We start from the raw sequence: 112,824 nt of genomic DNA on the forward strand, positions 1-112,824 counted from the left end.
GACCGTGACGCCCAAATTCTGGCCAAGGCCCTGCTGGGCAAGGTCATCCGCCATCGCCAAGGCGACCTGTGGCTGGCGGCACGCATCATCGAGACCGAGGCGTACTACCTTACCGACAAAGGCAGCCATGCTTCGCTCGGCTACACCGAAAAACGCAAGGCGCTGTTCCTCGACGGCGGGCACATCTATATGTACTACGCCCGCGGTGGCGACTCACTGAACTTCAGCGCCCAAGGCCCGGGCAACGCCGTGCTGATCAAATCCGCCTACCCTTGGCAGGATGCGACCTCAGGCGCCAACAGCCTGGCACAGATGCAGTTGAACAACCCCGATGCCAGCGGCAACCTGCGCCCGGCCGAGCGCCTTTGCGCCGGCCAGACCCTGCTGTGCCGCGCACTGGGCTTGAAAGTGCCGCACTGGGACGCCCAACGGTTCGACCCCGAGCGGTTCTACGTCGACGATTGCGGCATCGCCGTACCGCGAGTGATCCAGGCCGCCCGCCTGGGCATCCCACACGGGCGCGACGAACACCTGCCGTACCGCTTCGTCGACGCCGAATACGCCCGCGTCTGTACGCGGAACCCGTTGCGTCGTGGCCAAGTCGAAGGCCAAGACTTCTTCATACTCGAACAAGGAAGCTGACACATGGGCCAATGGCTCGACAGCCTGACCGGCTGGCTAAGCGCCAACCCACAGTGGCTTGGCCTGGCGATTTTCCTGGTGGCCTGCATCGAATGCCTGGCCATTGCCGGCATCATCGTGCCTGGCACGGTGCTGCTGTTCGCGGTCGCCGTGCTGGCCGGCAGCGGTACCTTCAGCCTGGGCGAAACCCTGCTGCTGGGTTTTCTCGGCGGTTTGCTGGGCGATGCGCTGTCATACACCGTGGGCAAGTATTTCCATCAGAACATCCGGCGTCTGCCGCTGCTGCGCCATCACCCGGAATGGATCGGCAGCGCCGAGGCCTACTTCCAGCGCTATGGCATCGCCAGCCTGCTGGTGGGGCGCTTCATCGGGCCGCTGCGGCCCATGCTGCCGATGGTCGCCGGCATGTTCGACATGCCGCTGCCGCGCTTCATCGCCGTCAGCCTGGTGGCCGGCGCCGGTTGGTCGGTCGCCTACCTGCTGCCAGGCTGGGCCACCGGCGCGGCCATGCGTCTACCGCTACCGGAAGGCTTCTGGCTGGATGCCGGCATCATCGCCGGCACCCTGGCAGTCATCATCGGCCTCAGCCTGACCACCAGCATTCGTGACCAGCGCCATGGAACACGACTGATCGCCGGCATGAGCTTCGCAGCCCTGGCCGGGGTATTCCTCGGCTGGCCGTACCTGCACGAATTCGACCAGGGCGTGATGACACTGGTGCAGGAGCACCGCAGCCAGGCCGTCGACGGCGTTGTGGTGCTGGTGACCCGGCTAGGCGATTTTCGCACCCAGTTCTTTCTCGGCGGGCTGCTGACCGGCCTGCTGCTGCTCGCCCGGCAATGGCGCCACGCCCTGTTTGCCGGCGGCGCCTTGATGGGGACGGCGCTAGCCAACGGCACGCTGAAATGGCTGTTCGCCCGCGCGCGCCCCGAGGTGCTGACCGACCCGCTGACGAGCTACAGCATGCCCAGCGGCCACAGCTCGGCGTCGTTCGCGTTCTTTCTGGTGATGGCGGTGCTCGCCGGGCGCGGCCAACCGCCGCGGATGCGCCTGACCTGGGTGATGCTGGGGTGCATCCCCGCCCTGGCGATTGCCTTGTCGCGGGTATACCTGGGGGCGCACTGGCCGACCGACATTCTGGCCGGCGCCCTGCTGGCGTGCTGCGTCTGTGCGTTGAGCCTGACCTTGTCGCAGTACCGCCAACCGCTTACCGCCCTGCCGCTGCGGGTGTGGTGGCTGGTGCTGCCGGCGTGCATTGCGTTGCTGGCGTTCTTTGCCATGCATGCATTGCCGCAGGCGCTGCTGCGCTATCAGTACTGAGGCCGACTAAAGCACCGCAGCATCAGGCAAACAACTCGCCCTGGATGCGCTCCAGCAGCCGCTGGATCTCTTCCAGGCGCAACTGCGGCGAATCGATCGCCAGCAGATCGAGCTTGTCCTCTTCCATGAACGGCAGCAGGTACGCCAACTGATTGGCCAACGCCTGCCGCCCGTCCACCGGTCGCGGCATGTCCAGCGCCTCGACCATCGGGTGTTCGCCCAAGGCAACCAGCAACGCCAGCAGGTCTTCGTCCGGCTCGCCCACCGGGCTGTCCGCCAACTCCGGCAGCCATTGCACCTGGCCCACCAGCAACTGGTCCTTCTGCACCTCGGTCTGCTCCAGGCTGAAACGCCGCCCCCCTTCGACGCGGATCCCCAGCAGGCCGTTATCCTGCTGCACGAAGTCGCGGATCATCGCTTCGCAGCCGATCGAAGCCACCACCGGCGGCGCCTTGCCGACCTGCTCGCCTTCAAGGATGCACACCACACCAAAGCCCGCCCCCTGCTTCATGCAGCGACTGATCATGTCCAGGTAACGCGCCTCGAAAATCTGCAAATCGAGAAAACAGCCGGGAAACAGCACGGTATTGAGGGGAAACAGCGGTAGCGTCATCACAACTCCTCAAGCCACCAGGCTGACCGCCAGCGGCAGGAACACCGCCGTGGCCACCCCCATCAGGCTCATCGCCAGCGCGGCAAAAGCGCCGCATTCGTCACTTTCCTGCAAGGCTACCGAAGTGCCCACCGCGTGCGCGGTAACGCCCAGCGACATGCCACGCGCTTCGGGGCTGTGCACACCCAGCCGGGTCAGCAGCGCTGGGCCGAAGATTGCGCCAATCACACCGGTGATCAACACGAACACCGCAGCCAGTGCGGCCACGCCGCCGATCTGCTCAGCCACCAGCATGGCGATCGGCGAAGTCACCGATTTTGGCGCCATGGTCATCAGGATCATGTGCTCGGCACCGAACCACCAGCCCAGCAGCAGGCAGCAGACGGTGGCGAACAGGCCCCCGACTACCAGCGTAGTAAATGTCGGCCAGAACAGTTGGCGGATCCGCCGCAGGTTGAGATAGAGCGGCACAGCCAGAGCCACGGTGGCAGGCCCCAGTAGCGTGTTCATGATCTCGGTGCTTTTGCGGTACTCGCTGTAGTCGATGCCACACACGAGCAGCACCCCGATCACCAGCAGCATCGAAACCAGCACCGGCTGCAGGAAGATCCAGCGGGTCTTCTCGTACGCCGCGAGCACCACCTGGTAAGCCCCGAGGGTAATGCCGATACCAAACAAGGGGTGGTGGATGACTGCGTCGAGCGCGCCTTGCCAGTCGAACATCATGGCTGCTCCTCGCGCTTGCCCTGGCGATGGATGAGCTTTTGCATCAGCACGCCGACGAATACCAAGGTCAGCAGGCACGAAATGAACAGCGCACCGGCAATCGCCCAAAAGTCGGCAGCAATATCCTTGGCATACACCATCACCCCCACCGCCGGAGGCACCAGCAACAGAGGCAGGTAACGCAGCAGGCTGCCGGCAGCCTCGTTGAGCGGCTTACCCACCTCACCCCGGGCCATCAGAAAGGCCAGCAGCAACAGCAAGCCGATGATCGGCCCCGGTAAAAACGGCACAAACAGGTGATTGATCGCCGTACCCAACAGCTGGAACAACACCAGCCAGGTCAAACCACGCAACAGCATAAGCATCTCCCTCGGGCTTGGCGGCCATTATAAGCACGCCGCAGCTATAAGCCGATATTCGCCGAAAAACGCATAACTTGACTGAAACGGTTCGCCGTGCTGATCTTGCACTTTCGTACCAAATGACAACCTGGAGAGTCGCGATGCCTTATGTACCGGTTACAGAGCTTTCGCAGTACGTTGGCAAGGAACTCGGACGTTCCGAATGGCTGACGATCGACCAGCAGCGCATCAACCTGTTTGCCGAGGCCACAGGCGATTTCCAGTTCATTCATGTCGACCCGGAAAAGGCGGCGAAAACACCCTTTGGCGGCACCATTGCCCATGGTTTTCTGACGCTGTCGCTGATCCCGACATTGATGGAGGACATCCTGGTCCTGCCGCAAGGGCTGAAGATGGTGGTGAACTATGGGTTGGACAGCGTACGGTTCATCCAGCCGGTCAAGGTCAACAGCAAGGTGCGGCTGAAGGTGGACCTGGCTGAAGTGGTGGAGAAGAAGCCGGGGCAATGGTTGCTCAAGGCGATTGCAACGTTGGAAATCGAGAATGAAGACAAGCCTGCCTATATAGCTGAGTCGCTTTCGCTCTGTTTCGTCTAGGTACCACGATAAACTGTGGGAGCAACTGCCTGGTGCTTGCTCGGCCATCGCCGGGGCCGCTCTGCGGCCCTTTCGCGACACAAGGCCGCTCCTACAGGGTCCGCGCCTGGTCTTCTCTACAAACCCTGCGCACTCGCGTAAACTGCCAGCCTTCGCGCAGCCTCGGGCTGCCCCTGTCGATTTACCAAAGGTGCCCGCCATGCCCTGGCTGCAAGTACGCCTGGCCATCAGCCCGGAACAAGCCGAAACCTACGAAGACGCGCTGCTTGAAGTCGGCGCCGTCTCGGTCACGTTCGTGGACGCAGAAGACCAACCGATCTTCGAACCCGACCTCAACACCACGCCCCTGTGGTCGCACACCCATTTGCTGGCCCTGTTCGAGGCCGATGCCGAACCCGAGCAGGTGTTCGCCCACGTCCGCCTGCTGACCGGCGCCGAGCTGCCCGAGCATCAGGCAGAAGTGATCGAAGACCAGGACTGGGAGCGCAGCTGGATGGACAACTTCCAGCCGATGCGCTTCGGCCGCCGCCTGTGGATCGTGCCAAGCTGGCACGAAGCCCCGGAGAAGGACGCAGTCAACCTGCTGCTCGACCCGGGCCTGGCGTTTGGCACCGGCACGCACCCGACCACCGCCCTGTGCCTGGAATGGCTCGACGGCCAGCAACTCGAAGGCACCCACGTGCTGGACTTCGGCTGCGGGTCGGGGATTCTGGCCATCGCGGCGCTGCTGCTGGGCGCCCGCGAAGCGGTCGGCACCGACATCGACGTGCAGGCGCTGGAAGCCTCGCGCGACAACGCCGGGCGCAACGGCATCGCTGACGCACAGTTCCCCCTGTACCTGCCCGAGCACATGCCGGCCATGCAAGCCGACGTACTGGTCGCCAACATCCTGGCCGGCCCGCTGGTCTCGCTGGCGCCACAGTTGTCTGGCCTGGTTCGCCCTGGCGGCCTGCTGGCACTGTCGGGCATCCTTGCCGAACAAGGCGAGGAAGTGGCCGCTGCCTACGCCGCCGACTTCGAGCTGGACCCGATCGCCGTACGCGATGGTTGGGTGCGCATCAGTGGTCGCCGCCGTTAAGCGGGCCTAGAATAACCTCTGTACAACCCCGGATCGCCGCATGACCGACAGTTTCGTCACCCAGTGCCCGCATTGCCAGACCAGCTTTCGCGTCACCCATCACCAGTTGAGTGTGGCGCGCGGGGTGGTGCGTTGCGGCCATTGCCTGCAGGTGTTCAACGCCGCAAAGCAACTGCTGGAGCAGAACCGTACCGATGCCGCCAGCACCCCCGTGGTGCCGCCAGCACCGACTGCGCCTGCCGAACCGGTTGCCGCGCCTGCGGTTACGCCCGATCCGCCCATCAGCGAGCGCCCAGCGGCCATCGAGGAAGACTGGGCGGTCACCGCCCAGGCCCTGGATGAACTGGACCTGGACCAGGAGCTTGCCCGCCTTGAACGTCGCGGCGACCCTGCCGCCGCTCGCCCGGTCAAGCCGGACAACGGCTTGCAGGCCCGCCGTGACGAGCATCAGCCGGACACGCATGCCGACGCCCTGTTCGGCAACGCCACCGACGACCGCTTCGAACCGCAGCAGGCGCCCGCGCCTGCACCGGTGCTGCTGGAACAGGAACCTCTGGACCTGGAGCCGGCCCCGGGCGATCGCACCGAGCCTACCCTGGGCGGCCATCTGGACCTGGACATCGACGATGAGCCGCCTGTACGCCGGGACATCGAGGCCGACGAGCACCATGCGTTCGTCAGCGAGCACTTCGCCGCCAGCGATGATGCCGCCCCGAAAAAGGGCCTGAGCGCCCGCGACGACGACGAACTGGACCTGCACCTGTCGGCCCATCACGACGACCCTGACGCGCCGCTGCCCGGCGAACGCCTGGAGCCAGGCCTGTCCAGCAGACCCGAGCGTGCGCCGCGCAAGGAGCCGCTGGTCGACGTGGTCGACGACCCGCTGCAACTGGGCTGGGAAAAACCCCAGCCGAACTGGGGCAAGCGCCTGCTGTGGGGCTGCCTGACGCTGCTGGCCGCCGGCCTGCTGGCGTTCCAGTACGTCTGGTTCCACTTCGACGAAATGGCCCGCCAAGACCAGTACCGGCCGATCTTCCAGCAGTTGTGCCCGGTATTGGGCTGCAAGGTGCCGACCCGCGTCGACATCGCCCGCATCAAGAGCAGCAACCTGGTGGTGCGCAGCCATCCGGACTTCAAGGGTGCGCTGATCGTCGATGCGATCATCTACAACCGCGCGCCCTTCGCCCAGCCGTTCCCGCTGCTGGAGCTGCGTTTCGCCGACCTCAATGGCCAATTGATCGCCAGCCGGCGCTTCAAACCGAGCGAGTACCTCTCCGGCGAACTGGCCGGGCGTGGCGAAATGCCCAGCCAGACCCCGATCCACATCGCCCTGGACATCCTCGACCCGGGCCCCAAGGCCGTGAACTACAGCCTCAGCTTCCGCTCGCCGGAATAAGCGACAAGCGGCTAGCCGCAAGCTACAAGACAAGAGGCCCAGACCGCGCCCGCTTTTGTCTTGCCGCTTGAAGCTTGCTGCTTGCGGCTTGCGGCTTGAAGCTCAAAGTCATAAGCCGACAACTGTTCAGATTTTATCCAAATCCATCTTTATCCGGTCACCGAGAGCGGGTATCATGCCCACCCTTTTTCGAACTCCAAGATTCGGCCCCACAACAGGGATCACCTATGTCGGCGGTACGCATCGGCCCATACACACTGCGCAACAACCTGATCCTCGCCCCCATGGCCGGGGTCACGGACCAGCCTTTCCGAACACTTTGCAAGCGCCTTGGCGCAGGCATGGTGGTATCGGAGATGGTGTCCAGCGACATGAACCTGTGGAACAGCCGCAAGTCGAGCCTGCGCCGCATCCACGAAGGTGATCCCGAGCCACGCTCGGTACAGATCGCCGGTGGTGACGCACAGATGATGGCGGCGGCGGCAAAGGCCAACGTACAAGCGGGTGCCCAGATCATCGATATCAACATGGGCTGCCCGGCAAAAAAAGTCTGCAACAAAGCTGCAGGCTCTGCTTTATTGAGAGATGAAGCCTTGGTCAGCGAGATTCTCCACGCCGTGGTAGGCGCCGTGGACGTCCCGGTGACGCTGAAGATCCGCACTGGCTGGGATCGGGCGAACAAAAACGGCCTGAATGTGGCGAAGATCGCCGAGCAGGCCGGTATCCAGGCGCTGGCGGTGCATGGCCGCACACGCGCCGACCTGTACACAGGCGAAGCAGAATACGACACCATCGCTGCCATCAAGCAGGCGGTGTCTATCCCGGTATTTGCCAACGGCGATATCACTTCGCCAGAAAAGGCCCGGGCGGTACTGGACGCCACTGGCGTCGATGGCCTGTTGATCGGCCGCGCCGCCCAGGGGCGGCCATGGATCTTTCGCGAGATCGAGCATTACCTGCGTACTGGCGAACACTTGCCAGCCCCGCAGCTGGACGAAGTGGAACGCATCCTGCTGGAGCACCTGGCCGCGCTGCATGCCTTCTATGGCGATGTGATGGGCGTACGTATTGCCCGCAAGCACGTTGGCTGGTACCTGGCGACACGACCCGGCGGCAAGGAGTTTCGCTCCCGGTTCAATGCTTTGGAAGACACACAAGCGCAGTGCGCCAACGTTCGCGCGTTTTTCAGTGAACGTCGACAGAGCCTTGAGACAGAGGACGGACAAGGGGTGGCCGCATGACGATGATGACCGAGACATTTGTGAGTGGAACAACGCCCGTGAGCGACAACGCCAACCTGAAACAGCACCTCAACACGCCGAGCGAAGAGGGCCAGACCCTTCGCGACAGCGTCGAGAAGGCGCTGCACAACTACTTCGCCCACCTGGAAGGCGCGACCGTCACGGACGTGTACAACCTGGTGCTCTCCGAAGTCGAGGCGCCCCTGCTTGAAAGCGTGATGAACTACGTGAAGGGCAACCAGACCAAGGCCAGCGAGATGCTCGGGCTCAACCGAGGCACCCTGCGCAAGAAGCTCAAGCAGTACGACTTGTTGTAAGCCAGAATCCCAATCAGAAAAGGCGGCTCCTGCAAAGGGACGCCTTTTTTGCTGACTCCACCGCGTTATGGAATCCGAAATGACCGACCAGACTACCCGCCTGCCGATCCGCCGCGCCCTGATCAGCGTCTCCGACAAGACCGGTATCCTCGAATTCGCCCGTGAGCTGCAGCAGCTCGGTGTCGAGATCCTGTCCACCGGCGGCACCTACAAGCTGCTCAAGGATAACGGCGTGAACGCGGTGGAAGTGGCCGACTACACCGGCTTCGCCGAAATGATGGATGGCCGGGTCAAGACCCTGCACCCGAAAATCCATGGCGGCATTCTGGGCCGTCGCGGCGTCGACGACGCCATCATGAACGAGCACGGCATCAAGCCGATCGACCTGGTCGCCGTCAACCTGTACCCCTTCGAAGCGACCATCTCCAAGCCAGGCTGCGACCTGCCGACCGCCATCGAGAACATCGACATCGGTGGCCCGACCATGGTCCGCTCGGCCGCCAAGAACCACAAGGATGTCGCCATCGTGGTCAACGCCAGCGACTACGCCAGCGTCCTCGACGGCCTGAAAGCCGGTGGCCTGACCTACGCCCAGCGCTTCGACCTGATGCTCAAGGCCTTCGAGCACACTGCTGCCTACGACGGCATGATCGCCAACTACATGGGCACCATCGACCAGGCCAAAGAAACCCTGTCGACGTCCGACCGCAGCGAATTCCCGCGCACCTTCAACAGCCAGTTCGTCAAGGCTCAGGAAATGCGCTACGGCGAGAACCCGCACCAGAGCGCGGCGTTCTATGTCGAAGCGCGCAAGGGTGAGGCGAGCATCTCCTCCGCCATCCAGCTGCAAGGCAAAGAGCTGTCGTTCAACAACGTGGCCGACACCGACGCCGCACTGGAGTGCGTGAAGAGCTTCGTCAAGCCGGCCTGCGTCATCGTCAAGCACGCCAACCCGTGCGGCGTGGCCGTGGTACCGGAAGCAGAAGGCGGCATCCGCAAGGCCTATGACCTGGCCTACGCCACCGACACCGAGTCGGCGTTTGGCGGCATCATCGCCTTCAACCGCGAGCTGGACGGCGAAACCGCCAAGGCCATCGTCGAGCGCCAGTTCGTCGAAGTGATCATCGCCCCGAAAATTTCCCAGGCCGCCCGCGACGTGGTGGCTGCCAAGCAGAACGTACGCCTGCTGGAGTGCGGCGAGTGGCCTGCCGAGCGTGCTGCCGGCTGGGACTTCAAGCGGGTCAACGGTGGTTTGTTGGTACAGAGCCGCGACATCGGCATGATCACCGCCGATGACCTGAAAATCGTCACCAAACGCGCACCGACCGAGCAAGAAGTCCATGACTTGGTGTTCGCCTGGAAAGTGGCCAAGTTCGTCAAGTCCAACGCCATCGTCTACGCCAAGCAGCGCCAGACCATCGGCGTCGGCGCCGGCCAGATGAGCCGCGTCAACTCCGCCCGCATTGCTGCAATCAAGGCCGAGCATGCTGGCCTGCAGGTACAAGGCGCGGTCATGGCATCGGATGCGTTCTTCCCGTTCCGTGACGGCATCGACAATGCAGCAAAAGTGGGTATCAGCGCCGTGATCCAGCCAGGTGGCTCGATGCGCGATGCCGAGGTGATTGCTGCCGCTGATGAAGCCGGTATCGCCATGGTCTTCACCGGTATGCGCCACTTCCGCCACTGATTTACGGCAATCGGCCGCACTGAAGCAGGCATCTGCTTCATTGCGACCTCGTACAGCGTGAGGCTTTGCCTTACGCCCGAAAGAATTCGAGGTTTTGACATGAAAGTTTTGATCATCGGCAGCGGCGGCCGTGAGCACGCCCTGGCCTGGAAAGTTGCCCAGGACCCACGCGTCGAGAAAGTCTTCGTTGCCCCAGGCAACGCTGGCACCGCCATTGAAGCCAAGTGCGAGAACGTTGCCATCGACGTGTGCGCCCTGGAGCAACTGGCCGACTTCGCCGAGAAGAACGTCGACCTGACCATCGTCGGCCCGGAAGCGCCACTGGTCATCGGTGTGGTCGACCTGTTCCGCAGCCGTGGCCTGGACTGCTTCGGCCCCACCAAGGGCGCGGCCCAGCTGGAAGGCTCCAAGGCCTTCACCAAGGATTTCCTGGCGCGTCACAAGATCCCGACCGCCGACTACCAGAACTTCACCGAAATCGAGCCAGCCCTGGCCTACCTGCAGGAAAAGGGTGCGCCGATCGTGATCAAGGCCGACGGCCTGGCTGCGGGCAAAGGCGTGATCGTCGCCATGACCCTGCAGGAAGCCGAAGACGCCGTGCGTGACATGCTGGCTGGCAACGCCTTTGGCGACGCTGGCTCGCGTGTGGTGATCGAAGAGTTCCTGGACGGCGAGGAAGCCAGCTTCATCGTCATGGTCGACGGCCACAACGTGCTGCCAATGGCCACCAGCCAGGACCACAAGCGCGTCGGCGACGCCGACACCGGCCCGAACACCGGCGGCATGGGCGCTTACTCCCCTGCCCCGGTCGTCACCGCCGACGTGCACCAGCGCGTGATGGACCAGGTCATCTGGCCGACCGTGCGCGGTATGGCCGAGGAAGGCAACGTCTACACCGGCTTCCTCTACGCGGGCCTGATGATCGACAAGGCGGGCAACCCCAAGGTCATCGAGTTCAACTGCCGCTTCGGCGACCCGGAAACCCAGCCCGTCATGCTGCGCCTGGAATCGAGCCTGGTGCTGCTGATCGAGGCCGCTTTCGCCAAGGCGCTGGACAAGGTCGAAGCGCAGTGGAACCCACGGCCGAGCCTGGGCGTAGTACTGGCCGCCGGCGGCTACCCGGGCGACTACGCCAAGGGTGACGCAATCAGCGGCCTGGACGCGGCTGCCAAGCTCGAAGGCAAGGTGTTCCACGCTGGCACCACCCTCAAAGATGGCCAGGTGGTGACCGCCGGCGGCCGTGTGCTCTGCGCGACCGCCCTGGGCGAGACTGTCGAAGCCGCTCAGCAGCAGGCCTACCGCCTGGCAGAGCAGGTCAAATGGGACGGCAGCTTCTACCGCACCGACATTGGCTACCGGGCCATCGCCCGCGAGCGCGGTGAACACCAGCAGTAACCTTTACCGAAGCGCCGTGACGCCTTGCGCCCACGGCCTTCGGCTCGTCGACAGGGCCCTGTGTGGGCCTTGCCTTCGACTTGGCGCGCCGCGCATAGTTAGTATCCGGCACATCGGCTAAGAAGGGATTTCGTAGTGCGTCGGCTTCGGATTGCCACAGCTCTGATCGTCAGCTTGCTGACCTTGCTCTGCCTGCTCCCGGCTTCGGCCGAAGAAGGCGGAGGCTGGTCCGTGCTGCTCGACGAACAGGCCAACCTGCAATTGAGCGACGTGCGCTCCGACCGCTACCGCAACCAGTTCAGCCCCCTGCTGCTCGCTGACCTGGACGCTGCCCCCGCAGAACAAGCCCTGTGGCTGCACTATCGCTTGGAACCCGGCGATCAGGAGCAACTGCTGCGGGTCTTCGCGCCAGACCTGTCTGGCCTGGACCTCTACGCCCTCGAGGGCGACAAATTACTCCGTCAGCTGCACCACGGGCGCCAGGCCGGCAATGCCAGCCCGACCCTGCGCGGCAGCGACCATGTACTGCCCCTGCCCAACAGCAAGCAGCCGCTGGACATCTACCTGCGCCTGGTTTCAGAGCATCAACTGCGCCCGGCGATCAGCCTGGAGCCCGCCGCCGTGGCTGCCTCGGACCAAAGCCGGCCACTGTTGTTCGGCATGCTCTTTGGCGGCCTGGTGATGCTGATCCTGCACAACCTGATCCGCTTCCTCTATAGCCGCTCCAGCACTACCCTGATTCTGGCCCTGTACCACGGGCTGATGTTGCTCAGCGGGTTGATCCTGCTCAACCTCAGCGGCCCCTGGTGGCATGTGTGGCACAGTGCGCAAACGCCCGCTGCCTACCTCACCCTGGTGCTCGCGGGCCTGGCCGGGCTGTATTTCACCCTGCATTTCTTCTCGCCGCGCAATTCGCCGCGGCTGAACCGCCTGCTGCAAGGCGAGATGCTGGTGGCAGCAGTCAGTGGCCTGGTGCTGCTGTTCGTCGACACCTTGCCGCTCAACCTGATGACCTATGCGCTGCTGGCCCTGGGCAGCGTCAGCATGCTGCTGGTCAGCACCTTCCACTGGTACAAGGGCTATGCGCCAGCCCGTCTGTTCAGCCTCGCCATGGTGGTCTACAACCTTGGCGGGCTGGTACTGCTGCCGGCGCTGCTGGGCCTGACCCGCACCTCCACGCCCTGGCTGCTGTGCGTGCTCATGGGCCTGACCGTCATCAGCGGCCTGCTGCTGAACCTGGCGGTCAGCGAACGCCTGCGGCGCATGAGCGAAGAGCGCTTCAGCGCCAGCCGTGCACTGGCCGCCAGCGATGCCGAGATCAACGCCAAGGCCGAGTTCCTGGCCAAGATCAGCCACGAAATCCGTACGCCCATGAACGGCGTGCTGGGCATGACCGAGCTGCTGCTCGGCACGCCGTTGTCGGTCAAGCAGCGCGACTATGTGCAAACCATCCATAGTGCCGGCAACGAGTTGCTGACGCTGATCAACGAGATTCTCGACATCTCCAAGCTGGAGTCACGGCAGATCGAGCTGGACGATGTGCAGTTCGACCTCAACGCCCTGATCGAGGACTGCCTGAACATCTTCCGGGCCAAGGCCGAGCAGCAGAACATCGAGCTGATCAGCTTTACCCAGCCGCAAGTGCCACGGGTGATCAGTGGCGACCCGACACGCTTGCGCCAGGCGCTGTCGAGCCTGCTGGAAAATGCTCTTAAAAACACCGACCAGGGCGAGATCCTGCTGGTGGTGGCGCTCGACCAGCGCGGCGCGACCCCGCGTTTGCGCATTGCCGTGCAAGACAGCGGCGAACCGTTGCCCGCCGCCGAGCGCGAAGCGCTGCTGCAAGCCGAGCTGCACAGCCACCACTTCCTCTCCAGCAACAAGCTGGGCGGCCACCTCGGGCTGGTCATCGCCAAGCAGTTGATCGGCCTGATGCAGGGCGAATTCGGCATCAAGAGCAGCAGCGGCATGGGCAACACCCTGTGGCTGACCCTGCCGCTGGACCCTTCGCGCCTTGAACAGCCACCCGCCGACCTCGACGGCCCGCTGCGCGACGCTCGGGTACTGGTGGTGGACGACAACGACACCTGCCGCAAGGTGCTGGTACAGCAGTGCAGCGCCTGGGGCATGAATGTCAGCGCGGTGCCGTCAGGCAAGGAGGCGCTGGCGTTGCTGCGCACCAAGGCCCACTTGCGTGATTACTTCGATGCCGTGCTGCTGGACCAGAACATGCCCGGCATGACCGGTATGCAGCTGGCGGCCAAGATCAAGGAAGACCCCAGCCTCAACCACGACATCCTGGTGGTGATGCTCACCGGCATCAGCAATGCGCCGAGCAAGGTCATCGCGCGCAATGCCGGGGTCAAGCGGATTCTCGCCAAACCGGTGGCGGGCTATACACTCAAGACCACGCTGGCTGAAGAGCTGGCCCAACGCGGCCGTGAGCAAGCGGTGCCCGCCAGCCTGCCCGGTACCCCGCAAGCACTGGACCTGCCCAGCGACTTCCGCGTGCTGGTCGCCGAGGACAACAGTATTTCCACCAAGGTCATCCGTGGCATGCTCGGCAAGCTCAACCTTGAGCCGGACACGGCCTGCAACGGTGAAGAGGCGTTGCAAGCGATGAAAGCGCAACGCTATGACCTGGTGCTGATGGACTGCGAGATGCCTGTGCTGGACGGTTTCTCGGCGACCCAGCAACTGCGCGCGTGGGAAGCCGCGCAGCAGCGCCAGCGCACGCCGGTGGTGGCGCTGACTGCGCATATCCTTGCCGAGCACAAGGAGCGCGCCAAGCTGGCGGGCATGGATGGGCACATGGCCAAGCCGGTGGAGCTGTCGCAGTTGCGCGAGCTGATCCAGTATTGGGCGAATCACCGGGAAGCCAAGACGGACCCTGCGCCTATCCCGTAACCCATGCCGATGAAGTGCCAACAGGCCTGCACCGCAGCCGAGGATCAACGCCCATGCTCCATGAGTTGTTTAGCGTCTACCTGAAGATGCTCGTGCTCTACAGCCCGTTCTTCGTGCTGTCCTGCTTCATCAGCCTGACCCGCGGCCACTCCAGCAAGGAACGCAAGCAACTGGCCTGGAAGGTGGCCTTCGCCGCACTGGTCGCCAGCATACTGCTGTACCTGTTCGGGCGGGCGATCTTCGGTATTTTCGGCATCACCGCCGACGCCTTCCGCATCGGCGCCGGCAGTGTGCTGTTCATCTCTGCGCTGGGCATGGCCCAGGGCAAACCCGCCGTGCAAGCCGACAACGTGCAGCAGGATGTGACCATCGTGCCGCTGACCATCCCGCTGACCGTCGGCCCCGGCACCATCGGTGCGCTGCTGGTGATGGGCGTGGGCCAGCCGCACTGGGACGACAAGCTGCTGGCCATCGTCAGTATCGCGCTGGCCAGCTTTACCGTGGGCCTGGTGCTGTACCTGTCGCACGGCATCGAGCGGCTGCTCGGCGACCAGGGCCTGCAGATCGTCAGCCGCCTGATGGGGCTGTTCGTCTGTGCCCTGGCGGCGCAGATCATCTTTACCGGGATCAAGGGTTACCTCGTGCTCTAGACCTCCATTTCATGGATTTCCTTCAGCGCGATGCTCACCAACGCACGCTCAACCGCACTGCGGCGTTCCTGGTCGAACAGACGTGTATTGAACCGCACCAGCTCTGCGTTCACGCGCATGTCGCGGCGCTCACGAAACACAAATCCTGCCGTGAACGCTGCGGTTTTGCCGGCCTCGTGATACACCACGATGTCCACGTAGCTACCACTCACCGGCGCGCAGGACAGAAGCTGAAACTGCGCCCTATCCATACTGCGCGCTTCAAAATGCAGCAACGGCTTGCTGTTCTTCTTCAGTGCCTCAAGCGCCAGTGCCATATGGCTGGAATGCCGAACCCCGGCGATGGCGTCGATCTTGCTCAGCGCCTGATCAACGATTTTCGGCCGCTCAGGGTCCGGCCAATGCACTTCTTCAGCCGACTTCGCGTCCCACCCCAGGTACATCAACTTCTTGCGGTAGTACTGATACTGTTCCTGGGCAGTCTCTTTGGCCATATCCTGCAACGTCACAGTCTCAGCCCACAGTGCGGCGAGCTTGACGGCCTTGCGCTGTCCTAAGCTGATACCGGGGATGAAAGAGACCAGGCTGGCACCGACCACTGCGGCTTCATAGGTTTGCATGGCTGCCCTCCGGGTTCAGCACGCCCAAGTTCCTGATGCGTTCTGCGTACTGCTTGCGCTCAAGCAGCACGTGCAGGCTTTCACGGTCAACTTCGGTCAGTTGCTCGCCCAGGGTTGCGAGGGTAGTGCGCAGATCGACCTTATCGGTGGGTGACGACGCCAATACCGCGCCAGGGTGGATCTGGGTGGCAGGCGTGGCAGTGGTCAAGGCCAACCCACACAGATCCAGGGAAGGGCCTGGCAGCATCACCCCCAGCTCGTAGACCACATGGGTTGCCTGACCGTGCTCGTCCAGGGTGAAAGGCCGCAGGTACTGCTGCACCTCTTTCTGAGACAGCCTGGCGATGGCTGCCTGCAAATAGGGCGTGAGCCCCGGATGACGGGCCTGCAATTCATCGGTAAGACGCTGAGTCAGCGGGACGCTGCCCTGCAAGGGCTGATAATCACTGCGACTGCCTGGGATGACCCACCCACGCGCTTCCAACGCTTCACGGTAACCGCTGTACCAGCGTGCATAATCGGCAAAGCGTGAGCCATTCAGTTTGTCCGAACGCAACTGTGCAAACAGCAACGAGTCCAGTGCATATTGCCGAGACGGCAATGCCACTTCTGCGACCAACAAAGCCGTGCCGCCAACGAGCCATAAGGAATAGGCATCCTTACTCATCGCAATACCTCGATGTTCAATCACATGAGAAGAAAAACGGGGCCTGAAAGCCCCGCTCCGCTGTCAGATTTCAAATTCGCTGACAGCCTTGACCGCCTTGTCGATCAGCTTCTGCTCGGTCGTTGCCCGCACCTCGTCGGTGTAGACCACTTCGTTGAGACTGAGCACAACCGAACCGCAATAGCGCTCCTTGCTCGAACTCTTCCATTCGAACACGGTGGTATTCAGGTCGTTTTCACTCGGCGAGGCACTGAAGGCATTCACCAGCATGAACAGTTCGCCTTCAGGCGTTTCGATGCAGGCCGCCAGCCCCGTGGTCGAGACAGGGTGGCCTTTGAGGTTTTGCTTGTAGATCTGCTGGGCTTCCTCGATGTTACCCAGTGCCGAAAGGGCATTGCCCGCCAGCTTGGCCATGGCCGCGCCCAGGGGGCCGCCGAGCAAGGCCTGGCCTGCGGCGCTGGCGACTTTGAAAGCAATCGGCCCCAACGTCAGCGATCGGCTTTGGTCATAGTCGCGCTCGTAGGAGCGTTTACCCACCGTCCAACCCAAGGTGCGCATCACCTCCACGAACTTGTTGAACCAGGCTTCGGATTCGCCATCGCGATCATGCAGCTTGGACGCTACACGAGAGGCAAACTGGAACGTTGTCTTGGCATCGCGCCGGCTTTGCACCGACATGCCTGCGCTGAGCGCGAGCAGCGATTGCTCGACAACGGCGATGCTATCGCCATTGATAGTGTTTTCATCGGTCATTTGCAGGGTCCTTGAAGGCCCCGACGGGTATCGTCGAGGGGCCTTCACCCTATGCTGCAAAGGGCCGGGTAACAGGCATGAACAGGTTCCCTCGGTGCCTCAACCCGGGGCCGGGTACCAGCGAGGGGTGTACACCCACTGTTCGCCATCGGCCCTCGGAAATTGACAGGTCGTGGACGACCCGAGCAGGACCATGGTGCGCATGTCGACCATTTCCGGCAGCAGCTCGGCCAAAGTGACTACCTTCAGCGTCTGCCCCGGCCTACCGATGTCACGGCCAAGGACTACAGGCGTGCTCCCATCGCGGTGCCGACGCACAACCTCCAGTGCCACCCCAAGCTGATGCGGTCGGGATTTGGAAATCGGGTTGTAGAAGGCCAGCACCAGGTCCGCCTGGGCGGCCAGGTCCAGACGTTTTTCAATGATCGACCACGGCTTGAGGTTGTCCGACAGCGACATCACGCAGAAGTCGTGCCCCAGCGGTGCCCCCGCCTGAGCGGCAGTGGCCAGCGAGGCCGAAACCCCCGGCAGGATCTCGAGATCGACCCGATGCCAGGCCGGGTCACTGGATTCGTGCAACGCTTCGAGCACCGCTGCGGCCATGGCGAACACGCCCGGGTCACCCGACGACACCACCACCACCGAACGCCCTTGGGCGGCCAGTTCGAAGGCATGCCGAGCGCGCTGCATCTCTTCGCGGTTGTCGGTGCAATGCTGCACCTGATCGGCGCGGAACGGCCCGGCCATGCGCACGTAGGTTTCGTAGCCGAGGATGTCCTCGGCGCGGGCCAGCTCGGCCTTGACCGCCGGCACCATCAGCTCGGCAGCGCCTGGGCCAAGGCCGATCACCGCCAGCCGACCACGGCGGCGGCCGACCTGCGCGGCATCCACCGGCGCCGGGGCCACGGCGATGACGGTACCCGCCTGCTCGATCAACTCGGCGCCGGGTAGCGCCTGGGCCAACATGTCACGCAGGTCGCCAGGCTTGGCTGCAAAACGCAGCGCCACGCCAAGGGCCTGTGCAGCCTCGTGCAGGGCGGCATCGGCCATGGCGTGCTCGCCAGCTAGCAGGCAGGCCAGCGATTGCTCGGCGATACCCGCCGCCTGCAGCGCGGCGCGGATGCCTTGCAGGTCAGCGGTATCGACGCCCACCACGACCGAACGCGGGTGGATCAACAGCTCATCACGGCTGCTCGGGCGTGCCTGATGGCCGACATGGATGGTGCGCCGGGCGCTCTCGCTCGCGGGCAGCTGCGCCTGCTCAAGCCAAGGTGCATCGCCTTCGACGCGCACCGCCTCACCAGCCAGCAGGTCAGAGACAAAGCGCTTGCCTTGCTCGATGTCCGCCAGGGCATAGCCCTGTGGCGGGTTCAGCAGGCAGGTGCCAAAGCGCAGTTCGCCACTGGTGGTGATGGCTGCGGCCACGCCCAGTGCTTCGCCGATCTCACGCGCCATCACATTCACCCCACCCAGGCCACCGAGCAGCGGCACTACCGCACTGCCATCCTCGGCCACTGCCAGCACCGGCGGCTCGACGCCTTTTTCACTGAGCAGGCTGGCCAGGCTGCGGATAACGATGCCAGCGGCGCACAGGGCGATGATCGGGGTGCCCTGCTGATACAACGTGCGCAGGGTGTCGCCAAACGATGCGTAAAGCTGATCGGCGCCCTCGACCCGGCCACTCAGGCCATGGATCGAGGCCTGTGGATAACACAGCTGAATGCGCTGCGCCGTGGCCAGGCTGCCAGGGCCAAGCACGACGATTGCCGGTGCCTTGTGCATGCTCATCCCTGCCATTTTTCACCCGGTACGATGATCAGCGAGAAGTACGGCGACGACAGCGGGTCGACCTCCGCCAGCGGCACGATCTTCTGGTTGGCCATGGTTGCCCGTTCGACATACAGCGCACGGCTGTCCAGGCCCAGCTCGGCCAACACCTCACGCACCTTGGGGAAGTTGCGGCCAAGCTTCATGATCACGGCAGCATCGGCATCGGCCAGGCGCCGCTTCAGTTCCTCGGCCGGCAGCACGCCCGACAGCACCGAAAGGCTCTGGTTGCGGTAGACCAGCGGCGCGCCCAGCACCGACGCCCCCCCCAGCATCGAGCAGACGCCAGGGATCACTTCGGCCTCATAGCGCTGCGCCAGGCGGTCATGCAGGTACATGTAGGAGCCGTAGAAGAACGGGTCGCCCTCGCAGATCACCGCCACGTCGCGGCCGGCATCCAGGTGCTCGGCAACCTGCACACTGGCTTCATCGTAGAAATCGCTGATCACCTGTTCATAGGACAGCGGCGCCGGCAGCGCTTCGGTGGTGACCGGGTAGACCAGCGGCAGCAGTGTCTGCTCGGCCTGTAGGTGCGCCTCGATGATGCCGAACGCGTTGCCGCGCTTGCCCTTGGCCACGAAGTAGCCGACAACCGGCGCCTCGCGCAGCAGGCGCAGGGCCTTGACGGTGATCAGTTCAGGGTCGCCGGGGCCTACGCCCAGGCCGAGCAGACGTCCACGTGGGGTCATCATTCCACCTCCGTGGCCAGGGCGTTGACCGCGGCAGCGGCCATCGCGCTGCCGCCCAGGCGGCCTTGCATGATCACGAACGGCACGCCGCGGCTGTCGGCGGCCAGCATGGCCTTGGATTCGGCCGCACCCACGAAGCCGACCGGGAAGCCGAGAATCAGCGCAGGCTTGGGCGCACCGGCGTCGAGCATTTCCAGCAGGTAGAACAGTGCGGTCGGGGCATTGCCGATCACCACCACACTGCCTTCCAGGTGTGGGCGCCACAGCTCCAGGGCCACGGCAGAACGGGTATTGCCGGCGTCTTTGGCCAGGCCAGGCACGCTCGGGTCACGCAGGGTGCAGATCACCGGGTTGTTCGCCGGCAGCCGGGCGCGGGTAATGCCTTCAGCAACCATGTGCGCATCGCACAGAATCGGCGCGCCCTTGGCCAGGGCCTCGCGCCCGGCGCGGCCTGCCCCTTCGGAGAACTGCAAGCCGTCGATGGCCTCGACCATGCCGCAGGCATGGATCACGCGCACGGCGAGCTTTTCGAGGTCTGCGGGTATCCGCTCGAGTCGGGCTTCCTCGCGGATGATCCGGAAGGAATTGCGATAGATCTCCTGACCATCGCGGATGTAGTCAATCATCAAGGTGCTCCGTCGGCAGGTCGAGCATGGCGCCTGCTTCGTTCAAGGTGAGGTCGATGGCGCGCAGGGCACCGAAGCCCGGCAGGCGCGCATCGCGCACATACAAGTCGTAACGGCCCGGTGAACGGGCCAGCAAAGTGGCCGGGGCAACATGGGCCACGGCGCAGGATCGGGGGCAACCGGACAGGTGCACGCTGCCGGGAACGCCTGGGCCGAGCAGCGCGGCCAGGGCAACGGCATCGGCCTTGGTCTCGCCGTGGGCCTTGGCGCACCCACTGCTGCCGGTGCACGCGGTGATGCGCGCCAGCGGCTCATGGCGGTGGCAAAGCAGGCCCAAGGCGGACAACTGCGCCTGGGCCTGCTCGATGTGGGCCGGATCGAGATTGGTCAACACCAGGCTTTGCCAGGGGCTCAGGCGCAGGCTGCCGTCACCCAGGTGGCGGGCGATGTGCGCGGCACCGCGCAGCATCTCCGGCGTCAACCGGCCCTGGGGCGGGGCGACGCCCAGCGCAAGGCCGTGGTTTTGTGGCAGTACCCCCAGCCAGATGGGGTGGTTTCGTGCACGGCGCCATTGCCGCACGGCAGCATCGCGACGAATCTCCAGGCCGAGCCCTTCGACGAAAAACGCGGCCGAACAGCCTTCCAGCAATTGGCGCATACGCGATTGGTCCGCAGACGCCAGATCAAGGAAACGCGCCAGCACCGCACGCACCAGGGCCAGGCCCTGTTCCAGCGGCACGGCACCGAGCACCTGGCCGTCGGCCGGGCAGCCCGCCAGGCCAAAAGCCAGCCACGTGCGCTGCTCAAGGTGCAGAGCCGAAAGCCATAGGTCATGGGGGTGTTCGAGCATGGCCAGGCCTTCGCCGGCGTCCAGCTGCACGGCGAACTTGGCCGACAATTGATGAAAGCGCGGTGTGCTTTCGAGCATGGCGAGGATCTGCCCCGCCAATGGTCGGGTATCCAGCAACATGGCCGGGTCATGCCCGGCCAGCGGGCTGAGCATCAGGTTGCGCACATCGTCACCGGCGGCATCGCGCGGGCCCAGGCCGGCGGCCAGCAGCCTGGCGACCAGGCCACTGTGGTCGCTGCCGATACCGCGGACCTGCAGGTTGGCGCGGTTGGTCGCCTCGATCACGCCGCCGGCGAAGCGCTCGGCGGCCTCGGCCACGGCATCGGCCTGATCGGCCAGCAGCAGGCCACCGGGCAGCTTGACCCGGCAAATCCCACCATCACGCGCACTGACGATGCGCCACAACCCCGGGCAGGCCGAGGGGCGAGGTGAAACATCGGGGGCTTGGGCCTGCTTCAAAGGGGTGTCCGGCAATCGGTGAAGTGCGCTTGAGTGTAGAAGGCGCGGTATTATGCCTGCTTTGTCCGGCGGCATGAAAAGCCGGTGGTCGAGCTTATCGTTTACCCGGGGCCGCTTCGCGCCCCAGAAATGGCGGATTGAAACACATGGCACCCTGGCTGACAGTAGTAGGCATCGGCGAAGACGGCTTCAACGGCCTGGGCAAGCAGGCCCGGCGCGCCCTGCTGGGCGCTTCGCGGATCTTCGGCAGCCCCCGCCAACTGGCCTTGCTGCCGCGCTGCGTGGTCGGCGAGCGGCTGAGCTGGCCCACCCCGTTCTCCCTGGCGCCGGTACTTGCAGCGCGCGGTGCCCCTGTCTGCGTGTTGGCCAGCGGCGACCCGATGTTCTTCGGCGTCGGCGCCAGCCTGGCACGCCAAGTGCCCGCCAGTGAGATGCGCGTGCTGTCGATGCCGTCCTCTTGCGCCCTGGCTGCCGCCCGCCTGGGCTGGCCGCTGCAGGAGGTGCAGGTGGTATCGGTGGTCGCCCGGCCGCTGGCGGCGCTCAATGCCCAGCTGCACAGCGGTGCCCGCCTGCTGGTGCTGAGCAACGACGGCGACAGCCCTGCCGCGATTGCCGCCCAGCTGTGCGCGCGTGGTTTCGGGCCAAGCCGCCTGCGCGTGTTCGAACACCTTGGCGGCGCCGATGAACGCGAACTGGCCGGCAGCGCCCAGGACTGGCCTCACACCCAGGTTGCAGCGCTGAACCTGGTGGCCATCGAGTGCCTCGCCGCGCCCGATGCACCACGCCTGCCACGGGTTGCCGGGCTGCCAGACACGGCCTTCCAGCATGACGGCCAACTGACCAAGCGCGATGTCCGCGCCATCACCCTTGCCCGCCTCGCCCCGCAGCCCGGCGAGCTGCTGTGGGACGTGGGCGCAGGCTGTGGCTCGATCGGCATCGAGTGGATGCGTGCCCACCCTGCCTGCCGTGCGTTGGCCATCGAGGCCGACGAAGGGCGCCAGGGGTTTATCGAACACAACCGCGATGCACTGGGCGTACCTGGCCTGCAACTGGTACGCGGCAAGGCGCCAGCGGCATTGGCAGGCCTTGAGCAACCCGACGCGATCTTCATCGGTGGCGGGGTAACCCGTGAAGGCGTGCTGGACCTGTGCTGGGAGCGTCTGCGCCCGGGTGGGCGACTGGTGGCCAACGCAGTCACCCTGCAAAGCGAATTGGCCCTGGCGCATTTTCGCGAGCAGCACGGTGGCGAGCTGACCCGTATCCATGTTGCCCACGTGCAGCCGCTGGGGGCGTTCGACACCTGGCGCCAGGCCTTGCCGATCACCTTGCTGGACGTGGTGAAACCCTTCGATGCGTGAAGAAACCCACGAACAACCCGCGCCGCTGCGCAGCGGCCTGACCACCGGCAGCTGTGCCACCGCCACCAGCCTCGCAGCGGCGCGCCTGCTGCTGACAGGCGTCTGTGACGACGCAGTGAGCATCACCCTGCCCAAGGGCAAGGTGGTGCAGATGCGCCTGGAGTTCTGCCGTCGCGCAGGCCAGTGCGCCGAAGCCGGTACCCTCAAGGACGCCGGCGACGACCCGGACGTGACCCATGGCGCCCTGCTCTACAGCCAGGTCCGCTTGCTGGCCGAGCCCGGCATCCGCTTTGTCGCCGGCCATGGCGTGGGGACCGTGACGCGCCCGGGGCTGGTACTGGCGGTGGGCGAGCCGGCGATCAACCCGGTGCCCCGGCGCATGATTGGCGAACACCTGCAACGCCTGGCCGAGGCGTGTGCCTATCACGGCGGCTTCGAAGTGACGGTCAACGTGCAGGGCGGTGAATTGCTGGCGCTCAAGACCATGAACCCGCGCCTTGGTATCCTCGGCGGTCTGTCGATCCTGGGCACCAGCGGCATCGTCCGGCCGTTTTCCTGCGCGGCCTACATCGCCTCGATCCATCAGGGTATCGACGTGGCCCACACCAACGGCTATACGCACATTGCCGCCTGTACCGGCAACGCCAGCGAAGACACCATGCGCCGGGTCTACGGCCTGCCGGAAATCGCCCTGATCGAAATGGGCGACTTCGTCGGTGCCGTACTCAAGCACTTGCGCAAGGTGCCGGTAGCGCGCCTGAGCCTGTGCGGTGGCTTCGGCAAGATCAGCAAGCTGGCCGCCGGGCACATGGACCTGCACAGCCGCCATTCGAGCATCGACCTGCCGCAACTGGCCGGCTGGGCGGCGTCTGTCGGCGCCGATGCAAACCTGCAGGCCGCGATCATCGCCGCCAACACCAGCCAGCAAGCCCTGGCACTGGCCCATGCCGCCGGCATCGCCCTGGGCGACGCCGTCTGCGCGCATGCGTTGGCATTCGCCCGCAGCGTGGTGCCCGCGCAGGTACAGGTCGAGGTGTTCGCCATCGACCGCCAAGGCGGTATCGTCGGCCAGGCGGGCGTGCAATGAGCGCGCGCATCCTGCTGCTGGGCGGCGTGACCGAGGCCCTGGCCATCGCCCGCCAGCTGGGCCCGCAGCATGTCTACAGCCTGGCAGGCATCGGCCGCGTGCCGCAGGGCCTGCAATGCCAGGTGCGGGTTGGCGGCTTTGGCGGTGCCGAAGGCCTCGCCCGCTACCTGCGTGAGGCGGGTATCACCCTGCTGATCGATGCCACCCACCCTTATGCCGCGCAAATCAGCCACAACGCCGCTGTTGCCTCACGCGCTGCAGGTGTTCCGTGCTGGGCGTTGCGCCGGCCGGCCTGGCAGGCGCAGCCGGGTGACGACTGGCGCGAGGTGCAAGACTGGGCGGGCCTGATCGACGCACTCGCGCCCTTCCGGCGGCCGCTGTTCACGCTGGGGCGCGAGCCGTTGCAGCACCTGGCAGAGATACCGCCGGAACAGTTCTGGACATTGCGGGCCCTGGAAGCCTGCCCGGGCAACGACCGCTGCGAAGTGATTGGCGCACGTGGGCCGTTTCGTATTGAAGACGAGCGTGCGTTGTTCGCGCGGCGGCAGATTGATGTGCTGATCAGCAAGAACAGCGGCAGCCTGGCGACCGAGCCCAAGCTTGAAGTGGCCCGGGAGCTGGGGGTGCCGGTGTTGATTCTGGAGCGGCCGGCGCTGCCCGATGTAGACCGGCAATACGCTTCGCAAGGGGCACTGATGGCTGACTTGGGTCGCGGGTAAGGAAGAGACGCATGGCGTGAGTTTTGTAGCGTCTTCCTACACCCAACGCCAACTTGTCTGAATAGCCTTCCGCCCATCCTCTGCCCTAAACTCTTCCCCCCTCCCCCGGAAGGCTTCAGTCATATGGAAATGCAATGGTGGATCTGGCTGGTATTCGGTATCGCGCTGATCCTGCTCGAACTGGTCCTGCCTACGTTCTTCATTCTCTGGTTCGGCATCGGTGCCGTGCTGGTTTCGCTCATCTCGCTCGCCGCACCCAGCCTGCAGCTGGATATGCAGGTGCTGCTGTGGGTGCTGCTGTCTTCAGCCACCACCGCCCTGTGGTTCAAGTTGTTCCGGCGCAAAAAACCGGATGTGCGCTGGACGGCCGATAGCGTGATCGGTGAAGTCGGCCTGCTGACCGCCAGCGTTTCCGAGTTCCAGAAAGGCCGCGTGCGTTTCCAGAAGCCGATCCTCGGCAACGAAGAATGGACCTGCGTCGCCGACACTGAAATCCCGTCCGGCGAGCGTGTGCGCCTCACCGCCATCGAAGGCAATACCGCCCGCGTCATCCGGGCCTGAATCCGTACTGAAAGGAAGTTCGTATCATGACCAGCCTTATCGTCGTGGGCGCCCTCGCCCTGTTCGTCCTGATCACCGTGTTCAAGGGGGTGCGTATCGTGCCCCAGGGCGAGGAGTGGATCGTCGAGCGCCTGGGCCGCTACAACAACACCCTCAAACCGGGCCTGAACATCGTCATTCCGTACGTGGACGTGGTCGCCTACCGCCTGCCCACCAAAGACATCATCCTCGATGTGCAAGAGCAGGAAATCATCACCAAGGACAACGCGGTGATCGTCGCCAACGCCTTGTGCTTCGCCAAGGTGGTCGACCCGCAGAAGGCCTCGTACGGTGTACAGAACTTCTCCTTCGCCGTCACCAGCCTGACCATGACCTCGCTGCGCGCCATCGTCGGTGCCATGGACCTGGACGAAGCCTTGTCCAGCCGTGAGCAGATCAAGGCCCGCCTGCGCGAGGCGATGTCCGAACAGACCGAAGACTGGGGCGTGACCGTGCGCTCGGTCGAGATCCAGGACATCAAGCCGTCCGAGAACATGCAACTGGCCATGGAACGCCAGGCCGCTGCCGAGCGTGAACGTAAAGCCGACGTCACCCGTGCCGAAGGTGCCAAGCAGGCTGCGATCCTCGAAGCTGAAGCCCGCCTGCAATCCGCCAAGCTGGACGCCGAGGCGCAGATCAACCTGGCCGAGGCGTCGGCACGGGCGATTTCGCTGGTCAAGGAGGCCGTGGGCAGCGATACCGTGCCGGCCATGTACCTGCTGGGCGAGCGCTATATCGGCGCGATGGAGAACCTGGCCAGCAGCAGCAATGCCAAAGTCGTGGTGTTGCCGGCAGACCTGCAAGAGACCGTGCGCGGCCTGATGGGCCGCAACAAGCCCTGAGTTAGCGGGCCAGGCTTGCCCCGCGAAGGGGCCGCAAAGCGGCCCCAGCCCCTCCCCACCTGCGTCACTTCACCGCACCCCGCCTTTTTTACCTATACTGCGCCTTACAATACCCACCACGATTCCTGACCGGATCTCTCCATGCCCCCACGTCGGCACATTGCCTGGATAGCCTGCCTAGCAGTGCTGTTCAACCTGCTGGCCATGCCGCTGTCTTCTGCCGCGCCCAAGGGCCCGGCCGAGCAGTTGCTGTGGGGGGCTTTCTGTTCCAGCATGGCCAACAAGGCCAAGGTCGACGTCCAGGCCCTGGCCAAGATCGACCTCGGCCCGCAAAGCGACGACAGCGCCAGCATGATGAACTGCTGGTGCTGCTCGGGTGCCGCGCCGCTGCTGGCCTTGCCCGGCTACCCGCCGCAGTTGCACAACCCGCCGACACTGCACGCCGGGCACCTGCCGCTGCTTGCCGACTACCAACCCACGCCGCGCCAGCTATGGCCCGCGCTCAACCCCCGTGCCTCCCCTCTGGTCTGAGTTACTCACGCTGTCTGCCTGAACCTGAACAGATCGGAGACTCACCATGCTCAAGCAAGCCCTCGTCGTGGCCGCCCTGCTGCTGCCCAGCGCCTTCGCCACTGCCCACGAATACACCGTGGGCAACCTGCACATCGCGCACCCCTGGTCGCTGCAACTGCCCCCCAACGCGCCCAACGTCGCCGCGTATTTCGTCGTGCACAACAATGGCCAGGCCGATGACCGCCTGCTGAGTGTCGACAGCCCCATCAGCGATGACGCCCAGTTGCACGAGCATGCCATGACGGCCGGCGGCACCATGAAGATGCAACAGGTGCCCAGCGTGGTAGTACCCGCCGGCAAGGATGTGACCTTCGCCCCCAGCGCCTACCACGTGATGCTGATGCAGCCCAAGGACCGCAGCCTGCTCAGCGACGGCAAGCGTTTCCCGTTGACCCTGCACTTCGAGAAAGCCGGTGATGTCACGGTCGAAGTCGCCGTGCAGAAAGAGGCGCCCTCGGGCCAGCCCCAGGCTCACGAACACGCGCACTGAACATTAGCTGACAGGCACTCGCCATGAGCCTGCCACGCAACAGCATCAGCCGTACCCCCCGCCCTGAACGCAGGCGCGTCGGGGGCGGCTGGCTGAGCCTGTTCGCCATGTGGATGATCTTCATCGGCCCGCTGGTTTCCCAGTCGATGCCGATGGGCCACCACGCCGGCATGAACATGCCGATGGGCATGTCGATGGCCCCCGAGCACGCGCAGAGCGTGGACTCGCACCACGGCCATGATGGCCATGGCGGCGATGGCCAACTGCATGTGATGTGGGAAAAGTGCGGCTACTGCAGCCTGCTGTTCAACTGCCCCGCACTGCCGCAAACCCTCAGCCCGCTCAGTGCCGGCGTAGCAGTCCCCTCCACTCACCTTCTTGCAACCACGCGCCAGGGGCATGCCCGGCAGGCTGTATTCCCGGGTGCGCGCAGCCGCGCGCCGCCTTCCTCGATCAGCGTCTGAAAACACATTGTCCGCACGGAGCCAGGAGGCTTCGCGCTCACTCATGACTGATCGACTGGAATCATTATGTCTGGCTGCACCCCTGTTTTTGCCCTGTCCCTGCGCGGGGCCATCGCCGCCGTCTGCGGTTCGCTGATCGCGCCCATGGCCCTGGCCAGCGACCTCGGCCACGCCGAGCACGCGCATGCCGCCCCCGAGCTGAGCCCGACGGTGATCACCGCCGTGGCGCCCAGCTCGCCGCTGACCGTGGTCACCAACCCGAAAGACCCACGCCAGCCGGTACCGGCCAGTGACGGTGCCGATTACCTCAAGACCATCCCCGGTTTCTCGGCAATCCGCTCCGGCGGCACCAACGGTGACCCCGTGTTGCGCGGCATGTTCGGTTCACGCCTGAACATCCTCACCAATGGCGGCGTGATGCTGGGCGCCTGCCCCAACCGCATGGATGCACCGACGTCGTACATATCACCCGAAACCTACGACCGCCTGACCGTGATCAAAGGCCCGCAAAGCGTGATCTGGGGCCCTGGCGGCTCGGCCGGTACCATCCTCTTCGAACGCGAACCGGAAAAATTCGGCACCCTGGGCAGCCGCGTCAACGCCAGCCTGCTGGCCGGCTCCAATGGCCGCTTCGACAAGGTACTGGACGCCGCCGCCGGCAACAGCCAGGCCTATGCCCGCTTCGTCGGCAACCAGTCGCGCTCGGACGACTACCATGACGGCAACGATGACACCGTGCCGTCGCGCTGGGACAAATGGAACGGCGATGTCACCCTCGGCTGGACCCCCGACCAGGACACCCTGCTGGAACTCACCGCCGGCAAGGGCGACGGCGAAGCACGCTATGCCGGGCGCGGCATGGACGGCTCGCAGTTCAAGCGTGAAAGCCTGGGGCTGCGGTTCGAGAAGTCCAACCTCGGCGACGTGCTCGACAAGGTCGAGGCGCAGGTCTACTACAACTACGCCGACCACGTGATGGACAACTACAGCCTGCGTACCCCCTCCGGCAGCGGCATGATGGGCATGCCCATGGTCAGCAACGTCGACCGCCGCACCATGGGCGCCCGGGTCAAGGCGACCTGGCGCTGGGCCGATGTGCAACTGGTCAGCGGCATCGATGCGCAGACCAACGAGCATCGCCAGCGCGGCGGCATGGGCGTCGATGCGCACAAGGGCCAGGCCTGGACCAAGGACGCCGACTTCCATAACTACGGTGCCTTCAGCGAGCTGACCTGGTATGTCAGCGACGCAGACCGGCTGATCAGCGGCGCCCGCCTGGACCGTGCCTCGGCCCGTGACTTTCGCAAAGGCAGTGCCACTGAAGGCGACACCCGCGCCGATACCCTGCCCAGCGGTTTCGTGCGCTACGAGCACGACCTGGCGGCCATTTCCGCCACCACCTACATCGGCCTGGGCCATGCCCAGCGCTTCCCCGACTACTGGGAACTGTTCTCGCCCAAGCAAGCGCCGGCCGGTGCTGCCAACGCCTTCGACGGCATCAAGCCAGAGAAGACCACCCAGCTCGACTTCGGCATCCAGTACCGCGACGAACGCCTGGAGGCCTGGGCCTCGGGGTATGTCGGGCAGATCCGCGACTACATTCTGTTCGACTACCGCACCGGCATGATGGGCATGAGCACCTCACAGGCCCAGAACATCGACGCGCGCATCATGGGCGGCGAATTGGGCGCGGCCTACACGCTCAGCGAAAACTGGAAAGCCGACGCTACCCTGGCCTACGCTTGGGGCAAGAACAGTAGTGATGGCAAAGCGCTACCTCAGATGCCGCCCCTGGAGAGCCGCCTGGGCCTGACCTACAGCCGCGACGTCTGGAGTGTCGGCGCCCTGTGGCGGCTGGTGGCCGCGCAAAACCGCATCGCCGAGAACCAAGGCAATGTGGTGGGCAAGGACTACGACAAGAGCGCTGGCTTCGGCGTGTTCTCGCTCAATGGTGCCTACAAGGTGAACAACAACCTCAAGCTCAGCGCAGGGGTCGACAACCTGTTCGACAAAACCTACGCCGAGCACTTGAACCTGGCCGGGAACGCCGGGTTCGGCTACCCGGCCACAGACCCACAACCGGTGAACGAGCCAGGCAGGACCTTCTGGACCAAGGTCGACTTCAGCTTCTGACAACAACAATGGGCGCGGCTGCGGTCGCGCCCCTCACCTGGTCAAACAGGAGGTTCCCATGCGCGGAACACGCATCTCTTTCTACAACCTGGCCTGGCGTTGGCATTTTTACGCGGGGCTGTTCGTCGCCCCGTTCATGATCCTGCTGGCGATCACCGGGATCATCTACCTGTTCAAACCGCAGCTCGACCCGCTGCTGTACCGCGACCTGATGGTGGTCGAAGCCGGCCATCATCGACAGCCTGCCGACACCCTGCTGGCCGAGGTGCGCAAGGCTTATCCACAAGGCCATGTCGGCCAGTACCTGCCGCCGCTGGATGCCGAGCGCAGCGCGCAGTTCGTGGTGCATGACGGCGGGCGCGAATTGAACGTGTTCGTCGACCCCTACAGTGGCACGCTGCTCGGCGAGCAGGATGGCAAACAGAACCTGCAGGCGGTTGCCCGTGCCCTGCACGGCGAGCTGATGGTCGGCACGGTCGGTGATCGCCTGGTCGAGCTGGCGGCAGGCTGGGGCATCGTGCTGGTGGTGTCGGGCCTGTATCTGTGGTGGCCACGCGGGCGCAACAGCGCCGGCGTGCTGTGGCCGCGGTTTTCCGCACGCGGTCGGCTGTTGTGGCGTGACCTGCATGCGGTGACCGGGTTCTGGGGCTCGGCCCTGTTGCTGCTGATGTTGCTCAGTGGCATGACCTGGACGGGCATGTGGGGCAAGCAGTACGCCGACTTATGGAACCGTTTTCCCGCCGCGATGTGGAACGACGTGCCCAAGTCCGACCAGCAGGCCCGCGAGCTCAACAGCGCCCATCGCCAGACCGTGCCCTGGGCGGTGGAGAACACCCCCATGCCGCAGTCCGGCGCCCATGCCGAACATGCCGGGCACCACATGATGTCGAACGCCCCGGCAGCGCCGCAAGTGAGCTTGCAGCAGGTCGAGGACATCGCCACTTCGCGTCAGGTCGAGCCGGGCTACAGCATTACCTTGCCGACCACGGCCGACGGCGTGTTCACCGTTGCGGTGTTCGCCGACGACCCGCGCAACGACGCCACCCTGCATGTCGATCAGTACACCGGCAAGGTGCTGGCCGACGTGCGCTGGCAGGACTACAGCCCGGTCGCCCGGGCTACCGAGCTGGGCGTGATGCTACATGAAGGCAAGATGTTCGGGGCGTTGAACCAGATCATCATCCTTGTGGTGTGCCTGATGATTCTGCTGGGGTCGGTCAGTGGCTTGGTGATGTGGTGGAAGCGCCGGCCAACGGGCGGGCTGGGTGTACCGCCGCTGCGCCATGACCTGCCGCGCTGGAAGACGGCGGTCGGGGTGATGGTCGTGCTGGGGGTGATGTTCCCGCTGGTGGGGGTGTCGATGGTAGTGATGTGGCTGGTCGACAGCCTGGTGGTGCGCCGCCGGGTACTGGCCCAGGCTTGAGGCCTGCGGGGCCGCAAAGCGGCCCCGCTGCAACCCATGAATCGTGTCGATCTGTCGCGCCCCGAATTGGGACGCCCGTGTTAGCCTACTTGGCTTTCACAAAAAAAGACTGACCCTCAATGGAATGCAGCCAATGACCCGGACCTCTTCCCCTCCCGCTGAAGAGCAGCATCTGCAGCGCAACCTGACCAACCGCCACATCCAGCTCATCGCCATCGGCGGCGCGATCGGCACTGGCCTGTTCATGGGCTCGGGCAAGACCATCAGCCTTGCCGGCCCATCGATCATCTTCGTCTACATGATCATCGGCTTCATGCTGTTCTTCGTCATGCGCGCCATGGGCGAACTGTTGCTGTCGAACCTCAACTACAAGTCGTTCATCGACTTCTCTGCCGACCTGCTGGGCCCCTGGGCCGGCTACTTCACCGGCTGGACCTACTGGTTCTGCTGGGTGGTCACCGGCATCGCCGATGTGGTGGCGATCGCCGCCTACACGCAATTCTGGTTCCCGGAACTGCCACAGTGGATACCCGCGCTGACCTGCGTGGCGGTGCTGCTGTCGTTGAACCTGGTGACCGTGAAGATGTTCGGCGAGCTCGAGTTCTGGTTCGCCCTGATCAAGATCGTCGCCATCCTCGGCCTGGTTGCCACCGGCCTGTACATGGTCATCAGCGGCTTCGAGTCGCCCAGCGGGCGCACCGCGCAGCTGGCCAACCTGTGGAACGACGGCGGCATGTTCCCCAATGGCCTGATGGGCTTCTTCGCCGGCTTCCAGATCGCCGTGTTCGCCTTCGTCGGTATCGAACTGGTCGGCACCACCGCCGCCGAAGCAAAAAACCCCGAACGCACCCTGCCCCGGGCAATCAACTCGATCCCGATCCGTATTATCGTGTTCTACGTGTTGGCACTGCTGGCGATCATGGCCGTGACCCCGTGGCGCGACGTGGTACCGGGCAAGAGCCCATTCGTCGAACTGTTCGTCCTGGCCGGCCTGCCGGCAGCGGCCAGCATCATCAATTTCGTGGTGCTGACCTCGGCGGCCTCGTCGGCCAACAGCGGCGTGTTTTCCACCAGCCGCATGCTCTACGGCCTGGCACAGGAAGGTGACGCGCCGAAGGCACTGGAAAAACTGTCGCGCCGCGCGGTACCGGCCAACGGCCTGTACTTCTCCTGTACCTGCCTGTTGCTGGGCGCGGTGCTGATCTACCTGATTCCTGACGTGGTCGAGGCGTTTACCCTGATCACTACGGTTTCGGCGGTGCTGTTCATGTTCGTCTGGACGCTGATCCTGCTGTCGTACTTGAAGTACCGCAAAACCCGCGCAGCGCTGCACCAGGCTTCGAAGTACAAGATGCCCGGCGGGCGCTTCATGTGCTACGTGTGCCTGGCCTTCTTCGCCTTCATCCTGGTGTTGCTGAGCCTGGAGGCGGATACCCGTTCGGCGCTGCTGGTAACGCCGATCTGGTTCGTGCTGCTGGCCGTCACCTACCAGGGTGTGCGCAGCAAGCGCCACCCGCGCGCGGCTGTACGCAACAACTGATGCAGCAAGGGGCTGCTTTGCAGCCCCAATGCTGTGCACGCAAATCTTTCAAGCACCAACCTGGCTCCTTCCCGCGCCCCAATACCTCGCACACCCCGTCTATTACGCGCCTCTCGCCATTCGGCACACCCCTTGCAATGCCCCTCCCGCTTGGCCAACACCAAAAAAACCAGCGGAGAGAGCACATGAAGCGTCGCAGTCTGATCAAGGCCTTTACCCTCAGCGCATCGATTGCGGCGATGGGCCTTAGCTGGAGCATCCAGGCCGCCGAGACCATCAAGGTCGGCATCCTGCATTCGCTGTCGGGGACCATGGCCATTTCCGAGACATCGCTCAAGGACATGGCGCTGATGACCATCGACGAGATCAACGCCAAGGGTGGCGTGAATGGCAAGATGCTCGAACCGGTGGTGGTCGACCCGGCATCCAACTGGCCGCTGTTCGCCGAGAAAAGCCGCCAGCTGCTGACCCAGGACAAGGTTGCCGTGGTGTTCGGTTGTTGGACATCGGTGTCGCGCAAGTCGGTGCTGCCGGTGTTCGAAGAGCTCAACGGCCTGCTGTTCTACCCCGTGCAATACGAAGGCGAAGAGATGTCGCCAAATGTCTTCTACACCGGCGCCGCGCCCAACCAGCAGGCCATCCCGGCCGTGGAATACGTGATGAGCGAAGAAGGCGGCAGCGCCAAGCGCTTCTTCCTGCTGGGCACCGACTACGTCTACCCGCGCACCACCAACAAGATCCTGCGCGCCTTCCTGCACAGCAAAGGCGTGGCCGACAAGGACATCGAAGAGGTCTACACCCCATTCGGCCATGCCGATTACCAAACCATCGTCGCCAACATCAAGAAGTTCTCCGCCGGCGGTAAAACTGCTGTCATCTCTACCGTCAACGGCGACTCCAACGTGCCGTTCTACAAAGAGCTGGCCAACCAGGGCCTGAAGGCCACCGACGTGCCAGTGGTAGCCTTCTCGGTGGGTGAAGAAGAACTGCGTGGCATCGACACCAAGCCGTTGGTGGGCCACCTGGCGGCGTGGAACTACTTCGAATCGGTGGATAACCCGGTGAACCAGAAGTTCGTCGCCGACTGGAAGGCCTACGCCAAGGCCAAGAACCTGCCCGGCGCCGACAAGGCGGTGACCAACGACCCGATGGAAGCCACCTATGTGGGCATCCACATGTGGGCGCAGGCGGCGGAAAAAGCCAAGTCCACCGAGGTCGACAAAGTGCGCGAAGCCTTGGCTGGGCAGAGCTTCAAGGCACCGTCCGGCTTCACCCTGACCATGGACAAGACCAACCACCACCTGCACAAGCCGGTGATGATCGGCGAGATCCAGGATGACGGGCAGTTCAGCGTGGTCTGGGAGACCGAGCAGCCACTGCGGGCACAGCCTTGGAGCCCGTTCATTCCGGGTAACGACAAGCGCCCTGATTACGCAGTGAAAGGTAACTGAGTGCACTGGGGCTGCTGTGCAGCCCATTCGCGGGACAAGCCCGCTCCCACAGGTCTTGAGAACAGCCTCGAGCCTGTGGGAGCGGGCTTGCCCCGCGAAGCATCCACACTGATTTCCAGGATTGCCCGCATGCTCAGACTCCTGCTCATCTTGCTCCTTATGCTGCCCCTGGCATCCCAGGCCAGCGAGGGCGAATTCTTCCTCAGCGCCAAGCCCGCCGAACAGGCTCGCCTGCTCGAAGGCTGGGCGGCGCAACCCGATGCCGCGCGCCTGGCGCTGCTGGCAAACCTGCGCCAAGGCCGCATCGCCGAAGGCGACACCCGCAAGGTGCGCCTGAACAACCGCCTGCGTGGCCTGATCGACAACGCCCTGGCCAGCCACCAGTTGCTCAGCGACAACAGCGACGCGCGCCTGGCCGCCGCCCAGCAACTGCAGAAGAGCGCGCAACCGGCGCAGATGGCCTTCCTCGACCGGCGCTTCGCCAACGAAGCGGACCCTGCCGTACACGCCGCCCTCGGCCTTGCCCTGGCCAACCTGCAGTTGGGCGCCAGCGAGCCTGCGGTACGCCTGGCCGCCGTGCGCCTGCTCGGCGAGACCGGCGACCCGGTCGCCCGCACCCGCCTGGAGGCGCTGCTGCAGCCCGGCGTCGAAAGCGATGCCGGCGTGCGTACCGCTGCCGAAACCAGCCTGGCCCAGGTCAAACGCAAGCTGCTGGTTGGCGAGCTGCTGGGCCAGGCGTTCAGCGGCCTGTCGCTGGGGTCGATCCTGCTGCTGGCGGCGCTGGGCCTGGCGATCACCTTCGGCCTGCTCGGGGTGATCAACATGGCCCACGGTGAAATGCTGATGCTCGGTGCCTACAGCACCTACATGGTCCAGGTGCTGCTGCAGCGCTACGCCCCGGGCGCCATCGAGTTCTACCCGCTGATCGCCCTGCCGGTGGCGTTCGCCGTCAGCGCCGGGGTCGGCATGGCGCTGGAGCGCACGGTGATCCGCCACCTGTACGGCCGCCCGCTGGAAACCCTGCTGGCGACCTGGGGTATCAGCCTGATCCTGATCCAGGCCATCCGCCTGATCTTCGGCGCGCAGAACGTCGAAGTGAGCAACCCGGCGTGGCTGTCCGGTGGTGTCCAACTGCTGCCGAACCTGGTGCTGCCGTACAACCGCCTGGTGATCATCGGTTTCGCCCTCGCCGTGGTGCTGCTGACCTGGCTGCTGCTCAACCGCACGCGGCTCGGCCTGAACGTTCGCGCGGTGACGCAGAACCGCAACATGGCCGCCTGCTGTGGCGTGTCCACCGGGCGCGTCGACATGCTCGCCTTCGGCCTCGGCTCCGGTATCGCCGGGCTCGGTGGCGTGACCCTGAGCCAGGTCGGCAACGTCGGCCCGGACCTGGGCCAAAGCTACATCATCGACTCGTTCCTGGTGGTGGTACTCGGCGGTGTCGGGCAACTGGCCGGCAGCCTCTGGGCCGCCTTCGGCCTAGGCATCGCCAACAAGCTGCTGGAGCCGCAGATCGGCGCGGTGCTTGGCAAGATCCTCATCCTTGCGTTGATCATTCTGTTCATCCAGAAGCGCCCGCAAGGCCTGTTCGCCCTCAAGGGACGGGTAATCGACTGATGAACCAGCCACTGCTTGTCACCGCTTCGCAAAAAGCCGGGCCGCGCTTGTCGCTGGCCATCGGCACTGTCGTCGTGCTGTTGCTGCTGGCACTACCACTGCTGTCGTTGCTACCGGCCGACCATGCCCTGCAGGTCTCGGCCTACACGCTGACACTGGTCGGCAAGATACTCTGCTACGCCATCGTCGCCCTGGCCCTGGACCTGGTCTGGGGCTATGCCGGGCTGCTGTCGCTCGGCCACGGGCTGTTCTTCGCCCTCGGCGGCTACGCCATGGGCATGTACCTGATGCGCCAGGCCGCCGGCGATGGCCTACCGGGCTTCATGACCTTCCTGTCGTGGACCGAGCTGCCCTGGTACTGGGCCGGCACCCAGCATTTTGCCTGGGCCCTGTGCCTGGTGGTGCTGGCGCCTGGGCTGTTGGCGCTGGTGTTCGGCTTCTTCGCCTTCCGCTCGCGGATCAAAGGCGTTTACTTCTCGATCATGACCCAGGCCCTGACCTTTGCCGGCATGCTGCTGTTCTTTCGCAACGAGACCGGGTTTGGCGGCAACAACGGCTTTACCAGCTTCCGCACCATTCTGGGCTTTGACATTGCCGCGCAGGGCACACGGGCCGTGCTGTTTCTGCTGACTGTCGGCCTGTTGCTGGCCAGCCTGTACCTGTGCTGGCGCCTGACCACCAGCAAGTTCGGCCGGCTGCTCACTGCCGTGCGCGACGCCGAAAACCGCCTGATGTTCTGCGGTTACGACCCGCGCGGCTTCAAATTGCTGGTGTGGGTGCTGAGCGCCGTGCTGTGCGGCCTGGCTGGCGCGCTGTATGTGCCCCAGGTGGGCATCATCAACCCCAGCGAAATGTCGCCGACCAACTCCATCGAAGCTGCTGTCTGGGTCGCCCTGGGCGGGCGTGGCACGTTGATTGGCCCGCTGCTGGGCGCAGGCCTGGTCAATGGCATGAAGAGCTGGTTCACCGTGGCGTTCCCCGAGTACTGGCTGTTCTTCCTCGGTGCGCTGTTCATTCTGGTCACCCTGTACCTGCCCAAGGGCGTGGTGGGCCTGCTGAAGAAAAGGAGCCAGCCATGAGAGGCGTGCCCCCGGTTCATCCCGAGTTCATGCTGGAGCCGGTGTTCGACACCCTTGGCGCCAGCCGCGACGCCATCGGCCTCGGCCAGAGCCGCAAGGCCGGCCTCGACACCCGCCACGGCACGGTGCTGAGCCTGGAAGACATCAGCGTCAGCTTCGATGGGTTCAAGGCGCTGAATGGTTTGAACCTGTACATCGGCGTCGGCGAACTGCGCTGCATCATCGGCCCCAACGGCGCCGGCAAGACCACGATGATGGACGTGATCACCGGCAAGACCCGCCCCGACAGCGGCAGCGCCTTTTTCGGCGACACTCTCGACCTGACCCGCATGAGCGAATACCAGATCGCCCAGGCCGGGGTCGGCCGCAAGTTCCAGAAGCCCACGGTGTTCGAGGCGCTGACGGTGTTCGAGAACCTGGAGCTGGCGCTGAAGGCCGACAAGTCGGTGTGGGCCAGCCTGGCCGCGCGCTTGAGCGGCGAGCAACGACAGCGCATCGAACACGTGCTGGCCACCCTGCGCCTGCTACCGCTGGCGCAGCGCCAGGCAGGGTTGCTGTCCCACGGCCAGAAGCAGTTTCTGGAGATCGGCATGCTGCTGGTACAGGAGCCGCAACTGCTGTTGCTCGACGAGCCGGTGGCGGGCATGACCGATGCCGAAACCGAGTTCACCGCAGAGCTGTTCAAGGGGCTGGCCGGCACGCATTCGCTGATGGTGGTGGAGCACGACATGGGGTTTGTCGGCAGCATTGCCGACCATGTGACGGTGCTGCACCAAGGCAGCGTGCTGGCGGAGGGCTCGCTGGCGCAGGTGCAGGCGGATGAGCGGGTGGTCGAAGTTTATCTGGGCCGATGAACCTCACAGCCAGCGCACAAACTTCCAGGGACATGACATGCTGAAAATCGACACACTGCACCAATACTACGGCGGCAGCCACATCCTGCGCGGCCTGTCCTTCGAGGCCAAGGTCGGCGAGGTCACGTGCCTGCTGGGCCGCAACGGCGTGGGCAAGACCACCCTGCTGCGCTGCCTGATGGGCCTGGTCGCAGCCCGCGAAGGCAGCGTCGAATGGGAAGGCAAGCCGATCACCACGCTCAAGCCCCAGCAACGGGTGCAGGCCGGTATCGCCTACGTGCCCCAGGGCCGCGAAATCTTCGCGCGGCTGACCGTGGAGGAGAACCTGTTGATGGGCCTGTCGCGCTTCCCCGCCCGAGAGGCCCGTGAAGTGCCCGCCTTCATCTACGAACTGTTCCCGGTACTGGAACAGATGAAACAGCGCCGCGGCGGCGACCTGTCCGGCGGCCAGCAACAGCAGTTGGCTATTGGCCGTGCCCTGGCCAGCCGCCCGCGCCTGCTGATACTCGACGAGCCCACCGAAGGTATCCAGCCTTCGGTGATCAAGGAAATCGGCGCGGTCATCCGGCGCCTGGCCCAACGTGGCGACATGGCCATCCTGCTGGTGGAGCAGTTCTACGACTTCGCCGAAGAACTGGCCGACCAGTACCTGGTGATGGCCCGCGGCGAGATCATTCAGCGTGGGCGCGGGGATAACATGCAGGCAGAAGGTGTACGCGGGCTGGTAACCATTTAATCTGCGCCCATCGACCTTGTGAGACGCTGCAATGAGCCACGAAATCCGCGACGCCTTGCCCGCCGATGTACCGGGCATCCTCGACATCTACAATGACGCGGTGCGCAACACCACGGCGATCTGGAACGAAACACCCGTCGACCTGGGCAACCGCCAGGCCTGGTTCGAGGCCCGTGCGCAGCAGGGCTACCCGATTCTGGTGGCGGTGGATGAGAGCGGCGTGCTGGGGTATGCGTCGTTTGGCGACTGGCGGCCGTTCGAGGGCTTTCGCAATACCGTGGAGCATTCGGTGTACATCCGCGGCGACCAGCGCGGCAAGGGCCTGGGGCCGCTGTTGATGGGCGCATTGGTGGAACGCGCGCGGGGTTGCGGCAAGCACGTGATGGTGGCGGCCATCGAGAGCGGCAACGCGGCCTCGGTACGCCTGCATGAGCGGCTGGGGTTCGTGGTGACCGGGCAGATGCCGCAGGTGGGGGTGAAGTTCGGCCGCTGGCTGGACCTGACGTTCATGCAGTTGATGCTGAGCCCGGGGGCCGAGCCGGCCTGAACGTGAGGGTGCCGGTGCAGGCCCCTTCGCGGGGCAAGCCCGCTCCCACAGGGACCTCACAGTCCTTGATTGTGCTGTAACTGTGGGAGCGGGCTTGCCCCGCGAAGGGGCCCGCACTGGCCTCATCCCAGTTGGGTGAACCTGCCCAAGCGCTGTTTCAGCATGTTGTTCTCACTGCGCAGCTGCTGCACTTCCTGCAACAGCTCCAGCGCCAGCGCCACGCCTTCCCACTCCAGTTCCAACTCCTGGTGCAGCTTCGCCGCGCGCTTGGCCAAAAGCGGCGCCTGATCGTCGAACAACCAGTCCTCAGGCGTTCGCCCAGAGGGTTCGACGATGCCGTGCTCGACTATTTCGATCACGTAGTCCGCCGTAATGTCAGCTTCCTGGCAGAGGGTGCGCATGTCCAGTTGAACGATCAGGGTGCTGCTCATGATCACTTACTCCATTGTGCCCTCGGGTTGAACGCGGCCTTCTCGGAAAGCTTGGCCCACAGTTCACGGGTCGACTCGTCGGATGCAGTCGGCATGACCACCTTGAGCTGCGCATAGAGGTTGCCGCGCTCGCCCTGCTTGTTGGCCAGGCCCTTGCCCGGTACGCGCAGGCGCTGGCCGCTCTGGCTGTCGGGACGGATGGTCAGGTTGATCTTGCCGTCCAGGGTCGGCACCGCCACCTTGGCGCCCAGTGCCGCCTCCCACGGTGCCAGTGGCACGGTGATGATCAGGTCATGGCCTTCGACATCGAACAGCGGGTGCGGTGCCATGCGGATGGTCAGGAACAGGTCGCCGTTGGGCCCGCCGCTACTGCCCGGCGCACCCTGGCCCTTGAGGCGAATGCGCTCGCCGTCGGTCACCCCGGCGGGGATCTTGACGTTCAGGGTCTTGGTGGTGAACCCGGTGCGCTGCCCGGCGGCATTGGTCTGCGGCACCTGGAAGCTGATCTGCTTGGACTCCTTGCTCAGGGTCTCCTCAAGGAATACCGCCAGTTCCAACTCCACGTCCTGCCCTCGCCTGCCTGCGCTGCGCTGTTGCCGGGCGCCGCCAAAGGGGTTGCCCCCACGCGCGCCAAAAATCGAGCTGAAGAAGTCGGAGAAGTCACCGCCTTCGAAACCACCGCCCGCACCCCCGCCGCGGTTTTCCCAGCCCGGCGGCGCCTGGAACGGCCGGCCATGTTGGCCACCGTACTTGCGGATCTCGTCGAATTCGGCACGTTTCTGCGCGTCACCGAGCACTTCATAGGCCTCGTTGGCCTCTTTGAACTTGTCCTCGGCGTCGCGCTCCTTGCTGACATCGGGGTGATACTTGCGTGCCAGCTTGCGGTAGGCGGCCTTGATCGCCTTTTCGTCCGCCGTGGGCTCTACGCCAAGTATCTTGTAATAGTCTTTGAAGTCCATTTATGGATCACCAATGTGAATTTGCGTGTTGCAACTGAAGATAGGGGTCAAGCATAGCCTTTCAAGGGCCGCTTGGGATTGCTGTATGGCAGACGACTGGTCTTGATTCTGTTGCCAACTGGCATAAACTGCGCGGCCGTTTTGCCTCCGGAAACCTTTTTCCCATGTCTGACGTATCCCCGGCCCGTGCCCTTGGCATCGACTTTGGCACCTCCAACTCCACGGTCGGCTGGCACCGCCCTGGCCTCGAGTCGCTGATTGCCCTGGAAGACGGCAAGATCACCTTGCCTTCGGTGGTCTTCTTCAACATCGAGGAGCGTCGCCCGGTGTATGGCCGCCTGGCGCTGCACGAGTACCTGGAAGGCTACGAAGGCCGCCTGATGCGCTCGCTCAAGAGCCTGCTCGGCTCCAAGCTGATCAAGCACGACACCAGCGTGCTGGGCAGCGCCTTGCCGTTCAAGGACTTGCTGGGCATGTTCATCGGCGAACTGAAAAAGCGCGCCGAAACCGCCGCGGAGCGCAGCTTCGACCAGGTCGTGCTGGGCCGCCCGGTGTTCTTCGTCGATGAAGACCCGGCCGCCGACCAGGAAGCCGAAGACACCCTGGCCGACGTGGCGCGCAAAATCGGCTTCAAGGACGTGTCGTTCCAGTACGAACCGATTGCCGCAGCCTTCGACTACGAGTCGAGCATCAGCCGTGAAGAGCTGGTACTGATCGTCGATATCGGCGGGGGTACCTCCGACTTTACCCTGATCCGCCTGTCGCCCGAGCGCCACCTGGTGGCCGAACGCCAAAGCGATATCCTCGCCACCGGTGGCGTGCACATCGGCGGTACCGATTTCGACAAGCAGCTGAGCCTGCAGGGCGTGATGCCGTTGTTCGGCTATGGCAGCCGGATGAAGAGCGGTGCGTTGATGCCGACCAGCTACCACCTCAACCTGGCCACCTGGCACACCATCAACGCCTTGTACTCGCAGAAGTCGCAGCTAGCCCTGGGCAACATGCGTTACGACATCGAGGACACCCTCGGTATCGACCGCCTGTTCCAGCTGATCGAACAGCGCGCCGGCCACTGGCTGGCGATGGAAGTGGAAGCCAGCAAGATCGAGCTGACCGAACAGGACAGCCGCCGCATCGACCTGCGCCGTGTCGAGCCTGAGCTGACCGCCGAGCTGACCCGTGCGGTGTTCGAAGAAGCGATCGATAGCCTGCTGGAGCGCGTGCGCGGCAGTGTCAGCGAGCTGCTGAACAAGGCCGGTGTGGGCGAAGGGCAAGTGGATACGGTGTTCTTTACCGGGGGGTCCAGCGGGATTCCGGCGCTGCGTAACAGCGTGGCGGCGATGTTGCCCAATGCACGGCATGTGGAAGGCAACATCTTTGGCAGCATTGGCAGCGGGTTGGCGATCGAGGCACGCAAACGCTACGGCGTTATCTGAACGATCTTGGGGCCGCAAAGCGGCCCCAAGATCTCAGCTCAAACCAATTCCACTCGTTTCAGCTCGCTCTTCAGATACGCATAGTAGATCGGCCCCGCCACCACCCCCGGCAAGCCGAATGCCGCCTCGAACACCAGCATCGCCAGCAGCAGTTCCCACGACTTGGCACTGATCTGCCCCCCCACGATCCGCGCGTTGAGGAAGTACTCGACCTTGTGGATGACGATCAGATACCCCAACGCCGCCATCGCCACCCAGATCGACAATGACAACCCGACGATGGTGATCAGGGTGTTGGACATCAGGTTGCCGATCACCGGCAGCAGCCCAAGCAGGAAGGTCAGCACGATCAGCGTCTTGGTCAGCGGCAGATGCACTCCGAACATCGGCAGCACCACGGCCAGGAAGATGCCGGTGAAGGTGGTGTTGAGCAGCGAAATCTTGATCTGCGCGAAGACAATGTTGCGAAACGCCTGCACCAGCAGGCTCAAGCGTTCGAACAAGGCTGCGGCCAACGGTTTGCGCCGAGAAATGTCGGGGATACGCTGCAAGGCCACGATGGCGCCGAGGATCATGCCGATCAGCAAGGTGACGAACATGTGCGCCATGCCCTTGCCTACCAGTTGCAGCTCGCCCAGGTGGCTTTTGAGCCAGTCGCCGATGGCCACCTTGAACTCGGCGGCACTGGCCGGCAGGTAGCCTTCGATGAACGGCGGCAGTTGCCCACGGGCCCGCTCGACCAAGGCCATGAACTTGTCCAGCGAAGCCCCGGGGTTCTCCGCCTCGTGCAGCAGGAAGCTGAATGCGCCAGCAATCAGCAGGGTCAGAGTAATGACCACCAACGTGCCGAGCAGGGCCACGGCCAGCCAGCGGGCGCGCTGCCCGGCGATCAGTGGCTGTAACCGCGGCGTCAGCATGTTGACCAGTTCGAACACCAGCAAACCGGCAAGCAGGCTCGGCAGCAACTTCAGGGGCAGCGCCAGCAACAGGCCGGCAAACACGATGATCCAACTGGCCAGGGTGATCTGGCGGGGGGTGAAGGTCATACAGCCTCAGGGGCAGACAACAAAAAAGACCCGCAGTCTGCCAGCCTTCGCCCTACAGGCATAGGCGCAGGTCATTTCTTCTTCAGGCAGTCGCTCATGTACGCCTTGCGCTCGTCACCCTTGAGTGCCTTGGTGCTGGCGTCGGCGTTGCAGGTCTTCATCTTTTCCTGCTGGGTTGCAGGTACGCTCTTCTTCAGGCAGTTGCTCATGAACGCCTTGCGTTCATCGCCCTTGAGCGCCTTGGCGCTGGCGTCGGCGTTGCACGAGGTCATCTTTTCCTGTTGCGCAGTGGCGGCGAACCCCTGTGCGCTGAACAATACAGCCAGCACCAGCAATGGCATTTGCAGCAGCTTCATGGAGTGGTCTCCTTGTCTCCGCGCCCGATGCACGGTGGTGCCACTGAGTGTAGACAAGATTTTTTACACTCATTTCAGCCGCCAGACCGCGCCTGACGCCGGTACTGCTCCGGTGTGCAATTGGCCTGGCGCTGGAACATGGCGATGAAGGCCGAGGCGCTGCTGTAGCCGAGGTCGAAGGCAATGGCCTGAATCGGCAAGCCTGCCTCCAGCATCTCGATGGCACGCAGAAAGCGCAGGCGCAGGCGCCACTCGCCAAAACCGATGCCCAGTTCGCGGATGAACTGGCGGGCCAAGGTACGTTCGCTGACATGCACCTGCCGCGCCCAATCGGCCAGCGGGCGATTGTCGCCCGGGGCACGGCTCAAGCCATCGAGCACCTGGCCCAGGCCCTCGCTGCGGGCGAAGGGCAAATAGCAGGTCTGGGTCGGCGCCAGCAGCAACTGGTCGAGCAGCACCTGCACCAGGCGCTGGTCGCGTTCGTCCTGCGCCACGTTCAGGTCACGCCGGGCGAAGTCGCCGAGGATGGCCTTGAGGATGTCGCTGATGACCAGGCTGCACGGCTGTTGCGGCAACCCGGCGCACAAGCTGCGGTCCAGGTAGAGCGAGCGGTAGACGATGGCCTGGGGGTTGTAACAGCCGTGTTCGATACCCGGTGGCACCCACACGGCGTAGTGCGGCGGCGAGAGGAAGCGCTGGCCTTCGACATCCAGGTGCATGACACCGTGGGCCGCGTAGTTCAGCTGGCCCCAGGCGTGGCGGTGGGGGGCGCTGTGGGTATCGGCACCGAACTCGTCGTGGCGCAAGTACACCGGCGCCGGGAGCCGGTCGAAACCGGGGATGTCGAGGTATTTGCGCGGCATGCTGTCTGCTTCGAAGGGCGGATTGTCTGGATACAAGTATAGGCTTGCGGACAGACAACTCATAATACCGGGCAACCTGGGCCTGCTGAGCGGCAGCCCCCAAATTCCTGGTCTCACCCAGAGTTGCACCTTTATGAATTACCTGTTCCCCCTCACCGCCATCCTTATCTGGGCCGGCAACACCGTGGTCACCAAGCTGTCGGCCGGTGCCATCCACCCCGCCGAGATCGGCTTCTACCGCTGGCTGCTGGCCGGCCTGCTGTTCACCCCCTTCCTGCTGCCCGCCGTGTGGCGCAACCGTGCAGCCATCCGCCCGCACCTGGGCAAGGTGTTCGTGCTCGGCGTGCTGGGCATGGCCTTGTACCAGAGCCTGGCGTACTTCGCCGCCAGCATCACCAGCGCCACCAACATGGGCATCATCCTCTCGCTGATGCCGTTGATGTCGCTGGCGCTGTCGATTGCCTGGCTCGGCCAGCGCCTGACCTTCGGCGCCCTGGTCGGCGCCGTGGTGTCGTTTTTCGGCGTGCTTGAAGTGGTCAGCGCAGGCCAACCCGGGGCCTTGCTGGAACAGGGCCTGAACAGCGGCGATCTGCTGATGCTGGTGGCCACCCTGGCCTATGCGCTGTACAGCTTCCTGCTGAAAAAATGGCAATTGCGCCTGCCGCCCTTGCAGTTGCTGTACCTGCAGGTGCTGGTGGCCATCGTGGTGTTGCTGCCGCTGTTCCTGCTGTCGGACAAGACCGGCCTGAATGCCCACAACGTCGGCCTGGTGCTGTACGCCTGCGTGCTGGCCTCGATGATCGCCCCGCTGGTGTGGATGCAGGCCGTGCACCGCCTGGGGCCAAGCCGCACCACGCTGTTCTTCAACCTGCTGCCCTTGGTCACCGCGCTGATCGCCGCTGGGGTGCTCGATGAACAGCTGGCCAGCTACCACCTGGTCGGCGGCCTGTTGACCCTGCTGGGGGTGATCCTGGCCGAGCGTTGGACCACCCCCGTACGCCGCAGCGCTACAGCCCCGCAGCCTTGAGCCGGGCGGCGTGCTCGGTGAACAGGCGCACCGGCTCGGCGCCCTTGCCCACGGCGCCGAGCGACTGGTTGACGATGTCCAGGTGGTCGAGCGGGTAGTCGTCGCCGATCACCTGCCCCAGGTGCGAGCTGAAGCGCCCGACCATGCCATCGCAATGGCCCTTTTCCTTGACGAAACTGCGGGCGAACAGGCGGCAGAAGCGGTTGCTGCCGTCAAAGCGGTTGCGCCCCTGGTCGGTCAGGCCGGGCTGCAAGGTGCCTGACCAGGAGTAGTAGCGTACGCCGTTGACCTCTGCCGGCCCTTCGCCGCCCCAGGTGTCGGGCAGGCCCTGTGGATAAGCCTGGTTGAACAGCGCCACCCCGGCACTGGTCAGCGCCTGGTGCGAGGCGTGCACGTCGATGGGCAATGGCTCGCGGCGCCAGCCGGTTTCCAGCCACACCAGCAGCACCGCCAAGCCGTGCAGCGCGCCCTTGAGGATACGCCCCTGGGGCGAGTCGCCCGGCGCCGTACGGTGCAGGTGGTCGGCCAGTTCCGAGCCATGGTTGGGCCCCGCCACGGACGTCACCGAGGCCACCCGCTCAGGCCGTTTGGCCGCGGCATAGCGCGCGTCCAAGGCGCCCTGGCTATGGCCGATCAGGTTGACCTTGTCGGCACCGGTGCGCTGGCAGATGGCTTCGATGATCGCCAGCAACTGTTCACCCCGCACCTCACTGGCGTGCAGCGGCGAGACTTGCACGGGGAACACCTGCGCCCCGCCCTTGCGCAGGGCCGGCACGATGCCGAACCAGTAGGGGTAGAGCAGCACCCGGACGAAACCGAGCATGCCCGGCACTAGCACCAGTGGGTATCGCGTGGCCAATTCCTGCGGCATAGCCCCTGCCCCTTTGCGTGGTCGACCGGCCAACACTACAGCGGCCTGGATGACCATCGCAATCGAACTCCTGGCGCGCCGTGCGGTTCCAAACCAAACAGACCCTGAGCAAGGAGCGGGACCATGTACAAACAGACCCTGGCAATCCTTCTGGCCAGCGCAACACTTGCCGCTTGCGGCAGCCGCCCGGAGAACCCGGTGGACTACGTCACCTACCGTGACGAGCCGCTGGTCAAGCAGGTGGAGCACGGCATGACCATGCAGAAAGTGATCGCCATTGGTGGCAGCCCATCCAATGCGATCGACCTGCCCCACGGCGGCACCTGCAACGACTACATCCTCAACCGCGACGGCAAGCAACAGGCGTACTACGTGCGCTTCGACGCCACCGGCCATGTCGATGCCAAGGGCTTCAAGACTTGCAAGCAACGAGAAGAGGACAGCGAAGCCGTACCCGGCGCGTGAGCCTACGCAACACCTTGACCACCCGTCCTGATCTTTTTGGAGATAACCATGAGCAACGTTGAACTGACCGATGTGCAAACCCTGCGCGAACGTGCCCGCCAGCACGTCGAGCAAGGCGCCGTGACCGAGGGCTACCATGCCGACCGCCAAGAGATCCTGCGCCTGCTCAACGAGTCGCTGGCCACCGAGCTGGTCTGCGTGCTGCGCTACAAGCGCCACTACTTCATGGCCAGCGGGATCAAGGCGAGCGTGGCGGCCGAAGAGTTTCTGGAGCATGCCAACCAGGAAGCCGAGCACGCCGACAAGCTGGCCGAGCGGATCGTGCAGTTGGGCGGCGAACCGGACTTCAACCCCGACAACCTGACCAAGAACTCCCATGCCCAATATGTGGCGGGCAATAACCTGAAAGAAATGGTGCTGGAAGACTTGGTGGCCGAGCGGATTGCGATCGACAGCTACCGCGAGATCATTCAGTACATTGGTGACAAGGACCCGACCACGCGGCGCATCTTCGAAGACATCCTGGCGCAGGAAGAAGAGCACGCAGACGATATGTCCGATCTGTTGCAAGGTTTGTAATCGAAAGGGGGCCGCTCTGCGGCCCCTTACATTATTTCTTGCCTTTGACCGCCGCCGGCGCCTTGCCCGCCTTCATCTGCTGCAATAACGGCGTGCACTGGTTCGGTTCGTCCCCACTGCTAGGCGCAATCAGTGCCAGCAGCCCCGCCGCGGGGCCCGCAACCACCCCCAAGGCCACCATCCCCGCCCCGCGCAAGGCCAGCGGCACCGCCTGCACACCCGCACTCGGCTTGGCAAACGGCCCGCGTACATACAGCGGCGAACGCAGCGAGAACAGCCGCAGCCCCTTCGACTCCGGGGTCACCTTCAGGTCCAACTGCTCACTGGCAAAATTCGCCGTGCCGTTGATGTAGATGATCGCGTTCTCGGTATCGAAGATGAACAGGCGTGTGCTCGCCAGCCCGTCCTTGATTCCGACATCGGCCGCCGCGCAGTTGATCTGCACGTCCTCGTCACCGAACAACTTGCCAACCACGTAGTTGCCCACGTTGAGGCCGGCAATTTCCATCAGGCTGCGGCTGATCGCACCATCGTTGATCAGCATGCGCAGGTCGCCATTGGCCGTGCCCAGCAGCGCCGCCACCGAGTTGCCGCGGCCGGTGATGTCGGCATCGCCGTTGAGTTCGCCGAAGCTGGTCTGCATCGGCGCGAAGGTGGGGAACAGTTGCTTGAGCTTGAAGCCCCGCGCGGTCAACTGCGCCCGCCCCTGCAACGGTACACTGCGGCCATCGAGGCGGATCCTGGAGGCCAGGTTGCCACCGGCCACGCCAAAGCGCAGCGGCTCCAAGCGCAGCAGGCCGTCTTCGAGGATCACGTGGGCAGACAGGTCGTTGAACGGCAACTGCTCGCTGTGGACGATGCGCTTGCCGGCAAACTCGACGTCGGCGTCCATGGCGCGCCAGCGTTCGGTGCGGAACTCCTCGACCGGCAATACCTTGCCCGTCGGCTGCTTGCTGGCGCCCCCGCGAGCCTTCTGCTCGGCGTTGGAGTCGGCACCGATCAGCGGCGCGAGGTCCTTGAACAGCAGCTGGTTGGAGACCAGCTTGCCGGAGAGCTTGGGCCGCGGCTGGCTGGCCACGAAGGCCAGGTCGCCGTGGATGTCGCTGTCGCCGATCTTGCCGTTGAACCCCTGGTAATTGAAGGTCGCACCTTGCGCGGCATGCAGGTTGGCAGTGAGGTGGCCGTCGGTGGCGTAGGCCGGGGTGTCGGGCAGCGTCACGCCGGTCAGCGGGTAGAGGTTGCCCAGGCTCTTGCCGGACAGGCGCAGGCGCAGGTCCAGGGCGCCCAGGTTACGCGGGTCGGTCAGGGTGCCGGCGAGCACCACGTGGGTGTCGGCGATGCGCACGTCAGCCTGCAACGGGAACGGTTGGCTGGCGTCCTGCAGCGCCAGCAGGCCACCGATCTTGCCGGTGCCGGACACCGGCTGCCCTTTGTAGCGGCCCTGGGCCTTGAGGCCGAAGGCATAGTCCTGGGCGCCCGCCGTTTTCTCGGCCCGCGCCTTGCCGACGATGTCGCTGAAGGGTATCGGCTTGCCCAGCGGGTCGATCTGTACCTTCATGCTGGTCTTCAGGGTCTGGTCATCAAGGCTGACATTGCCTTGGTCAAAACCGATGGCACCGATGTCCAGCTGCCATTTCGAGGGTTCTGCGTTTTCATCCTTGGGGCCGAAGTCGAAGGTCCAGTTGGCACGGCCATCGGCCAGTCGAGTCAGGCTGGCGGTGGGCTTGGTCAGGTTGATGCGGGGGATGACGATCTGCTGGAACACCAGTGGCAGTGGCGCCAGGCGGAACTCGACACGCTCGAGGGCGACCATTTTCGGTTCCTTGAGCCAGTCTGGGTTGCCCAGGGTCAGGTCCTCGGCAATGAAGTGCGGCCACGGCACCCACGCCCGCCAACCGCCTTCTTCGGGCTCGGTACGCCACTGCACCGCAAGGTTGCCATTGATTGCGAAAGGCCGGTGCAGGGCCTCGGAAACCTTCTCGTTGAGCAACGGCTTGACGCGGTTCCAGTCGAAGGTGGCGATTACCACCACCAGTATCGCCAACAAGGTCAACAGGGTGGCAAGGGTCCAGACAAGAATTCTGGCGGGTCGCGTCATTGCGTGATTCTCCTGACGGCATGGCACAAAGCGGGCACCGGTGGCACTCATTAACTCGGACTGATGAAAGCCCGCTGGGTTTTATCGGTGGCGCCATGATAACGAAGTTTTTCCTGGCGCCTTGCTCAGCATTTGGTCTGGGCAACGGCGTTGCGTTACCTGGAATAGATGAAGGCCAAAAGCCACCAAGAATGTTGAAACAACCGTGCTAGAGCCTCCAAAAAGCTCTATCAATGCTGTCGATTGTTACCATTATCCTTATGAACTTTTCTCTGGCGTTACCGGGCGTAGCATTGGCTTCGTACCCACTTTCCAGCCCCCCAGAGGAGCAACCACTCATGAAACGCCACCTGCTGACCCTGACCCTGTCGATCCTTGCTGCCAACGCCTTCGCCCTGCCGGCTGCTGACCAGCACCTGACCGCCGAATCGCGCTCCAGCACCGCTGAAATCGCCCAGCCCCTGAAAACGGTTACCGAAGGTGGTTCGGACCGCCTGATCGAACGCACTGGCCGCGTCGCCGAAGGTGGCTCGGACCGCCTGATCGAACGCACTGGCCGGGTCGCCGAAGGTGGCTCGGACCGCCTGATCGAACGCACCGGCCGGGTCGCCGAAGGTGGCTCGGACCGCTTGATCGAACGCTCCGGCCGAGTAGCCGAAGGTGGCTCGGACCGCTTGATCGAACGCTCCGGCCGAGTAGCCGAAGGTGGCTCGGATCGCCTGGTTGAACTCAGCCGTGTGAGCTGATCGCCATGGCCGAAAATAACAACCTGCGGCACAATGCCTGCTCACCTCCAAGCCCGGTCCATTGACCGGGCTTCGTTTTATTATCTAGAGTGCCCTGCCTCGACCGACACAGAACCCTGACCCATGCTGCCGCGTGCCGAACAGAAGCTACAGACCCGCCAGGCCTTGCTCGATGCCGCCTGCCAGCTGATGGAGAGTGGCCGTGGTTTCGGCAGCATCAGCCTGCGCGAAGTGGCGAAAACGGCAGGTATCGTACCCACCGGTTTCTACCGGCATTTTCCCGATATGGACGCCCTGGGCCTGGCTCTGGTGGCCGAGGTCGATACCACCTTCCGCCAGACCATCCGCCTGGTGCGCCAGAACGAATTCGAGTTTGGCGGCATCACCGACGCCTCGGTGCGCATCTTCCTCGACGTGGTCGCCGCCCACCGGGCGCAGTTCCTGTTCCTGGCCCGTGAGCAATACGGTGGCTCGCAGGCGGTACGCCAGGCGATTGCCCGCCTGCGCCAGGACATCAGTGACGACCTGGCCACCGACCTTGCGCGCATGAAACGCTGGCAGCACCTGGACGGAGCAGCACTGGCGGTGATGGCCGACCTGGTCGTGAAGACGGTATTTGCCACCCTGCCCGAACTGATCGACAACCCTGATTCAGGTTATCCACAGGCGCTGTCCGCGCAGGAAAAGATCACCCAACAGCTGCGCTTCATCTTCGTAGGCGCGCGGCACTGGCAAGGCCTGGGTAACCCGGGCTGAAGCGCAGTTCTGCTACCATGGCGCACTGCCCGATTGTGACGAGCGCATTCATGTCCGACCCCCGCCCCACTCCGCCCGAACTGGCCCGCTTCACCCAGCACTTTGCCGAGCGTATCGTGCCGCTGTGGCAAGGCCCGGGCTGGAACGTCGAAATGGCCCTGCCCTTCGAGGCCCTCGATGCCCAGCACCGGCCGTTGCCGGTTCAGCGCTATCGAGCGATGGCCTGCGCGCGCCAGCTGTACCTGTTCAGCAGCCGCATCGAGCAGCCAGGCGCGGCAGAGCGGGCAGCGGCGTTGTTCCGCTCGCTGCAGCGGCATTTCCACGATGCCGAGCACGGCGGCTGGTTCTACAGCATCGATGCCGAAGGCAAGCCACTGGACCGGCGCAAAGACCTCTACACCCACGCGTTCATCGTGTTTGCCTGCGCGCATTACTGGGGCAAGGTCCGCGACAGCCTGGTGGAGTCTGCGCTGAACGCTGCCCTGGCAATCGTCAGCACGCAGTTCGCCCGCGACGACGGCCTGTACGAGGCCAGCCTCGCTGAAGACTGGGCCGACCTTGGCAGTGGCCCACTGCAGAACCCCCAGATGCACTTGGCCGAAGCCTTCCTGCAGGTGCTTGCCGTGCGTGAAGATGCCAGCGTGCAGCAGGCACTGCTGCAGTTGTGCGATGCCCTGCAGGCACAGTTCATCGAACCGCAGCACGGCCTGATGCTGGAAAAAACCACGCGACGCTGTGGATAACTGGTTCGAACCAGGGCATCAGTTCGAGTGGTTCTACCTGCTCGACACCTCGCCACTGTTACGCGGCACCCCGCTGCATGGCGCCATTGCCCGGGCGTTCGATTATGCCGAGCAGTGCGGGGTAAAGGATTCGGCGGTCTTGGCAATGCTGGCTGTGGACGGCAAGGTCATCGATGCCACCCAGCGGATCTGGGCCCAGGCGGAGTACCTGCGGGCGCTGGCGTTGCGCTCAGGCAACGAAGCCAAGCTTGCGCAGCAGTTGCAGGCGATGACGCAGCGGTTCCTGCATGACGGCGGCTGGTATGAATGCCGGGACGGCGAAGGCGCTGTCAGCCGGCATGACATGCCTTCGACCACGCCCTATCACTTGGCGACCTGCCTGGCAGGGCTTCATCACTTGGAATGACCTGACATTTTTACCAGTTTCGGTTCTCAAGACGCGTTGATAGCGTAAAGGCTCCCCTAAAGAGGAGTTCAGTCATGGGCAACGAAATTCTGAAGGCTCACTTTCAAACTGAAATTGAGGCTACCAGTAAGGACATCGCGGCTTCCAAGCTTGAGAAGAACAAGCTGCTGCATGAGCGAAAGCTTGGTTTGCTTACAAGCCTTTTGAAGTATGTCGAGGGGCAGCCGAGTAGAGAAGATGCCATGCTCGCTGATGTCGTCAACGATATGCTGCAAGCCCTGCAACTTCTGAACCCCAACGAGACTTTCCGAGACAACTGAAGGCCTGCGGCAGCATGGGCGTGCCATGGGCACGCCCGGGGATGCTGATCAGCCCTTGGGCGACCGGTCGATCGAGAACCCTGCCCAGTCCTGGCTCACCGGCATCAGCTCCAGGCTGTTGATGTTGATGTGCGCAGGCTGGTTGAGGATCCAGAAGATGGTCTCGGCAATATCCTGCGGCTGGATCGGCTCTGCACCCGCGTAGGTGGCGTCGTACTTGGCCTGGTCGCCACCGAAACGCACCAACGAGAACTCGCTCTCGCACAGCCCCGGCTCGATGTTGCTGACGCGCACGCCAGTGCCGCGCAGGTCGCAGCGCAGGCTCAGGGAAAACTGCCCGACAAACGCCTTGGTGCCGCCATACACGTTGCTGCCCGGGTACGGGTAATTGCCCGCCACCGAACCTACGTTGAGGATCGACGCGCCGCGGCCGTGTGCGATCAACCGAGGCAGCAGCAGGCGCGTGGTGTAGATCAGGCCCTTGATGTTGGTGTCGACCATGGTTTCCCAGTCGTCCAGGCTGCAGTTCTGCGCCGCATCGACGCCCAGCGCCAGGCCTGCATTGTTGACCAGGCCGCGCAGCTTCTCAAAACCGGGCGGCAGCGTGGCGATGGCCTGTTCCATGGCGTTGCGGTCGCGCACATCCAGGACCAGCCCGTGCACGTCGGTCTTGGCCGACAGTTCGGCACACAGGGCGTCCAGGCGCTCTTTACGCCGGCCAGTGAGGATCAGCTTCCAGCCGGCCTCGGCGAAACGTCGGGCGGTAGCTTCACCGAAACCGGAAGTCGCGCCAGTGATGAATACGGTGGACGTCATGCTCTGTTCCTCGCTGTGGATTAATTTCGGCAGGGGGTTGCAGCATGCCTTCGTGCTACGCAGGCAGCAAGCCATTGAAGCAACTGATCAAATATTGACCATATCGGCGAAAGCCCCGTTGCAGAGAGCCTGGCGTCATGTATGCGCATGTTATCCACAAGGCTTTCCCCACAGATTGGGGGCAACTTGTCGGGGTAGCGGAAACCTTTCAGCGTTCCAGGGTCGGTGGATATCTTTTTAGTGATGGCGCAAGGCTTTCAACCATGCCGCTTGCAGCGGTATGTCCAAGGGTTTTGCACAGAGTTATACACAGGTGCTCAAAGCGATTACACACAGCTGCATGTGGGTAAAAATCCCTTAAAAATCATCCACAAGGGCAAACCGATCAAAAAACGATCAGAAGCCTGCAGGCCTCGACAGCAAAGGGCTACAGCGAGGTGCACCCATGTTTTCCACAGGCGGCTCCACATTATCCGTGGGTAAAACAAGGCTGTGGGAACAATGGCTTAGGCTGGAGTTGTATGGAGGCATGGGAGCGAGGTGCAGCAAGTTGTCCACATTTACAGCGGGGGCTGCTTTGCAGCCCCCGAATCAACTCAGTGCCCGCCCAGATAGGCGCTACGCACTTCTTCATTCACCAACAACTCTTGCCCCGTCCCGGTCATGCGGATTTCTCCGTTGACCATCACATACGCCCGGTCCGACAGTTTCAGGGCATGGTTGGCGTTCTGCTCCACCAAGAAAATGGTCATGCCGGTCTTGGCCAGCTCACGCAAGGTGGCGAAGATCTGCTTGACCACAATCGGCGCCAGCCCCAGCGACGGCTCATCGAGCAGCAGCAACTTAGGCCGGCTCATCAGCGCACGGGCGATGGCGAGCATCTGCTGCTCGCCCCCCGACATGGTCATCGCCCGCTGGGTACGCCGCTCCTTCAACCGCGGGAACAGTTCGTACATGCGCTCCATGTCCTCCTTGGCATATTTGTCGCCAATCGGGATGGTGCCCATCATCAGGTTTTCTTCGACGGTCATGTCGGGGAACACCCGCCGCCCTTCCGGCGACTGGGCAATGCCGTTGGAGGCGATGTAGTGCGACGACTTGCGGGTGATGTCGGTGCCGCGGTACACGATGTGCCCCGACGCGGCGCGCGGCTGGCCGAAAATCGACATCAGCAGGGTCGACTTGCCGGCACCGTTGGCGCCGATCAGGCTCACCGTCTCGCCCTCGTTGATGTGCATCGACACCTTCTTCAGCGCCTGGATCGGCCCGTAGAACACATCCAGGTCCTTGAGCTCGAGAATGGGTGCACTCATACCAGTTCCTCTTCGTCTGCACCCAGGTAGGCGGCAATCACCGTCGGGTTGTTGCGGATTTCCTGTGGCGCGCCTTCGGCGATCACGTTGCCATGGTCGAGCACGACGATGTGGTCGGAGATACTCATGACCATGCCCATGTCGTGTTCGATCAGCACCACGGTGATGTCGTGCTCGTCGCGCAGCACGCGGATCATGCCACTCAGGGCCTCGGTTTCCTGCGGGTTGAGGCCGGCAGCCGGTTCGTCCAGGCAGATGATCTTCGGCCGCGTGCACATGGCCCGGGCAATTTCCAGGCGCCGCTGCTGGCCGTACGACAACTCACCGGCCAGGCGGTTGGCGCAATCGACCAGATCGACCACCTCCAGCCAGTAGAACGCATGGTCCAGGGCATCGCTCTCGGCCTTGCGGTAGGCCTTGGTGTTGAGCACCCCGGCCAGCAGGTTACGGTTGACCCACATGTGCTGGGCCACCAGCAGGTTTTCCACCACCGACATTTCCTTGAACAAGCGAATGTTCTGAAAAGTCCGAGCAAGGCCTGCCCGGTTCACCAGGTGGGTGCCGCCGAACATCTTGTAGTACAGGCGGTTGGCAAAGCGTGCGGGCGATACGAAGTCGGCCGCCTGGAAGCGCTCGCCGAGCAACTGGATGACGTTGGTTTGGCTGCCGCGCACGTTCAGTTCGATGCGCCCGCCGCTGGCCTTGTAGAAGCCTGTGAGGCAGTTGAACACCGTGGTCTTGCCGGCACCATTGGGGCCGATCAGGGCAAAGATCTGATTGCGCCGGACCTTGAGGCTGACATCGCTGAGCGCCTTGATGCCGCCAAACTGCATCATCAGGTTGTCGACCGAAAGAATGATTTCGTCGCTCATGGCGCCACTCCTTTACGCGGAACCACACCGGTACGGCTGATGCGGATCAGCCCACGCGGTCGCCAGATCATCATCAGCACCATCAGCACGCCGAACAGCAGCACGCGGTACTCGGAGAAGCTGCGCAGCAGCTCCGGGGCCACAGTCAGCACGAACGCCGCGATCACTACGCCCACCGTCGACCCCATACCGCCCAGTACCACGATGGCAAGGATCAGCGCCGACTCGAAGAAGGTGAACGACGACGGGTTGACGAAGCCCTGGTAGGTGGCGAAGAACACGCCGGCCAGGCCCGCAGTGGATGCGCCGAGGGTGAAGGCCGAGAGCTTGACCAGCACGTGGTTCAGCCCCATCGAGCGGCAGGCGATCTCGTCTTCGCGCAGCGCTTCCCAGGCGCGGCCGACTGGCATGCGGGTCAACCGGTGCTTGATATACAGCACCGCCAGCACCACCAGGAACAGCACGGCGTAGATGAACACGAACTTCAGGTTGGGGTTGTAATCGAAGCCGAAGAACTCGTGGATCGGCACCCCGCCGTCCTTGGCCCGACGGCCGAACTCCAGGCCGAAGAAGGTTGGCGACGGCGCCGGCATGCCGTTCGGCCCGCCGGTGAACGACAACCAGTTGTTCAATACCAGACGGATGATCTCGCCAAAGCCCAGGGTCACGATCGCCAGGTAGTCACCGTGCATGCGTAACACCGGGAAGCCGAGTATGCACCCCGCCAGCGCTGCGGCGATGGCCGCCAGCGGCAGCACGCTCCAGAAGCCCAGGCCCAGGTACTGGTAGCCCAGCGCCAGGCCATAAGCGCCAATGGCATAGAACGCCACGTACCCCAGGTCGAGCAGGCCGGCCAGGCCGACCACGATGTTCAGCCCTAGACCCAGCAATACGTAGATCAGGCCGAGGATGACCACGGTCAGCAGGTACTTGTTGGCAAAGATCGGGAAGACGATGGCGATCACGATCAGCGCCGGGATGATGAAGCGCAGGCGTGACTTGTAGTTCGGCGCGTTCACATGCACGCCCGAGCCACCAGTGTCGAAGCCTTGCAGCATGCGCCGTCCAGCGCCGCTCTGCAGGTACAGGCTGAGCAGGAAGCGCCCGACCATTACACCACCGACCAGCCACGCCACGCGGCGGGGTTCGGCATTGAAGGTGTAGCCGTCGAGCACCACGCCGACGACCGGGCCAAAGACAATGAGCGCCAGCAGGCCGGCGACAAAGGTCTCCAGCAGGCTGCGTTTGAGGTCGAAACCGTTGGTTTCGGAAACAGGGGCAGTTTTGGCAGTGGACATGTTCACACCTTAGCCACGAGCGGGCGACCCAGCAGGCCTTGGGGACGGAAGATGAGGATCAGCACCAGCAGCGAGAAGCTGAACACGTCCTTGTAGTCGGAGTTGATCAGGCCAGAGAACAGCGACTCGGAAATGCCCAGGATGATGCCGCCGAGCATGGCCCCCGGGAGCGAGCCGATGCCGCCCAGTACCGCCGCCGTGAACGCCTTGATGCCGATGATGAAGCCGGCGTAGAAGTCGAAGGTGCCGTAGTTCATGGTGATCAGCACGCCCGCCAGGGCGGCCATTACCGCACCGATGACGAACACGTAGGAAATCACCCGGTCGGTGTTGATGCCCAGGATCGAGGCCATCTTGCGGTCTTGCTGCGTGGCGCGGCACATGCGGCCGAGCTTGGTGTACTTGATGACGTAGGTGAGCAGGCCCATGCCGGCGAACGCGGCAATCAGGATGAAGATCTTGGTGTAGGTCAGTTGCACGAAGCCGGTGCCGACTTCGATGCGCATGGCGCCTTCCAGCAGGGTCGGCACGCCTTGCTGGCGAGCGCCCTGGCTGATCTGAGCGTAGTTCTGCAGGATCAGCGAAATACCGATGGCACTGATCAGCGGTGCCAGGCGGGTGGAGTTGCGCAGGGGCTTGTAAGCGATGCGTTCGATGGTAAAGCCATAAACGCCCGTGACGACGACGGTGAACAACAGCGTGCCCAGCATGAGCAGCGGGAACGACTCGACGCCGAAATAGGCCAGCAATGCCAGGCTGATTGCCGCGAGGTACGCGGAAATCATATACACCTCGCCGTGCGCGAAGTTGATCATGCCGATAATGCCATAGACCATTGTGTAGCCGATGGCGATCAGGCCATAGACCGACCCGAGGGTCAGGCCGTTGACCAGTTGCTGCAGAAAAATACCATCCATAACGCAATCTCACCTGATTGAGATTGCACGAGCGCCGTCCACGGCGGGCCATGAATGCAGCGGCCCTCGCAGCGCAGAACTGTGCATATCTACGGATAAAGACAGGTACCGCGGGGCTGCGGCCCGGGGCAACGTGCGCCCGGGCCGGTAGCCGTTATTATTTTTGTTTTTCCAGCTGGTGGTATTTACCGGTCTTGTCCCACTGGTAGACCACGTAGTCGGACACCGTCAGGTCGCCCTTGCTGTCCCACTTCTTCTCGCCCATGACGGTCTGCACCGGGTTGGCCTTGAGCCACTTGGCAGCGTCTTCGCCCTTGTTCGACTTGGCGCCGTTGAATGCGGCGGCGAGCGCCTGCAGCGAGGCATAGGCGTACAGGGTGTAGCCTTCAGGCTCGGTACCGTTCTTGCGGAACTCTTCCACAACAGCCTTGCTGTCGGGCAGCAGGCGTGGGTCGGCGCCGAAGGTCATGTATACGCCGTCGACAAACTTGGCGCCGCCTGCGGTATTTACGAGTTCGTCGGTGACAATGCCGTCGTCCGACATGAACTTGACGTCATTGAGCCCCGCTTCACGCAACTGACGTACCAAAGGCCCGGCTTCCGGGTGCAGACCACCGAAGTAGACCACGTCCGCGCCAGCGCCGCGGATCTTGGTAACCACGGCGCTGAAGTCTTTCTCGCCACGGGTCAGGCCTTCATACAGCACAGGCTTCACGCCGCGCTTTTCAAGCTGCGCCTTGGTCGCATCGGCGAGGCCCTGGCCATAGGTGTCCTTGTCGTGCAACACCGCAACTTTCTTGCCCTTGAGCACATCGACAATGTAGTCACCGGCAACGATACCCTGCTGGTCGTCACGGCCGCACATGCGGAACATGCCGCTGAGCCCGCGCTCGGTCACTTGTGGGTTGGTCGACCCGGGGGTAATGGCGATGATGCCCGCTTCGTCATACACCTCGGACGCCGGGATGGTGTTGGAAGAACAGAAGTGGCCCACCACGCCGATGACCTTGTCCTGATCGGCCAGGCGGTTGGCCACGGCCACGGCCTGCTTGGGTTCGCAGGCATCATCGCCTTTCACCAGGACGATCTTCTCGCCGTTGACCCCACCGCCGGCGTTGATCTTGTCGGCCGCCGCCTGGGCACCTTTCATGTACTGCTCGCCAAACGCTGCGTTGGCACCGGTCATCGGGCCCGCAACACCGATCTTGACGTCGGCCTGAACATACGAAGAAACACCCAGTGCCGTAGCTACGGCCAGAGCCAGGAAACCTTTCTTGTAAAACGTCTGCGACATGAGGTGGTGCTCCTAGAGTTTTTTTTGGTTGGCACTACAACTTCTCAACCCTGTGCTCTGAGCAAGGGCCGTGCCATTGGTTTTGTCTTCCGGGAAAACACACTGTGAAGGTCGCCAGCAGGCGACCGACGGCCTTTTCTTTATTGAGCGTGCAACCGTCTGCCCTGCGGCAGGCGCCACCACACGTACAGACAAGTAGCAACCGTCGAGTGCCATCATTGCAACCCTGGCAAGTGTTTACGTGCAACCGCCCTGTAACAGCAGACGTCACCGAAGTGCACACCGCTGGTGCGCGACTGCTACAGGCAGCACCGTTTGAAGGCTAGCTGGTGCACGGAAAAACACCTGTTTTGCCGGTGCTGGCCTCTTCGCGGATAAACCCGCCCCAGTGCCAGCCAGTTCATCCCAATACCTGTGGCACAATGGCCGCCATTCGCCGCTTCTGGAGCCACCCTTGATGAGCGAAAGCGCATTCGCCGAGCGCATCGTGCACAACCTGCTCGACACCGACTTCTACAAACTCACCATGATGCAGGGCGTGCTGCACAACTACCCGGACGCCGACGTGGAATGGGAATTCCGCTGCCGCAACGGCGAAGACCTGCGCCCTTACCTCGGCGAGATCCGCAACCAGCTCGAACGGCTCAGCGAGCTGACCCTGGATGACGGCCAACTGGCCTTCCTCGAACGTATCAGCTTCCTCAAGCCCGACTTCCTGCGCTTTCTGCGGCTGTTCCGCTTCAACTTGCGCTACGTGCGCATCGGCATCGAAAACGATCAGCTGTACCTGCGCCTGCGTGGCCCCTGGCTGCATGTGATCCTCTTCGAAGTGCCCTTGCTGGCCATGATCAGCGAAGTGCGCAACCGCCACCTGCACCCGCACATGCGCCTGGCCGAAGCCCGTGACCAGCTGTACCGCAAGTTCGACTGGCTGCGTGCGCATGCCAGCGAAGATGAGCTGGCCGACCTGCAGGTGGCCGACTTCGGCACCCGTCGGCGCTTCTCCAGCCGCGTGCAGGAAGAGGTGGTACGGGTACTGCGCGATGACTTCCCGGCCCGCTTCGTCGGCACCAGCAACGTCGACCTGGCATGGAAACTGGATATCAAGCCCCTGGGCACCATGGCCCATGAATGGTTCATGGCCCATCAACAGCTTGGGCCGCGGCTGATCGACAGCCAGATTGCCGCGCTGGACTGCTGGGTGCGCGAGTACCGTGGCCTGCTGGGTATCGCCCTGACCGACTGCATCACCATGGACGCTTTCCTCAACGACTTCGATCTGTACTTCGCCAAGCTTTTCGACGGCCTGCGCCACGATTCGGGCGAGCCGGTGGCCTGGGCGGAAAAGGCCATCGCCCATTACCAGAAGCTGGGCATCGACCCGATGACCAAGACCCTGGTGTTTTCCGACGGCCTGAACCTGACCCGCTCGCTGGAAATCTTCCGCGCCCTGCGCGGGCGCATCAATGTCAGTTTCGGCATCGGCACCAACCTGACCTGCGACATCCCGGGTGTGGCACCGATGAACATCGTGCTTAAAATGACCGACTGCAACGGCTCGCCGGTGGCGAAAATCTCCGACGAGGCGGCCAAGACCCAATGCCGCGACGAAAACTTCGTTGCCTACATGCGCCACGTTTTCAAAATCCCCAGCAAGGAGTAACCCATGCAAGCCGTTCAGCGAGAGATTGCCCAAGCGCTCAAGGTGCAGCCGCCGTTCGCCGATGCTGCCGCGCTCGACCAGGAAGTGGCCCGGCGCGTGGCGTTCATCAAGGGCTGCCTGGCCAATGCCCGGCTCAAGACGTTGGTACTGGGCATCAGCGGCGGCGTCGATTCCTTGACCGCCGCCCTGCTCGCCCAGCGCGCGATCAACGAGCTGCGTGCCGAAACGGGCGATGCGGCCTACCGCTTCATTGCCGTGCGCCTGCCCTATCAGGTGCAGCACGACGAGCACGACGCCCAGGCTTGCCTGGAGGTGATCAACGCCGATGAAGTGCACACCGTCGACATCGCACCCGCCGTGCGTGCACTGGCGGCCGAAACCGAGGCGTTGCAAGGGGGGTCGCCGACCCTGGTGGACTTCGTTGTCGGCAATATCAAGGCACGCACGCGCATGGTCGCGCAGTACACCATCGCCGGCGCGCGCGCGGGCCTGGTGATCGGTACCGACCATGCGGCCGAAGCGGTGATGGGCTTCTTTACCAAATTTGGTGATGGCGCGTGCGATCTGGCACCGCTGAGCGGGCTGGTGAAGCACCAGGTGCGAGCGATTGCACGCAGCTTCGGTGCGCCGGAATCGCTGGTGGAGAAGGTCCCGACAGCGGACCTGGAAGACCTGGCGCCGGGCAAGCCGGACGAGGCGTCACATGGCGTGACCTACCAGCAGATCGATGCGTTCCTGCAAGGTGAGCCGGTCGAGCAGGAAGCGTTCGACATCATCGTCGCCACCTACCGCAAGACCCAGCACAAGCGCGAACTGCCGTTCGCCCCGTAAAAGCTTCGCGGGGCAAGTCGGATCGCCGCACCGCCGCCCCCACTGGCATCAGGCCTGGGGGAGCGGCGGTGCGGCGATCCGACTTGCCCCGCGAATGGAGGGCAAAGCCCTCGCCTCTACGCCATCGTCCTTACTTGACGACGACCTTGCCCTTCATCATCGAGATGTGGCCCGGGAAGGTGCAGAAGAAGCTGTAGTCGCCGCCGGCTTCCAGCTTGGTAGCGTCGAATTTGACTTCGGTTTCTTTCTCTGGCGCGCCGATCATCTTGGTGTGAGCGATGATGCCGGCGTTGTCGGCCTTGATGTAGTCCTTATCCAGGCCTTGAGTCATGCCTTCGGTGGCAATGCCCTGCATGTCGGCAGTCTTGCTGATCACCAGGTTATGGCCCATGACGTTCTTCGGCAGGTTGCCGGAATGGGTCAGTTTGACGGTGAATTCCTTGCAGCTCTTGTCGACGGTGATTTCCTTGGTATTGAAGGACATCTGGTCGGTCGAGTCGACAGTTACCGAGCACTCGGCGGCGAAGACAGAGGCGCTGGCGAGGGTCAGCAGGGATACCGCTACAGCTTTCGCAAACATCATGAATCTCCTGGGCAGGGTTTTATCAATTGCGAGACTGCCTGAAACCGTTCAGCCCCTTGCTGATATGGGTCAAGGGGGTGTCAAGTGGCCAGTCAGTTGAATTGTTCAATGGATTGTATACAACCAATCTAAGGGCACATCATGCCCTTTTATTAGACGATGGGACAACCTCTCATTTAGGAGCAATACCAAATGCCCATGTCCAGCTTTCTGAACAGCCTGCTCGCCGCCTACGCCCAGGGTGCCACTGGCGCCGTCTGCGAATTCTCCCGGCCGGAGTGAAAGCGGCCTTGGAACTGCCAGGCAGGCGCCGTACCCTGTCACCCTGAGTGACTGGAGATGAGCAATGCCTGTACGTTCCGTTTGTGTCTTCTGCGGCGCCAGCATCGGCGCCAACCCTGCCTACCGTGAAGCGGCCGTCGCCCTTGGCCAGGCCATCGCACGGCGCGGCCTGACCCTGGTCTATGGCGGTGGCGCGGTCGGCTTGATGGGCATCGTCGCCGACGCTGCCATGGCCGCAGGTGGCGAAGTGGTTGGGATCATCCCGCAAAGCCTGCTGGACGCCGAGGTCGGCCACAAAGGCCTGACCCGCCTGGAAGTGGTCGATGGCATGCATGCGCGCAAGGCACGCATGGCCGAACTCAGCGATGCGTTCATTGCACTGCCGGGTGGCCTGGGTACGCTGGAGGAGTTGTTCGAGGTGTGGACTTGGGGGCAACTGGGCTATCACGCCAAGCCGCTGGGCCTGCTCGATGTCAATGGTTTCTATGAAAAGCTGGGCGGGTTCCTCGACCATATCGTCGAAGAAGGTTTCGTGCGGCCGCAGCATCGGGCCATGTTGCTGCTGGGTCAGCAGCCGGATGCGCTGCTGGACGGGATGAACGAGTTCGTCGCGCCGGTGGTGCCGAAGTGGGTCGACAAGCAGCCTGATTGAGCTTGGCATTCTGGGGCTGCTTTGCAGCCCCTAAATGGATCACTCAGCGTGGAATGACAGGCTGACGCGGCTTCTTGCCAGCCTTGCCGCCCTTGGCCGCTTCTTTGCGCTCCTTGGCCGCCTGCTGGTTGCGGGCAAACGCATCAGCCTTGGCCTTCTCACGCTTGTCCCACGGCTTGCTGCCATCGCTGCCGCGCGGTGGCAGGCCGGTGTGCTGGGTCAGGATCTTCTGTTCCTTGGCCACCTTGTGGCTGCCAGCTGGGGTCGAGTTCTTGCGCCGGGCACTCTGATAGCTGTCGGACTGCGGCTGGTGCAACGGGATCAGTTGGTGCTTGCCCGGCCCGATCAGGTCGGCGCGGCCCATGCGCTCCAGCGCCTCGCGCAGCATTGGCCAGCCCTTCGGATCGTGATAGCGCAAGAACGCCTTGTGCAGACGGCGCTGCTGATCGCTCTTGACGATCTCGACCCCTTCGCTCTTGTAGGTCACCTTGCGCAGCGGGTTCTTGCCCGAGTGGTACATCGCCGTGGCCGACGCCATTGGCGACGGGTAGAAAGCCTGCACCTGGTCGGCGCGGAAGCCGTTGCCCTTGAGCCACAAGGCCAGGTTCATCATGTCTTCGTCGGTGGTGCCCGGGTGCGCGGCGATGAAGTACGGGATCAGGTACTGCTCCTTGCCCGCCTCTTTCGAGTACTTCTCGAACATGCGCTTGAAGCGGTCATAGGAACCGATACCCGGCTTCATCATCTTGTCCAGCGGGCCACGCTCGGTGTGCTCCGGGGCAATCTTCAGGTAGCCGCCCACGTGGTGGGTAACCAGCTCCTTGACGTACTCCGGCGATTCCACCGCCAGGTCGTAGCGCAGGCCCGAGGCGATCAGGATCTTCTTCACGCCCGGCAAGGCACGCGCCTTGCGGTACAGCTCGATCAGCGAGCTGTGGTCGGTGTTGAGGTTCTCGCAGATACCCGGGAACACGCACGACGGCTTGCGGCAGTGCTTCTCGATCTCGTGGCTCTTGCAGGCGATGCGGTACATGTTGGCGGTCGGGCCGCCGAGGTCGGAGACCACGCCGGTGAAGCCTGGCACCTTGTCACGCATCTCCTCGATCTCGTGCAGGATCGATTCGTGGGAGCGGTTCTGGATGATCCGCCCTTCGTGCTCGGTGATCGAGCAGAAGGTGCAGCCACCGAAGCAGCCGCGCATGATGTTCACCGAGAAGCGGATCATCTCGTAGGCCGGGATGCGCTCCTTGCCATACGCCGGGTGCGGGATACGCGCGTAGGGCATGCCGAACACGTAGTCCATTTCTTCGGTGGTCATGGGGATGGGTGGTGGGTTGAACCACACATCCACTTCGCCATGTTTCTGCACCAGGGCGCGGGCGTTGCCTGGGTTGGTTTCCAGGTGCAGCACGCGGTTGGCGTGAGCGTACAGCACCGGGTCGTTACGCACTTTTTCGAACGACGGCAGGCGTATCACCGACTTGTCACGGGTCATGCCCGGGCTGTCGAGAATCTGCACCACTTTGGCTTCGTTCGGGTCTTCCACGTCGCCCTTGGCCTGTTCGATGGCGCAGGCCTGGGTGTCCTGGGTGTTGACGTAGGGGTTGATGATCTTGTCGACCCGGCCTGGGCGGTCGATGCGGGTGGAGTCGATCTCGAACCAGCCCTGGGGCGTGTCACGGCGCACGAACGCGGTACCGCGCACGTCGGTGATGTGCTCGATGCTCTCGCCCTGGGACAGGCGCTGGGCGACTTCGACGATCGCCCGCTCGGCGTTGCCATACAAAAGGATGTCGGCACTGGCGTCGATCAGGATCGAGTGGCGCACCTTGTCCTGCCAGTAATCGTAATGGGCGATACGGCGCAGCGAGGCCTCGATGCCACCGAGCACGATCGGCACGTGCTTGTAGGCCTCCTTGCAACGCTGGCTGTACACCAGGCTGGCGCGGTCTGGGCGCTTGCCGGCCATGCCGCCAGGGGTGTAGGCGTCGTCGGAGCGGATCTTCTTGTCCGCGGTATAGCGGTTGATCATCGAGTCCATGTTGCCGGCCGCGACGCCGAAGAACAGGTTCGGCTCGCCCAGCTTCATGAAGTCGTCTTTGGACTGCCAGTTTGGCTGGGCGATGATGCCAACGCGAAAGCCCTGGGCTTCCAGCAGACGGCCGATGATGGCCATGCCGAACGACGCGTGGTCGACGTAGGCGTCCCCGGTCACGATGATGATGTCGCAGGAATCCCAGCCGAGCTGATCCATCTCCTCCCTGCTCATGGGCAGGAACGGTGCTGGCCCGAAGCATTCGGCCCAGTACTTGGGATAGTCGTAGAGTGGTTTGGCTGCTTGCATGTCAGTGACCGGTTCTGGTGTGCAGGGAAATCGCGGGCGCGGAATATAGCACAAATTTTGACCAAATCCGACGGTGGTTGTCGGATTCATCTGCAACACGAATAACTCCGTGGGGCCGGGCAAGCCCGACCCACAGGGTTGTTATTCGTCGTCGTCGAAGTTGTACATGCCCGGCGCAAGGTTCTCGAAGCGGGTGTACTTGCCGATGAAGGCCAGGCGGATGAAACCGATGGGGCCGTTACGCTGTTTACCGATGATGATTTCGGCAATGCCCTTGTGCTCGGTCTCCGGGTGATACACCTCGTCACGGTAAACGAACATGATCACATCGGCGTCCTGCTCGATTGCACCGGATTCACGCAAGTCGGAGTTCACCGGGCGCTTGTTCGGCCGCTGCTCCAGGGAGCGGTTGAGCTGCGACAGGGCGATGACCGGGCAGTTGAATTCCTTGGCCAGGGCCTTGAGCGAGCGGGAGATCTCGGAAATCTCGTTGGTCCGGTTGTCACCGGAAGAGCCCGGAATCTGCATCAACTGCAGGTAGTCGACCATGATCATGCCGATCTCACCGTGCTCCCGAGCCAGGCGGCGGGTACGCGCACGCATTTCCGACGGGCTGATGCCAGCGGTATCGTCGATGAACAGCTTGCGGTCGTTGAGCAGGTTGACCGCCGAGGTCAGGCGTGGCCAGTCGTCGTCGTCGAGTTGGCCGGAACGCACCTTGGTCTGGTCGATGCGCCCGAGCGACGAGAGCATACGCATGATCAGCGATTCGCCTGGCATCTCGAGGGAGAACACCAGCACCGCCTTGTCGCTGCGCAGCACGGCGTTTTCCACCAGGTTCATGGCGAAGGTGGTCTTGCCCATCGACGGACGGCCGGCAACGATGATCAGGTCGGCCGCCTGCAAGCCGCTGGTCTTCCCATCCAGGTCGGTGTAACCGGTGGAAATACCGGTAATGTCGCTGTCGGAGTTGAACAGCGTGTCGATACGGTCGATGGCCTTGGTCAACAGCTCGTTGACCCCCACCGGGCCGCCGGTCTTCGGCCGCGCCTCGGCGATCTGGAAGATCTGCCGCTCGGCGTCGTCGAGGATTTCTTCGGCGTTGCGCCCTTGTGGATTGAAGGCGTTGTCGGCGATATCGGTGCTGATGCTGATCAGCTGTCGCAGCGTGGCCCGCTCGCGAATGATCGCGGCATAGGCCTTGATGTTGGCCACCGACGGGGTGTTCTTGGCCAACTCCGCCAGGTAGGCCAGGCCGCCGACTTGCGACGACACGCCCTCCTTGTCCAGCTGCTCGTGCAACGTGACCACGTCGAACGGGTGGTTCAGGTCGACCAGCTTGTGGATGGCGCGGAAGATCAGGCGGTGGTCATGCCGATAGAAATCGCCATCCGAGACCTGATCCAGTACCCGCTCCCAGGCGTTGTTGTCCAGCATCAGGCCACCGAGCACGGCCTGTTCGGCCTCGATGGAATGCGGCGGCACCTTTAGGGCTGCGGTTTGCAGGTCGAGCTGTTCGGAGGTGGTGATCTCGTTCATGGCCACGAAAGAATTCTGGGGGACGAAAAAGACAAAGGGCACGGCCTGTAGAAGACAGGACCGTGCCCGATGTTAACCGGCTGGGCCGCGGACGGCCAGCCAGTCAGCGCAGCTTAGGCAGCTACGACGACCACGCGTACGGTGGCTTCAACGTCGCTGTGCAGGTGCACGGCTACGTCGTATTCGCCAACCTGACGGATGGTGCCGTTCGGCAGACGCACTTCAGCTTTGGCCACTTCAACGCCGGAAGCGGTCAGGGCGTCAGCGATGTCGTGGGTGCCGATCGAACCGAACAGCTTGCCTTCGTCGCCAGCGGTGGCAGTGATGGTCACTTCCAGCTCGGCCAGTTGGGCAGCGCGGCTTTCAGCCGACGTTTTACGGTCAGCAGCTGCTTTTTCCAGCTCGGCGCGACGCTCTTCGAACGCAGCCAGGTTGGCGGCGTTGGCAACGGTGGCCTTGCCGAATGGCAGCAGGAAGTTACGGCCGTAACCAGCCTTAACTTTTACTTTGTCGCCCAGGTTGCCCAGGTTAGCGACTTTTTCCAGCAGGATCAGTTCCATTTGGTAAAACCTCTTAACTTTTAACCTTCACCGTTCGCGGAGTCATTCCCCTCAGGGGACTTGCGACCGCGAAAATCAATCAGGCTGTCGACAATGGCCAAAACCACGAGCAACGGATAAATCAGCTGCATGATCAGCGGCAGCGTCACGTACATGCCCACCAGCCAGAAACCAGCCAGTCGGCCCTGTGCCACCAGCCCATGCATCAAGGCGATGCCGGCCAGGACGAGCACCAGGCTGGATGCAGAGGCAAGGACGATGAACTGCGGCCCGATGAACGGACCCAGCACCATCAGTGCCACCAGCGCCAGCATGGTGACCCGCGGCAACTTCAGGGCGCGAAACTCGCGACCGAAGCCTCCAGGGTTGTACAACGCAGCCTGCCAATACCGCGCCAGCATCAAAGCCAGCACGCTGAACAGCTGCAGCATCACCGCCGTTGAAGCGACCAGCACAGGGCCGATCAGCTCACCGGGGATCACCGGTTTGCCTTCGATTTGTGGCAGGGCTTGTACAAGCGCCTTGGCCAACACCTCGAAGGTTTCACGCAGTACCGTGTCCAGGATGAGGCTGTAGACCAACCCCAGCACAACACTGGACATCAACACCCGGCTCCAGGAATGCCCGGCACGCAACAAGGCGGCCAGCCCCAGCGTCCCCAACAGCACCAGCAAGGTGCTTGGGTCGCCAAAGGCCCAGATGGCCACCGCCGGCAAAAGCCCGAACGCGATGACCGTTGAAGCATCCTTGAACCCGCGCCGCAGAAGCACGAGGCTCCCGGCAGCGGCACTCAACCAGAACAACAGCGGTAACACTGCACTGATGACCACCACCAGGGTGGCCTGCACACGACCGCGCATGATGAAATCAGCTAACGCTCGCATGCTTTATCCCTTACTGCTTGTCGACGACCCGGTCTCAGCGGCCGTGGCTGTCGGTGTAGGGCAGCAGGGCCAGGAAGCGGGCGCGCTTGATAGCGGTAGCCAGCTGACGCTGATAACGAGCTTTGGTACCGGTGATACGGCTTGGAACGATCTTGCCGGTTTCGGATACGTAAGCTTTCAGGGTGTTGAGATCTTTGAAGTCGATCTCTTTCACGTCTTCAGCAGTGAAGCGGCAGAATTTACGACGACGGAAGAAACGTGCCATGTAATAGGCTCCTCAAAAGGTCCGTGGATTACTCGTCAGCGTTATCGCTGGAGTCGCTGTCATTGCTGTCATCGCCTTCGGCGGAGTCAGAATGCTCAGGACGCTCACGACGCTCACGGCGCTCGCTGCGGTTCTCTTCTGCCTTGAGCATCTCGGACTGACCGGTTACGGCTTCGTCGCGACGGATGACCAGGTTACGGATCACGGCATCGTTGTAGCGGAAGTTGTCTTCCAGCTCGGCCAGGGCCTTGCCGGTGCACTCAACGTTCAGCATCACGTAGTGAGCCTTGTGAACATTGTTGATTGCGTAGGCCAGTTGACGACGGCCCCAGTCTTCCAGGCGGTGGATCTTGCCACCATCTTCTTCGATCAGCTTGGTGTAACGCTCAACCATGCCGCCGACTTGCTCGCTCTGGTCCGGGTGAACCAGAAAGATGATTTCGTAATGACGCATGAATGCTCCTTACGGGTTAGTAGTCTGCCAGAACGCTGGTCAGACAAGGAGTGAATGACACTGTATGTCTTGCCATGGAGGGGAGGCACATGAGCGCCTGCCAGCTCGGCAAGGGGCGCAATTGTAGAGAAGGCAAGACAGACAAGCAAGGTGATTGGCGATTATTTGAACAGCCGGAAACATATTTTGCCTGCACCAACCCTTCGCGGGGCAAGCCCGCTCCCACAGGCCAACTGCAGCCTCAGCCATTGCAGTCATCCTGCGGGAGCGGGCTTGCCCCGCGAAGAGGCCAGCACAGACTGAATATCAGCGCTTGGCTTGACGCTGGCGCACGGCCTCGAACAGGCAAACGCCGGTCGCGACCGAGACGTTCAGGCTGCTGACGCTACCGCCCATCGGCAACTTCACCAGGAAATCGCAATGCTCACGGGTCAGTCGGCGCATGCCCTTGCCTTCTGCCCCCATGATCATCACCAAAGGCCCGGTCAGGTCCTGCTGGTAAATCTCCTGCTCGGCCTCGCCGGCAGTGCCGACCACCCACAGGCCACGCTGCTGGAGCTTTTCAAGGGTACGCGCGAGGTTGGTCACGGCCACCAGCGGGATCACCTCCGCAGCGCCACAGGCCACCTTGCGCACCACCGGCGTCAGGGTCGCCGACTTGTCCTTGGGCACCACCACCGCCGTGGCACCGGCGGCATCGGCGGTGCGCAGGCAGGCGCCGAGGTTGTGCGGGTCGGTGACACCGTCCAGCACCAGGATCAGCGGCGGCGTTTCGGTGCGCTCAAGCAACTCTTCGAGCATCAACTCGCCCCACACCTGGCTCGGGCTGACCTCGGCGACCACGCCTTGGTGCACGCCTTCAACCCAGGCATCCAGCTCACGGCGCTCGGCCTGGCCGACCGCCACACGGTTTTCCGCGGCCAGCTCCAGCAGCTTCTGCAGGCGGGGCTCGCTACGCCCCTCCGACAGCCAGACCTGCTTGACCCGCTTGGGGTGGTGCTGCAACAACGCCTGCACGGCGTGTACGCCGTAGATCTTTTCCAGCTGACTCATGACTTGCTCTTGCTCTTGCGGGGCGCACCGGACTTCGGCGGGCCTTTGCGATGCTTGGTCGGCTTGCCGGATGGCTTGCCAGCCTTCTCCGACTTGCTGCCGGCAGTGCTGCGCGCGTCGGTCATCAACGCCTTCTTCATCTCGCGGCTTTTGCGCACTTCAGCATTACGCTGCACGGCATCTTTAGGGAAGTAAGCCTCGGAAGCCTCGCTCTTGCGGCTGCGCGGCTTGGGCGTAGCTTTCGCTTCGGTGGCCGGTTGCTGCTGCTCGGCCTTGCCGTCGGTTGGCGCTGCACCGCGCTGCTTGCGACCGATCGGGCCGCTGAGGGTCTTCTCGGAGACTTCGAAGTCGATCTTGCGCTCGTCCAGGTCGACGCGCATGACCTTGACTTCGATGGTATCGCCCAGACGGAAGCTGCGCCCGGTACGCTCGCCGGAAAGGCGATGGTGGACCGGGTCGAAGTGGTAGTAGTCACCCGGCAGCGCACTGACGTGCACCAGGCCTTCCACGTAGATGTCGGTCAGCTCGACAAACAACCCGAAGCCGGTCACCGCAGTGATCACGCCTGGGAAGGTCTCGCCCACGCGGTCTTTCATGTATTCGCACTTGAGCCAGTTGACCACGTCGCGGGTCGCTTCGTCGGCGCGACGCTCGGTCATCGAGCACTGCTCGCCAAGCTGCTCCAGGGTGTTCTCGTCGTACGGGTAGATACGCGCCTTGGGAATGCTCATGGCACCCGCACGCTTGACGTGCGGGGTATCCACCTTGGAGCGGATGATGCTGCGAATGGCGCGGTGCACCAGCAGGTCCGGGTAACGGCGAATCGGCGAGGTGAAGTGAGTGTACGCCTCGTAATTCAGGCCGAAGTGGCCATTGTTGTCGGTGCTGTACACCGCCTGGCTCAGCGAACGCAGCATCACGGTCTGGATCAGGTGGAAGTCCGGGCGCTCGGCGATGCTCGCCAGCAGTGCCTGGTAATCCTTCGGCGACGGGTCCTTGCCCTTGTGCAGCGACAAGCCCAGCTCACCGAGGAAGGCGCGCAGTTTTTCCAGGCGCTCCGGCGGCGGGCCGTCGTGAACGCGGTACAGGGCCGGCACGCCGTGCTTTTGCAGGAACTCGGCGGTGGCCACGTTGGCCGCCAGCATGCATTCTTCGATCAGCTTGTGCGCATCGTTGCGCACGGTCGGACGGATTTCGGCGATCTTGCGCTGGTCACCGAAGACGATGCGGGTTTCCTGGGTCTCGAAGTCGATCGCACCGCGGGTGTGGCGCGCGTCCAGCAGCACCTTGTAGAGCGCATACAGGCTCTTGAGGTCAGGCAGGACTTCCTTGTACTGCTCGCGCAGCGCCTTGCCTTCACGGGTGCGGGAATGCTCGAGCATGCTGCTGACCTTGTTGTAGGTCAGGCGGGCATGGGAGTGGATCACGCCTTCGTAGAACTGGTAGTCGACCATCTGGCCGGCTTTGTTGATGGTCATCTCGCAGACCATGGCCAGGCGATCGACGTGCGGGTTCAGCGAGCACAGGCCGTTGGACAGCTCCTCGGGGAGCATCGGCACCACGCGCTCGGGGAAATACACCGAGTTGCCGCGCTGCTGGGCTTCAACGTCCAGGGCAGAACCCAGGCGCACGTAGCTGGAAACGTCGGCGATCGCCACATACAGGCGCCATCCGCCCGAGAACATGCGCAGCTTGCCCAGTGGCTCGCAATAGACCGCGTCGTCGAAGTCGCGGGCATCTTCGCCGTCGATGGTGACGAAAGGCAGGTGGCGCAGGTCGATGCGCTTTTCCTTGTCCTTGTCTTCCACTTCGGAGCGGAACTTGCGCGCTTCCTTGACCACATCGTCGGGCCAGACGTGCGGAATGTCGTAGCTGCGCAGGGCGACGTCGATTTCCATGCCCGGCGCCATGTAGTTGCCGATCACCTCGACCACATCACCCTGCGGCTGGAAGCGCGGGGTTGGCCAGTGGGTGATCTTGATCTCGACGAACTGGCCGATCTTGGCGCCGCCATTGCGACCGGCGGTCACCAGCACTTCTTGCTGGATCTTCGGGTTGTCCGGCGTCACGTAGCCGATACCGCCCTCTTCGAAGTAACGCCCGACCACGCTTTCGTGGGCACGGGAGATGACTTCTACCAGTACACCTTCACGGCGGCCACGGCGGTCGGTGCCGGAGACACGCGCCAGGGCGCGGTCGCCGTCGAACACCAGGCGCATCTGCGAAGGGCTGAGGAACAGGTCGTCGCTCTTGTCATCGGGGATGAGGAAGCCAAAACCATCGCGATGGCCGGAAACGCGGCCACAGATCAGGTCCAGCTTGTCTACCGGGGCATAGGTGCCGCGCCGGGTATAGATAAGCTGGCCATCGCGCTCCATGGCACGCAGACGGCGGCGCAGGGCTTCAATCTGGTCTTCCTCGTACAGACCGAATTCTGCCGCCAGCTCCTCGCGGGCGGCCGGCTCGCCGCGATCGGCAAGACGCTGGAGGATCAGCTCACGGCTGGGGATAGGGTTGTCGTATTTTTCCGCTTCGCGAGCGGCCTCGGGATCGAGGGATTGCCAATCGGCCATCAGAAGGGGTTCACCTTGGGGTATATAGATAGGAATTCTGGCATAGGCGTATTGAAACCGGAAATGTCAGCCTTGGACAGCCCCCCAGCAATGAGTCGAGGAAGTCGTAATAGGGCTGAAGAATCAACAAGTTGAATTTTTTGAAATTTTTTTTGACCGGGGGCTTTACAGCCTACAGGACCGTCCGTATAGTGCGCACCACAACGACGGACAGACGACGTTGTAGTTGAGATGAAACGCGATGTAAAGCATCATGTGACCTCGACGAAATGTGTGCCCAGGTGGCGGAATTGGTAGACGCGCTGGTTTCAGGTATCAGTGACCGCAAGGTCGTGGAAGTTCGAGTCTTCTCCTGGGCACCAAGTATTATCAAGTAATAGATGACCAAGGATCTATTACTACTGTGTGAAAGCGAACGATAGTCGCCTTCATCAGACGATGTAAAGCTTTGCCCAGGTGGCGGAATTGGTAGACGCGCTGGTTTCAGGTATCAGTGACCGCAAGGTCGTGGAAGTTCGAGTCTTCTCCTGGGCACCATACAAAAACCCACTAGCTTGCTAGTGGGTTTTTTCTTGCCTGCATTTTCTGTTTCCCCTCCCCTTTGCGCACGACACCCTCGCGCACTCCGCCACTCGACGATCGTCTCGCGATGAATTTCTCGTCACCCGGCCACCTGAGAAACGATTTCGTTTACCATTGTTTCCAAATATGTAGCCGTAAGCGAGGAAGTACCCGCATGACGATCCGTCCGCAACCGCTGATGCGCACCCTGGCCGCCGCTGTACTGAGCCTGGTGATCGGCGCGCCGGCCGCCATGGCAGACGCACCGGTAACACTGACCCTGTACAACGGGCAGCACAAGGAAATCGGCGACGCCATCGCCAAGGCCTACGAGGCCAAGACCGGCATTCACATCAATATCCGCAAGGGCAGCAGCAACCAGCTGGCCAGCCAGATCATCGAAGAAGGCGAGCGCTCACCGGCCGATGTCATCTACACCGAAGAGTCGCCGCCGCTGAACAACCTGGGCGAACTGGGCCTGCTGGCGAAGATCGACGACGCCACCTTGAACATGCTGCCCAAGGAATACGTGGCCGCCAACGGCACCTGGATGGGCGTTACCGCGCGTACCCGCGTCGTGGTGTTCAACCCCAAGCAAATCGATGAGAAAGACCTGCCGCAATCGGTAATGGACTTCGCCAACCCTGAGTGGGACGGCCGCGTCGGCTTCGTACCGACCAGCGGTGCCTTCCAGGAGCAGGCCGTGGCCATTCTGAAGATGCACGGGCGTGACGCTGCCGAAGAGTGGCTGACCGGCCTGAAAGCCTTCGGCAAGACCTACACCAACAACATGGTGGCGCTCAAGGCCGTGGAAAAAGGCGAAGTCGCCGCCGTGCTGGTGAACAACTACTACTGGTATGCCCTTGAGCGTGAGCGCGGCAAGCTGGACTCCAAGCTGTACTACCTGGCCGACGGCGATGCCGGTGGCCTGGTGACCATCTCTGGCGCCGCCGCAGTCAAGGCCAGCAAGCACCCCAAGGAAGCCCAGGCCCTGCTCAACTGGATGGCCAGCGAAGAAGGCCAGCGCGTGATCACCCAGACCACCGCCGAATACCCACTGCACAAGGGCATGGTGTCCGACCGTGGCTTGAAGCCGTTCGAAGAGCTGCGCCCGCCGAAGATCTCGCCGGCCGACCTTGGCAACGCCGAGGAAGCGCTGGAGCTTGAACGTGAGGTCGGTCTGCTCTGATGACCGCCGCCCTGTCCGAGCCGGTGCCGGTACGCTTCGTACCGCGCCGCAAGCGCCCCTCGATCTGGGTGGTGCTGCCTGTGCTGTTTCTGGTGGCGATGAGCCTGCTGCCGCTGGCGTATGTCGCCCTCAAGGCCTGGGAAGCAGGCTGGCGAGAGGCCCTGCATCTGCTCTGGCGCCCGTTCGTCTGGGGCCTGATGCGCAACACCCTGATGCTCATGTTCGGGGTGACGCTGGTGTGCATGGTGGTCGGGCTGGCCCTGGCCTGGCTGCTCGAACGCAGCAACCTGGCGGGCCGTCGGCTGTGGGGCGTAGTGCTGTGCTTGCCGTTCGCAGTGCCCTCGTTCGTCAGCAGCTTTACCTGGGTATCGCTGAGCTCGGACTTCGAAGGCCTCGGCGGGGCCATCCTGGTCATGGCCCTGTCCAAGTATCCCCTGGTGTTCCTGCCGGTGGCCGCCACCCTGCGCAACGTCGACACCTCGCTTGAAGAGTCGGCACGCACGCTGGGCTGCAGCCGCTGGGGGGTGTTCGTCAAGGTGACCCTGCCGCTGCTGTGGCCATCGATGCTGGGCGGCGCCCTGCTGATTGCCCTGCACATGCTGGTGGAATTTGGCGCCTTGTCGATTCTTGGTCTACAGACCTTCACCACGGCTATCTACCAGCAGTTCGAGCTGGAGTTCAGCAACGCCAACGCTGCCATGCTCTCGGCCGTGCTGCTGGCGCTGTGCCTGATCATGCTGTGGCTGGAGCTGCGGGTGCGCGGCAAGGCCCGCCATGTGCGCATCGGCCAAGGCGTGGCGCGCCGCGCGCAACCGGTGCGCCTGCGCGGCTGGGCGCCGTTGGCGCAGCTGTTCTGCGTGGCCCTGGCGGTACTGGGTAGCGGCATCCCACTGGCGATGCTCGGGTACTGGCTGAGTGTCGGCTCGTCGGCGGCGTTCCCGGTGGCGGAAATCTCCAAAGCGCTGCTCACGTCGCTGTCGGTGTCGCTTGGCGGCGCGGGCTTGTGCGTGTTGCTGGCACTGCCGATCAGCTTCCTGGTGGTGCGCTACAAAGGCCGCCTGGCGATCTGGGCCGAACGCCTGCCCTACCTGCTGCATGCCCTGCCGGGCCTGGTGATCGCGCTGACCCTGGTGTTCTTCGCCTTGCACTATGTGCCGGCGCTGTACCAGACCACTGCCCTGTTGTTGCTGGCCTACGGGTTGCTGTTTCTGCCGCTGGCCCAGGCCCCGGTACGCACCGCCTTGAACAAGGCCTCGCCTACCCTCGAAGAGGCCGCGCGCACCCTGGGCGCCAGCAGCTTCACGGCGTTTTGCCGGGTGACGCTGCCGATCATCTTCCCAGCCTTGGCGGCGGCGTTCGCGCTGGTGTTCCTCGATGCCATGAAGGAGCTGACCGCTACCCTGCTGCTCAGCCCGACCGGCATGACCACCCTGGCCACCGAGGTCTGGGCACATACCGCCAACGTCGAGTTTGCAGCGGCGGCGCCTTATGCAGCGCTGCTGATCGTGGTGTCGGGGTTGCCGGTGTATTTGCTGACGACGCGGATGTATTTGAACAAGGCGTGATGTGTAGGCCTTGAGTCATTGATCGCAGCATAAATCGAGCGCCGCCCGCGCGGCGCTCGATCTGATAGGCGCAGAAAGACGCCCGGCGAACACAACCCCCCCCACTCATCTCAAGCCCTGAACTGCCCCAGGCTAGCCCGTAACTGCGCCGCCAGGTCATCCAGCACCTTGCTGCTGGCCGTAGTCTGCATCACCACCTCAGCCGAACGTTCAGCCTGGGCATGGATGGTCTCCACCCGCCCGCGCACCGCCTGCGCCCCATGCGCCTGCTGCTCTGCCGCGCGGGTCGCCAGCCCGATCGCCGCATGCACCTGCTCCACCGCCACCTGCACCGACTGCTGGCGGCGCTCGTTCTCGCGCAGCACCAACAACCCTTCACTGGCCTTGAGCCCCGCCTGGCCGATGGTTGCCACCGCCTCCTTGGCGCCTTTTTGCAGCGCGGCAATATGCGCCTGGATATCCCCCGTCGAGCTTTGCGTCTTGCTGGCCAGCGCACGCACCTCATCGGCCACCACGGCAAACCCACGCCCGGTCTCCCCGGCCCGCGCTGCTTCAATGGCCGCGTTCAGCGCCAGCAGATTGGTCTGTTCGGCAATGCCGTGGATCACCGTCAGTACCACCTCGATCTGCTCACTCTGCTTGGCCAGCCGTTCGATCACATGGGAGCCGGTCTCCACCTGCCCTGCCAAGCTCTCGATCAAACCGGCGAGCTGGGTCGAGGTGCGGCTGTTCTCATCCGTCGCCTGGCGGATGTCCACTACTTGCTGCAAGGCCGACTGCATGGCGTGGCTCTCGGCCTGCGCCTCATCGGCCATGCTCGACAGATCACGCAGGCTGGCAGCCACTTCATCCCGTTGCAGCGCAGCAGCGGCATCGGCGCCGGCATTGCGCTGAGCCATGGCACCAATCTCGACGCCGGTACGCTGCGCCACCTCGCCGGCTTCACGCACAATGGGCTGCAGCTTGTCGACGAAGCGGTTGACCGCCGAAGCCATGTCGCCGATCTCGTCGCGGCTATCGAGGCTGACGCGCTTGGTCAGGTCGCCTTCGCCAGCGGCCAGATCGTTCAGGGCATCGATCAACAGGCGCAGCTTGCTGAGCACGCGGCGACCCAGCACCACCGCCACCACCAGCAACACACCAAGGCCCACCAGTACCAAGCCCAGGCCAATGCGCCAACGCAGTTCGGCAGCGGCTTCGCGCACGGTCTGCGCGGTATTGGCCTGCATGGCGGTGGCACTGCCCTGCGCCGTTTCCAGGCGTTCACGCAGGGCCTTGCCACTGTCGGCGGCGGCGCCATTGAGGCTATCACCCACCAGTTGCTCACCACTGGCGATCAAGGCAGCAAAACGCTGGTCAAGGGCCGCCAGTTCCTGATCGACGCCGGCAGTGGAAACACCCATCAGCACCTTGCCAATTTCCGCGCCATTCGGGTTGATCGACGCCTCGACGAAATACACCGCCGGGTCGCGGCGCGCCGCCTCGATGACCTTGTCCAGCGCCCGCTCGCCCTGCCCCTTCTCCATCAACGCCTGGTTGATCGGGTTTTGCCGGTTGAGGTAGCGGGTCAGGTGCTGGCCCTGGGCGTCGTCGTAGACCACGAACAGCACATTGGGGTTGCGCTGGGCACGCCGGGCGAAATCGGAGAGCACCGGCACGTCGTTGTCCCAGATCGCCCGCGGCGCCACCGAGGCCAGCAGCTCGGCCATGTCGTTGGCGGAATCCTTGAGGTTCTTTTCCAGGGTCGTGCGCAGTTGCTGCTGTTCGTTCTGCAGGCGCGTGGACAACCCCGCGCTCAGGCGCTGACGCGTGCTGCTGGAGAGGCTGTCGAGGCCCGAGCGCACCTCCTGCCCGGCCTGCTCCAGCTCGCTGGCAAGCTTGCGGCTGTCGGTGCCCAGGCGCTCGCCAAGGTCAGCCTCCAGGGCGGTGACGGTGCTTCGGGTCAGCGCAACGGCCACCAGTACCTGCACCAAAAGGGCGATACCAAGGGCAACAAACACAGGCCGCAAAAGGCGGCTTCGTAACAGTGAGAGGATGGCAGACACGGTGTAACCCTCGTGTTTACTGGCGCCACTATTTTGATGGCATCTACAGAAACTTCTTACAGCAAGGGTTATGCCGGGAACAGCAGGGATATGCGCCAAGGTCTAGCAGCCCAGGCCTACAAACAAAAACGCCGCGATCCCTTGCGGGGTCGCGGCGTCAGATCAGCCTGGAAAGCGGATCAGGCGAACGGATGACGCAGCACGATGGTCTCGTTGCGGTCCGGGCCGGTGGAGATGATGTCGATCGGCGCGCCGGTCAGCTCCTCGATACGCTTGATGTAAGCGCGAGCAGCTTCTGGCAACTCTTCCAGGGTCTTGGCACCCAGGGTCGACTCGCTCCAGCCTGGCATCTCTTCGTACACCGGCTCCAGGCCGATGTAGCTGTCGGCATCGGAAGGCGCGTCGATGACAGCACCGTTCTCGTTCTTGTAGCCAACGCAGATGTTGATGGTTTCCAGGCCGTCCAGTACGTCCAGCTTGGTCAGGCAGATGCCCGAGATGCTGTTGACGTCGATGGCGCGACGCAGGATGACGGCATCGAACCAGCCGCAGCGACGGGCACGGCCGGTGGTCGAACCGAACTCATGACCACGCTTGGCCAGGGTAGCGCCAGTCTCGTCGAACAATTCAGTCGGGAACGGGCCGGAACCGACACGGGTGGTGTAGGCCTTGGTGATACCGAGGATGTAGTCCAGGTACATCGGGCCAACGCCGGAGCCGGTCGAGATACCGCCAGCGGTGGTGTTGGAGCTGGTGACGTACGGGTAGGTACCGTGGTCGATGTCCAGCAGCGAGCCCTGGGCGCCTTCGAACATGATGTCCTTGCCGGCGCGGCGCAGGTTGTGCAGTTCGGCGGTGACGTCGAGCATCATCGGCTTGAGCTGCTCGGCGTAGGCCATGCACTCGTCCAGGGTCTGCTGGAAGTCGATGGCCGGCTCTTTGTAATAGTTCACAAGCTGGAAGTTGTGGTAATCCAGCAGCTCACCGAGCTTGGCGGCGAAACGCTCACGGTGGAACAGGTCACCGACGCGCAGGCCACGGCGTGCGACCTTGTCTTCGTACGCTGGGCCGATACCACGGCCGGTGGTGCCGATCTTGGCTTCGCCACGGGCTTTCTCGCGGGCCTGGTCCAGGGCCACGTGGTACGACAGGATCAGCGGCGCAGCCGGGCTGATGCGCAGGCGCTCACGCACCGGTACGCCCTTCTCTTCCAGCTTGGTGATTTCACGCATCAGGGCATCTGGAGCAACGACCACGCCGTTGCCGATCAGGCACTGAACGCCTTCACGCAGGATGCCGGACGGAATCAGGTGCAAAACGGTTTTTTCACCGTTGATCACCAGGGTGTGGCCCGCGTTGTGGCCACCCTGGTAGCGCACTACGGCGGCAGCATGTTCGGTCAGCAGATCGACGATCTTGCCTTTGCCCTCATCACCCCACTGGGTGCCCAGGACGACGACATTCTTACCCATTACATTGGTCCTCATTCACGCAAACTTGGTTGCCGGCCTACTGCCGACGCAGAAACTCACTGGGTCAGCGGCAGAACCTGCCAGCGCCCGTCTTGCTGAATCAATTGCCGATCACAATCCGCCTCGAGAGCAGCACTCAACGGCTGGCCAGGCAAAGCCTGGACCACACGCTGGCCCTCGTTGCGCAACTGGCAGACCTGCTGCCAGAGGGCCGCGTCGCCACTGTCAGGCATCCAGATGCCGCCAGTTGGCAATACGACCTCCGCTCGCCCCAGTGTGACCAGGGTCTTCAAATCCGTGGAGAATCCGGTGGCCGGGCGTGCCCGGCCAAAATCGGCGCCGATGTCGTCATAGCGACCGCCCTGAGCGATCGATTGACCTTCGCCCGGCACGAACACAGCGAACACCACGCCGGTGTGGTAGTTGTAGCCACGCAGCTCGCCCAAGTCGAAGTACAACGGCAGGTCCGGGTAGCGCGACGCCAGGCGATCGGCGATCGCCAGCAGGTCGTCCAGCGCCGCCAGCACGCTGGCCGGGGCACGGCCCAGGCGCACGCGGGCTTCGGCCAGCACTTCACGGCCACCGCACAGCTCGACCAGGGCACGCAGCATGTTGCCCAGGTCTTTGGGCAGGTCGGCAGTCAGTGCCTGCACTTCATCGACCGACTTGCGCTGCAGCGCATCGAACAGCTGCTGCTCGACCGCACCCGACAGCCCGGCGGCACGCGCCAGGCCGCGGTAGATGCCGACATGGCCAAGGTCCATGTGCACATCCGCGACGTCAGTCAGTTGCAGCGTGGCGAGCATCAGGCTGATGACTTCGACATCGCTGGTGGGGCTGGCATCGCCGTACAGCTCGGCACCCAGCTGGATCGGGCTGCGCGAGGTCGACAGTGCACGCGGCTGGGCGTGCAGCACGCTGCCGGCATAGCACAGGCGGCTCGGGCCTTCACGGCGCAGGGTGTGGGCGTCGATACGCGCCACCTGCGGGGTGAAGTCGGCACGGAAGCCCATCAGGCGTCCGGACTGCGGGTCGACCACCTTGAAGGTGCGCTGATCCAGGTCCTGGCCGGCGCCGGTAAGCAGCGACTCCAGGTACTCGATATGCGGGGTGACAACCAGTTCGTAGCCCCAACTCTGGAACAGGTCCAACACCTGGCGACGCGCGATCTCGATGCGCGCAGCCTCAGGTGGCAGTACTTCCTCGATGCCATCTGGCAGCAGCCAGCGGTCTACCGTTGCCATTACGCCATTTCCCCTCTGGTCCGGGCGGCCTGCCTGTGGCGAGCCGTCAGTAAAGCAGGTATCGGCGCACAGCAGCGGGCAGCACTGATCCCAGCGCAGCCACCGTACCCAATACCCTCGAATTGCCTTGCGACCTGACCAAACCGTCAACTGGCCGTGTGCCAATCAACCTTGCAGACGCAAAAAAGCCGGGAAATTTCCCGGCTGCCTCATCATACACCCCTTTTCATTCAGGATGCACCCCGCCTGGTGTTTTAGCTGCCAGGCGGGGCGTTACCCCAATGAAAACGGGCTCAGAGCATCAAGGCTTGCTCTTGTCCAGGTAGCGGAAGAACTCGTTCTTCGGGTCCAGGACCAGCACGTCGCTCTTGCTGGAGAAGCTTTCGCGGTACGCCTGCAGGCTACGGTGGAACGCATAGAAATCAGCGTCCTGGCTGTAGGCCTTGGCGTAGATGGCGGCCGCCTGAGCGTCACCGTCACCGCGGGTTTCTTCAGCTTCACGGTAGGCTTCGGCCAGCAGTACACGGCGCTGACGGTCGGCATCCGCACGGATACCCTCGGCCAGCTCGTTACCTTTGGCGCGATGCTCGCGAGCCTCACGTTCACGCTCGGTGCTCATACGGTCGAACACGCTGCGGTTGACTTCCTTCGGCAGGTCGATGGCCTTGACGCGAACGTCGACCACCTCGATACCCAGCTCCTTGTTGGCCATGCGGTTCAGCGAAGCGGTGATGTCAGCCATCAACGCGTCACGCTCACCGGAGACCACTTCGTGCAGGGTACGTTTACCGAACTGGTCACGCAGGCCGCTTTCCAGACGACGCGACAGACGCTCGTCGGCGATCTGCTTGAGGCCGGACGTGGCGGTGTAGAAGCGCTCGGCATCCTTGACGCGCCACTTGGCGTAGGCGTCGACCATGACCGCTTTCTTCTCCAGGGTCAGGAACCGCTGGGTCGGAGCATCAAGGGTCATCAGACGGGCGTCGAACTTGCGCACCTGGTTCACATAAGGAATCTTCACATGCAGGCCTGGCTGGACATCCGCCTGGACCACACGGCCGAATTGCAGCAGCACGGCGCGTTCGGTCTGCGACACGATGTAGAAGCAGTTCCAGGCCACGACGGCCAGCACCACAGCGGCGATCAGGGCGATCAGCGATCTATTGCTCATCAGCGGCTCTCCCTAGTGCGCAGCGGCTGTTGTTGCTGTTGCAGGTCCTGCGCCGCACGCGCGGCCGCATCGTTGACCGACGCAGGCACGCTGCTGGTCGGTGCGGACGTGTTGCGGCTGCCTTCGACCATCTTGTCCAGCGGCAGGTAGAGCAGGTTGTTCTGCCCGTCCTTGGTTGCCACCATGACCTTGCTCGAATTGCTGTAGACCTCTTGCATGGTTTCGAGGTACAGACGCTGACGGGTCACGTCAGGTGCCTTGTGGTACTCGGTAACCAGCTTGGTGAAGCGGTCGGCCTCACCCTTGGCGCGGGCAATCACTTCGTCGCGGTAACCGTTGGCATCCTCGATGATGCGCTGGGCCTGACCACGGGCTTCCGGCACCACGCCATTGGCGTAGGACTCGGCCTGGTTGCGGGCACGCTGCTCATCTTCGCGGGCGCGGATCACGTCGTCGAAGGCTTCCTGCACTTCGCGCGGGGCTGCCGCGCTCTGTACGTTGACCTGGGTGACGGTGATACCGGTGCGGTAGTTGTCGAGGAAGCGCTGCAGGCGCTCGCGGATGTCCACGGCCATCTGCTCACGGCCTTCGGTCAGCACCTGGTCCATCGAGGTGGAACCCACCACGTGGCGCAGGGCACTGTCGGTCGCATGCTGCAGGCTCACCTCTGGCTGGTCGACGTTGAGCACGAAGTCCTGCAGGTTGGTGATCTTGTACTGGACGGTCAGCGGCACCTCGACGATGTTCTCGTCTTCGGTCAGCATTTGCCCCTGCTTGGTGTAGGCACGCTCACGCGTGACGTTTTCCAGGTACTTGCGATCGATCGGCGGGAAGTAGATGTTCAGGCCGGGACCTACCGTCTCGTAGTACTTGCCGAAGCGCAGCACAACGGCCTGCTCCTGCTCGTCCACCACGTACACGGCACTGTACAGCCAGATAGCCGCCAGCACCGCCAGGCCAATGCCCAGCAGGCCGTAGCCGCCACCCTTGCCGACATTGCGGTCACCGCCGCCACGTTTCTTGCCGCTGCCGAACATGCCGTTCAGGCTGTCCTGCAGTTTGCGGAAGGCCTCGTCCAGATCCGGCGGACCTTTCTTGTCACCACCGCCGCCACCGCCACCACGGCGGCCGCCCCAGGGATCCTGATTGTTCGAGTTGCCACCCGGCTCGTTCCAAGCCATAGCGCTCTCCATCTGATAAAGCAAAGACGCGCCCACGGCGCGCCGTCCAATGCTACAGAATGCCTGTCACTGCTGCCCGGCGACCTCGACGAGCATTTATTGCAAAGTGTGTTGCTCGACAAACACTTGCGGCTCCATGCCTTCGCGGCTGACCAGGCGATTCAACTCGACCCTGGGCAGTCGCACGCTCAGCAGGCTGCGCCCTTCTTCATCATGCTCTTCACTCTGCACCGCCCCCAAGGCAAAGAATTGCGCGCGCAAGCGGGCAAAACGCTGCTCCAGGCACAAGGTGCCGACAAACAGATCATCCCCCAGCAACTCGGCAATCGCCTGGCCAACCAGCTCCAGGCCACGCCCGTCTCGTGCCGACACCCAGACCCGCTCCGGCTTGCCATCGGCATCGCGCTGGATCTGCGGCTCGACATCTTCAAGCAGGTCGAGTTTGTTATACACCTCGAGGATCGGCAAGCCTTCGGCGCCGATCTCGCCCAATACCGCCAGAACCTGTTCGATCTGCTCCATGCGGTCGGGCTCATGCGCATCGATCACATGCAGCAGCAGGTCGGAGTTGCTCGACTCTTCGAGCGTAGCCCGAAAAGCCTCGACCAGCTTGTGCGGCAGGTGGCGAATGAAGCCGACAGTGTCGGCCAGCACGATTGGCCCAAGGTCATCCAGCTCGAGCCGGCGCAAGGTCGGGTCGAGGGTGGCGAAGAGCTGGTCGGCGGCGTAGACGTCGGATTGAGTCAGGGCGTTGAACAGGGTGGACTTGCCGGCGTTGGTATAACCCACCAGGGAGACCGACGGCAGCTCGGCGCGGCGTCGGCCGCGACGGGCCTGTTCGCGCTGGCTACGCACTTTTTCAAGGCGTGCCTTGATCTGTCGCAGACGCACCCGCAGCAGGCGGCGGTCGGTTTCCAGCTGGGTTTCACCCGGACCGCGCAGGCCGATACCGCCTTTTTGCCGCTCAAGGTGCGTCCAGCCGCGTACCAGCCGCGTGCTCATGTGCTCGAGCTGGGCCAGTTCGACCTGCAGCTTGCCTTCATGGGTACGCGCCCGCTGGGCGAAGATATCGAGAATCAGCCCGGTGCGATCAAGCACGCGACACTCGAAGACACGTTCGAGGTTGCGCTCCTGGCTGGGCGTAAGGGTGTGATTGAAAATCACCAGGTCGACCTCATCGGCTTTGACCCGGTCGCGTAATTCTTCGACCTTGCCGCTGCCAATCAGGTATTTGGCCGTAGGCTGATGCCGTGACACGGTCACCAGCGAGACGATGTCCGCCCCGGCCGACAAAGCCAACTCCTGAAACTCCTGCGGGTCTTCGCGCGCCTCAGGGTTCTGTCCTTCCAAGTGAACGAGCAGCGCCCGCTCACCACCACCGTGGCGCTCAAAGAACAATGCAGGCTCCTATCAGGCGTTGCCTGGCTCGCTGTCACCGTGTTCGGAATCGGACGGGCTTGGCAGGCGAACCGGACGCGCAGGCACCACAGTCGAAATGGCGTGCTTGTACACCATCTGGCTGACGGTGTTCTTCAGCAGCACAACGAACTGGTCAAACGATTCGATCGAGCCCTGCAGCTTGATCCCGTTGACCAGGTAGATGGAAACCGGAACCTTTTCTTTTCTCAAAGTGTTCAAGTAAGGGTCTTGTAGCGAATGCCCTTTTGACATATGCCGCACTCCTGTAAGGATAAATAATAGAAAATCAAGAAAATCGATAAATTAGGCCGCCCCTTCGCAAGAATAGACGGCAATTAGCAGGGACTCAGCTCAATATGGAGACGCTTCCCAGGTATTTCAAGGTGCGGGACAGATTGTCGCAGGCCAGGCTGTCGAGCCAGTGGACGTCGGACCAACCGCGCAACCAGGTGAACTGTCGCTTGGCCAGCTGGCGAGTGGCAATGATACCGCGCTCTCGCATCTCATTCTCACTTAGCCTGCCATCCAGGTAGTCCCAGGCCTGCCTGTACCCCACTGCCCGTATAGACGGCAACCCGGCGTGCAAGTCACTTCTGGCTCGCAGCGATCGGACCTCGTCGATGAAGCCCTGTTCCAGCATCTGCGAAAATCGTAACGCAATTCGCTGATGCAAAATGTGACGATCTGTAGGAGCAATCGCCAAACTCGCGACAGTATAGGGCAAATGTCCGTCAGCGCCTGCGTCTGCGCCGCGACTTTCCGCGTATTGACGCTGGCGATGAGCTGTCATGCTCTCGCCACTCACCCGGTAAACCTCAAGCGCACGTATCAGCCGCTGCGGGTCATTCGGATGGATGCGCGCCGCCGATTCCGGGTCCACTTCGGCCAGCTGACGGTGCAATTCGGCCAGGCCCAGTTCAAGCGCCTGGGCTTCCAGCTCGGCACGCACGCTGGCGTCGGCCGGCGGCATGTCCGCCAGGCCATCGATCAAGGCTTTGTAATACAGCATGGTACCGCCGACCAGCAGCGGGATCTTGCCGCGCGCAGTGATTTCGGCCATGGCCTGCAAGGCATCGGTGCAAAAATGTGCGGCGGAGTAGCTTTCGGCCGGGTCGAGAATGTCGATCAAACGGTGTGGGTGAGCCGCCAGCAGCTCTTTGGAAGGCTTGGCGGTACCGATGTCCATCCCGCGGTAGACCAGCGCCGAATCGACACTGATCAGCTCGCAGGGCAGGGCCTTGGTCAGCTCGATGGCCAGGTCGGTCTTGCCGGCCGCCGTCGGGCCCATGAGGAATATTGCTGGGGGCTTGCCGCTCATGTCATCGACCGCGCAGGAAAAGTTTGTCCAGATCGTCCAGGCCCATTTGGGTCCAGGTCGGGCGGCCATGATTGCACTGGCCGCTGCGCTCGGTGCTTTCCATGTCGCGCAGCAGTGCGTTCATCTCGGGGATGGCCAGGCGCCGGTTGGCGCGCACGGCGCCGTGGCAGGCCATGGTGCCGAGCAATTCGTTGAGGTGCGCCTGAATGCGGTCACTGGTGCCGTATTCCATCAGGTCGGCGAGCACATCCTGTACCAGGCGGTTGGCCTCGGCCTGCTTGAGCAACGCCGGGATCTGCCGGATCGCCAACGTCTCGGGGCCCAGGCGCTGCAGCTCGAAGCCCAGACGCTGGAACCACTGGGCATGTTCCTCGGCGCAGTCAGCTTCGCGCTGGCTCATCGCCAGCGATTCGGGCACCAGCAGTGGCTGACCGCTCAAGCCTTCGCTGGCCATGGCCACCTTGAGCCGCTCGTACATGATCCGCTCATGCGCAGCGTGCATGTCCACCAGCACCAGGCCCACGGCGTTCTCGGCCAGAATATAGATGCCCTTGAGCTGGGCCAGGGCGTAGCCCAGCGGTGGAATATCACCCTGGCTTTCGGGCAGCGACGACGGCGTCTCGGCGCCGTCGGCCAGCGGCTTGTAGAACTCGCGATAGACGGCTTGCGACTCGGCTGCCGGCAACGGCTGGGACGGACGCGGGCTGTACTGGGACTGATAGCCCGCGCCACTGCCACCATTGGAAATCGAAAACTGAGGTGCCCGAGGCTGTTCGAGCACCGGCGAGGCCAGGCGCATCTCACCCTGAGGCCCGAATTCACCGGCCTGTTGGCCACTGGGGCGAACGATTTCGGCAACGGCGGCGGGCGCGGCCAACTGGTCTTCCGGCCGCACGTCGGCCAGGGCACGGTGCAAGGTACCGTAAAGGAAGTCGTGCACCGAACGCCCTTCGCGAAAGCGCACTTCGTGCTTGGTCGGGTGCACGTTGACGTCGACGCCGTTTGGCTCAAGCTCCAGGAACAGCACGAAGGTCGGGTGCCGACCGTTGAACAGCACGTCCCGGTACGCCTGGCGTACAGCGTGGGCCACCAGCTTGTCGCGCACCGCCCGGCCGTTGACGAAGAAGTACTGCAGGTCGGCCTGGCTACGCGAGAAGGTCGGCAGCCCTACCCAGCCCCACAGGCGTAGGCCGTTGCGCTCGACATCGATGGGCAGCGCCTGCTCCATGAAGCCAGGCCCGCAAATGGCGCCGACCCGCCGCGCACGCGCGGTTTCATCATGGGCCTCGTGCAGGCTGAGGATGCTCTTGCCGTTGTGGCGCAGGTGGAAGCCGACATCGAAGCGGGCCAGGGCCAGGCGACGGATGACTTCCTGCAGGTGGTCGAATTCGGTCTTCTCGGCCTTGAGGAACTTGCGCCGCGCCGGGGTGTTGAAGAACAGGTCGCGCACCTCGACCGATGTACCGACCGGGTGCGCGGCAGGCTGCACGCGCGGGGTCATGTCGCGGCCTTCGGTCTCGACCTGCCAGGCCTCGCCGGCACTGGCCGTGCGTGACGTCAGGGTCAAGCGCGCCACCGAGCTGATCGAGGCCAGGGCCTCCCCCCTGAAACCGAGGCTCAGCACGCCTTCGAGGTCTTCCAGCTCACGGATCTTGCTGGTGGCGTGACGGGCCAGGGCCAACGGCAGGTCGTCGGCGGAGATTCCGCCGCCATCGTCGCGCACGCGCAGCAACTTGACCCCACCCTGCTCGACTTCGACATCGATGCGCCGGGCACCGGAGTCGAGGCTGTTCTCCAGCAGCTCCTTGGCCACCGAAGCCGGGCGCTCGACCACCTCACCGGCGGCAATCTGGTTAGCCAGCCGCGGGCTTAGCAGCTGGATGCGCGAACCACCATTCATTGCTGCGAAGCCAGGGTGGTGGCTGGCACATCGAGACGCTGGCCGACCTTCAGCTCATCGGTCTTGAGGCTGTTGGTGCTGCGCAAGCTGGCCACACTGACCTGATAGCGAACCGCAAGCATGGCCAGGGTTTCGCCAGGGCGCACGGTGTGCTCACGTGGGCCGGCAGCGATCTTGCCGGTGTCACGCAGCCAGGCAATGTAGGTGCCGGGCGGCGGGTTCTGCTGGAAGAACTGCCGCACGCCGGTGTGGATCGAGCGCGCCAGGGCCTGCTGGTGGCTGCGGGTCGCCAGTTTGGCCGCCTCGTTAGCGTTGGAGATAAACCCTGTTTCAACGAGGATCGACGGAATATCTGGCGACTTCAACACCATGAAGCCCGCCTGTTCCACCCGCTGCTTGTGCAGGGAAGTGACGCGGCCCATGTTGCCCAGCACCTTCTGCCCGACATTGAGGCTGGAGCTGAGGGTGGCGGTCATCGACAGGTCGAGCAACACGCCAGCCAGCATGCGGTCCTTGTCGTCGAGGCTGACGTTGCCAGCACCGCCGATCAGGTCGGAGCGGTTTTCCGTGTCGGCCAGCCAGCGCGCGGTCTCGGACGTGGCGCCACGGTCGGACAAGGCAAATACCGACGCACCGAAAGCGGCCCTGGATGGCGCGGCGTCGGCGTGGATCGAGACGAACAGGTCGGCGCCCTTCTTGCGGGCGATTTCGGTGCGTTTGCGCAACGGGATGAAATAGTCACCAGTACGGGTCAGCTCGGCGCGGAAGCCCTTCTCGCTGTTGATCTGGCGCTGCAGTTCCTTGGCGATCTGCAGCACGATGTCTTTTTCGTGCTGCCCGCGCGAGCCAGAGGCGCCCGGGTCTTCACCGCCGTGACCGGCATCGATGGCGACCACGATGTCACGCTTGCCACTAGGCACCGGTGGCAGCTTGATGGCCGGTTGGGCCGGGCTCACCGGCACGGCCGGCGTGGTCGCAGGCGTTTGTACTGGCACAGGCGGTGGGGTCGGCGTGCTGGCGGCGACGGCATCGGCCTCCTGGTCGTACAGGTCGACCACCAGGCGGTTACCGTACTGGGCATTGGGCGCGAGGGTGAAGCTCTTGGGTGTGACCGACTTTTTCAGGTCGACCACCACGCGCAGGTCGGTAGGCGTGCGCTGGGCCGAACGCACGCTGCTGATCGGTGTATTGGACGTGGCCACGTTCAACGGCGCGGCCAGGGTCGCGCCATTGATGTCGATGACCAGGCGATCAGGTGCGCTGAGGGTGAAGACGCTGTGCTGCACGGGGCCAGACAGGTCGAAGACCAGCCGCGTGTTGTCCGGCGCGCGCCACAGGCGCACGCTCTTGACTTGTGTGACGGCCAGAGCCTCAACGGTCACCGTTGTCAGCAGCAGACCAACGATGGCGACCAGTGCGCGTATGCGCATACCTACCCCACTTTCTGTTTTTAGTGTTTGCCCAGTGCCACGCACCAGGCCTCGCCGCGAGCCCCCTGCGGCGAAAGGTTCAGCGAGCGTCCGCGCGCTTGGGGGCTTATGGTAATGGTCAGGTCAGGCTTTGGCAAAACGCCCGCACCCTTTTCCGGCCACTCGAACAGGCACAACGCATCGCCATCGAAGTAGTCACGAATGCCCATGTACTCCAACTCCTCCGGATCGACCAGGCGATACAGGTCGAAATGGAAAGCGCGCACGTCTCCGATCTCGTAAGGCTCGACCACGGTGAAGGTCGGGCTCTTGACTGCACCAGTATGGCCCAGGCCGCGGATCAGGCCACGCGAGAGCGTGGTCTTGCCAGCCCCCAGGTCACCTTCGAGAAAAATCACGCCGTGACCGCCGGTCACTTCGGCAAGCCGCGCACCAAACGCGACCATGGCCGCTTCATCGGCCAAAAACAAGGTTAAGCCAGACACGCAGAATGCTCCTCCAACAACTCACGAATGACCGGCGCCAGATCGCTGGCTGCCAAGCCTCTACCCTTGACGCCCAGGCGCTCGCCCGCACAGGCATGCAGCCAGACACCCAGGCAGGCCGCCGGCCAGGCCGCCATGCCCTGAGCCAGCAACGCCGCCAGCACGCCGGTGAGGACGTCGCCCAGACCAGCACCGGCCATGGCCGGGTGGCCACGGTCACAGCGCGCCAGTTGCCCATCAGGGTCGGCCACCAGGGTGCCGGCGCCCTTGAGCACGCAGACGCTGGCATAGCGGCGGGCGAGCTTGCGAGCAGCGCCCGGTCGGTCGGCCTGAACGGCCTCGGTGGAAATCCCCAGCAACCGCGCCGCCTCCCCAGGGTGCGGGGTCAGGATGCTGCCACTGGGCAGGGCCAGCGGCGTGCGCGCCAGCAAGTTCAACGCATCGGCATCCCACACCTGCGGGCGCGCGGCATTGGCCACTGCCGACAGCAGGCTGCGGCCCCATGCGCCCTGCCCCAGCCCCGGGCCGACCACCAGCACCGAGGCGCGCTCCAGCACGCCCATCAACTGATTGGCCGAACTCACGCCCAGGCACATGGTTTCTGGCAGGCGGGCCAGGCTCGCACCGACATGTTCCGGCCGCGTTGCCACGCTGACCAGGCCCGCGCCACAGCGCAGCGCCGCCTCGGCACTGAGCAGCACCGCGCCGCCGGTACCGAGGTCGCCACCGACCACCAGCACATGGCCGAAGTCACCTTTATGGGCATGCGCCTGCCTTGCCGGCAGGTGCGCGACGGTCACGCTGCTGAGCAGTTGCGGGGCACTACCTGGGTGTTTGGTCTGGGGCATGGGGTCAAAGGCTCCAATGTCTGGCAGAATTATACGCACCTGAGCCCGTATTGCCTTGCCCATCCATGTCCGCTTGCACACTTGACCTCGCCGCACTGGCCCAATCGATCAAGAATTGGGGCCGAGAACTCGGTTTTGCCCACGTCGGCATCGCCGGTGTGGACCTTGGCGAGCACGAACAGCACCTGCAACGCTGGCTCGATGCTGGCTACCAGGGCGAAATGGAGTACCTGGCCGCTCACGACGGCAAGCGTGCCCACCCTGACCAGTTGATCCCCGGCACGGTACGGGTGGTGTCGCTGCGCATGGACTACTTGCCAGGCGACACGCAGATGGCGCAACGCCTGGCCCAGCCAGAAAAGGCCTACGTATCGCGCTACGCCCTTGGCCGCGATTACCACAAACTGGTGCGCAAACGCGTGCAGCACCTGGCCGATCGCATCCAGGAAGACATTGGCCCGTTCGGTTACCGGGCGTTCGTCGACAGCGCCCCGGTGCTGGAAAAGGCGATTGCCGAGCAAGCTGGGCTGGGTTGGATCGGCAAGAACACCCTGCTGCTCAATCGCAAGGCCGGTAGCTACTTCTTCCTTGCCGAGCTGTTCGTCGACCTGCCGCTGCCGGTGGACGAAGCACATACCAGCGAGCACTGCGGGCGGTGCCAGGCGTGCCTGGACATCTGCCCGACCCAAGCCTTTGTCGGCCCCTATGTACTGGATGCCAGGCGCTGCATCTCGTACCTGACCATCGAGCTGAAGGGTGCGATTCCCGTCGAGTTGCGTTCGATGATGGGCAACCGAGTGTTCGGCTGCGATGACTGCCAGATCGTCTGCCCGTGGAACCGCTTTGCCCGGCCCACCCAGGAGAGTGACTTCCAACCCCGGCATGGGCTGGAGAATGCCGAGTTGGCCGAGATGTTCCTGTGGGATGAAAAGACTTTTTTGCGCAAGACCGAAGGCGGGCCATTGCGGCGGGCGGGGTATGAACGCTGGCTGCGAAACCTGGCGGTTGGGTTGGGCAATGCCCCTTCGACGATTCCGGTGCTGGAGGCCTTGAAGGCCCGACGGGATGACCCGTCGGCACTGGTGCGTGAGCATGTCGAGTGGGCGCTGGAGCGTCACGGACAGGTGTAGGTGGGGTCAGGCGGGCGAAGCCCCTCACTGCTGGTCGTTGTAATGAAACTTGGGCATTTCCCAATGAAACCTGATCGCCAGCAAACGCAGCAGAAACCCGCCAAACAAGGTCAGCAACGTCGCCTGCTCCGCCGGCAGCTGAAAGTGCACGCAGCCCAGATAGAACCATGCCGCCGCAAACGACACGCTGGCATACAGCTCCCGGCGGAACACCAGCGGGATGTCGTTACAGAAGATATCGCGCAAGATCCCACCAAATACCCCGGTGATTACCCCGCTGATCGACGCCACCAGCATGCCCTGCCCCATCTCCAGCGCCGTCATGCAACCGATCAAGGTAAACGCCACCAACCCCAGGGCATCGAGCACCAGGAACAATGAACGCAGGCGGCGCATCATCGGTGCGATGAAAATCGTCAGCAGTGCCGCACAGCTGGTCAGTACCAGGTACTCCGGGTGCTTGACCCAGGTCAGCGGGTAGTGCCCAAGCAGCACGTCACGCACCGAGCCACCGCCCAGGGCGGTGACGCAGGCAATCAGCACCACGCCAAACCAGTCCATGCCGCGGCGGCCGGCAGACAAGGCACCGGTCATGGCTTCAGCGGTGATGGCAATGAGGTAGAGCATCAACAACATGGTGCGAGTCCGTGCGAGAAAGGCGCGCAGTCTAACCAGTTGCCCGAGGCACCAAAAGAGGGCGCAGACACAATATCTGCGCCCTTTCAGCTCACACCTTGATGAAGTGCTCGCGGTAGTGGCGCAACTCGGCGATCGACTCGCGGATATCGTCCAGCGCCAGGTGGGTGCCGCCCTTCTTGAAGCTGTCGCGAACATTCGGCGCCCAGCGTGCGGCCAGCTCCTTGAGGGTCGAGACGTCGAGGTTGCGGTAATGGAAGTAGTTTTCCAGGTTGCGCATATGGCGATAAAGGAAACGGCGGTCCTGGCAGATGCTGTTGCCGCAAATGGGCGACTTGCCTTTGGGCACCCACTGCTCGAGGAAGGCGATAGTCTGCGCCTCGGCCTCGGCCATGCTGACGCGGCTTTCGCGCACACGCTGGGTCAGGCCCGAGCCGCCGTGGGTACGGGTGTTCCACTCGTCCATGCGCGCCAGCACTTCGTCACTGTGGTGAATGGCGATCACCGGGCCTTCGGCCAGGGTGTTCAGATCGCTGTCGGTGACAATCGTGGCCATCTCGATGATGACGTCGCTGTCCGGATCCAGGCCGGTCATTTCCAGGTCGATCCAGATCAGGTTCTGTGGGTTGTGCATGCAGGGGCTCCTCGTATAGGCCGTCATAGTAGCCTAGCGGGGGCGGCCGGCGCATGCGCGGCGCAAAGGTAAGCCCAATGGTCGAGCGCCCGGCGTGCTAAACTGCCTGCCGTTTTCAATCTGTCCCAGCACGGAACCTTCATGGCCAAACGCCAGCTCAATCGTCGCCAAAACTGGCGTATCGAAAAAATCCAGAACGAGCGCGCCGCTCGCGCCGCCAAACGCGAGCAGCACACGCTGCAGGAACTGGAGGGCGGCGACCTGGGGCCAGAACAACTGGGCCTGGTGATTGCCCACTTTGGTGTGCAGGTCGAGGTCGAGGCCCAGGACGGCGATACGGCCGGCCAGGTGTTCCGTTGCCACCTGCGGGCCAACCTGCCCGCACTGGTCACAGGCGACCGTGTGGTCTGGCGTGCAGGTAACCAAGGCATCGGCGTGATCGTCGCGCAGATGCCGCGCAGCACCGAGCTGTGCCGGCCGAACAACCACGGCCAGCTCAAGCCGGTGGCGGCCAACGTCGACCTGATCGTGATCGTCTTCGCGCCAGCGCCCGAGCCACACCCGAACCTAATCGACCGCTACCTGGTAGCCGCCGAGCATGCCGGCATCCGTCCGCTGCTGCTGCTGAACAAGGCCGACCTGATCAACGACGAGAACGGCCCGGCCCTGCATGCGCTGCTCGAAGTCTATCGCGACCTCGGCTACCCCTTGCTGGAGGTTTCTGCCCACCAGGGTGATGGCATGCAACGCCTGCAGCAGATGCTGGACGGGCACATCAGCGTATTCGTCGGCCAGTCGGGCGTGGGCAAGTCGTCCCTGGTCAACAGCCTGCTGCCTGCCGCCGACACCCGCGTCGGTGACCTGTCCGAGTGGTCGGGCCAGGGCACGCACACCACCACTACCGCGCGCCTGTACCACTTCCCCAACGGCGGCGACCTGATCGACTCGCCGGGCATTCGCGAATTTGGCCTGGGCCATGTCAGCCGCGATGACGTGGAAGACGGTTTCATCGAGTTTCGCGACCTGTTCGGCACCTGTCGCTTCCGCGATTGCAAACATGACCGCGAGCCAGGCTGCGCACTGCTTCAGGCACTGGACGATGGCCGTATCAAGCAGCAGCGCATGAACAGCTACCGCTCGATCATCGCCAGCCTGCCGGAAGACAGCTACTGATCAGCCTGTTTTGTAGGAAGTATTACCGGAGCATGTAGGATCGCTCCGGTTTTACCGTCATCTATTGCCCCTTCTACTGCTTTCGCTGATGGTCATGCCTTCTATCAGGGAGGGCAACCGCCATGCCGGTTCTTATCAGCTACCGCCACAAAGAGCGGCTCGATGCGTTCATCCTCAATGAGCGCCTGCTGCTCGAAGGCATCGCCACCCAAGTGGTGCAGCTTGACAGCGAAGGGCAGACCCGCGATGACCTGCATGGCAGTTTCTGCCAGCAGATGAGCGATGCTACTCATTGGGTCGGGGTGCTGCCTGACGGCACTGCCGAAGATTGGTGGACTGCTTGGCTGCTGGGGGCTGCGGCAATGGCCTGCCGCCGGGTCAGCTTCTATCGCAAAGGGCCAGCGCCGCTACCGGAATGCCTGGGCAGGTGGCCGTGCATGCGTGAGCAGGCGCATATCGACCTGTTCGTACGGGCCTATCATGACGAACGCACGTTCGAGCGGGCCATGTCACTGCCGCCAGAGCGAGGGTCGGGTGCTGACAGGGATAATGCCGATTTCTTTCATGCCGATCTCAAGGCCAAGATCCGCCGGGGGTTTTGACGGCCATGTGATGGCTGGCACCGGCTTCGCCGGTGTTCGCGGGGCAAGCCCGCCCCCACAGAGGCACAGCTATCAATGCGATAACTGTTTCTCTATCGGAGCGGCTGCGCGAGGGCTATTGCTCTTTGGCGTCGTCCATCTTCAGCGTCCCATCCTCGAAGATGTTCAGCTTCTCGCGCAGCTCACGCGGCTGCATCGGTGCCTGCTCGGCCTCTGGCACAGCCGGGGCCGAGGCGCCGGGGGCGGTGTCGGCAGGTGCTGCGGGCTCGGCCGGCGGTGTTTCCGGCGCGGCCTGTTCACCCTCGATGTTGCGCTGGGCCTTCTTGGTCAGCACGATGATGTCGATGCGCCGGTTGACCGGGTTGAACGGGTCCTTGCGGTCGAACAACGACGACGAGGCGTAACCCACCACCCGGGCCACTTGCTCGTCCGGATAGCCGCCAGCGACCAGCGCGCGCCGCGCCGCGTTGGCACGGTTGGCCGACAGTTCCCAGTTGCCGAACTCACCGGTGCCAGCAAACGGCTTGGCATCAGTGTGGCCACTGATGCTGATCTTGTTCGGCACCGCCTTGATGGTGTCGGCCATGGCCAGCAGGATGTCCTCGAAATACGGCTGCAAGCGCGCACTGCCGATGTCGAACATCGGCCGGTTCTCGGCATCCATGATCTGGATGCGCAAGCCGTCCTGAGTGATCTCGAACAGAATCTGGTCCTTGAACTTCTGCAGTTGCGGGTTTTCCTCGACCTTGTTCTGCAGCTCCTGCAGCAACAACTCGAGGCGCTCGCGTTCGACCTGCTCGGCCATGGTCTCGACCTGGTCCTTGCTCAGCTGAACGCTGGATTCAGGCGTCGGCTCGGACTTCACTTCAGGGTTGATAGTCTTCTCCGGTGCCATCTCGGGCGAACCGCCCAGGTCGATGACGTAGGGCGTGCCACTCTCGGAAAAGCCGATCGGGTCCTTGAAATAGCCGGCAATGGCGATCTTCTGCTCAGGCGTGGCTGTGGACAACAGCCAGAGCACCAGGAAAAACGCCATCATCGCCGTGGCGAAGTCGGCAAAGGCGATTTTCCAGGCGCCGCCATGGTGGCCGCCGCCGAAGCGCTTGACGCGCTTGATGATTATCGGCTGATTGTTCTCCATGACTCAGCGACCGCGAACCGCTTGTTCCAGCTCGGCAAAACTTGGGCGATGCTTGGGGTAAAGCACCTTGCGACCGAACTCGACAGCCAGGGACGGTGGCATGCCCGAGGCCGACGCGACCAGCGAGGCCTTGATCGACTCGTACAGGTTGATCTCTTCCTTGGCATCGTGCTCCAGGCACTTGGCCAACGGGCCGAAGAAGCCATAGGCCGCCAGGATACCGAAGAAGGTACCGACCAGTGCCGCACCCACGTGCATGCCGATGGCCGCCTGGTCGCCCTCGCCGAGCGAGGCCATGGTCACCACGATGCCGAGTACCGCCGCAACGATCCCGAAGCCCGGCATGCCGTCGGCAATGCCGTTCACCGCATGGGAGGGGTGTTCGAGCTCTTCCTTCATGCTCAGCAGCTCCATGTCGAACAAGCCTTCGAGCTCGTGCGGGGCCATGTTGCCGGTGGACATGATGCGCAAGTAGTCGCAGACGAACGCGGTCATGCGCTCATCAGCCAGTACGGTGGGGTACTTGGCGAAGATGGGGCTGGCCGCGGCGTCCTCGATATCACTCTCGATGGCCATCATGCCTTCACGACGGCTCTTGTTGAGGATCTCGTACACCAGGCCCAGCACCTCCAGGTAATAGGCGTGGGTGAAGCGCGAGCCGAACATCTTCATCGACTTCTTGATGACGTGCATAGTCATGTGGCCAGGGTTGGCCTGCAAGAATGCACCGAAGGCCGCACCGCCGATGATCAGTACTTCGAACGGCTGGATCAGCGCCGCGATCTTGCCGTGGGAGAGCACGTATCCGCCGAGCACGCTCGCGAATACGACGATGATGCCGATAATTTTAGCCATAGGTTCAAAGCACTTGCTGTCGTGGTCAGGGTGAGAGACGGGAGCTTTAAAACTCTTCTTCTACTTATCGGCAGAACTGCGCCAGACTATAGCCACTCAAAGCGAAAAGCCAGTTCGGACTGATGTCAAAATGCCAATTGAAACCAAGGTGCCCGCTCAGCCGCCACGTACGTTAGAGGCCTGGGTAAAGCTGCTGGAGAGTGTTCGCATACCTGTGCCGAAACAGAGTTACGACCGGGTATTGGCGGCCATAAACGACAGCCGCCGCTCCCTGCGCGATATCGCCGAACTGATGCAGGATAGCCCGGCACTGGTGCTTTCGGTCATGCGTGAGGCCAATCACCCGGCCAACGCCAGCCAGGCCGAGCCCGCCGAGAGCCTGGAAATTGCCCTGAACCGGCTGGGCCTGACGCGTATCGAGCAGTTGCTCAAGCGCCTGCCCTCGCTGCCAGCCGACGAGGTCCCGCCGGTACTGGGCCAGTTCCAGCTGATCAGCCAGCACGCCTCGCAGCAGGCCAGCGGCCTGTTCGCCAGCCGCCTGGCGCGCTTGTGGCAAGAAATCCACTGGGGCAGCCTGCTGTTCCTCGCCCCACTCTGGCCGCTGGCCCTGGCCTACCCGAAGCTGCTCGACACCTGGGAGCTGCGGGTTATCCACAAGGGTGAGAAAGCCGCCGAGGTGGAGCAGGAACTGTTCGGTGTGCGCATCATGGCGCTGTGCCAGACCATGGCTGAGTACTGGCGCCTGCCGCAATGGGTGACCCAGGGCTACCGCATGCTGCTGGATGAACGCGAGCAACTGGCGCAGGTGTTCAACATTGCCCGCGATCAGGACGTGCTGAGCCAGCAACACCGCCTGGATGAGGAGCCCGGCCTGCGCCGCTGGTTCAACCAGCCGGCCAATACCGTGCTGCTGGCCAACGGCCTGGCCCTGGCGGCGCAGGTGGGCTGGGACAACCCGCACCTGCTGCGCTGGCAGTTGCTGACTGCGCTGTACCTGCAGACGTCGCTGGATGACGTGCAGCAGCAGGTTCACCAACAAGCGGCGGCCAGCGCCCGGCGCCATGCCCACCAGGCACTGTTCCACCCGGCCGAAGCGCTGATCTGGCCCTGGCAGCAACGCCGCCCGCACCCAGGCATGCTGGCGCCACCGCCGCCCAGCAGTGAAGAACTGAACCGCTGGCGCACGCTGTGCCAGGACCTGCTGGCGCAACCAAGCCCGTTCACCAATACCGTGCACCTGGCCACCCAGGCCCGCGAGGCCCTGCTGGCCTGCGGCATGCAGCGCATCATGCTGCTGACCCTGGACAAGGCGACCGACTACCTGCGCGTACAGCAGACCGCCGGCCTGCCCAAGGAAGCCGCTGCCATGGCCTTGCAAGTGCCGCAAAGCAAGCTGCTGCAAAAACTGATGAGCAAGGCCGGGCAATTGCGCCTGACCCCGGAAAACCACGGCCAGTTCTCGGCCCTGCTGCCAGCACCGCTGCGCGCCCTCTTCCGGAGCGAGCACCTGCTGCTGCGCTCGCTGGCAGTCAACGACCAGGTCCTGATGCTGGCGGTGGCCGACCAAGGCGGCAACCCTCTGGCCGATATCAGCGTGCAAGCCTTTGGTAAAACCGCGCAATGCATCGAGCGCGCGCTGTCCGTGTTTGCCAACCGCAAGGGCTGAGCCTTGCGCTACAATCGCCCCTCTTTCCACACTGGAGACCGTGGATGACTGACTTTTCCGGCCTGCCCCTGGTGATCGAAGCCGCGGATCTCTTGCCGCGCCTGGGTTCGCCGCACTTGATCCTGGTCGACTTGAGCAGCGCGAACCGTTATGTCAGCGGGCACATCCCCGGCGCCCGCTTCGTCGAAGGCAAGCGCACTCAGCTGGGCCTGCCACCAGCGCCGGGCCTGCTGCCGGCACTGGCCGACCTGGAAAAACTGTTCAGCGAGCTCGGTCATCGCGACGATGCCGTCTACGTGGTCTATGACGATGAAGGCGGCGGCTGGGCCGGGCGCTTCATCTGGTTGCTCGACGTGATCGGCCACAAGGCCTACCACTACCTCAATGGCGGCATTCAGGCCTGGCCGGCGGACACGCTCTCCACCGACGTGCCGGCCAGCGGCAATGCCACCGTGCGCCTGCAGGTGCACAGTGAGCCAACGGCCACCCGCGAGTACCTGCAAAGCCGCCTGGGCGCCGATGACCTGGTCATCTGGGACGCCCGCGGCCCGCTGGAGTACAGCGGCGAGAAGGTGCTGGCGGCCAAAGGCGGCCACATCCCCGGCGCGGTCAACTTCGAGTGGACGGCCGGCATGGACCTCAACGACCACCTGCGCATCCGCCACGACATCGCCGAAGTCCTGCAAAAGCTGGGCATCACGCCCGACAAGGAAGTGATCACCCATTGTCAGAGCCACCGCCGCTCCGGTTTCACCTACCTGGTGGCCAAAGCCCTCGGTTACCCACGCGTCAAGGCTTACGCTGGCTCGTGGAGCGAATGGGGCAACCACCCGGACACGCCTGTTGAAGTTTAAGGAACCTGCATGAAATCCCGTTTGTTCATCATCAGCCAGTACCTGCTGCCGCACCACCTGCTGTCGCGGCTGGCCGGCTGCATTGCCGAGTGCCGTGCACGCTGGTTCAAAAACGCCTTCACCGCCTGGTTTGCCAAGCGCTACCAGGTGAACATGTCCGAGGCCCTGGTCGAGGACTTGAGCGCTTACGAACACTTCAACGCGTTCTTCACCCGTGCCTTGAAGCCCGGCGCCCGTCCGCTCGACGAAACCCCCGGCGCCATCCTGTGCCCAGCCGACGGTGCTGTCAGCCAGCTTGGCCCGATCGAGCACGGCCGCATCTTCCAGGCCAAGGGCCACGGCTACAGCGCCCTGGAGCTGCTGGGTGGCGACCCGGCCCTGGCCGCGCCGTTCATGGGCGGCGAATTCGCCACCATTTACCTGTCGCCGAAGGATTACCACCGCGTGCACATGCCGCTGGCCGGCACCCTGCGCGAGATGGTGTACGTACCGGGCCGCCTGTTCTCGGTGAACCAGACCACGGCCGAAAACGTGCCTGAGCTGTTTGCCCGTAACGAGCGCGTCGTCTGCCTGTTCGACACCGAACGCGGCCCGATGGCCGTGGTGCTGGTAGGTGCGATGATCGTTGCTTCGATCGAGACGGTCTGGGCCGGCTTGGTAACGCCGCCCAAGCGTGAGTTGAAGACCTTCCGTTACGACGAAGCCAGCCGTGCGCCGATCCACCTGGAAAAAGGCGCCGAGCTGGGCCGCTTCAAACTGGGCTCGACCGCCATCGTGCTGTTCGGGCCAGAGCAGGTGAAGTGGGCTGAAAGCCTGGGTGCGGGGTCGGCAGTGCGCATGGGCCAGCAGTTGGCAGCGCCTGCGCAGGCTTGATCGCCTTGTAGAAGCTGGGGCTGCTGGGCAGCCCCGGTCGTTCAGATCAACCGCGCGCGTCGCGGTCGCGCAGGCCCAACAGGTACAGCACCCCATCCAGCCCCAGGGTGGAAATCGCCTGCTTGGCCGATTGACGCACCAGCGGCTTGGCGCGGAAGGCCACGCCCAGGCCGGCCAGCGACAACATTGGCAGGTCGTTGGCGCCATCCCCCACGGCGATGGTCTGGTCCAGTTGCAAGCCCTCTTCACTGGCCAGTTGCTGCAGCAGTTCAGCCTTGCGCTGAGCATCGACAATCGGCTCCACGGCAACGCCGGTCACCTTGCCGTCGACCACTTCCAGCTCATTGGCGAACACATAGTCGATACCCAGGCGCGCCTGCACCTGCTTGGCGAAGTACGTGAAGCCACCGGACAGGATCGCAGTCTTGTAACCCAGGCGCTTGAGCTCGGCGAACAGGTTCTCGGCACCTTCGGTCAGGCGCAGCGACGCACCGATCTCATCCAGCACCCCTACATCCAGGCCTTTGAGCAACGCCATGCGCTCCTTGAAGCTGGCGCGGAAGTCCAGCTCGCCACGCATCGCCCGCTCGGTGATCGCTGCCACCTGCTCGCCCACGCCAGCGGCCTTGGCCAGCTCGTCGATGACTTCGGCCTCGATCAGGGTCGAGTCCATGTCGAATACCGCCAGGCGGCGGTTGCGTCGGAACAAGTCGTCCTTCTGGAAAGCGATGTCGACACTCAAGGCTTCTGCCAGGGCGAAGAAGTCTGCGCGCAACGCCTGAGCATCGCTCGGCACGCCGCGCACGGAGATCTCGATGGCCGCCTTGCCCTTCTCGGTCTCGGCATCCAGCCCCACGCGGGCAGACAAGCGTTCGATGCGCTCGATGGTCAGGCCGTACTGGCTGATGACCGCACTGACGCGCTGCAACTGCTCAGGGGTGATCTTGCGGCTGAGCAGGGTGACGATATGACGCGCCTCTCCGTGGCCATCGGCCCAATGCTGGTAATCCGCCTCGGAAATCGGCGTGTAACGGGCCTGCAGATTCAGTTCGTGGGCCTTGGCCTGCACGCTTTGCAGCAGGCGAGTGGCCACTTCGTTGTCCGGGATATCGACCAGAATGCCGAACGACAACGTGCCGTGCATGACCGCCAGGCCGATGTCGAGAATGCTCACACCGCCCTGCAGCAGGACGCCAGTGATGGCCGCAGTGAGACCTGGACGGTCTTCACCTGTGATGTTGATCAGGACGATTTCGCGCAAGACCGGACTCCGACTTCGATGAAAAATGCGCATTCTACCGATTTTCAGTGACCATCGGGCGCGAACGATGCTTTGCCGACAAAACCGGTGTCGCTATACTGCCCAACACTTTTATGCCATTAAGAGCCGAGCGCTGTGAACCGGCCCACCCCCGTCAAGCCAGACAACTTCTTCCTGATGATCTATCGTGCCCTGAGTCAACGTCGCGTCCCTCTGGCGCTACGCATCGCCTGCACCAACATATTCCTGGTGGCACTGGCACTGGTCATCTATGCCTGTGTGATGGGCCTGCAGTTCAAGCAGGCCATGCACGAGCAGGCCGACGCGCTCGGCCAGAGCCTGACCACGCAGACGGCCACGTCGGCCACCGAGCTGTTGGTGTCCAACGACATCCTCAGCCTCAACGTGCTGCTGGGCAACCTGGTGAAAAACCCGCTGGTGGCCCATGCGGCCATCTACAGCGTGGACAACCGCATCCTCGCCGAGGCTGGCCAGCGTCCGCGCAATAGCCTGCTGGGTGAAGCCGAAGGCCTGTACCAGACCAAGATCACCTTCCAGGACGTCACGGCCGGGCAACTGCGCATCAGCCTGGACATGAGCCAGTTCCAGCAGCCGATGCTGATCAGCCTGCAGAGCATGGGCATCCTCGCCGCCATCCTGCTGGCCCTGGCGCTGAGCCTGAGCCTGCGCCAGGCACGCCATATCACCACACCGCTGCTGCAGTTGCGGGTGTGGCTGCGCGACCCGCAGCCCTATACGCCGGCCACCGACCGCCAGGACGAGATCGGCGATATTGCCCGCCAGTTGCACACTCGCCTGGCCCCGCCGCCGCCACCTGAGCCAGAGCCGGAAGAAGAGGACGACGAAGACGACTTCGACGACCTGCACGATCACGCGCCGGCCCCTAAGATTGCCCCGCGCGCCAAGGTTGTCGCCCAGGCTGACGAAGAGGACGACGATGCCTTTGCCGGGCTGCTGGACAACGACGAAAGCGCGCCCAAGCCGGTGCCATACGATTCGGACGAGCCGCAGAACAGCGCCGTACTGGCCGTTCAGCTCGGCTCCCAGGAGCAACTGCGCCGCCTGCCGCGCACGCGCCTGACCGAATTGCTCGAGCGCTACCGCGACTGCCTGGAACAGGCCGCTTCGCTGTATGAGGGTGAAACCCACACGCTCAACGACGGCAGCACCCTGGTGCTGTTCCACAGCCGCGACTGTGGCGAGGACTACCTGACCAACGCGATCTGCTGTGGCGAGTTACTGCGTGCGCTGGGCCATGCCTTGCAGATCGAAGTGGCCGACAGCGGCATTACCCTGCAACTGCAGCTGGGCCTGGCGCTGGGTAATGACCTGCAAGGGTTGGAGCTGGTTGACCTGCTGATGGCCGAAAAAGCCCAGGATGCCCTGGCGCTGTCGCAGCACAGCCGTAACCTGCTGCTGGTAGAGCGCCAGATCAGTGATGACGCGCTGATCCGTCAACGCGCGCGGATCCGCCCGATTGCCAGCCCGGAAGGCGCTTGCTGTGTAGAGCGGTTGATGGAGCCGTATCCGTCGATGCTGGAGCGGCAATTGGCGCGGATGCACGAGCGCCGGGCCTGACACAAAGGCCGCCTTGCCGGGGCGCCGGACCGGTCGGAAAGGCCCGCGCAGCTGCCCTTGTAGGAGCGGCCTTGCGTCGCGAAAGGGGCGCGCAGCGGCCCCAGCAATAGTTGCGTCGACGCTGAAATCGGGGGCCGCTGCGCAGCCCTTTCGCGACGCAAGGCCGCTCCTACAAAGGCCCGCGCAGCAGATACAAAAAAGCCCGCATCGATGCGGGCTTTTTTGTATCAGGCGGAACCATCAGAACCGATAGACTTCCATATCGGTACGAATCGGCGAAGCCATCGGGATCTTGGACTTCTCGGGTGCCTTCTTGACCTGTACCGGCGCAGCGGGCTTCTTCGGCGCCTCTTCGGCAATGGCTGGCTGATTGGCCAGCGGCTTGACCGCCGTGCTCAGCTGTTCAGCCAGCTTTTGCAGCAGTTGCCCTTGAGCCTGCACCTGCGACGCTTCGCTGCCCTCATGCTGCTGCTCAAGGTGAACGATGCGGTTGTCACGCACATGGCCACGACGGTCGAGCAGGCGCCATTGGGCGTCCAGGATCGCCGGCTGATCCTTGCCCGAGTCGAGGCGGGTAATCGACAGCAACACTTGCACGTCCGGGCTGAAGCCGGTGGTCGCCGGGGCCAGCACCACGCGCTGACTGTCCAGGCGCCAGGCCAGCTGGCGAACCAGCAACTGGTCAATGTCCGACGAGAGGCTGCCGGCCCAACGACCGTCGGTCGCCGAACTCAGGCTGCCATCGGCCTGACGCTGCAGGAACGTCTCGCGTTGCAGGTAATCGGCAACCGATACCGGGCCCAGCACCACGGCCATGCCCGCGCTTTGCGACGGCTGGCCAGGATCACCGCTGTCGAGCTGGTACAAGGCCACAGGCTGATGCATGCTGCATCCGCCCAGCCCCAGCAGGCCCGTCATCAACAGCGCAAATGGAAGGCGCAGAAGTTTCATCATCCCATCCAGGCGGTCGCCACAGGCAGACCGCAGTGATACTCATGTAGATTCAATCGGGCACACGGCCACGCCGGCACCGCAAGGGCCATATCATCCGCGAAATAGCTGTCCGACTCCAGCATTTCTGCCCGGAACGGCCTTGAAATTGCCGTTCCAGACATTTCAGCAGCTTACGCCGGGCCTTCCACCTGCAACCCATCGACGCGCTGGAAGCCGCGTGGCAGCTTGCTGCCGCGCCGGCCCCGTTCGCCCTTGTAGTGCTCCAGATCGTCCGCTTTCAGCGATAGCGTACGCTTGCCGGCTTGCAATACAAGGGTTGCGCCTTCAGGGATTACCGCAAGGTCGGTGACAAATTCTTCACGACTGGCCACCCGATCACCGGGCACGCCGATGATCTTGTTGCCCTTGCCTTTGCCCAACTGTGGCAAGTCGCTGACCTTGAACACCAGCAGCCGGCCCTCGGTGGTGACCGCCGCCAGCCAGTCCTGCTCGCGGTTGGCCACCGGGCGCGGGGTCATGACCTTGGCGCCGTTGGGCAGGCTGAGCAGGCCTTTGCCGGCCTTGTTCTTGGCCTGCAGGTCTTCGCCCTTGACCACGAAGCCGTAACCGGCATCCGACGCCACCACATACAGCGCATCGTCCTCAGGTAGCAGCACGCACTCGAAGGTCGCCCCAGGTGGCGGCGCCAGGCGGCCCGTCAGCGGCTCGCCCTGCCCCCGCGCAGACGGCAAGGTATGCGCGGCCACCGAGTAACTGCGGCCGGTGGAGTCGATCAATACGGCAAACTGGTTGGAGCGCCCGGCGGCTGCGGCCTTGAAGCCATCGCCAGCTTTGTACGAAAGGCCGGTGGCGTCGATGTCGTGGCCCTTGGCGCAGCGCACCCAGCCCTTTTCCGATAGCACAACGGTGACCGGCTCGGTCGGCATCAGCTCGTTTTCCGACAGCGCCTTGGCTTCTGCACGCTCGACGATCGGCGAGCGGCGGTCGTCGCCGTAGGTTTCGGCGTCCTTGATCAGCTCGCTGCGCACCAGCTTGCGCAGCTTGGCGTCGCTGCCGAGCAGGGCCTGCAGCTTGGCCTGCTCCTTGAGCAGCTCGTCCTGCTCGCCGCGAATTTTCATCTCTTCAAGGCGCGCCAGCTGTCGCAGGCGGGTCTCGAGGATGTAGTCAGCCTGGATTTCGGTCAGCTCGAAACGCTCGATCAGCGCCTGCTTGGGATGCTCCTCGGTGCGGATGATATGAATCACTTCATCCAGGTTGAGGAAGGCAGTCAGCAAGCCTTCGAGCAGGTGCAGGCGCCTCTGCACCTTGTCCAGGCGGTGCTGCAGGCGGCGCCGGACGGTGTTGGTACGAAACTCCAGCCACTCCAGCAACAGCGCTCGCAGGTTCTTCAACTGCGGCCGGCCGTCCAGGCCGATGATGTTGACGTTGACCCGGTAGCTGCTTTCCAGGTCGGTGGTGGCGAACAGGTGCTGCATCAGCTCGTCGGCATCCACCCGGTTGGAGCGCGGGATGATGACGATACGGCACGGGTTCTCGTGGTCCGACTCGTCACGCAGGTCGGCCACCATCGGCAGCTTCTTGGCCTGCATCTGTGCGGCGATCTGCTCCAGCACCTTGGCCCCGGAGACCTGATGCGGCAGTGCGGTGACCACCACGTCGCCATCTTCGACGCGATAAACGGCACGCATGCGGATCGAGCCGCGGCCGCTTTCGTAGATCTTCATGATCTCGGCGCGGGGCGTGATGATTTCGGCTTCGGTCGGGTAGTCCGGGCCCTGGATATGCTCGCACAACTGCTCGATGGTAGCCTTGGGCTCGTCCAGCAGGCGCACGCAGGCACTGGCCACTTCACGCAGGTTGTGCGGCGGCACGTCGGTGGCCATGCCCACGGCGATGCCGGTGGTGCCGTTGAGCAGGATGTTGGGCAGGCGCGCCGGCAGTACTGCGGGCTCCTGCAGGGTGCCGTCGAAGTTCGGCACCCAGTCCACGGTGCCCTGGCCCACTTCGTTGAGCAACACTTCGGCGTAGCGCGACAGGCGCGCCTCGGTGTAACGCATGGCAGCGAACGACTTCGGATCGTCCGGTGCACCCCAGTTGCCCTGGCCATCGACCAGGGTGTAGCGGTAGCTGAACGGCTGCGCCATCAACACCATGGCTTCGTAGCAGGCCGAGTCGCCGTGGGGGTGGAACTTGCCGAGCACGTCACCGACGGTACGCGCCGACTTCTTGTGCTTGGCATCGGCATCGAGCCCCAACTCGCTCATGGCGTAGATGATGCGTCGCTGCACCGGCTTCAGGCCGTCGCCGATGTGCGGCAGGGCCCGGTCCATGATCACGTACATGGAGTAGTTGAGGTAGGCCTGTTCGGTGAAGTCAGCCAGCGAGCGGCGTTCGACGCCGTCGAGGCTGAGTTCCAGTGGGTCGCTCATGCGGGCCTCGTCATTTCAGGTTCTGGCGCAACAGCATGGTGCCGCCGCGCTGGGTAAATTCAAGTTGTTTCAGGGCGCTCATGCCCAGCAGCACGGTCTGGCCGTCCAGGCCTGGCACCACGGTTGCGCGCACGCCCTGCAAGCGGATATCGCCCAATTGCAGGGTGGTCAAGCGGGTGCGGTAGCCTTCGGTGCGGCCATTTGCGGTGCTGAGCAGCACCGGGCTGCCTCGCGCCAGGTCCAGCTCGCTGGCCAGGGCCTCGGGGATCGCCACGTCGGTGGCCCCGGTGTCGAGCATGAAATGCACCGCCTGGCCATTGATCGCGCCATCCACCACGAAGTGCCCTTGGCCATTGCTCAGCAGGCGCACCTCGATAAAGCCTTCGCCGTGCTCGGAGCGCACCTGGGTATTGGGATTACGCTGGCTATCTTCCCATTGACCGAAAAAGCGCGTGGCAAGGAACAGCGCCGCCGCCCAGGCGACGATCATCAATAGCTTGCCGGCACGCTTGCCCGGTGCCTGGCTCATGGTTTGGCGCTCCAACCGCCCTCTGGCGCTTCGAAGCGCCAGACAATCGGCCGCACCTCGCCATCGGCGCGGCGGCCATTGTTGTTGTCCAGGCCAATCCAGGCGCCTTTGGCGTCGATCACCAGGGCTTCTGCCAGGCCGAACGGCTGATCATAGCGGCGAGCATCCACCAGCGCATCGGCGGCAAACGACCAGCAACGCTCGACCTTGCCGCTGTCGGCGTCGCGGCGACAGATGCGGTAGGCGTTACGCTCAAGGGTAAACAGCTTGCCCTCGAACCAGGCCAGGTCGGCGAAGTCACGCGACAGCGCGCGCGCGTTGGGCATCTGCGGCGGTTGCATCTCGACCCCGGCCTCGCTCAGCAGCACGCAGCTGCGCCCGCACGTCCACACCGATTGCTGGCGCTCGATCGCCACCAGCCCCCGGCGCTCGCGCTCGGCGGCAAGCCAGATGCGGTCGCCCGCCGGGTTGATCGCCAAGCCTTCGAACAAGGCATTGAAGTTCAGCAGCATGCCGCTGGCCCGGGCCTGTCGTACCATGGCCGGGTCGATCTTCAACCAGTCCGGCTCGCCTTCGACGGGGACCTGCAAGACAGCAGCGTGGGCCTCACTGACCAGGTAAAGGTTACCGGCCTGGTCACAGGTGATGCCTTCGAAGTCCAGTTCACCACCGCGGACATAGGACGCCGCCCAGTTGCGCGACTTCAGCCCCCACGGCAAACCGCTCTCCGGTACCGGCGGCGGGGTGAAGGTCAGCGGCTGGGCACGCCACACGGCATTTTGTTGATCGAAGCGGTAAACGCGGTCGTCGTCACGGTCGGAAACGCCCCATAGCGCACCTCGGCACTGGGCCAGGCCAGACAGATTGCCGCCGCGCATACCCTCGATCGGGTGCTCGGCGGCCATCTTCAACTGCGGCCAGTTGCCCGCCAAACTCGGCAAGGCGAACAGTGCAAGGCAAGCGGCAAGTAGCAGCCGAATCAAACCATGACCTCGGCCAGGTTGCCTTTGGTTTCCAGCCAGCTCTTGCGATCACCGGCACGCTTCTTGGCCAGCAGCTTGTCCATCAGCTCGCAGGTGGCCTCGACGTCTTCCAGGGTCAGCTGCACCAGGCGCCGGGTATTCGGGTCCATGGTGGTTTCGCGCAGCTGTGGCGGGTTCATCTCGCCCAGCCCTTTGAAGCGCGTGACTTGCGGCTTGCCGCGCTTCTTCTCGGCCACCAGGCGGTCGAGGATGCCATCACGCTCGGCTTCGTCGAGGGCGTAGTAGATTTCCTTGCCCAGGTCGATGCGGTAGAGCGGCGGCATGGCCACGTAGACATGACCGGCCTCCACCAGGGGGCGGAAGTGCTGAACGAACAGCGCGCACAGCAAGGTGGCGATGTGCAAGCCGTCGGAGTCGGCGTCGGCGAGGATGCAGATCTTGCCATAGCGCAGTTGCGACAGGTCGGCGGCGCCGGGGTCGACGCCGATGGCCACGGCAATGTTGTGCACCTCCTGGCTGGCCAGGACTTCACCGCCGTCCACTTCCCAGGTGTTGAGGATCTTGCCGCGCAGCGGCAGTATCGCCTGGAACTCTTTGTCTCGCGCCTGCTTGGCCGAGCCACCGGCCGAGTCACCCTCGACCAGGAACAGCTCGGCGCGCATCGGGTCCTGGCCTGCGCAATCCGCCAGCTTGCCTGGCAGCGCCGGGCCCTGGGTGATGCGTTTGCGTTCGACCTTCTTGCTGGCCTTGAGGCGACGGCCGGCGTTGCTGATGGCCAGTTCCGCCAACTGCATGCCCAGCTCGGGGTGGGCGTTGAGCCACAGGCTGAAGGCGTCCTTGACCACACCGGAAACAAACGCGGCCGCCTCACGGGACGACAGGCGCTCTTTGGTCTGCCCGGAGAACTGCGGCTCCTGCATCTTCATCGAAAGCACGAAGGTGATGCGCTCCCAGACGTCTTCCGGCGCCAGCTTGACGCCGCGCGGCAGCAGGTTGCGGAATTCGCAGAACTCGCGCATGGCGTCCAGCAGGCCCTGGCGCAGGCCGTTGACGTGGGTGCCGCCCTGGGCGGTGGGGATCAGGTTGACGTAGCTTTCCTGAACGCTGTCACCGCCCTCGGGCAGCCACAGCAAGGCCCAGTCCACGGCTTCCTTGTTGCCAGCCAGGCTGCCGCAGAACGGCTCGTCCGGCAGGCGCAGGTACTCGCTGACCGAGTCGACCAGGTAGGAACGCAGGCCGTCCTCGTAGTGCCACTCGACCTTCTCGCCGCTGCCCTTGTCCTCGAAGCTGACCAGCAGGCCCGGGCACAGAACGGCCTTGGCCTTGAGCACATGCTTGAGGCGGCTGATGGAGAATTTAGGCGAATCGAAATACTTCGGGTCGGGGCTGAAGTACACGCTGGTGCCGGTATTGCGCTTGCCGACCGAGCCGACCACTTCCAGTTCACTGGCCTTGAAACCATCGGCGAAGGTCATCTGGTACTCGTTGCCGTCACGCTTGACGCGCACGCGCACCTGGGTCGACAGGGCGTTGACCACCGAAATACCGACGCCGTGCAGGCCGCCGGAGAACTGGTAGTTCTTGTTGGAGAACTTGCCGCCCGCGTGCAGCTTGGTAAGGATCAGCTCGACCCCGGACACGCCTTCTTCCGGGTGAATGTCCACCGGCATGCCGCGGCCGTCGTCGCTGACTTCCAGCGAGTGGTCGGCGTGGAGGATGACCTGCACCGAACGGGCGTGACCGGCCAGGGCTTCGTCGACGCTGTTGTCGATGACCTCCTGGGCCAAGTGGTTCGGTCGGCTGGTATCGGTGTACATGCCCGGTCGCTTGCGGACCGGATCAAGGCCCGAGAGGACTTCGATGGCGTCTGCGTTATAGGCGCTAGCGCTGGGATTGGCCATGGGGTCTCGTCGTCAGTCAGGTGAATGCAAAAGGTCAGAGTACAAAAGTCAGAGCACAGAAAAGTCGAGCGCCGCATACAAACTCGGGGCAACACCGGCGAAGGCCAGCATCGCCGGCAAGCGCTCGACGAAGCCCTGGAAGCTGTGGTCGCCACCGGCCTGGATACGCAGGGCACAAGCACGGTAATAGCGCTCGGCGTGGCGATAGTCCAGGGTTTCATCGGCGGTCTGCAACCACACTTGATAGCGATTGGCATCCACGGGGGCGGGCACTTCCAGCTCGGCCAGGGCCTGCACGTGATCGTGAGTCAGCTCCCAGGCCTCATCGGTGTAAAGGTTGCGCTGGGTGCCGAGGTAGCCATCGAACAACCGATGCGGTGCCACTGCCGGGTTGATCAGCAGGGCCTTGAGGCCATGGCGCTCGGCCAGATAGGTGGCATAGTAGCCGCCGAGCGAACTGCCGACCAGCAGGGGCGCGCCCAACTCGGCAATAGCGCCTTGCAGTTGGGCAATGGCCTGGCGCGGGTGATGGTGCAAGGCCGGTACGCGCAATCGCTCGGACAACCCCAGCTGCTGCATGACGGCCTCGAGCTGGCGCGCCTTCTTCGACAGCGGCGAGCTGTTGAAGCCATGGATATAGAGGATGGAACCCGACATGCTGCCCCCGGAATCTGTGGCTTCGCGCCCAATCTGGCAGGCGCAGGGACGCGCAGTGTAGCGCGTTCGCCGGGTTTTGACGCAGCGGCGGGGTTTTCGCAACAATTTCTTCGTCAACCTGAAGGGCCGCTGCGCAGCAGCCCCAAGGCCGTCAATACCCCGGGCTGTCGAAGTCCAGCTTCACGTCGAAGTCCCGCGCCCGCTCTACACCAGTCTCCAACCGCCCGTCGGCGTGCAGGCGCAGCCAGCGATAGCCCGGCTGTTCCTCGCTCACCTTGAAGTCCTCGCTGTGCGCCGCGAACTGAATGCAAGTAGACGGCGTGGCCAGCAAGCGCAACCCCTCGCGCATTTCATCCCACGGCTGGTGGACATGCCCCCAAAGCAGCCCGCGCACCTGTGGATAACGTTCAACGATGCCGAACAGCGCCTGGGCATTGCGCAGGCCGATCGGGGCGATCCAGGCGCAGCCGATGTCCACCGGCTGATGATGGAAGCACACCAGGCAATGGCGCTCGCCCGCTGTCTTCAATGCACCCTCAAGCAGGCTCAACTGAGCCTCTTCGAGCAGGCCATGGGTCGCGCCGGCCACCGCAGAATCGAGCATCACGATGCGCCAGCCACCGATATCGGTAACCGCTTGCACCAGGTCCGTGCCCTGCGCGATGTCGGCCATCAGCCCGGCTTCGTCATGGTTGCCCGGCAACCAGCGCGTCGCCACGCCAAACCCTGCGGTCAACTCGCGGAACGCTTCATACGACGCCACGCTGGCGTCCTGGGAAAGGTCCCCCGTGCACAGCAGCAGGTCGATGGCCGGTTGCTCGCGCTGCACCTGGGCAACCACATGGCGCAGGCTGTCCCGGGTATTGAGACCCAGCAGGGTGCCGGCCGGGTCGGCAAACAGGTGGGCATCGGTGAGTTGCACCACATGCACGGGGCGGGTTGGGTCTAGGTGCGGCAACGGCCGTCTCCTCGAACGGATTCAGCACGAATTATGGCTGTGCAACGGGTGCGAGCAAACACCCGAAGCCGACGCACATCACATTTCAGCGAACGCTTGCCAATTCGTGACCACAGGCCAGGCAGTGGCTCAGCCACTCGCCGAGGAACAGGTTGAGCTGCGCCTTTTCATCGGGCTGGTGCATGCCTGCATTGGGGTACGGGTAGATACTGCGCAGGCGCCGCGCGTGCTCGGCGCTGACCACCTCGGCCATGCGCGCATCGTGGTACACCTGAACCTCCAGGTGCGGCACTGGCAGCCACGGCAAGCTGTGCTCCTGGCGCACGTGCAACGTGGTGGTATACGGGCAGGCCAGCACCACATCGAGTACCAGCACACCGAGCATCTGATCGCCTTGGGTCATGCCGATACGACGCGAGCTCTGGGTGGTGCGCATGTCGGGCAACAAGCGCATCAAGCGGGCGTAGTTGGCCTCGCAGGCTGCTTGCAGCCCGACCAGGTCGACCCGATATCGCTCGCGCAGCAGGTTCACTTCCACATACCTCGAACTTCGTCTCTGTTGAGCGCCAGCCATTGCAGGCCAATGATCGTCGCAGCGTTGCAGATACGGCCGTCACGTACCGCCTGCAAGGCATCTTCGAACGACCAGACGCGCACGCGGATGTCCTCGCCCTCTTCTTCCAGGCCATGCAGGCCGCCCGCGCCCTCGCTGGTGCAACGCCCAAGGAACAGATGGACGTATTCGTCACTGCCACCGGGCGACGGGAAGTAGCGGGTCATCGGCCACAAGGCGCTGAAGGTCAAACCGGCCTCTTCTTCTGCCTCGCGGTGTGCCACCTCTTCAGGCTGCTCGTCCTTGTCGATCAGCCCGGCGACCATCTCGATCAGCCACGGGTTGGCGACCTTGTCGAGGGCGCCGACACGAAACTGCTCGATCAACACCACTTCATCGCGTAGCGGGTCATAAGGCAGCACACAGACCGCATCATGACGCACGAACAGTTCGCGGCTGATCTCGCGGCCCATGCCCCCGGCAAACAGTTCGTGGCGCAGGTGCACCTTGTCGAGCTTGTAGAAGCCCTGGAAGCAGTTGGCCCGCTTGACGATCTCGACCGCCTTGGGGACTGAATTGAGCGTGTCTGACATAGAAATCCTCGTTACCTCATTTACCGCTTCGCGCCATCCTACTCCGCCTGCCGGCCTCTTTCATCCGTTTCCAGCAACCGTTCGCGCACTCGGGACAGCGCGCCTTCTGTCTGTTAGCTTAGTGGCGAACTGAAGGCCGCGCCGACGGTCAAAGGCCGACTTTTCCCTGTTCTGCAAGGATCATCATGACACTTGTCAAACTGACTTCCGTGGCCGTGCTGGCACTGGCCCTGGGTGCCTGCCAGAGCCTGCTCACGCCTAATTACCGGGCACCGCTCGAGGTCAAGCGTGACGCCTGGGAGCACGTCAAGCCCGGCTGCAGCGAAAGCGACTGCCCCCTGGTGAACATCGACACCATTCACTTCCCGGCCCTACCCAAGCTCGATGGCATCGTCGAACAGCGCCTGCTGCAACTGACCGAAGACAACCAGCGCGGCGCCGCGCCAACCACCTTGCAGGCGTACGAGCAGCAGTACCTGGCCAGCGCCGACAAGCGCAACAGCAGCTACCTGCAGGCCAAGGTACGCGAGCAACATGACGGACTGGTGATCATCGAACTGTCCAGCTACCTGGACAGCGGGGGTGCCCACGGCATGCCGGGGCGTGGCTTCATCAACTATTCGCGCAAGCTGGACAAGGTCCTGACCCTGCAGGACATGCTGGTGCCAGGCCAGGAAGAGACCTTCTGGAAAACCGTCGAAGAGTCGCACCGCGCGTGGATGATCAGCGTGGGCATGGACAAGGACGCCGAATTCATCAAGACCTGGCCCTTCAAGAAGTCGCCGC

At 63.6% G+C, this 112,824-nt stretch carries 106 protein-coding genes, 2 tRNA genes and 2 pseudogenes (2 of these 110 only partly in view); 51 read left to right on the forward strand and 59 right to left on the reverse strand.

The window, feature by feature from the left end; translation table 11 throughout:
* Both LOY26_RS23805 and LOY26_RS23810 read left to right on the forward strand, forming a co-directional pair.
* On the forward strand, positions 1–642 hold the 3' portion of the coding sequence (locus LOY26_RS23805) for a DNA-3-methyladenine glycosylase (protein ID WP_186652684.1). The gene continues 27 nt to the left of window position 1, outside the view; 642 of the gene's 669 nt are visible here — the last part of the coding sequence; the start codon falls outside the window, past its left edge; the stop codon is at positions 640–642.
* A gap of 3 nt (positions 643–645) precedes the next feature.
* Complete coding sequence (locus tag LOY26_RS23810) at positions 646–1,962, forward strand: bifunctional DedA family/phosphatase PAP2 family protein (RefSeq protein ID WP_095063862.1); 1,317 nt, start codon at positions 646–648, stop codon at positions 1,960–1,962.
* A 22-nt stretch (positions 1,963–1,984) separates the two neighbouring features.
* Here the strand turns inward: LOY26_RS23810 and LOY26_RS23815 are convergent, their stop codons facing one another.
* From LOY26_RS23815 to LOY26_RS23825, 3 genes are read right to left on the reverse strand one after another with little or no spacing between them, the layout of a single operon-like run.
* Positions 1,985–2,575 carry an LON peptidase substrate-binding domain-containing protein gene (locus LOY26_RS23815; protein WP_258714181.1) on the reverse strand — a complete coding sequence of 197 codons (591 nt, stop codon included), beginning with the start codon at positions 2,573–2,575 and terminating at the stop codon, positions 1,985–1,987.
* A gap of 9 nt (positions 2,576–2,584) precedes the next feature.
* On the reverse strand, positions 2,585–3,301 hold the full coding sequence (locus tag LOY26_RS23820) for an LrgB family protein (protein ID WP_033701728.1): 717 nt from the start codon (positions 3,299–3,301) through the stop codon (positions 2,585–2,587).
* On the reverse strand, positions 3,298–3,660 hold the full coding sequence (locus LOY26_RS23825) for a CidA/LrgA family protein (RefSeq protein ID WP_033701729.1): 363 nt from the start codon (positions 3,658–3,660) through the stop codon (positions 3,298–3,300). Before LOY26_RS23825 ends, LOY26_RS23820 begins: the two co-directional genes overlap by 4 nt.
* Positions 3,661–3,803: 143 nt before the next feature.
* On the opposite strand from LOY26_RS23825, the gene LOY26_RS23830 reads away from it, so the two are divergent.
* The 9 genes from LOY26_RS23830 (at position 3,804) to LOY26_RS23870 (ending at position 14,930) form a co-directional block, all read left to right on the forward strand.
* The gene (locus tag LOY26_RS23830; protein WP_033701730.1) at positions 3,804–4,259 is read left to right on the forward strand and encodes a MaoC family dehydratase; all 456 of its coding nucleotides are present in this window, start codon (positions 3,804–3,806) and stop codon (positions 4,257–4,259) included.
* A 199-nt stretch (positions 4,260–4,458) separates the two neighbouring features.
* Positions 4,459–5,337, forward strand: a complete 879-nt coding sequence (prmA, locus tag LOY26_RS23835) for a 50S ribosomal protein L11 methyltransferase (protein WP_033701732.1) — start codon at positions 4,459–4,461, stop codon at positions 5,335–5,337.
* A 40-nt stretch (positions 5,338–5,377) separates the two neighbouring features.
* Positions 5,378–6,733 (forward strand): DUF3426 domain-containing protein, encoded by a 1,356-nt coding sequence (locus tag LOY26_RS23840; RefSeq protein WP_258714182.1) that lies wholly within the window; start codon positions 5,378–5,380, stop codon positions 6,731–6,733.
* Between the two features lie 227 nt (positions 6,734–6,960).
* Entirely contained in the window at positions 6,961–7,974 is a 1,014-nt protein-coding gene (dusB, locus tag LOY26_RS23845) for a tRNA dihydrouridine synthase DusB (RefSeq protein WP_033701734.1), read from the forward strand.
* Entirely contained in the window at positions 7,971–8,291 is a 321-nt protein-coding gene (fis, locus tag LOY26_RS23850) for a DNA-binding transcriptional regulator Fis (RefSeq protein WP_012274390.1), read from the forward strand. Before dusB ends, fis begins: the two co-directional genes overlap by 4 nt.
* Before the next feature lie 79 nt (positions 8,292–8,370).
* Positions 8,371–9,978: a bifunctional phosphoribosylaminoimidazolecarboxamide formyltransferase/IMP cyclohydrolase gene (purH, locus tag LOY26_RS23855; protein ID WP_186652694.1), complete on the forward strand. Its 1,608-nt coding sequence runs from the start codon at positions 8,371–8,373 to the stop codon at positions 9,976–9,978.
* Between the two features lie 99 nt (positions 9,979–10,077).
* Positions 10,078–11,373 (forward strand): phosphoribosylamine--glycine ligase, encoded by a 1,296-nt coding sequence (gene purD, locus LOY26_RS23860; RefSeq protein WP_033701736.1) that lies wholly within the window; start codon positions 10,078–10,080, stop codon positions 11,371–11,373.
* A 135-nt stretch (positions 11,374–11,508) separates the two neighbouring features.
* The gene (locus LOY26_RS23865) at positions 11,509–14,280 is read left to right on the forward strand and encodes a hybrid sensor histidine kinase/response regulator (RefSeq protein WP_186663539.1); all 2,772 of its coding nucleotides are present in this window, start codon (positions 11,509–11,511) and stop codon (positions 14,278–14,280) included.
* Positions 14,281–14,333: 53 nt separating this feature from the next.
* Positions 14,334–14,930 (forward strand): MarC family protein, encoded by a 597-nt coding sequence (locus LOY26_RS23870; protein WP_033701739.1) that lies wholly within the window; start codon positions 14,334–14,336, stop codon positions 14,928–14,930.
* Here LOY26_RS23870 and LOY26_RS23875 read toward each other — a convergent pair.
* The 7 genes from LOY26_RS23875 to cobG form a co-directional block, all read right to left on the reverse strand.
* Positions 14,927–15,550: a hypothetical protein gene (locus LOY26_RS23875; protein WP_186663538.1), complete on the reverse strand. Its 624-nt coding sequence runs from the start codon at positions 15,548–15,550 to the stop codon at positions 14,927–14,929. The two genes, LOY26_RS23870 and LOY26_RS23875, sit on opposite strands and share 4 nt — an antisense overlap.
* Positions 15,537–16,217 carry a hypothetical protein gene (locus LOY26_RS23880; RefSeq protein ID WP_186652699.1) on the reverse strand — a complete coding sequence of 227 codons (681 nt, stop codon included), beginning with the start codon at positions 16,215–16,217 and terminating at the stop codon, positions 15,537–15,539. The genes LOY26_RS23875 and LOY26_RS23880 overlap by 14 nt, the downstream gene beginning before the upstream one ends.
* Before the next feature lie 63 nt (positions 16,218–16,280).
* The gene (locus LOY26_RS23885; RefSeq protein ID WP_186663536.1) at positions 16,281–16,970 is read right to left on the reverse strand and encodes a hypothetical protein; all 690 of its coding nucleotides are present in this window, start codon (positions 16,968–16,970) and stop codon (positions 16,281–16,283) included.
* A gap of 99 nt (positions 16,971–17,069) precedes the next feature.
* Complete coding sequence (cobJ, locus tag LOY26_RS23890; protein ID WP_258714183.1) at positions 17,070–18,767, reverse strand: precorrin-3B C(17)-methyltransferase; 1,698 nt, start codon at positions 18,765–18,767, stop codon at positions 17,070–17,072.
* Positions 18,755–19,489, reverse strand: coding sequence for a precorrin-2 C(20)-methyltransferase (locus LOY26_RS23895; RefSeq protein WP_033701745.1), 735 nt, complete (start codon positions 19,487–19,489; stop codon positions 18,755–18,757). The genes cobJ and LOY26_RS23895 overlap by 13 nt, the downstream gene beginning before the upstream one ends.
* Positions 19,486–20,112, reverse strand: coding sequence for a precorrin-8X methylmutase (locus LOY26_RS23900; protein WP_033701746.1), 627 nt, complete (start codon positions 20,110–20,112; stop codon positions 19,486–19,488). Before LOY26_RS23900 ends, LOY26_RS23895 begins: the two co-directional genes overlap by 4 nt.
* A complete protein-coding gene (cobG, locus tag LOY26_RS23905; protein WP_258714184.1) occupies positions 20,105–21,436 on the reverse strand; it encodes a precorrin-3B synthase in 1,332 nt (443 codons plus the stop codon). The genes LOY26_RS23900 and cobG overlap by 8 nt, the downstream gene beginning before the upstream one ends.
* A gap of 131 nt (positions 21,437–21,567) precedes the next feature.
* Here cobG and cbiE point away from each other — a divergent pair, with 131 nt between their 5' ends.
* From cbiE to LOY26_RS23990, 17 genes are all read left to right on the forward strand, one after another.
* The gene (gene cbiE, locus LOY26_RS23910) at positions 21,568–22,779 is read left to right on the forward strand and encodes a precorrin-6y C5,15-methyltransferase (decarboxylating) subunit CbiE (protein ID WP_258714185.1); all 1,212 of its coding nucleotides are present in this window, start codon (positions 21,568–21,570) and stop codon (positions 22,777–22,779) included.
* Positions 22,772–23,866: a cobalt-precorrin-5B (C(1))-methyltransferase gene (locus tag LOY26_RS23915; protein WP_186663532.1), complete on the forward strand. Its 1,095-nt coding sequence runs from the start codon at positions 22,772–22,774 to the stop codon at positions 23,864–23,866. Before cbiE ends, LOY26_RS23915 begins: the two co-directional genes overlap by 8 nt.
* Positions 23,863–24,585 carry a cobalt-precorrin-6A reductase gene (locus LOY26_RS23920; protein WP_095063868.1) on the forward strand — a complete coding sequence of 241 codons (723 nt, stop codon included), beginning with the start codon at positions 23,863–23,865 and terminating at the stop codon, positions 24,583–24,585. The genes LOY26_RS23915 and LOY26_RS23920 overlap by 4 nt, the downstream gene beginning before the upstream one ends.
* 123 nt (positions 24,586–24,708) lie before the next feature.
* A complete protein-coding gene (locus LOY26_RS23925) occupies positions 24,709–25,146 on the forward strand; it encodes an NfeD family protein (protein ID WP_186652710.1) in 438 nt (145 codons plus the stop codon).
* A 26-nt stretch (positions 25,147–25,172) separates the two neighbouring features.
* Positions 25,173–26,027 carry an SPFH domain-containing protein gene (locus LOY26_RS23930; protein ID WP_186652712.1) on the forward strand — a complete coding sequence of 285 codons (855 nt, stop codon included), beginning with the start codon at positions 25,173–25,175 and terminating at the stop codon, positions 26,025–26,027.
* 141 nt (positions 26,028–26,168) lie between these two features.
* Complete coding sequence (locus tag LOY26_RS23935) at positions 26,169–26,558, forward strand: DUF2946 domain-containing protein (protein ID WP_033701753.1); 390 nt, start codon at positions 26,169–26,171, stop codon at positions 26,556–26,558.
* Between the two features lie 46 nt (positions 26,559–26,604).
* Positions 26,605–27,090 carry a copper chaperone PCu(A)C gene (locus LOY26_RS23940; protein ID WP_186652713.1) on the forward strand — a complete coding sequence of 162 codons (486 nt, stop codon included), beginning with the start codon at positions 26,605–26,607 and terminating at the stop codon, positions 27,088–27,090.
* Between the two features lie 23 nt (positions 27,091–27,113).
* Positions 27,114–27,554 carry a DUF2946 domain-containing protein gene (locus LOY26_RS23945; protein WP_258714186.1) on the forward strand — a complete coding sequence of 147 codons (441 nt, stop codon included), beginning with the start codon at positions 27,114–27,116 and terminating at the stop codon, positions 27,552–27,554.
* 66 nt (positions 27,555–27,620) lie between these two features.
* Positions 27,621–29,687, forward strand: coding sequence for a TonB-dependent copper receptor (locus LOY26_RS23950; protein ID WP_186652715.1), 2,067 nt, complete (start codon positions 27,621–27,623; stop codon positions 29,685–29,687).
* A 58-nt stretch (positions 29,688–29,745) separates the two neighbouring features.
* Positions 29,746–31,110 carry a PepSY domain-containing protein gene (locus LOY26_RS23955; RefSeq protein ID WP_186652716.1) on the forward strand — a complete coding sequence of 455 codons (1,365 nt, stop codon included), beginning with the start codon at positions 29,746–29,748 and terminating at the stop codon, positions 31,108–31,110.
* Between the two features lie 133 nt (positions 31,111–31,243).
* Positions 31,244–32,650, forward strand: a complete 1,407-nt coding sequence (cycA, locus tag LOY26_RS23960; protein ID WP_186652717.1) for a D-serine/D-alanine/glycine transporter — start codon at positions 31,244–31,246, stop codon at positions 32,648–32,650.
* Positions 32,651–32,835: 185 nt separating this feature from the next.
* Positions 32,836–34,101, forward strand: coding sequence for an urea ABC transporter substrate-binding protein (gene urtA, locus LOY26_RS23965; protein ID WP_033701760.1), 1,266 nt, complete (start codon positions 32,836–32,838; stop codon positions 34,099–34,101).
* Positions 34,102–34,230: 129 nt separating this feature from the next.
* Positions 34,231–35,718: an urea ABC transporter permease subunit UrtB gene (gene urtB, locus LOY26_RS23970; RefSeq protein ID WP_258714187.1), complete on the forward strand. Its 1,488-nt coding sequence runs from the start codon at positions 34,231–34,233 to the stop codon at positions 35,716–35,718.
* Positions 35,718–36,797 (forward strand): urea ABC transporter permease subunit UrtC, encoded by a 1,080-nt coding sequence (gene urtC, locus LOY26_RS23975; RefSeq protein WP_033701763.1) that lies wholly within the window; start codon positions 35,718–35,720, stop codon positions 36,795–36,797. The genes urtB and urtC overlap by 1 nt, the downstream gene beginning before the upstream one ends.
* Entirely contained in the window at positions 36,794–37,651 is an 858-nt protein-coding gene (gene urtD, locus LOY26_RS23980) for an urea ABC transporter ATP-binding protein UrtD (RefSeq protein WP_047582345.1), read from the forward strand. Before urtC ends, urtD begins: the two co-directional genes overlap by 4 nt.
* 37 nt (positions 37,652–37,688) lie before the next feature.
* Positions 37,689–38,387, forward strand: coding sequence for an urea ABC transporter ATP-binding subunit UrtE (gene urtE, locus LOY26_RS23985; RefSeq protein ID WP_047582342.1), 699 nt, complete (start codon positions 37,689–37,691; stop codon positions 38,385–38,387).
* A gap of 31 nt (positions 38,388–38,418) precedes the next feature.
* On the forward strand, positions 38,419–38,934 hold the full coding sequence (locus tag LOY26_RS23990) for a GNAT family N-acetyltransferase (protein ID WP_186652718.1): 516 nt from the start codon (positions 38,419–38,421) through the stop codon (positions 38,932–38,934).
* A gap of 122 nt (positions 38,935–39,056) precedes the next feature.
* Here LOY26_RS23990 and LOY26_RS23995 read toward each other — a convergent pair whose 3' ends face one another.
* Together LOY26_RS23995 and cbpA are read right to left on the reverse strand one after the other, a co-directional pair.
* Positions 39,057–39,365 carry a chaperone modulator CbpM gene (locus LOY26_RS23995; RefSeq protein ID WP_033701768.1) on the reverse strand — a complete coding sequence of 103 codons (309 nt, stop codon included), beginning with the start codon at positions 39,363–39,365 and terminating at the stop codon, positions 39,057–39,059.
* A 2-nt stretch (positions 39,366–39,367) separates the two neighbouring features.
* Entirely contained in the window at positions 39,368–40,324 is a 957-nt protein-coding gene (cbpA, locus tag LOY26_RS24000) for a curved DNA-binding protein (protein ID WP_186663528.1), read from the reverse strand.
* A 164-nt stretch (positions 40,325–40,488) separates the two neighbouring features.
* Here cbpA and LOY26_RS24005 point away from each other — a divergent pair, with 164 nt between their 5' ends.
* Entirely contained in the window at positions 40,489–41,760 is a 1,272-nt protein-coding gene (locus tag LOY26_RS24005) for an Hsp70 family protein (RefSeq protein WP_186652719.1), read from the forward strand.
* A gap of 38 nt (positions 41,761–41,798) precedes the next feature.
* On the opposite strand, the gene LOY26_RS24010 is transcribed toward LOY26_RS24005, so the two are convergent.
* The 3 genes from LOY26_RS24010 to LOY26_RS24020 all read right to left on the reverse strand — a co-directional run bounded on the left by LOY26_RS24010 (position 41,799) and on the right by LOY26_RS24020 (position 44,025).
* Positions 41,799–42,806 carry an AI-2E family transporter gene (locus LOY26_RS24010; RefSeq protein WP_033701772.1) on the reverse strand — a complete coding sequence of 336 codons (1,008 nt, stop codon included), beginning with the start codon at positions 42,804–42,806 and terminating at the stop codon, positions 41,799–41,801.
* Between the two features lie 71 nt (positions 42,807–42,877).
* Entirely contained in the window at positions 42,878–43,162 is a 285-nt protein-coding gene (locus LOY26_RS24015) for a PsiF family protein (RefSeq protein WP_047582340.1), read from the reverse strand.
* Between the two features lie 74 nt (positions 43,163–43,236).
* Entirely contained in the window at positions 43,237–44,025 is a 789-nt protein-coding gene (locus LOY26_RS24020) for a helix-turn-helix transcriptional regulator (RefSeq protein ID WP_186652720.1), read from the reverse strand.
* 133 nt (positions 44,026–44,158) lie between these two features.
* On the opposite strand from LOY26_RS24020, the gene LOY26_RS24025 reads away from it, so the two are divergent.
* Complete coding sequence (locus tag LOY26_RS24025) at positions 44,159–45,052, forward strand: DMT family transporter (protein ID WP_258714188.1); 894 nt, start codon at positions 44,159–44,161, stop codon at positions 45,050–45,052.
* On the opposite strand, the gene LOY26_RS24030 is transcribed toward LOY26_RS24025, so the two are convergent.
* Positions 45,033–45,923 carry a triacylglycerol lipase gene (locus LOY26_RS24030; RefSeq protein ID WP_186652722.1) on the reverse strand — a complete coding sequence of 297 codons (891 nt, stop codon included), beginning with the start codon at positions 45,921–45,923 and terminating at the stop codon, positions 45,033–45,035. The genes LOY26_RS24025 and LOY26_RS24030 overlap by 20 nt on opposite strands.
* 123 nt (positions 45,924–46,046) lie before the next feature.
* Here LOY26_RS24030 and osmE point away from each other — a divergent pair, with 123 nt between their 5' ends.
* Entirely contained in the window at positions 46,047–46,388 is a 342-nt protein-coding gene (gene osmE, locus LOY26_RS24035; RefSeq protein WP_033701777.1) for an osmotically-inducible lipoprotein OsmE, read from the forward strand.
* A 48-nt stretch (positions 46,389–46,436) separates the two neighbouring features.
* Positions 46,437–46,967 (forward strand): bacterioferritin, encoded by a 531-nt coding sequence (locus LOY26_RS24040; RefSeq protein ID WP_033701778.1) that lies wholly within the window; start codon positions 46,437–46,439, stop codon positions 46,965–46,967.
* A gap of 31 nt (positions 46,968–46,998) precedes the next feature.
* Here LOY26_RS24040 and LOY26_RS24045 read toward each other — a convergent pair whose 3' ends face one another.
* A complete protein-coding gene (locus LOY26_RS24045) occupies positions 46,999–49,065 on the reverse strand; it encodes an AsmA family protein (RefSeq protein WP_186652724.1) in 2,067 nt (688 codons plus the stop codon).
* Between the two features lie 338 nt (positions 49,066–49,403).
* Between LOY26_RS24045 and LOY26_RS24050 the strand changes: the two genes are divergently transcribed.
* From LOY26_RS24050 to LOY26_RS24065, 4 genes and pseudogenes are all read left to right on the forward strand, one after another.
* Positions 49,404–49,811, forward strand: coding sequence for a phage infection protein (locus LOY26_RS24050; RefSeq protein ID WP_186663525.1), 408 nt, complete (start codon positions 49,404–49,406; stop codon positions 49,809–49,811).
* Between the two features lie 123 nt (positions 49,812–49,934).
* Positions 49,935–50,567 carry a TetR family transcriptional regulator gene (locus tag LOY26_RS24055; RefSeq protein ID WP_033701781.1) on the forward strand — a complete coding sequence of 211 codons (633 nt, stop codon included), beginning with the start codon at positions 49,935–49,937 and terminating at the stop codon, positions 50,565–50,567.
* A 50-nt stretch (positions 50,568–50,617) separates the two neighbouring features.
* Positions 50,618–51,716 (forward strand): annotated as a pseudogene (locus LOY26_RS24060) (AGE family epimerase/isomerase).
* A gap of 74 nt (positions 51,717–51,790) precedes the next feature.
* On the forward strand, positions 51,791–52,036 hold the full coding sequence (locus LOY26_RS24065) for a hypothetical protein (RefSeq protein ID WP_186652728.1): 246 nt from the start codon (positions 51,791–51,793) through the stop codon (positions 52,034–52,036).
* Positions 52,037–52,084: 48 nt separating this feature from the next.
* On the opposite strand, the gene LOY26_RS24070 is transcribed toward LOY26_RS24065, so the two are convergent.
* The 6 genes from LOY26_RS24070 to LOY26_RS24095 all read right to left on the reverse strand — a co-directional run bounded on the left by LOY26_RS24070 (position 52,085) and on the right by LOY26_RS24095 (position 58,546).
* Positions 52,085–52,852 carry an SDR family oxidoreductase gene (locus LOY26_RS24070; RefSeq protein WP_095063875.1) on the reverse strand — a complete coding sequence of 256 codons (768 nt, stop codon included), beginning with the start codon at positions 52,850–52,852 and terminating at the stop codon, positions 52,085–52,087.
* Positions 52,853–53,448: 596 nt separating this feature from the next.
* Positions 53,449–54,165 carry an ABC transporter ATP-binding protein gene (locus tag LOY26_RS24075; RefSeq protein WP_033701785.1) on the reverse strand — a complete coding sequence of 239 codons (717 nt, stop codon included), beginning with the start codon at positions 54,163–54,165 and terminating at the stop codon, positions 53,449–53,451.
* Entirely contained in the window at positions 54,162–55,037 is an 876-nt protein-coding gene (locus tag LOY26_RS24080) for an ABC transporter ATP-binding protein (RefSeq protein WP_033701787.1), read from the reverse strand. The genes LOY26_RS24075 and LOY26_RS24080 overlap by 4 nt, the downstream gene beginning before the upstream one ends.
* Positions 55,034–56,335 (reverse strand): high-affinity branched-chain amino acid ABC transporter permease LivM, encoded by a 1,302-nt coding sequence (gene livM / locus LOY26_RS24085; RefSeq protein ID WP_258714189.1) that lies wholly within the window; start codon positions 56,333–56,335, stop codon positions 55,034–55,036. Before livM ends, LOY26_RS24080 begins: the two co-directional genes overlap by 4 nt.
* 2 nt (positions 56,336–56,337) lie before the next feature.
* The gene (locus tag LOY26_RS24090; RefSeq protein WP_186663522.1) at positions 56,338–57,252 is read right to left on the reverse strand and encodes an ABC transporter permease subunit; all 915 of its coding nucleotides are present in this window, start codon (positions 57,250–57,252) and stop codon (positions 56,338–56,340) included.
* A gap of 157 nt (positions 57,253–57,409) precedes the next feature.
* The gene (locus LOY26_RS24095; protein WP_186663521.1) at positions 57,410–58,546 is read right to left on the reverse strand and encodes a branched-chain amino acid ABC transporter substrate-binding protein; all 1,137 of its coding nucleotides are present in this window, start codon (positions 58,544–58,546) and stop codon (positions 57,410–57,412) included.
* Positions 58,547–59,003: 457 nt separating this feature from the next.
* Here LOY26_RS24095 and pncB point away from each other — a divergent pair, with 457 nt between their 5' ends.
* Positions 59,004–60,209, forward strand: coding sequence for a nicotinate phosphoribosyltransferase (gene pncB, locus LOY26_RS24100; protein WP_186663520.1), 1,206 nt, complete (start codon positions 59,004–59,006; stop codon positions 60,207–60,209).
* Positions 60,210–60,212: 3 nt separating this feature from the next.
* Entirely contained in the window at positions 60,213–61,040 is an 828-nt protein-coding gene (gene nadE, locus LOY26_RS24105; protein WP_033701794.1) for an ammonia-dependent NAD(+) synthetase, read from the forward strand.
* Between the two features lie 130 nt (positions 61,041–61,170).
* Here nadE and azu read toward each other — a convergent pair whose 3' ends face one another.
* Positions 61,171–61,620 (reverse strand): azurin, encoded by a 450-nt coding sequence (gene azu, locus LOY26_RS24110; protein WP_033701795.1) that lies wholly within the window; start codon positions 61,618–61,620, stop codon positions 61,171–61,173.
* 349 nt (positions 61,621–61,969) lie between these two features.
* Here azu and LOY26_RS24115 point away from each other — a divergent pair, with 349 nt between their 5' ends.
* Positions 61,970–62,557, forward strand: coding sequence for a TIGR00730 family Rossman fold protein (locus tag LOY26_RS24115; RefSeq protein WP_033701796.1), 588 nt, complete (start codon positions 61,970–61,972; stop codon positions 62,555–62,557).
* Positions 62,558–62,600: 43 nt separating this feature from the next.
* Here LOY26_RS24115 and LOY26_RS24120 read toward each other — a convergent pair whose 3' ends face one another.
* The 8 genes from LOY26_RS24120 to rnr all read right to left on the reverse strand — a co-directional run bounded on the left by LOY26_RS24120 (position 62,601) and on the right by rnr (position 72,229).
* Positions 62,601–64,901 (reverse strand): YgiQ family radical SAM protein, encoded by a 2,301-nt coding sequence (locus tag LOY26_RS24120; RefSeq protein WP_186652729.1) that lies wholly within the window; start codon positions 64,899–64,901, stop codon positions 62,601–62,603.
* 141 nt (positions 64,902–65,042) lie between these two features.
* Entirely contained in the window at positions 65,043–66,440 is a 1,398-nt protein-coding gene (dnaB, locus tag LOY26_RS24125; protein ID WP_186652730.1) for a replicative DNA helicase, read from the reverse strand.
* Positions 66,441–66,553: 113 nt separating this feature from the next.
* Positions 66,554–67,000, reverse strand: coding sequence for a 50S ribosomal protein L9 (rplI, locus tag LOY26_RS24130; protein WP_033701798.1), 447 nt, complete (start codon positions 66,998–67,000; stop codon positions 66,554–66,556).
* A 20-nt stretch (positions 67,001–67,020) separates the two neighbouring features.
* On the reverse strand, positions 67,021–67,884 hold the full coding sequence (locus LOY26_RS24135; protein ID WP_186652731.1) for a hypothetical protein: 864 nt from the start codon (positions 67,882–67,884) through the stop codon (positions 67,021–67,023).
* Between the two features lie 34 nt (positions 67,885–67,918).
* Positions 67,919–68,149 (reverse strand): 30S ribosomal protein S18, encoded by a 231-nt coding sequence (gene rpsR, locus LOY26_RS24140; RefSeq protein ID WP_003249563.1) that lies wholly within the window; start codon positions 68,147–68,149, stop codon positions 67,919–67,921.
* 28 nt (positions 68,150–68,177) lie between these two features.
* Complete coding sequence (gene rpsF, locus LOY26_RS24145; protein WP_033701800.1) at positions 68,178–68,603, reverse strand: 30S ribosomal protein S6; 426 nt, start codon at positions 68,601–68,603, stop codon at positions 68,178–68,180.
* Positions 68,604–68,909: 306 nt separating this feature from the next.
* Positions 68,910–69,656 (reverse strand): 23S rRNA (guanosine(2251)-2'-O)-methyltransferase RlmB, encoded by a 747-nt coding sequence (rlmB, locus tag LOY26_RS24150; protein ID WP_027592540.1) that lies wholly within the window; start codon positions 69,654–69,656, stop codon positions 68,910–68,912.
* Positions 69,653–72,229, reverse strand: a complete 2,577-nt coding sequence (gene rnr, locus LOY26_RS24155) for a ribonuclease R (protein WP_186652733.1) — start codon at positions 72,227–72,229, stop codon at positions 69,653–69,655. Before rnr ends, rlmB begins: the two co-directional genes overlap by 4 nt.
* Positions 72,230–72,504: 275 nt before the next feature.
* Between rnr and LOY26_RS24160 the strand changes: the two genes are divergently transcribed.
* The 4 genes from LOY26_RS24160 (at position 72,505) to LOY26_RS24175 (ending at position 75,544) form a co-directional block, all read left to right on the forward strand.
* Positions 72,505–72,591 (forward strand) — tRNA-Leu (locus tag LOY26_RS24160).
* Between the two features lie 88 nt (positions 72,592–72,679).
* Positions 72,680–72,766 (forward strand) — tRNA-Leu (locus LOY26_RS24165).
* Between the two features lie 199 nt (positions 72,767–72,965).
* The gene (locus LOY26_RS24170; RefSeq protein ID WP_033701802.1) at positions 72,966–73,979 is read left to right on the forward strand and encodes an extracellular solute-binding protein; all 1,014 of its coding nucleotides are present in this window, start codon (positions 72,966–72,968) and stop codon (positions 73,977–73,979) included.
* The gene (locus tag LOY26_RS24175; protein WP_033701803.1) at positions 73,979–75,544 is read left to right on the forward strand and encodes an iron ABC transporter permease; all 1,566 of its coding nucleotides are present in this window, start codon (positions 73,979–73,981) and stop codon (positions 75,542–75,544) included. Before LOY26_RS24170 ends, LOY26_RS24175 begins: the two co-directional genes overlap by 1 nt.
* A gap of 110 nt (positions 75,545–75,654) precedes the next feature.
* On the opposite strand, the gene LOY26_RS27140 is transcribed toward LOY26_RS24175, so the two are convergent.
* The 13 genes and pseudogenes from LOY26_RS27140 to LOY26_RS24235 all read right to left on the reverse strand — a co-directional run bounded on the left by LOY26_RS27140 (position 75,655) and on the right by LOY26_RS24235 (position 90,057).
* Positions 75,655–76,539 carry a methyl-accepting chemotaxis protein gene (locus tag LOY26_RS27140; RefSeq protein WP_408980780.1) on the reverse strand — a complete coding sequence of 295 codons (885 nt, stop codon included), beginning with the start codon at positions 76,537–76,539 and terminating at the stop codon, positions 75,655–75,657.
* Positions 76,513–77,253, reverse strand: a pseudogene (locus tag LOY26_RS27145) (HAMP domain-containing protein); the annotation flags it as partial. The gene LOY26_RS27140 and the pseudogene LOY26_RS27145, both read right to left, overlap by 27 nt.
* Positions 77,254–77,768: 515 nt before the next feature.
* On the reverse strand, positions 77,769–79,061 hold the full coding sequence (locus LOY26_RS24185) for an adenylosuccinate synthase (protein WP_008095424.1): 1,293 nt from the start codon (positions 79,059–79,061) through the stop codon (positions 77,769–77,771).
* Between the two features lie 56 nt (positions 79,062–79,117).
* A complete protein-coding gene (locus LOY26_RS24190; RefSeq protein WP_033701805.1) occupies positions 79,118–80,305 on the reverse strand; it encodes an ATP phosphoribosyltransferase regulatory subunit in 1,188 nt (395 codons plus the stop codon).
* Positions 80,306–80,606: 301 nt separating this feature from the next.
* Positions 80,607–81,476: a protease modulator HflC gene (hflC, locus tag LOY26_RS24195; RefSeq protein ID WP_186652739.1), complete on the reverse strand. Its 870-nt coding sequence runs from the start codon at positions 81,474–81,476 to the stop codon at positions 80,607–80,609.
* Complete coding sequence (hflK, locus tag LOY26_RS24200) at positions 81,476–82,657, reverse strand: FtsH protease activity modulator HflK (protein ID WP_186652742.1); 1,182 nt, start codon at positions 82,655–82,657, stop codon at positions 81,476–81,478. Before hflK ends, hflC begins: the two co-directional genes overlap by 1 nt.
* Before the next feature lie 96 nt (positions 82,658–82,753).
* Complete coding sequence (gene hflX, locus LOY26_RS24205; protein ID WP_033701809.1) at positions 82,754–84,055, reverse strand: ribosome rescue GTPase HflX; 1,302 nt, start codon at positions 84,053–84,055, stop codon at positions 82,754–82,756.
* A gap of 12 nt (positions 84,056–84,067) precedes the next feature.
* The gene (hfq, locus tag LOY26_RS24210; RefSeq protein ID WP_003258160.1) at positions 84,068–84,328 is read right to left on the reverse strand and encodes an RNA chaperone Hfq; all 261 of its coding nucleotides are present in this window, start codon (positions 84,326–84,328) and stop codon (positions 84,068–84,070) included.
* A gap of 94 nt (positions 84,329–84,422) precedes the next feature.
* Positions 84,423–85,394, reverse strand: coding sequence for a tRNA (adenosine(37)-N6)-dimethylallyltransferase MiaA (miaA, locus tag LOY26_RS24215; protein WP_186652744.1), 972 nt, complete (start codon positions 85,392–85,394; stop codon positions 84,423–84,425).
* A 1-nt stretch (position 85,395) separates the two neighbouring features.
* Positions 85,396–87,294, reverse strand: coding sequence for a DNA mismatch repair endonuclease MutL (gene mutL / locus LOY26_RS24220; RefSeq protein WP_186652746.1), 1,899 nt, complete (start codon positions 87,292–87,294; stop codon positions 85,396–85,398).
* Complete coding sequence (locus tag LOY26_RS24225; protein WP_156311294.1) at positions 87,291–88,724, reverse strand: N-acetylmuramoyl-L-alanine amidase; 1,434 nt, start codon at positions 88,722–88,724, stop codon at positions 87,291–87,293. Before LOY26_RS24225 ends, mutL begins: the two co-directional genes overlap by 4 nt.
* Before the next feature lie 20 nt (positions 88,725–88,744).
* Complete coding sequence (tsaE, locus tag LOY26_RS24230) at positions 88,745–89,209, reverse strand: tRNA (adenosine(37)-N6)-threonylcarbamoyltransferase complex ATPase subunit type 1 TsaE (RefSeq protein ID WP_033701813.1); 465 nt, start codon at positions 89,207–89,209, stop codon at positions 88,745–88,747.
* The gene (locus LOY26_RS24235) at positions 89,197–90,057 is read right to left on the reverse strand and encodes an NAD(P)H-hydrate dehydratase (protein WP_186652748.1); all 861 of its coding nucleotides are present in this window, start codon (positions 90,055–90,057) and stop codon (positions 89,197–89,199) included. Before LOY26_RS24235 ends, tsaE begins: the two co-directional genes overlap by 13 nt.
* Before the next feature lie 65 nt (positions 90,058–90,122).
* On the opposite strand from LOY26_RS24235, the gene queG reads away from it, so the two are divergent.
* Positions 90,123–91,187 carry a tRNA epoxyqueuosine(34) reductase QueG gene (queG, locus tag LOY26_RS24240; RefSeq protein ID WP_186652751.1) on the forward strand — a complete coding sequence of 355 codons (1,065 nt, stop codon included), beginning with the start codon at positions 90,123–90,125 and terminating at the stop codon, positions 91,185–91,187.
* Positions 91,188–91,211: 24 nt separating this feature from the next.
* Here queG and LOY26_RS24245 read toward each other — a convergent pair whose 3' ends face one another.
* Positions 91,212–91,823 carry a trimeric intracellular cation channel family protein gene (locus tag LOY26_RS24245; RefSeq protein WP_033701817.1) on the reverse strand — a complete coding sequence of 204 codons (612 nt, stop codon included), beginning with the start codon at positions 91,821–91,823 and terminating at the stop codon, positions 91,212–91,214.
* Between the two features lie 91 nt (positions 91,824–91,914).
* On the reverse strand, positions 91,915–92,457 hold the full coding sequence (gene orn, locus LOY26_RS24250; protein ID WP_033701818.1) for an oligoribonuclease: 543 nt from the start codon (positions 92,455–92,457) through the stop codon (positions 91,915–91,917).
* Positions 92,458–92,598: 141 nt separating this feature from the next.
* On the opposite strand from orn, the gene rsgA reads away from it, so the two are divergent.
* Both rsgA and LOY26_RS24260 read left to right on the forward strand, forming a co-directional pair.
* A complete protein-coding gene (gene rsgA / locus LOY26_RS24255; RefSeq protein ID WP_186652753.1) occupies positions 92,599–93,630 on the forward strand; it encodes a small ribosomal subunit biogenesis GTPase RsgA in 1,032 nt (343 codons plus the stop codon).
* A 122-nt stretch (positions 93,631–93,752) separates the two neighbouring features.
* Positions 93,753–94,232, forward strand: a complete 480-nt coding sequence (locus LOY26_RS24260) for a molecular chaperone Tir (protein WP_258714190.1) — start codon at positions 93,753–93,755, stop codon at positions 94,230–94,232.
* A gap of 115 nt (positions 94,233–94,347) precedes the next feature.
* Here LOY26_RS24260 and motB read toward each other — a convergent pair whose 3' ends face one another.
* Together motB and motA are read right to left on the reverse strand one after the other, a co-directional pair.
* Complete coding sequence (gene motB / locus LOY26_RS24265) at positions 94,348–95,373, reverse strand: flagellar motor protein MotB (RefSeq protein ID WP_186663515.1); 1,026 nt, start codon at positions 95,371–95,373, stop codon at positions 94,348–94,350.
* 3 nt (positions 95,374–95,376) lie between these two features.
* Complete coding sequence (gene motA, locus LOY26_RS24270) at positions 95,377–96,228, reverse strand: flagellar motor stator protein MotA (RefSeq protein WP_033701822.1); 852 nt, start codon at positions 96,226–96,228, stop codon at positions 95,377–95,379.
* A gap of 130 nt (positions 96,229–96,358) precedes the next feature.
* On the opposite strand from motA, the gene LOY26_RS24275 reads away from it, so the two are divergent.
* Genes LOY26_RS24275 through asd form a run of 3 tightly spaced genes read left to right on the forward strand, consistent with a single transcriptional unit; the run spans position 96,359 to position 99,621 of the window.
* On the forward strand, positions 96,359–97,894 hold the full coding sequence (locus LOY26_RS24275; protein WP_186652761.1) for an HDOD domain-containing protein: 1,536 nt from the start codon (positions 96,359–96,361) through the stop codon (positions 97,892–97,894).
* A 44-nt stretch (positions 97,895–97,938) separates the two neighbouring features.
* Positions 97,939–98,748 carry a rhodanese-like domain-containing protein gene (locus LOY26_RS24280; RefSeq protein WP_186652763.1) on the forward strand — a complete coding sequence of 270 codons (810 nt, stop codon included), beginning with the start codon at positions 97,939–97,941 and terminating at the stop codon, positions 98,746–98,748.
* A gap of 9 nt (positions 98,749–98,757) precedes the next feature.
* Positions 98,758–99,621 (forward strand): archaetidylserine decarboxylase, encoded by an 864-nt coding sequence (gene asd, locus LOY26_RS24285; RefSeq protein ID WP_033701827.1) that lies wholly within the window; start codon positions 98,758–98,760, stop codon positions 99,619–99,621.
* A gap of 46 nt (positions 99,622–99,667) precedes the next feature.
* Here asd and serB read toward each other — a convergent pair whose 3' ends face one another.
* A complete protein-coding gene (gene serB, locus LOY26_RS24290) occupies positions 99,668–100,882 on the reverse strand; it encodes a phosphoserine phosphatase SerB (protein ID WP_033701828.1) in 1,215 nt (404 codons plus the stop codon).
* Positions 100,883–101,017: 135 nt separating this feature from the next.
* On the opposite strand from serB, the gene LOY26_RS24295 reads away from it, so the two are divergent.
* Complete coding sequence (locus tag LOY26_RS24295; protein WP_186652767.1) at positions 101,018–102,481, forward strand: AhpA/YtjB family protein; 1,464 nt, start codon at positions 101,018–101,020, stop codon at positions 102,479–102,481.
* 240 nt (positions 102,482–102,721) lie between these two features.
* On the opposite strand, the gene LOY26_RS24300 is transcribed toward LOY26_RS24295, so the two are convergent.
* The 9 genes from LOY26_RS24300 to LOY26_RS24340 all read right to left on the reverse strand — a co-directional run bounded on the left by LOY26_RS24300 (position 102,722) and on the right by LOY26_RS24340 (position 112,038).
* Positions 102,722–103,432 carry a membrane integrity-associated transporter subunit PqiC gene (locus tag LOY26_RS24300; protein WP_033701830.1) on the reverse strand — a complete coding sequence of 237 codons (711 nt, stop codon included), beginning with the start codon at positions 103,430–103,432 and terminating at the stop codon, positions 102,722–102,724.
* A gap of 173 nt (positions 103,433–103,605) precedes the next feature.
* Positions 103,606–105,864: a DNA topoisomerase IV subunit A gene (gene parC / locus LOY26_RS24305; RefSeq protein WP_258714191.1), complete on the reverse strand. Its 2,259-nt coding sequence runs from the start codon at positions 105,862–105,864 to the stop codon at positions 103,606–103,608.
* A gap of 10 nt (positions 105,865–105,874) precedes the next feature.
* Entirely contained in the window at positions 105,875–106,393 is a 519-nt protein-coding gene (locus LOY26_RS24310) for a TIGR02281 family clan AA aspartic protease (protein WP_186652769.1), read from the reverse strand.
* A complete protein-coding gene (locus LOY26_RS24315) occupies positions 106,390–107,376 on the reverse strand; it encodes an esterase-like activity of phytase family protein (RefSeq protein ID WP_186652772.1) in 987 nt (328 codons plus the stop codon). Before LOY26_RS24315 ends, LOY26_RS24310 begins: the two co-directional genes overlap by 4 nt.
* Entirely contained in the window at positions 107,373–109,277 is a 1,905-nt protein-coding gene (gene parE, locus LOY26_RS24320; protein WP_033701834.1) for a DNA topoisomerase IV subunit B, read from the reverse strand. Before parE ends, LOY26_RS24315 begins: the two co-directional genes overlap by 4 nt.
* A gap of 48 nt (positions 109,278–109,325) precedes the next feature.
* A complete protein-coding gene (locus LOY26_RS24325) occupies positions 109,326–109,934 on the reverse strand; it encodes a YqiA/YcfP family alpha/beta fold hydrolase (protein ID WP_186652774.1) in 609 nt (202 codons plus the stop codon).
* A gap of 151 nt (positions 109,935–110,085) precedes the next feature.
* On the reverse strand, positions 110,086–110,892 hold the full coding sequence (gene cpdA / locus LOY26_RS24330; RefSeq protein WP_258714192.1) for a 3',5'-cyclic-AMP phosphodiesterase: 807 nt from the start codon (positions 110,890–110,892) through the stop codon (positions 110,086–110,088).
* Between the two features lie 85 nt (positions 110,893–110,977).
* Positions 110,978–111,430: a DUF1249 domain-containing protein gene (locus LOY26_RS24335; protein WP_027592506.1), complete on the reverse strand. Its 453-nt coding sequence runs from the start codon at positions 111,428–111,430 to the stop codon at positions 110,978–110,980.
* The gene (locus LOY26_RS24340) at positions 111,421–112,038 is read right to left on the reverse strand and encodes an NUDIX domain-containing protein (RefSeq protein ID WP_033701837.1); all 618 of its coding nucleotides are present in this window, start codon (positions 112,036–112,038) and stop codon (positions 111,421–111,423) included. The genes LOY26_RS24335 and LOY26_RS24340 overlap by 10 nt, the downstream gene beginning before the upstream one ends.
* Before the next feature lie 185 nt (positions 112,039–112,223).
* On the opposite strand from LOY26_RS24340, the gene LOY26_RS24345 reads away from it, so the two are divergent.
* Positions 112,224–112,824: the 5' portion of an RsiV family protein gene (locus LOY26_RS24345; protein ID WP_258714193.1), read on the forward strand. 146 nt of this gene lie beyond the right edge of the window; only the first 601 of its 747 coding nucleotides appear in the window; the start codon lies at positions 112,224–112,226; the stop codon falls past the right edge of the window.

This window comes from Pseudomonas sp. B21-047, assembly GCF_024748775.1.
Classification (GTDB): Bacteria; Pseudomonadota; Gammaproteobacteria; order Pseudomonadales; family Pseudomonadaceae; genus Aquipseudomonas; species Aquipseudomonas capeferrum.

What these genes read in the sequence shown, in the direction of transcription:
- LOY26_RS23840 (WP_258714182.1), top strand. Translation starts at nt 5,378, where the DNA reads ATGACCGACAGTTTCGTCACCCAGTGCCCGCATTGCCAGACCAGCTTT.
- LOY26_RS24040 (WP_033701778.1), top strand. Translation starts at nt 46,437, where the DNA reads ATGAGCAACGTTGAACTGACCGATGTGCAAACCCTGCGCGAACGTGCC.
- hflK (WP_186652742.1), bottom strand. Translation starts at nt 82,657, where the DNA reads ATGGCTTGGAACGAGCCGGGTGGCAACTCGAACAATCAGGATCCCTGG.
- LOY26_RS23955 (WP_186652716.1), top strand. Translation starts at nt 29,746, where the DNA reads ATGCGCGGAACACGCATCTCTTTCTACAACCTGGCCTGGCGTTGGCAT.
- rlmB (WP_027592540.1), bottom strand. Translation starts at nt 69,656, where the DNA reads ATGAGTCAGCTGGAAAAGATCTACGGCGTACACGCCGTGCAGGCGTTG.
- LOY26_RS24275 (WP_186652761.1), top strand. Translation starts at nt 96,359, where the DNA reads ATGCCAATTGAAACCAAGGTGCCCGCTCAGCCGCCACGTACGTTAGAG.
- cbpA (WP_186663528.1), bottom strand. Translation starts at nt 40,324, where the DNA reads ATGGACTTCAAAGACTATTACAAGATACTTGGCGTAGAGCCCACGGCG.
- LOY26_RS24225 (WP_156311294.1), bottom strand. Translation starts at nt 88,724, where the DNA reads ATGCGCATACGCGCACTGGTCGCCATCGTTGGTCTGCTGCTGACAACG.
- nadE (WP_033701794.1), top strand. Translation starts at nt 60,213, where the DNA reads ATGCAAGCCGTTCAGCGAGAGATTGCCCAAGCGCTCAAGGTGCAGCCG.
- LOY26_RS24280 (WP_186652763.1), top strand. Translation starts at nt 97,939, where the DNA reads ATGACTGACTTTTCCGGCCTGCCCCTGGTGATCGAAGCCGCGGATCTC.
- motA (WP_033701822.1), bottom strand. Translation starts at nt 96,228, where the DNA reads ATGGCTAAAATTATCGGCATCATCGTCGTATTCGCGAGCGTGCTCGGC.
- LOY26_RS24030 (WP_186652722.1), bottom strand. Translation starts at nt 45,923, where the DNA reads ATGCCGCAGGAATTGGCCACGCGATACCCACTGGTGCTAGTGCCGGGC.
- LOY26_RS23830 (WP_033701730.1), top strand. Translation starts at nt 3,804, where the DNA reads ATGCCTTATGTACCGGTTACAGAGCTTTCGCAGTACGTTGGCAAGGAA.
- rnr (WP_186652733.1), bottom strand. Translation starts at nt 72,229, where the DNA reads ATGGCCGATTGGCAATCCCTCGATCCCGAGGCCGCTCGCGAAGCGGAA.
- LOY26_RS24135 (WP_186652731.1), bottom strand. Translation starts at nt 67,884, where the DNA reads ATGCGAGCGTTAGCTGATTTCATCATGCGCGGTCGTGTGCAGGCCACC.
- LOY26_RS24020 (WP_186652720.1), bottom strand. Translation starts at nt 44,025, where the DNA reads ATGCCGCGCAAATACCTCGACATCCCCGGTTTCGACCGGCTCCCGGCG.
- dnaB (WP_186652730.1), bottom strand. Translation starts at nt 66,440, where the DNA reads ATGAACGAGATCACCACCTCCGAACAGCTCGACCTGCAAACCGCAGCC.
- LOY26_RS24170 (WP_033701802.1), top strand. Translation starts at nt 72,966, where the DNA reads ATGACGATCCGTCCGCAACCGCTGATGCGCACCCTGGCCGCCGCTGTA.
- urtE (WP_047582342.1), top strand. Translation starts at nt 37,689, where the DNA reads ATGCTGAAAATCGACACACTGCACCAATACTACGGCGGCAGCCACATC.
- LOY26_RS24075 (WP_033701785.1), bottom strand. Translation starts at nt 54,165, where the DNA reads ATGAGTGCACCCATTCTCGAGCTCAAGGACCTGGATGTGTTCTACGGG.
- LOY26_RS23925 (WP_186652710.1), top strand. Translation starts at nt 24,709, where the DNA reads ATGGAAATGCAATGGTGGATCTGGCTGGTATTCGGTATCGCGCTGATC.
- rplI (WP_033701798.1), bottom strand. Translation starts at nt 67,000, where the DNA reads ATGGAACTGATCCTGCTGGAAAAAGTCGCTAACCTGGGCAACCTGGGC.
- LOY26_RS23990 (WP_186652718.1), top strand. Translation starts at nt 38,419, where the DNA reads ATGAGCCACGAAATCCGCGACGCCTTGCCCGCCGATGTACCGGGCATC.
- LOY26_RS24175 (WP_033701803.1), top strand. Translation starts at nt 73,979, where the DNA reads ATGACCGCCGCCCTGTCCGAGCCGGTGCCGGTACGCTTCGTACCGCGC.
- LOY26_RS23900 (WP_033701746.1), bottom strand. Translation starts at nt 20,112, where the DNA reads ATGATTGACTACATCCGCGATGGTCAGGAGATCTATCGCAATTCCTTC.
- parC (WP_258714191.1), bottom strand. Translation starts at nt 105,864, where the DNA reads ATGAGCGACCCACTGGAACTCAGCCTCGACGGCGTCGAACGCCGCTCG.
- dusB (WP_033701734.1), top strand. Translation starts at nt 6,961, where the DNA reads ATGTCGGCGGTACGCATCGGCCCATACACACTGCGCAACAACCTGATC.
- hfq (WP_003258160.1), bottom strand. Translation starts at nt 84,328, where the DNA reads ATGTCAAAAGGGCATTCGCTACAAGACCCTTACTTGAACACTTTGAGA.
- LOY26_RS24080 (WP_033701787.1), bottom strand. Translation starts at nt 55,037, where the DNA reads ATGAGCGACGAAATCATTCTTTCGGTCGACAACCTGATGATGCAGTTT.
- LOY26_RS23950 (WP_186652715.1), top strand. Translation starts at nt 27,621, where the DNA reads ATGTCTGGCTGCACCCCTGTTTTTGCCCTGTCCCTGCGCGGGGCCATC.
- LOY26_RS24185 (WP_008095424.1), bottom strand. Translation starts at nt 79,061, where the DNA reads ATGGGTAAGAATGTCGTCGTCCTGGGCACCCAGTGGGGTGATGAGGGC.
- parE (WP_033701834.1), bottom strand. Translation starts at nt 109,277, where the DNA reads ATGGCCAATCCCAGCGCTAGCGCCTATAACGCAGACGCCATCGAAGTC.
- hflC (WP_186652739.1), bottom strand. Translation starts at nt 81,476, where the DNA reads ATGAGCAATAGATCGCTGATCGCCCTGATCGCCGCTGTGGTGCTGGCC.
- LOY26_RS23995 (WP_033701768.1), bottom strand. Translation starts at nt 39,365, where the DNA reads ATGAGCAGCACCCTGATCGTTCAACTGGACATGCGCACCCTCTGCCAG.
- urtC (WP_033701763.1), top strand. Translation starts at nt 35,718, where the DNA reads ATGAACCAGCCACTGCTTGTCACCGCTTCGCAAAAAGCCGGGCCGCGC.
- rpsF (WP_033701800.1), bottom strand. Translation starts at nt 68,603, where the DNA reads ATGCGTCATTACGAAATCATCTTTCTGGTTCACCCGGACCAGAGCGAG.
- LOY26_RS23930 (WP_186652712.1), top strand. Translation starts at nt 25,173, where the DNA reads ATGACCAGCCTTATCGTCGTGGGCGCCCTCGCCCTGTTCGTCCTGATC.
- urtA (WP_033701760.1), top strand. Translation starts at nt 32,836, where the DNA reads ATGAAGCGTCGCAGTCTGATCAAGGCCTTTACCCTCAGCGCATCGATT.
- LOY26_RS24190 (WP_033701805.1), bottom strand. Translation starts at nt 80,305, where the DNA reads ATGGCAACGGTAGACCGCTGGCTGCTGCCAGATGGCATCGAGGAAGTA.
- LOY26_RS23940 (WP_186652713.1), top strand. Translation starts at nt 26,605, where the DNA reads ATGCTCAAGCAAGCCCTCGTCGTGGCCGCCCTGCTGCTGCCCAGCGCC.
- LOY26_RS23870 (WP_033701739.1), top strand. Translation starts at nt 14,334, where the DNA reads ATGCTCCATGAGTTGTTTAGCGTCTACCTGAAGATGCTCGTGCTCTAC.
- LOY26_RS24340 (WP_033701837.1), bottom strand. Translation starts at nt 112,038, where the DNA reads ATGTCAGACACGCTCAATTCAGTCCCCAAGGCGGTCGAGATCGTCAAG.
- LOY26_RS23825 (WP_033701729.1), bottom strand. Translation starts at nt 3,660, where the DNA reads ATGCTGTTGCGTGGTTTGACCTGGCTGGTGTTGTTCCAGCTGTTGGGT.
- LOY26_RS23810 (WP_095063862.1), top strand. Translation starts at nt 646, where the DNA reads ATGGGCCAATGGCTCGACAGCCTGACCGGCTGGCTAAGCGCCAACCCA.
- LOY26_RS24090 (WP_186663522.1), bottom strand. Translation starts at nt 57,252, where the DNA reads ATGGATGGTATTTTTCTGCAGCAACTGGTCAACGGCCTGACCCTCGGG.
- LOY26_RS24095 (WP_186663521.1), bottom strand. Translation starts at nt 58,546, where the DNA reads ATGTCGCAGACGTTTTACAAGAAAGGTTTCCTGGCTCTGGCCGTAGCT.
- LOY26_RS23915 (WP_186663532.1), top strand. Translation starts at nt 22,772, where the DNA reads ATGCGTGAAGAAACCCACGAACAACCCGCGCCGCTGCGCAGCGGCCTG.
- livM (WP_258714189.1), bottom strand. Translation starts at nt 56,335, where the DNA reads ATGTCCACTGCCAAAACTGCCCCTGTTTCCGAAACCAACGGTTTCGAC.
- LOY26_RS24050 (WP_186663525.1), top strand. Translation starts at nt 49,404, where the DNA reads ATGAAACGCCACCTGCTGACCCTGACCCTGTCGATCCTTGCTGCCAAC.
- LOY26_RS24260 (WP_258714190.1), top strand. Translation starts at nt 93,753, where the DNA reads ATGCCGGTTCTTATCAGCTACCGCCACAAAGAGCGGCTCGATGCGTTC.
- rpsR (WP_003249563.1), bottom strand. Translation starts at nt 68,149, where the DNA reads ATGGCACGTTTCTTCCGTCGTCGTAAATTCTGCCGCTTCACTGCTGAA.
- LOY26_RS24300 (WP_033701830.1), bottom strand. Translation starts at nt 103,432, where the DNA reads ATGAAACTTCTGCGCCTTCCATTTGCGCTGTTGATGACGGGCCTGCTG.
- LOY26_RS24070 (WP_095063875.1), bottom strand. Translation starts at nt 52,852, where the DNA reads ATGACGTCCACCGTATTCATCACTGGCGCGACTTCCGGTTTCGGTGAA.
- LOY26_RS24245 (WP_033701817.1), bottom strand. Translation starts at nt 91,823, where the DNA reads ATGTTGTTGATGCTCTACCTCATTGCCATCACCGCTGAAGCCATGACC.
- urtB (WP_258714187.1), top strand. Translation starts at nt 34,231, where the DNA reads ATGCTCAGACTCCTGCTCATCTTGCTCCTTATGCTGCCCCTGGCATCC.
- LOY26_RS23920 (WP_095063868.1), top strand. Translation starts at nt 23,863, where the DNA reads ATGAGCGCGCGCATCCTGCTGCTGGGCGGCGTGACCGAGGCCCTGGCC.
- LOY26_RS23815 (WP_258714181.1), bottom strand. Translation starts at nt 2,575, where the DNA reads ATGACGCTACCGCTGTTTCCCCTCAATACCGTGCTGTTTCCCGGCTGT.
- mutL (WP_186652746.1), bottom strand. Translation starts at nt 87,294, where the DNA reads ATGAATGGTGGTTCGCGCATCCAGCTGCTAAGCCCGCGGCTGGCTAAC.
- asd (WP_033701827.1), top strand. Translation starts at nt 98,758, where the DNA reads ATGAAATCCCGTTTGTTCATCATCAGCCAGTACCTGCTGCCGCACCAC.
- LOY26_RS24120 (WP_186652729.1), bottom strand. Translation starts at nt 64,901, where the DNA reads ATGCAAGCAGCCAAACCACTCTACGACTATCCCAAGTACTGGGCCGAA.
- orn (WP_033701818.1), bottom strand. Translation starts at nt 92,457, where the DNA reads ATGCACAACCCACAGAACCTGATCTGGATCGACCTGGAAATGACCGGC.
- pncB (WP_186663520.1), top strand. Translation starts at nt 59,004, where the DNA reads ATGAGCGAAAGCGCATTCGCCGAGCGCATCGTGCACAACCTGCTCGAC.
- LOY26_RS23945 (WP_258714186.1), top strand. Translation starts at nt 27,114, where the DNA reads ATGAGCCTGCCACGCAACAGCATCAGCCGTACCCCCCGCCCTGAACGC.
- LOY26_RS24310 (WP_186652769.1), bottom strand. Translation starts at nt 106,393, where the DNA reads ATGAGCCAGGCACCGGGCAAGCGTGCCGGCAAGCTATTGATGATCGTC.
- motB (WP_186663515.1), bottom strand. Translation starts at nt 95,373, where the DNA reads ATGGAGAACAATCAGCCGATAATCATCAAGCGCGTCAAGCGCTTCGGC.
- purH (WP_186652694.1), top strand. Translation starts at nt 8,371, where the DNA reads ATGACCGACCAGACTACCCGCCTGCCGATCCGCCGCGCCCTGATCAGC.
- LOY26_RS23880 (WP_186652699.1), bottom strand. Translation starts at nt 16,217, where the DNA reads ATGAGTAAGGATGCCTATTCCTTATGGCTCGTTGGCGGCACGGCTTTG.
- LOY26_RS23885 (WP_186663536.1), bottom strand. Translation starts at nt 16,970, where the DNA reads ATGACCGATGAAAACACTATCAATGGCGATAGCATCGCCGTTGTCGAG.
- LOY26_RS24015 (WP_047582340.1), bottom strand. Translation starts at nt 43,162, where the DNA reads ATGAAGCTGCTGCAAATGCCATTGCTGGTGCTGGCTGTATTGTTCAGC.
- azu (WP_033701795.1), bottom strand. Translation starts at nt 61,620, where the DNA reads ATGTTTGCGAAAGCTGTAGCGGTATCCCTGCTGACCCTCGCCAGCGCC.
- rsgA (WP_186652753.1), top strand. Translation starts at nt 92,599, where the DNA reads ATGGCCAAACGCCAGCTCAATCGTCGCCAAAACTGGCGTATCGAAAAA.
- purD (WP_033701736.1), top strand. Translation starts at nt 10,078, where the DNA reads ATGAAAGTTTTGATCATCGGCAGCGGCGGCCGTGAGCACGCCCTGGCC.
- LOY26_RS24045 (WP_186652724.1), bottom strand. Translation starts at nt 49,065, where the DNA reads ATGACGCGACCCGCCAGAATTCTTGTCTGGACCCTTGCCACCCTGTTG.
- LOY26_RS24325 (WP_186652774.1), bottom strand. Translation starts at nt 109,934, where the DNA reads ATGTCGGGTTCCATCCTCTATATCCATGGCTTCAACAGCTCGCCGCTG.
- urtD (WP_047582345.1), top strand. Translation starts at nt 36,794, where the DNA reads ATGAGAGGCGTGCCCCCGGTTCATCCCGAGTTCATGCTGGAGCCGGTG.
- osmE (WP_033701777.1), top strand. Translation starts at nt 46,047, where the DNA reads ATGTACAAACAGACCCTGGCAATCCTTCTGGCCAGCGCAACACTTGCC.
- LOY26_RS23935 (WP_033701753.1), top strand. Translation starts at nt 26,169, where the DNA reads ATGCCCCCACGTCGGCACATTGCCTGGATAGCCTGCCTAGCAGTGCTG.
- LOY26_RS24235 (WP_186652748.1), bottom strand. Translation starts at nt 90,057, where the DNA reads ATGCCCCAGACCAAACACCCAGGTAGTGCCCCGCAACTGCTCAGCAGC.
- LOY26_RS27140 (WP_408980780.1), bottom strand. Translation starts at nt 76,539, where the DNA reads ATGGCTTCGGCGGTCAACCGCTTCGTCGACAAGCTGCAGCCCATTGTG.
- LOY26_RS23820 (WP_033701728.1), bottom strand. Translation starts at nt 3,301, where the DNA reads ATGATGTTCGACTGGCAAGGCGCGCTCGACGCAGTCATCCACCACCCC.
- cobJ (WP_258714183.1), bottom strand. Translation starts at nt 18,767, where the DNA reads ATGGCAGGGATGAGCATGCACAAGGCACCGGCAATCGTCGTGCTTGGC.
- queG (WP_186652751.1), top strand. Translation starts at nt 90,123, where the DNA reads ATGTCCGCTTGCACACTTGACCTCGCCGCACTGGCCCAATCGATCAAG.
- cycA (WP_186652717.1), top strand. Translation starts at nt 31,244, where the DNA reads ATGACCCGGACCTCTTCCCCTCCCGCTGAAGAGCAGCATCTGCAGCGC.
- LOY26_RS23895 (WP_033701745.1), bottom strand. Translation starts at nt 19,489, where the DNA reads ATGATGACCCCACGTGGACGTCTGCTCGGCCTGGGCGTAGGCCCCGGC.
- prmA (WP_033701732.1), top strand. Translation starts at nt 4,459, where the DNA reads ATGCCCTGGCTGCAAGTACGCCTGGCCATCAGCCCGGAACAAGCCGAA.
- LOY26_RS24055 (WP_033701781.1), top strand. Translation starts at nt 49,935, where the DNA reads ATGCTGCCGCGTGCCGAACAGAAGCTACAGACCCGCCAGGCCTTGCTC.
- fis (WP_012274390.1), top strand. Translation starts at nt 7,971, where the DNA reads ATGACGATGATGACCGAGACATTTGTGAGTGGAACAACGCCCGTGAGC.
- LOY26_RS24025 (WP_258714188.1), top strand. Translation starts at nt 44,159, where the DNA reads ATGAATTACCTGTTCCCCCTCACCGCCATCCTTATCTGGGCCGGCAAC.
- LOY26_RS24010 (WP_033701772.1), bottom strand. Translation starts at nt 42,806, where the DNA reads ATGACCTTCACCCCCCGCCAGATCACCCTGGCCAGTTGGATCATCGTG.
- LOY26_RS24065 (WP_186652728.1), top strand. Translation starts at nt 51,791, where the DNA reads ATGGGCAACGAAATTCTGAAGGCTCACTTTCAAACTGAAATTGAGGCT.
- miaA (WP_186652744.1), bottom strand. Translation starts at nt 85,394, where the DNA reads ATGAGCGGCAAGCCCCCAGCAATATTCCTCATGGGCCCGACGGCGGCC.
- LOY26_RS24115 (WP_033701796.1), top strand. Translation starts at nt 61,970, where the DNA reads ATGCCTGTACGTTCCGTTTGTGTCTTCTGCGGCGCCAGCATCGGCGCC.
- LOY26_RS23875 (WP_186663538.1), bottom strand. Translation starts at nt 15,550, where the DNA reads ATGCAAACCTATGAAGCCGCAGTGGTCGGTGCCAGCCTGGTCTCTTTC.
- cbiE (WP_258714185.1), top strand. Translation starts at nt 21,568, where the DNA reads ATGGCACCCTGGCTGACAGTAGTAGGCATCGGCGAAGACGGCTTCAAC.
- LOY26_RS24005 (WP_186652719.1), top strand. Translation starts at nt 40,489, where the DNA reads ATGTCTGACGTATCCCCGGCCCGTGCCCTTGGCATCGACTTTGGCACC.